Source organism: Lampropedia cohaerens (assembly GCF_001005215.1).
In the GTDB taxonomy this organism is placed as follows: Bacteria; Pseudomonadota; Gammaproteobacteria; order Burkholderiales; family Burkholderiaceae_C; genus Lampropedia; species Lampropedia cohaerens.
On record NZ_LBNQ01000023.1, the window covers coordinates 1 to 113,448 of the forward strand.

108 protein-coding genes, 2 tRNA genes, 1 other RNA gene and 2 pseudogenes (1 of these 113 only partly in view) are annotated in these 113,448 nt (G+C 63.0%); 50 read left to right on the forward strand and 63 right to left on the reverse strand.

What is annotated here, in order from left to right; all coding sequences use genetic code 11:
- Positions 1-9: 9 nt before the first annotated feature.
- Genes AAV94_RS06990 through AAV94_RS07000 form a run of 3 tightly spaced genes read left to right on the forward strand, consistent with a single transcriptional unit; the run spans position 10 to position 9,718 of the window.
- A complete protein-coding gene (locus tag AAV94_RS06990; RefSeq protein ID WP_231731288.1) occupies positions 10-7,104 on the forward strand; it encodes a putative Ig domain-containing protein in 7,095 nt (2,364 codons plus the stop codon).
- A gap of 5 nt (positions 7,105-7,109) precedes the next feature.
- On the forward strand, positions 7,110-8,366 hold the full coding sequence (locus AAV94_RS06995; protein WP_052754953.1) for a glycosyltransferase: 1,257 nt from the start codon (positions 7,110-7,112) through the stop codon (positions 8,364-8,366).
- Positions 8,354-9,718 (forward strand): HlyD family type I secretion periplasmic adaptor subunit, encoded by a 1,365-nt coding sequence (locus AAV94_RS07000; RefSeq protein ID WP_046741625.1) that lies wholly within the window; start codon positions 8,354-8,356, stop codon positions 9,716-9,718. The genes AAV94_RS06995 and AAV94_RS07000 overlap by 13 nt, the downstream gene beginning before the upstream one ends.
- 211 nt (positions 9,719-9,929) lie before the next feature.
- Here the strand turns inward: AAV94_RS07000 and AAV94_RS07005 are convergent, their stop codons facing one another.
- From AAV94_RS07005 to ompA, 12 genes and pseudogenes are all read right to left on the reverse strand, one after another.
- The gene (locus tag AAV94_RS07005) at positions 9,930-10,412 is read right to left on the reverse strand and encodes a hypothetical protein (RefSeq protein ID WP_231731300.1); all 483 of its coding nucleotides are present in this window, start codon (positions 10,410-10,412) and stop codon (positions 9,930-9,932) included.
- A 26-nt stretch (positions 10,413-10,438) separates the two neighbouring features.
- Entirely contained in the window at positions 10,439-10,948 is a 510-nt protein-coding gene (locus AAV94_RS07010) for a lysozyme (protein ID WP_046741627.1), read from the reverse strand.
- Positions 10,945-11,172: a DUF7940 domain-containing protein gene (locus AAV94_RS07015; protein WP_046741628.1), complete on the reverse strand. Its 228-nt coding sequence runs from the start codon at positions 11,170-11,172 to the stop codon at positions 10,945-10,947. Before AAV94_RS07015 ends, AAV94_RS07010 begins: the two co-directional genes overlap by 4 nt.
- Positions 11,169-11,471: a DUF6127 family protein gene (locus tag AAV94_RS07020; RefSeq protein ID WP_046741629.1), complete on the reverse strand. Its 303-nt coding sequence runs from the start codon at positions 11,469-11,471 to the stop codon at positions 11,169-11,171. The genes AAV94_RS07015 and AAV94_RS07020 overlap by 4 nt, the downstream gene beginning before the upstream one ends.
- A gap of 65 nt (positions 11,472-11,536) precedes the next feature.
- The gene (locus AAV94_RS07025; RefSeq protein WP_046741630.1) at positions 11,537-11,887 is read right to left on the reverse strand and encodes a DUF2793 domain-containing protein; all 351 of its coding nucleotides are present in this window, start codon (positions 11,885-11,887) and stop codon (positions 11,537-11,539) included.
- A 3-nt stretch (positions 11,888-11,890) separates the two neighbouring features.
- A pseudogene (locus AAV94_RS07030) lies at positions 11,891-12,313 on the reverse strand (hypothetical protein); the annotation flags it as partial.
- Between the two features lie 69 nt (positions 12,314-12,382).
- A complete protein-coding gene (locus AAV94_RS07035) occupies positions 12,383-13,399 on the reverse strand; it encodes a nucleotidyl transferase AbiEii/AbiGii toxin family protein (protein ID WP_046741631.1) in 1,017 nt (338 codons plus the stop codon).
- Positions 13,392-14,012, reverse strand: a complete 621-nt coding sequence (locus AAV94_RS07040) for a DUF6088 family protein (protein WP_046741632.1) — start codon at positions 14,010-14,012, stop codon at positions 13,392-13,394. The genes AAV94_RS07035 and AAV94_RS07040 overlap by 8 nt, the downstream gene beginning before the upstream one ends.
- A 351-nt stretch (positions 14,013-14,363) precedes the next feature.
- Positions 14,364-14,737, reverse strand: a transfer-messenger RNA (tmRNA) gene (gene ssrA, locus AAV94_RS14620).
- A 12-nt stretch (positions 14,738-14,749) separates the two neighbouring features.
- Complete coding sequence (locus AAV94_RS07045) at positions 14,750-15,409, reverse strand: HAD family hydrolase (RefSeq protein WP_046741633.1); 660 nt, start codon at positions 15,407-15,409, stop codon at positions 14,750-14,752.
- Positions 15,406-16,131 carry a bifunctional 2-polyprenyl-6-hydroxyphenol methylase/3-demethylubiquinol 3-O-methyltransferase UbiG gene (gene ubiG / locus AAV94_RS07050; protein ID WP_046741634.1) on the reverse strand — a complete coding sequence of 242 codons (726 nt, stop codon included), beginning with the start codon at positions 16,129-16,131 and terminating at the stop codon, positions 15,406-15,408. The genes AAV94_RS07045 and ubiG overlap by 4 nt, the downstream gene beginning before the upstream one ends.
- A gap of 96 nt (positions 16,132-16,227) precedes the next feature.
- Positions 16,228-16,926 (reverse strand): outer membrane protein OmpA, encoded by a 699-nt coding sequence (gene ompA, locus AAV94_RS07055; RefSeq protein ID WP_046741635.1) that lies wholly within the window; start codon positions 16,924-16,926, stop codon positions 16,228-16,230.
- A gap of 251 nt (positions 16,927-17,177) precedes the next feature.
- Here ompA and gyrA point away from each other — a divergent pair, with 251 nt between their 5' ends.
- The 9 genes from gyrA (at position 17,178) to AAV94_RS07100 (ending at position 29,365) form a co-directional block, all read left to right on the forward strand.
- Positions 17,178-19,889, forward strand: a complete 2,712-nt coding sequence (gene gyrA / locus AAV94_RS07060; protein ID WP_046741767.1) for a DNA gyrase subunit A — start codon at positions 17,178-17,180, stop codon at positions 19,887-19,889.
- A gap of 186 nt (positions 19,890-20,075) precedes the next feature.
- Complete coding sequence (gene serC, locus AAV94_RS07065) at positions 20,076-21,182, forward strand: 3-phosphoserine/phosphohydroxythreonine transaminase (RefSeq protein WP_046741768.1); 1,107 nt, start codon at positions 20,076-20,078, stop codon at positions 21,180-21,182.
- A 79-nt stretch (positions 21,183-21,261) separates the two neighbouring features.
- Positions 21,262-22,371 (forward strand): prephenate dehydratase, encoded by a 1,110-nt coding sequence (pheA, locus tag AAV94_RS07070; protein ID WP_046741636.1) that lies wholly within the window; start codon positions 21,262-21,264, stop codon positions 22,369-22,371.
- Between the two features lie 37 nt (positions 22,372-22,408).
- A complete protein-coding gene (locus AAV94_RS07075; RefSeq protein WP_156454376.1) occupies positions 22,409-23,266 on the forward strand; it encodes a prephenate dehydrogenase in 858 nt (285 codons plus the stop codon).
- Positions 23,267-23,356: 90 nt separating this feature from the next.
- Positions 23,357-25,372 carry a bifunctional 3-phosphoshikimate 1-carboxyvinyltransferase/cytidylate kinase gene (locus AAV94_RS07080; RefSeq protein ID WP_046741637.1) on the forward strand — a complete coding sequence of 672 codons (2,016 nt, stop codon included), beginning with the start codon at positions 23,357-23,359 and terminating at the stop codon, positions 25,370-25,372.
- 202 nt (positions 25,373-25,574) lie between these two features.
- The gene (gene rpsA / locus AAV94_RS07085) at positions 25,575-27,305 is read left to right on the forward strand and encodes a 30S ribosomal protein S1 (protein WP_269430767.1); all 1,731 of its coding nucleotides are present in this window, start codon (positions 25,575-25,577) and stop codon (positions 27,303-27,305) included.
- Between the two features lie 187 nt (positions 27,306-27,492).
- Entirely contained in the window at positions 27,493-27,783 is a 291-nt protein-coding gene (locus AAV94_RS07090) for an integration host factor subunit beta (protein WP_046741638.1), read from the forward strand.
- 148 nt (positions 27,784-27,931) lie between these two features.
- A complete protein-coding gene (locus AAV94_RS07095) occupies positions 27,932-28,204 on the forward strand; it encodes a LapA family protein (RefSeq protein ID WP_046741639.1) in 273 nt (90 codons plus the stop codon).
- Positions 28,205-28,207: 3 nt separating this feature from the next.
- On the forward strand, positions 28,208-29,365 hold the full coding sequence (locus AAV94_RS07100) for a lipopolysaccharide assembly protein LapB (RefSeq protein ID WP_046741640.1): 1,158 nt from the start codon (positions 28,208-28,210) through the stop codon (positions 29,363-29,365).
- A gap of 27 nt (positions 29,366-29,392) precedes the next feature.
- On the opposite strand, the gene AAV94_RS07105 is transcribed toward AAV94_RS07100, so the two are convergent.
- Positions 29,393-29,950: a LuxR C-terminal-related transcriptional regulator gene (locus AAV94_RS07105; RefSeq protein ID WP_046741641.1), complete on the reverse strand. Its 558-nt coding sequence runs from the start codon at positions 29,948-29,950 to the stop codon at positions 29,393-29,395.
- A gap of 100 nt (positions 29,951-30,050) precedes the next feature.
- Between AAV94_RS07105 and AAV94_RS07110 the strand changes: the two genes are divergently transcribed.
- On the forward strand, positions 30,051-30,758 hold the full coding sequence (locus tag AAV94_RS07110) for a CoA transferase subunit A (protein ID WP_046741642.1): 708 nt from the start codon (positions 30,051-30,053) through the stop codon (positions 30,756-30,758).
- Between the two features lie 4 nt (positions 30,759-30,762).
- Entirely contained in the window at positions 30,763-31,404 is a 642-nt protein-coding gene (locus tag AAV94_RS07115) for a CoA transferase subunit B (protein ID WP_046741643.1), read from the forward strand.
- Positions 31,405-31,494: 90 nt separating this feature from the next.
- Here the strand turns inward: AAV94_RS07115 and AAV94_RS07120 are convergent.
- Positions 31,495-32,271 (reverse strand): annotated as a pseudogene (locus AAV94_RS07120) (LysR family transcriptional regulator); the annotation flags it as partial.
- A gap of 20 nt (positions 32,272-32,291) precedes the next feature.
- Between AAV94_RS07120 and AAV94_RS07125 the strand changes: the two are divergent.
- Entirely contained in the window at positions 32,292-32,819 is a 528-nt protein-coding gene (locus AAV94_RS07125; RefSeq protein ID WP_046741644.1) for a LysE family transporter, read from the forward strand.
- Between the two features lie 9 nt (positions 32,820-32,828).
- On the opposite strand, the gene AAV94_RS07130 is transcribed toward AAV94_RS07125, so the two are convergent.
- The 3 genes from AAV94_RS07130 to AAV94_RS07140 all read right to left on the reverse strand — a co-directional run bounded on the left by AAV94_RS07130 (position 32,829) and on the right by AAV94_RS07140 (position 36,213).
- Positions 32,829-33,848, reverse strand: coding sequence for a PTS transporter subunit IIC (locus AAV94_RS07130; RefSeq protein WP_046741645.1), 1,020 nt, complete (start codon positions 33,846-33,848; stop codon positions 32,829-32,831).
- Between the two features lie 139 nt (positions 33,849-33,987).
- Positions 33,988-34,938 (reverse strand): MBL fold metallo-hydrolase, encoded by a 951-nt coding sequence (locus AAV94_RS07135; RefSeq protein WP_046741646.1) that lies wholly within the window; start codon positions 34,936-34,938, stop codon positions 33,988-33,990.
- 6 nt (positions 34,939-34,944) lie between these two features.
- Positions 34,945-36,213: a PLP-dependent transferase gene (locus AAV94_RS07140; protein WP_084824803.1), complete on the reverse strand. Its 1,269-nt coding sequence runs from the start codon at positions 36,211-36,213 to the stop codon at positions 34,945-34,947.
- Positions 36,214-36,315: 102 nt separating this feature from the next.
- Between AAV94_RS07140 and AAV94_RS07145 the strand changes: the two genes are divergently transcribed.
- Positions 36,316-36,861 carry an NADPH-dependent FMN reductase gene (locus tag AAV94_RS07145; protein ID WP_046741647.1) on the forward strand — a complete coding sequence of 182 codons (546 nt, stop codon included), beginning with the start codon at positions 36,316-36,318 and terminating at the stop codon, positions 36,859-36,861.
- Positions 36,862-36,939: 78 nt separating this feature from the next.
- On the opposite strand, the gene lysA is transcribed toward AAV94_RS07145, so the two are convergent.
- Positions 36,940-38,223 carry a diaminopimelate decarboxylase gene (lysA, locus tag AAV94_RS07150; protein WP_046741648.1) on the reverse strand — a complete coding sequence of 428 codons (1,284 nt, stop codon included), beginning with the start codon at positions 38,221-38,223 and terminating at the stop codon, positions 36,940-36,942.
- A 109-nt stretch (positions 38,224-38,332) separates the two neighbouring features.
- On the reverse strand, positions 38,333-38,476 hold the full coding sequence (lptM, locus tag AAV94_RS14845; RefSeq protein WP_156454368.1) for an LPS translocon maturation chaperone LptM: 144 nt from the start codon (positions 38,474-38,476) through the stop codon (positions 38,333-38,335).
- 43 nt (positions 38,477-38,519) lie between these two features.
- Between lptM and cyaY the strand changes: the two genes are divergently transcribed.
- Positions 38,520-38,855 carry an iron donor protein CyaY gene (cyaY, locus tag AAV94_RS07155; RefSeq protein WP_046741773.1) on the forward strand — a complete coding sequence of 112 codons (336 nt, stop codon included), beginning with the start codon at positions 38,520-38,522 and terminating at the stop codon, positions 38,853-38,855.
- A 61-nt stretch (positions 38,856-38,916) separates the two neighbouring features.
- On the opposite strand, the gene AAV94_RS07160 is transcribed toward cyaY, so the two are convergent.
- The 7 genes from AAV94_RS07160 to AAV94_RS07190 form a co-directional block, all read right to left on the reverse strand.
- On the reverse strand, positions 38,917-40,440 hold the full coding sequence (locus AAV94_RS07160; protein ID WP_046741649.1) for a tripartite tricarboxylate transporter permease: 1,524 nt from the start codon (positions 40,438-40,440) through the stop codon (positions 38,917-38,919).
- Complete coding sequence (locus AAV94_RS07165) at positions 40,437-40,874, reverse strand: tripartite tricarboxylate transporter TctB family protein (protein ID WP_046741774.1); 438 nt, start codon at positions 40,872-40,874, stop codon at positions 40,437-40,439. Before AAV94_RS07165 ends, AAV94_RS07160 begins: the two co-directional genes overlap by 4 nt.
- A 91-nt stretch (positions 40,875-40,965) precedes the next feature.
- Positions 40,966-42,000, reverse strand: coding sequence for a Bug family tripartite tricarboxylate transporter substrate binding protein (locus AAV94_RS07170; RefSeq protein ID WP_084824804.1), 1,035 nt, complete (start codon positions 41,998-42,000; stop codon positions 40,966-40,968).
- 142 nt (positions 42,001-42,142) lie between these two features.
- On the reverse strand, positions 42,143-43,645 hold the full coding sequence (locus AAV94_RS07175; protein ID WP_052754955.1) for a sensor histidine kinase: 1,503 nt from the start codon (positions 43,643-43,645) through the stop codon (positions 42,143-42,145).
- Positions 43,642-44,328 (reverse strand): response regulator, encoded by a 687-nt coding sequence (locus AAV94_RS07180; protein WP_046741650.1) that lies wholly within the window; start codon positions 44,326-44,328, stop codon positions 43,642-43,644. The genes AAV94_RS07175 and AAV94_RS07180 overlap by 4 nt, the downstream gene beginning before the upstream one ends.
- A gap of 137 nt (positions 44,329-44,465) precedes the next feature.
- Positions 44,466-45,941, reverse strand: a complete 1,476-nt coding sequence (locus AAV94_RS07185) for a glutamate synthase subunit beta (protein ID WP_046741651.1) — start codon at positions 45,939-45,941, stop codon at positions 44,466-44,468.
- Positions 45,942-46,027: 86 nt separating this feature from the next.
- Positions 46,028-50,800, reverse strand: a complete 4,773-nt coding sequence (locus tag AAV94_RS07190; RefSeq protein ID WP_046741652.1) for a glutamate synthase-related protein — start codon at positions 50,798-50,800, stop codon at positions 46,028-46,030.
- Positions 50,801-51,185: 385 nt separating this feature from the next.
- Between AAV94_RS07190 and AAV94_RS07195 the strand changes: the two genes are divergently transcribed.
- Complete coding sequence (locus AAV94_RS07195; protein ID WP_046741653.1) at positions 51,186-52,616, forward strand: 8-oxoguanine deaminase; 1,431 nt, start codon at positions 51,186-51,188, stop codon at positions 52,614-52,616.
- Positions 52,617-52,679: 63 nt separating this feature from the next.
- Here AAV94_RS07195 and AAV94_RS07200 read toward each other — a convergent pair whose 3' ends face one another.
- From AAV94_RS07200 to AAV94_RS07220, 5 genes are read right to left on the reverse strand one after another with little or no spacing between them, the layout of a single operon-like run.
- A complete protein-coding gene (locus AAV94_RS07200) occupies positions 52,680-53,063 on the reverse strand; it encodes a hypothetical protein (RefSeq protein WP_046741654.1) in 384 nt (127 codons plus the stop codon).
- A gap of 27 nt (positions 53,064-53,090) precedes the next feature.
- The gene (locus AAV94_RS07205; protein WP_046741655.1) at positions 53,091-54,824 is read right to left on the reverse strand and encodes an AlwI family type II restriction endonuclease; all 1,734 of its coding nucleotides are present in this window, start codon (positions 54,822-54,824) and stop codon (positions 53,091-53,093) included.
- A gap of 47 nt (positions 54,825-54,871) precedes the next feature.
- The gene (locus AAV94_RS07210) at positions 54,872-55,057 is read right to left on the reverse strand and encodes a hypothetical protein (RefSeq protein ID WP_046741656.1); all 186 of its coding nucleotides are present in this window, start codon (positions 55,055-55,057) and stop codon (positions 54,872-54,874) included.
- A 9-nt stretch (positions 55,058-55,066) separates the two neighbouring features.
- A complete protein-coding gene (locus tag AAV94_RS07215; RefSeq protein WP_046741657.1) occupies positions 55,067-56,971 on the reverse strand; it encodes a Dam family site-specific DNA-(adenine-N6)-methyltransferase in 1,905 nt (634 codons plus the stop codon).
- 4 nt (positions 56,972-56,975) lie between these two features.
- Positions 56,976-57,263, reverse strand: a complete 288-nt coding sequence (locus AAV94_RS07220; protein ID WP_046741658.1) for a hypothetical protein — start codon at positions 57,261-57,263, stop codon at positions 56,976-56,978.
- Positions 57,264-57,422: 159 nt separating this feature from the next.
- On the opposite strand from AAV94_RS07220, the gene AAV94_RS07225 reads away from it, so the two are divergent.
- Positions 57,423-58,430: an IS1595 family transposase gene (locus AAV94_RS07225; protein ID WP_046741659.1), complete on the forward strand. Its 1,008-nt coding sequence runs from the start codon at positions 57,423-57,425 to the stop codon at positions 58,428-58,430.
- Here AAV94_RS07225 and AAV94_RS07230 read toward each other — a convergent pair.
- Positions 58,424-58,861, reverse strand: coding sequence for a hypothetical protein (locus AAV94_RS07230; RefSeq protein ID WP_011911810.1), 438 nt, complete (start codon positions 58,859-58,861; stop codon positions 58,424-58,426). The genes AAV94_RS07225 and AAV94_RS07230 overlap by 7 nt on opposite strands.
- 220 nt (positions 58,862-59,081) lie before the next feature.
- Between AAV94_RS07230 and AAV94_RS07235 the strand changes: the two genes are divergently transcribed.
- A complete protein-coding gene (locus tag AAV94_RS07235) occupies positions 59,082-60,653 on the forward strand; it encodes a CYTH and CHAD domain-containing protein (protein WP_046741660.1) in 1,572 nt (523 codons plus the stop codon).
- Between the two features lie 140 nt (positions 60,654-60,793).
- Here the strand turns inward: AAV94_RS07235 and lipA are convergent, their stop codons facing one another.
- The 3 genes from lipA to AAV94_RS07250 form a co-directional block, all read right to left on the reverse strand.
- The gene (lipA, locus tag AAV94_RS07240; protein ID WP_046741661.1) at positions 60,794-61,777 is read right to left on the reverse strand and encodes a lipoyl synthase; all 984 of its coding nucleotides are present in this window, start codon (positions 61,775-61,777) and stop codon (positions 60,794-60,796) included.
- A gap of 55 nt (positions 61,778-61,832) precedes the next feature.
- Complete coding sequence (lipB, locus tag AAV94_RS07245) at positions 61,833-62,507, reverse strand: lipoyl(octanoyl) transferase LipB (RefSeq protein WP_269430768.1); 675 nt, start codon at positions 62,505-62,507, stop codon at positions 61,833-61,835.
- An 83-nt stretch (positions 62,508-62,590) separates the two neighbouring features.
- On the reverse strand, positions 62,591-62,878 hold the full coding sequence (locus tag AAV94_RS07250) for a YbeD family protein (protein ID WP_046741662.1): 288 nt from the start codon (positions 62,876-62,878) through the stop codon (positions 62,591-62,593).
- A 301-nt stretch (positions 62,879-63,179) separates the two neighbouring features.
- Between AAV94_RS07250 and AAV94_RS14850 the strand changes: the two genes are divergently transcribed.
- The 25 genes from AAV94_RS14850 (at position 63,180) to AAV94_RS07375 (ending at position 87,690) form a co-directional block, all read left to right on the forward strand.
- Entirely contained in the window at positions 63,180-63,518 is a 339-nt protein-coding gene (locus AAV94_RS14850; RefSeq protein WP_156454369.1) for a hypothetical protein, read from the forward strand.
- Positions 63,519-63,540: 22 nt separating this feature from the next.
- Positions 63,541-64,422, forward strand: a complete 882-nt coding sequence (atpB, locus tag AAV94_RS07260; protein WP_046741664.1) for a F0F1 ATP synthase subunit A — start codon at positions 63,541-63,543, stop codon at positions 64,420-64,422.
- 107 nt (positions 64,423-64,529) lie between these two features.
- A complete protein-coding gene (gene atpE / locus AAV94_RS07265; RefSeq protein WP_046741778.1) occupies positions 64,530-64,784 on the forward strand; it encodes a F0F1 ATP synthase subunit C in 255 nt (84 codons plus the stop codon).
- A 33-nt stretch (positions 64,785-64,817) separates the two neighbouring features.
- A complete protein-coding gene (locus AAV94_RS07270; RefSeq protein ID WP_046741665.1) occupies positions 64,818-65,288 on the forward strand; it encodes a F0F1 ATP synthase subunit B in 471 nt (156 codons plus the stop codon).
- Between the two features lie 12 nt (positions 65,289-65,300).
- Positions 65,301-65,834: a F0F1 ATP synthase subunit delta gene (locus AAV94_RS07275; protein WP_046741666.1), complete on the forward strand. Its 534-nt coding sequence runs from the start codon at positions 65,301-65,303 to the stop codon at positions 65,832-65,834.
- A 45-nt stretch (positions 65,835-65,879) separates the two neighbouring features.
- A complete protein-coding gene (gene atpA / locus AAV94_RS07280; RefSeq protein WP_046741667.1) occupies positions 65,880-67,433 on the forward strand; it encodes a F0F1 ATP synthase subunit alpha in 1,554 nt (517 codons plus the stop codon).
- Between the two features lie 37 nt (positions 67,434-67,470).
- Entirely contained in the window at positions 67,471-68,349 is an 879-nt protein-coding gene (gene atpG / locus AAV94_RS07285) for a F0F1 ATP synthase subunit gamma (protein WP_046741668.1), read from the forward strand.
- A 22-nt stretch (positions 68,350-68,371) separates the two neighbouring features.
- Positions 68,372-69,778: a F0F1 ATP synthase subunit beta gene (gene atpD, locus AAV94_RS07290; protein WP_046741669.1), complete on the forward strand. Its 1,407-nt coding sequence runs from the start codon at positions 68,372-68,374 to the stop codon at positions 69,776-69,778.
- 92 nt (positions 69,779-69,870) lie between these two features.
- Complete coding sequence (locus AAV94_RS07295; RefSeq protein WP_046741670.1) at positions 69,871-70,287, forward strand: F0F1 ATP synthase subunit epsilon; 417 nt, start codon at positions 69,871-69,873, stop codon at positions 70,285-70,287.
- A 157-nt stretch (positions 70,288-70,444) separates the two neighbouring features.
- Positions 70,445-71,218, forward strand: coding sequence for an SMC-Scp complex subunit ScpB (gene scpB, locus AAV94_RS07300; RefSeq protein WP_046741671.1), 774 nt, complete (start codon positions 70,445-70,447; stop codon positions 71,216-71,218).
- Between the two features lie 198 nt (positions 71,219-71,416).
- Positions 71,417-72,763 (forward strand): pseudouridine synthase, encoded by a 1,347-nt coding sequence (locus AAV94_RS07305; protein ID WP_052754956.1) that lies wholly within the window; start codon positions 71,417-71,419, stop codon positions 72,761-72,763.
- A 71-nt stretch (positions 72,764-72,834) separates the two neighbouring features.
- Positions 72,835-73,260, forward strand: coding sequence for a nucleoside-diphosphate kinase (ndk, locus tag AAV94_RS07310; protein WP_046741673.1), 426 nt, complete (start codon positions 72,835-72,837; stop codon positions 73,258-73,260).
- A gap of 457 nt (positions 73,261-73,717) precedes the next feature.
- Complete coding sequence (rlmN, locus tag AAV94_RS07315) at positions 73,718-74,884, forward strand: 23S rRNA (adenine(2503)-C(2))-methyltransferase RlmN (protein ID WP_046741674.1); 1,167 nt, start codon at positions 73,718-73,720, stop codon at positions 74,882-74,884.
- The gene (pilW, locus tag AAV94_RS07320; protein ID WP_052754957.1) at positions 74,881-75,729 is read left to right on the forward strand and encodes a type IV pilus biogenesis/stability protein PilW; all 849 of its coding nucleotides are present in this window, start codon (positions 74,881-74,883) and stop codon (positions 75,727-75,729) included. Before rlmN ends, pilW begins: the two co-directional genes overlap by 4 nt.
- Positions 75,722-76,783: a helix-turn-helix domain-containing protein gene (locus AAV94_RS07325; RefSeq protein ID WP_046741675.1), complete on the forward strand. Its 1,062-nt coding sequence runs from the start codon at positions 75,722-75,724 to the stop codon at positions 76,781-76,783. The genes pilW and AAV94_RS07325 overlap by 8 nt, the downstream gene beginning before the upstream one ends.
- Complete coding sequence (ispG, locus tag AAV94_RS07330; protein WP_231731290.1) at positions 76,780-78,060, forward strand: flavodoxin-dependent (E)-4-hydroxy-3-methylbut-2-enyl-diphosphate synthase; 1,281 nt, start codon at positions 76,780-76,782, stop codon at positions 78,058-78,060. The genes AAV94_RS07325 and ispG overlap by 4 nt, the downstream gene beginning before the upstream one ends.
- Positions 78,061-78,212: 152 nt before the next feature.
- Positions 78,213-79,487 (forward strand): histidine--tRNA ligase, encoded by a 1,275-nt coding sequence (hisS, locus tag AAV94_RS07335; RefSeq protein ID WP_231731302.1) that lies wholly within the window; start codon positions 78,213-78,215, stop codon positions 79,485-79,487.
- A 164-nt stretch (positions 79,488-79,651) separates the two neighbouring features.
- The gene (locus tag AAV94_RS07340) at positions 79,652-80,317 is read left to right on the forward strand and encodes a YfgM family protein (protein ID WP_046741677.1); all 666 of its coding nucleotides are present in this window, start codon (positions 79,652-79,654) and stop codon (positions 80,315-80,317) included.
- An 81-nt stretch (positions 80,318-80,398) separates the two neighbouring features.
- Complete coding sequence (gene bamB / locus AAV94_RS07345) at positions 80,399-81,562, forward strand: outer membrane protein assembly factor BamB (RefSeq protein ID WP_046741678.1); 1,164 nt, start codon at positions 80,399-80,401, stop codon at positions 81,560-81,562.
- Between the two features lie 109 nt (positions 81,563-81,671).
- A complete protein-coding gene (der, locus tag AAV94_RS07350) occupies positions 81,672-83,015 on the forward strand; it encodes a ribosome biogenesis GTPase Der (RefSeq protein WP_046741679.1) in 1,344 nt (447 codons plus the stop codon).
- 113 nt (positions 83,016-83,128) lie between these two features.
- The gene (gene hfq / locus AAV94_RS07355; protein ID WP_046741680.1) at positions 83,129-83,386 is read left to right on the forward strand and encodes an RNA chaperone Hfq; all 258 of its coding nucleotides are present in this window, start codon (positions 83,129-83,131) and stop codon (positions 83,384-83,386) included.
- A 145-nt stretch (positions 83,387-83,531) separates the two neighbouring features.
- A complete protein-coding gene (gene hflX, locus AAV94_RS07360) occupies positions 83,532-84,752 on the forward strand; it encodes a GTPase HflX (protein WP_456236136.1) in 1,221 nt (406 codons plus the stop codon).
- A 154-nt stretch (positions 84,753-84,906) separates the two neighbouring features.
- On the forward strand, positions 84,907-86,310 hold the full coding sequence (gene hflK / locus AAV94_RS07365; protein WP_046741681.1) for an FtsH protease activity modulator HflK: 1,404 nt from the start codon (positions 84,907-84,909) through the stop codon (positions 86,308-86,310).
- A gap of 33 nt (positions 86,311-86,343) precedes the next feature.
- The gene (gene hflC, locus AAV94_RS07370) at positions 86,344-87,450 is read left to right on the forward strand and encodes a protease modulator HflC (RefSeq protein WP_046741682.1); all 1,107 of its coding nucleotides are present in this window, start codon (positions 86,344-86,346) and stop codon (positions 87,448-87,450) included.
- Between the two features lie 54 nt (positions 87,451-87,504).
- On the forward strand, positions 87,505-87,690 hold the full coding sequence (locus tag AAV94_RS07375) for a DUF2065 family protein (RefSeq protein ID WP_046741683.1): 186 nt from the start codon (positions 87,505-87,507) through the stop codon (positions 87,688-87,690).
- Positions 87,691-87,914: 224 nt separating this feature from the next.
- On the opposite strand, the gene AAV94_RS07380 is transcribed toward AAV94_RS07375, so the two are convergent.
- The 12 genes from AAV94_RS07380 to hda all read right to left on the reverse strand — a co-directional run bounded on the left by AAV94_RS07380 (position 87,915) and on the right by hda (position 97,893).
- A complete protein-coding gene (locus AAV94_RS07380) occupies positions 87,915-88,205 on the reverse strand; it encodes a septum formation initiator family protein (protein WP_046741684.1) in 291 nt (96 codons plus the stop codon).
- A gap of 66 nt (positions 88,206-88,271) precedes the next feature.
- Entirely contained in the window at positions 88,272-89,558 is a 1,287-nt protein-coding gene (gene eno / locus AAV94_RS07385) for a phosphopyruvate hydratase (RefSeq protein WP_046741685.1), read from the reverse strand.
- A 50-nt stretch (positions 89,559-89,608) separates the two neighbouring features.
- Positions 89,609-89,899: a DUF1330 domain-containing protein gene (locus AAV94_RS07390; protein WP_046741686.1), complete on the reverse strand. Its 291-nt coding sequence runs from the start codon at positions 89,897-89,899 to the stop codon at positions 89,609-89,611.
- A 41-nt stretch (positions 89,900-89,940) separates the two neighbouring features.
- Entirely contained in the window at positions 89,941-90,798 is an 858-nt protein-coding gene (gene kdsA / locus AAV94_RS07395) for a 3-deoxy-8-phosphooctulonate synthase (RefSeq protein WP_046741687.1), read from the reverse strand.
- Complete coding sequence (locus tag AAV94_RS07400; protein WP_046741688.1) at positions 90,795-92,480, reverse strand: CTP synthase; 1,686 nt, start codon at positions 92,478-92,480, stop codon at positions 90,795-90,797. The genes kdsA and AAV94_RS07400 overlap by 4 nt, the downstream gene beginning before the upstream one ends.
- A gap of 104 nt (positions 92,481-92,584) precedes the next feature.
- Positions 92,585-93,124 carry a hypothetical protein gene (locus tag AAV94_RS07405; RefSeq protein WP_046741689.1) on the reverse strand — a complete coding sequence of 180 codons (540 nt, stop codon included), beginning with the start codon at positions 93,122-93,124 and terminating at the stop codon, positions 92,585-92,587.
- Positions 93,121-93,429 (reverse strand): antibiotic biosynthesis monooxygenase family protein, encoded by a 309-nt coding sequence (locus AAV94_RS07410; protein ID WP_046741690.1) that lies wholly within the window; start codon positions 93,427-93,429, stop codon positions 93,121-93,123. The genes AAV94_RS07405 and AAV94_RS07410 overlap by 4 nt, the downstream gene beginning before the upstream one ends.
- Positions 93,430-93,518: 89 nt before the next feature.
- The gene (locus AAV94_RS07415; RefSeq protein WP_046741691.1) at positions 93,519-94,718 is read right to left on the reverse strand and encodes a pyridoxal phosphate-dependent aminotransferase; all 1,200 of its coding nucleotides are present in this window, start codon (positions 94,716-94,718) and stop codon (positions 93,519-93,521) included.
- A gap of 45 nt (positions 94,719-94,763) precedes the next feature.
- On the reverse strand, positions 94,764-95,237 hold the full coding sequence (nusB, locus tag AAV94_RS07420; protein WP_046741692.1) for a transcription antitermination factor NusB: 474 nt from the start codon (positions 95,235-95,237) through the stop codon (positions 94,764-94,766).
- A complete protein-coding gene (gene ribH / locus AAV94_RS07425) occupies positions 95,234-95,716 on the reverse strand; it encodes a 6,7-dimethyl-8-ribityllumazine synthase (protein WP_046741693.1) in 483 nt (160 codons plus the stop codon). The genes nusB and ribH overlap by 4 nt, the downstream gene beginning before the upstream one ends.
- Before the next feature lie 4 nt (positions 95,717-95,720).
- Positions 95,721-96,842: a bifunctional 3,4-dihydroxy-2-butanone-4-phosphate synthase/GTP cyclohydrolase II gene (ribBA, locus tag AAV94_RS07430; protein WP_046741694.1), complete on the reverse strand. Its 1,122-nt coding sequence runs from the start codon at positions 96,840-96,842 to the stop codon at positions 95,721-95,723.
- 265 nt (positions 96,843-97,107) lie between these two features.
- The gene (hda, locus tag AAV94_RS07435; RefSeq protein WP_046741695.1) at positions 97,108-97,893 is read right to left on the reverse strand and encodes a DnaA regulatory inactivator Hda; all 786 of its coding nucleotides are present in this window, start codon (positions 97,891-97,893) and stop codon (positions 97,108-97,110) included.
- A 211-nt stretch (positions 97,894-98,104) separates the two neighbouring features.
- Between hda and purM the strand changes: the two genes are divergently transcribed.
- From purM to trmL, 3 genes are all read left to right on the forward strand, one after another.
- Positions 98,105-99,154: a phosphoribosylformylglycinamidine cyclo-ligase gene (gene purM, locus AAV94_RS07440; RefSeq protein WP_046741696.1), complete on the forward strand. Its 1,050-nt coding sequence runs from the start codon at positions 98,105-98,107 to the stop codon at positions 99,152-99,154.
- Positions 99,155-99,338: 184 nt separating this feature from the next.
- A complete protein-coding gene (locus AAV94_RS07445; RefSeq protein WP_046741782.1) occupies positions 99,339-100,397 on the forward strand; it encodes an AI-2E family transporter in 1,059 nt (352 codons plus the stop codon).
- Between the two features lie 90 nt (positions 100,398-100,487).
- A complete protein-coding gene (trmL, locus tag AAV94_RS07450; protein WP_046741783.1) occupies positions 100,488-100,958 on the forward strand; it encodes a tRNA (uridine(34)/cytosine(34)/5-carboxymethylaminomethyluridine(34)-2'-O)-methyltransferase TrmL in 471 nt (156 codons plus the stop codon).
- 24 nt (positions 100,959-100,982) lie between these two features.
- Here trmL and nth read toward each other — a convergent pair whose 3' ends face one another.
- The 3 genes from nth to AAV94_RS07465 form a co-directional block, all read right to left on the reverse strand.
- Positions 100,983-101,633 (reverse strand): endonuclease III, encoded by a 651-nt coding sequence (gene nth, locus AAV94_RS07455; RefSeq protein ID WP_046741697.1) that lies wholly within the window; start codon positions 101,631-101,633, stop codon positions 100,983-100,985.
- Between the two features lie 16 nt (positions 101,634-101,649).
- Complete coding sequence (locus AAV94_RS07460; protein WP_046741698.1) at positions 101,650-102,858, reverse strand: CaiB/BaiF CoA transferase family protein; 1,209 nt, start codon at positions 102,856-102,858, stop codon at positions 101,650-101,652.
- 136 nt (positions 102,859-102,994) lie between these two features.
- Positions 102,995-103,438 carry a universal stress protein gene (locus AAV94_RS07465; RefSeq protein ID WP_046741699.1) on the reverse strand — a complete coding sequence of 148 codons (444 nt, stop codon included), beginning with the start codon at positions 103,436-103,438 and terminating at the stop codon, positions 102,995-102,997.
- A gap of 251 nt (positions 103,439-103,689) precedes the next feature.
- On the opposite strand from AAV94_RS07465, the gene AAV94_RS07470 reads away from it, so the two are divergent.
- A tRNA-Pro gene (locus AAV94_RS07470) sits at positions 103,690-103,766 on the forward strand.
- An 85-nt stretch (positions 103,767-103,851) separates the two neighbouring features.
- On the opposite strand, the gene AAV94_RS07475 is transcribed toward AAV94_RS07470, so the two are convergent.
- Genes AAV94_RS07475 through AAV94_RS07500 form a run of 6 tightly spaced genes read right to left on the reverse strand, consistent with a single transcriptional unit; the run spans position 103,852 to position 107,310 of the window.
- The gene (locus AAV94_RS07475; RefSeq protein WP_231731294.1) at positions 103,852-104,271 is read right to left on the reverse strand and encodes a DsrE family protein; all 420 of its coding nucleotides are present in this window, start codon (positions 104,269-104,271) and stop codon (positions 103,852-103,854) included.
- 4 nt (positions 104,272-104,275) lie between these two features.
- Positions 104,276-104,644 (reverse strand): hypothetical protein, encoded by a 369-nt coding sequence (locus AAV94_RS07480; protein WP_156454371.1) that lies wholly within the window; start codon positions 104,642-104,644, stop codon positions 104,276-104,278.
- A gap of 35 nt (positions 104,645-104,679) precedes the next feature.
- Complete coding sequence (locus tag AAV94_RS07485) at positions 104,680-105,030, reverse strand: carboxymuconolactone decarboxylase family protein (protein ID WP_046741701.1); 351 nt, start codon at positions 105,028-105,030, stop codon at positions 104,680-104,682.
- A 55-nt stretch (positions 105,031-105,085) separates the two neighbouring features.
- Positions 105,086-105,463 carry a DUF5368 domain-containing protein gene (locus AAV94_RS07490; protein WP_046741702.1) on the reverse strand — a complete coding sequence of 126 codons (378 nt, stop codon included), beginning with the start codon at positions 105,461-105,463 and terminating at the stop codon, positions 105,086-105,088.
- 28 nt (positions 105,464-105,491) lie between these two features.
- On the reverse strand, positions 105,492-106,865 hold the full coding sequence (locus AAV94_RS07495) for an NAD(P)/FAD-dependent oxidoreductase (protein ID WP_231731296.1): 1,374 nt from the start codon (positions 106,863-106,865) through the stop codon (positions 105,492-105,494).
- A 16-nt stretch (positions 106,866-106,881) separates the two neighbouring features.
- Positions 106,882-107,310, reverse strand: coding sequence for a DUF4395 family protein (locus AAV94_RS07500; RefSeq protein ID WP_046741703.1), 429 nt, complete (start codon positions 107,308-107,310; stop codon positions 106,882-106,884).
- Positions 107,311-107,484: 174 nt separating this feature from the next.
- Here AAV94_RS07500 and AAV94_RS07505 point away from each other — a divergent pair, with 174 nt between their 5' ends.
- On the forward strand, positions 107,485-107,799 hold the full coding sequence (locus AAV94_RS07505) for an ArsR/SmtB family transcription factor (RefSeq protein ID WP_046741704.1): 315 nt from the start codon (positions 107,485-107,487) through the stop codon (positions 107,797-107,799).
- A gap of 18 nt (positions 107,800-107,817) precedes the next feature.
- Here AAV94_RS07505 and hemG read toward each other — a convergent pair whose 3' ends face one another.
- From hemG to tolB, 7 genes are all read right to left on the reverse strand, one after another.
- On the reverse strand, positions 107,818-108,390 hold the full coding sequence (hemG, locus tag AAV94_RS07510; protein ID WP_046741705.1) for a menaquinone-dependent protoporphyrinogen IX dehydrogenase: 573 nt from the start codon (positions 108,388-108,390) through the stop codon (positions 107,818-107,820).
- A gap of 671 nt (positions 108,391-109,061) precedes the next feature.
- The gene (locus tag AAV94_RS07515; protein WP_046741706.1) at positions 109,062-110,099 is read right to left on the reverse strand and encodes an IS630 family transposase; all 1,038 of its coding nucleotides are present in this window, start codon (positions 110,097-110,099) and stop codon (positions 109,062-109,064) included.
- 155 nt (positions 110,100-110,254) lie between these two features.
- Positions 110,255-110,330: transfer RNA gene (locus AAV94_RS07520), tRNA-Lys, on the reverse strand.
- Between the two features lie 64 nt (positions 110,331-110,394).
- The gene (locus AAV94_RS07525; protein WP_046741707.1) at positions 110,395-111,180 is read right to left on the reverse strand and encodes a tRNA threonylcarbamoyladenosine dehydratase; all 786 of its coding nucleotides are present in this window, start codon (positions 111,178-111,180) and stop codon (positions 110,395-110,397) included.
- A 93-nt stretch (positions 111,181-111,273) separates the two neighbouring features.
- The gene (gene ybgF / locus AAV94_RS07530) at positions 111,274-112,023 is read right to left on the reverse strand and encodes a tol-pal system protein YbgF (protein ID WP_046741708.1); all 750 of its coding nucleotides are present in this window, start codon (positions 112,021-112,023) and stop codon (positions 111,274-111,276) included.
- A gap of 10 nt (positions 112,024-112,033) precedes the next feature.
- Positions 112,034-112,564 carry a peptidoglycan-associated lipoprotein Pal gene (pal, locus tag AAV94_RS07535; RefSeq protein ID WP_046741709.1) on the reverse strand — a complete coding sequence of 177 codons (531 nt, stop codon included), beginning with the start codon at positions 112,562-112,564 and terminating at the stop codon, positions 112,034-112,036.
- Positions 112,565-112,716: 152 nt separating this feature from the next.
- On the reverse strand, positions 112,717-113,448 hold the 3' portion of the coding sequence (gene tolB / locus AAV94_RS07540; protein ID WP_046741710.1) for a Tol-Pal system beta propeller repeat protein TolB. 582 nt of this gene lie beyond the right edge of the window; the window shows 732 of its 1,314 coding nt (coding positions 583-1,314); its start codon lies beyond the right edge, outside the window; its stop codon occupies positions 112,717-112,719.

A 113,448-nucleotide genomic window follows, 5' to 3' on the forward strand; every position in this document is an offset into this window, starting at 1 on the left:
GCCACCGACGTGTGGTTTACCTCGGACGTGACCAACAGCCTGCCCACCGAATGGGTGGAGGTGCCCGAAGACATCGCCGCCCTTCCCGACGCCCAAGGCTACGGCAAGGTGCGCGATCTGCACCAGGCCATGGCGATGGATGCCACGGGCGAGCTCAAGGCGCTGGTTGTCGCCTTCACCCAGGCGGATACGCCGGAAGATCGCATGGCGCTGGTGCGTCAGATCATCTACCGCTGGACCGGTGTGCAGGACATCGATCCGACCAGCCGCACCAATGCGGGCTGGGGCAATGCCATAGGAGACGCCCGCAAGCTCGAAGCCCTGGAAGAGTTCCTGGGCGAGGAATGGCGGCAATACACCTGGGGGGCCAACCCTGGCCGGGACGCCGCGCGTGCCCTCAACGAAGCCTACGACCAGCTCGAAGCGCTGGTCTATGGCCAGCTCATGTCGCAAAGCCACCTGCGTGGCCTGTTCCAGAGCATTGCCTACCACTGGGATGCCGAGACCGAATCCGTGGTGGGCGACCTCACCGCGGTGGCACAGACGCTGGCCACGCGCATCGACAGCGACCGCGAGGCGGGCTTGGCGGATCTGGGTGACTTCCTCTACTCGCTCAAGGGCATGGGACTACTCAACCGGCTGGATGTGGCGAGCTTCAAGGCTGCGCTGCTGCCCCTGGGCGCGGACGTGGCGCAGACCATGGACGCGGCGCTCCAGGGCTGGGTGGCGGGCGGCCCGACGGAAGCGGATGACGTGCTGCGCGGCACCGAATTCAACGATCTGCTCGATGCCCGGGGCGGCAATGACCGCCTGCTGGGCCGCGGCGGCAACGACACCCTGATCGGTGGCGCCGGCAACGACGTGCTCGATGGGGGTGCAGGCAACGATGACTTGCGTGGTGGTGCCGGAGCGGACACCTACCGCTTCGGTCGGGGCGATGGGCACGACACGATCATCGAGGATTCCTGGCAGCAAAATGAGACCGACCGCATCGAGCTCAAGGCAGGCGTGCTGCCCTCCGATGTGCGGCTGGAGCGGGTGCGCACGGTCAACGGCTGGCAGGTCAGCGATGACCTGAAGATCACCATCCGCGACACCGGCGAGACGCTCATCGTCAAGAACCATTTCAACGAGAGCAACCGCTTCGCGGTGGAGGAAATCGCCTTCGCCGACGGCACGCTGTGGGATGCGGAGGCGATCAAGTCTCGCGTGCTCCTGGGCGGGGACGAGAACGACGAGTTGCGCGGCTTCAATGGTCGCGATGACGTGATCGTTGGTGGCGCGGGCAATGACGAACTCTTTGGCGGCGACGGCAACGACATCTTGATCGGCGGCGCGGGCAATGATTGGCTCGAAGGCGGCGCGGGTTCCGACACCTACCGCGTCACGCTGGGCGACGGGCAGGATGTAATCAACGAAGGCTACACCGCTGGCACGGACACGGTGGAGCTGGAGGCAGGCATCACCCCCGCCGATGTCACCGTGCGCTGGACGTTGCAAGGCGACATGGCCGTCACCCTGCCGGATGGCAGCCAACTCACCGTGCGCGGGCAGGCCGACACGTGGTCTACCGAGCGAGGGATCGAGCAACTGCGCTTTGCCGACGGCACGGTGTGGGATCGTAGCGAGCTGGCGGCACGGGCGCTGGCCGCCACATCGGGTGATGACGCGATCGTTGGCGGTTACCAGGACGACACGCTGGATGGCGGCGCCGGAAACGACCGGTTCCAGAACCTGGGCGGCTATGACACCTATCGCTTCGGCACGGGCGACGGGCAGGACGTGATTGAAGCAACTTATGGGCGCGTGCTGTTCAAGCCCGGCATTGGCCAGAACGACATCACATTCAGCCGCGACGGCAACGACCTGATCGCCACCGTCACCGCTTCGGGCGACGCGGTGCGCATCAAGGACTGGCTCAACAGTTGGCAACGCATCGACCGCTTCGACTTCGCCAACGGCGCAAGTCTGAACGTGAACGATGTGCTGGCCAAGCTCAATGTCAGCGAAGGCGCGGAAATCCTCTACGGCTCGCCGGACGAGGATACGTTGGCGGGCACCGAGAAGGACAGCGTGATCTATGGTCGCGAGGGCAACGACGTGCTCACTGGCGGCGCGGGGCGCGACCAGCTCTTCGGCGAAGCCGGTGATGACACACTGGATGGCGGCGCCGACCGCGACTCGCTCTACGGCGGCGCGGGTAACAACACCTACATCGTGGCTCCGGGCACAGGGCTGGACAACGCCATGGGCGCGAGCCTGGCGGTGGCCAACGACACCGTGGTCTTCGCGCCGGGCATCCGGCCCGAGGACGTGTCGGTGCAGTTGGGGGATGCGAGTTGGGGCGGCCAGGCGGGTGATGTCGGCTACACCAACCTGGTCATTGGCATCGGCGGCAACGATGCGTTGGTGCTGAACCATCAGAACTGGGACGACCTGGGGCGCGGCGCCATTCAGCGTTTCCGCTTCGGCGATGGCACCGAATGGACGCTCTCCGACGTGATCGCCCGCGCCGATGGCGGCAAGATGGGCTGGCAGCAGCGCTATTGGGGCGACCCGACCACGATCCTCGGCAGCCAGGCCGATGACGACATTAACGACTACACCGGCCAGTCGGTCACCGTCCAGGCACGCGGCAACGACGACAACGTCTACCTGGCTGCCGGCAATGACATCGTCTCGGCTGGCAGCGGCAACGACAACGTGTACTCGGGTGCCGGCGACGATCTGGTCGCTGGTGAGGCGGGCGATGACCGCATCGACACCGGCGCGGGCGACGATGTGGTCGTCTTCAACCACGGCGACGGCCATGACCGGCTGACCACCGGCGAAGGCACGGACACGCTGTCCTTCGGCGCCTCGGTGACGCCCGCCATGCTCTCCGCCGCCTTGGACCGCGACGGGCGCGTGGTGCTGCTGATCGAAGGTGGTGCAGGCGGCTCGATCACGCTGGACGACACGCGCATCGACAATCTGCCGGGCGATCTGGAACGCATCCAGTTCATCGATGCCGACGGCAAGACGCGCGTGTTCGACCTTGCGGGCTGGCTGAAGGCCAACGCGGGCACCTTGTTGTCGGCAACGACCACAATGCCGCTGGCCTTTGATGGCACGGGCTTCGAGTTGACCGGCACGGTAGCCCCGGCAGGCGGACTGGAGGCGGTGGCCTATGCCCAGTCTGGCGATCTGTTCGCTTCTGCCAACCTTGCGAACAACATCCCGAGCGACGGCGATGACGTGCTCTATGGCACCGCCAATGGCGACACCCTGGACGCGGGCGCGGGCAACGACATCGCGCTGGGCTTGGCGGGCGACGATGCCATCCTCGGCGGTGATGGCAACGACCTGATCCACGGCGGCGAGGGTGACGATGTGCTTGATGGCGGCGCGGGGAATGACACCCTTTACGGTGGTCAGGGTGCAGATACCCTGATCGGCGGCACCGGGGAGGATGCGCTGTATGGCGAGTGGGGCGGCGACACCTACGTGTATCAGGCAGGCGATGGCGTGACAATCATCGACGACGATCACCGCATGTCGGGCTGTGCCTATGAGCCTCAATTTGCCGAAGTAAGTGCAGCGTATGCCTGGGGTGATGGCGATGGCAGCTATTGTGGTGTTGACGATGCGCCCAACATCCTCAGCTTCGGGCCGGGCATCCGTCCCGAAGACCTGCGTTATTCGGAAGAAAACGGTGATTTGGTGATCGAATTTGCCAATCGTCCGGGCGACAAGGTCGTCTTGCGTGGCTACATGCCCGGACGCGCTACGCAAACCCGTTCGGTGGATGTCATTCGCTTTGCCGACGGGACTGAAATCGTGGCGGATACCATCGAGCCGACCGGCAAGACCGAAACGGCGGGCGACGAAGGCGGCGGGCTTTATGGCACGCCGTTTGCCGACACTCTGGTCGGCGGCGATGGCGATGATGTGATCTACGGCGAAGGCGGTTCGGATGTTCTGGTAGGCGGTGCCGGCTCGGATACCTACAACGTTTATAAGGAATGGGGATCGTCCCCCGTTCAGACAACCATCGTCGAAACTTGGCGGGCGCAAGACAGTAACCGCCTCGAATTGACCGGCGAGGTTGACGCCGATGCTCTGTATCTGGCTTTCGATGGCCGCGATCTGGTGCTGCATCTGAATGAAGAAGGCGACTTGATCCGCTTTGCCGGGTTCGACCCGCGCGCGCCGGGCATGCGGGCGCCCGTTGCGGAAATCAGCCTGCCCTGGTGGGGCATCAACCTGTCGTTCGACGACCTGCTGGCACGCGGGGTTCGTTACGGCGATCACACACAAGATATCTACGACGTCAACATTGGCGACGGCGAGGTCTTTATCGAGGATGTCGCCGCCCCGGATGCCGGCAACGTGTTGCGGTTTGGGCCCGGCATCGATCCGGAAACGTTACGCAATCGCCTGGGCTTCGAGACGGACGGCAATGGCGGCCATGTGCTGCTCATCCCCTACGGCGACGACGGTGACGTAGTGCGGCTGACCGGCTTCGATCCCGATGATGTGTTGGGGACGCGTGCTGTTGATCGCTTCGAATTTGCAGATGGCACGGTATGGGATTACGCAACGTTGGTCGCCAATGGTTTCTCGGTTTTTGGCGACGAGGCATCGAACGACATCGGAGGTAGCCAGCTCGCTGATCGACTCTACGGCCAGGACGGTGACGACATAATCGACGGCAAGAGTGGCGTCAACGAGTTTCACGGTGGGGGAGGCAACGACATTCTGATCGGAGGCGATCAGGTGGATGGTTATTTCTTCCAGCACGGCGATGGTGTGGACACCATCATTGACGGCCCGAGCGACAATTTCATCGTCTTTGGCCCTGGCGTCAGCAAAACGGATATCTCGGTTGCCTGGGATGGCGATACGCTGGTGCTGCGCTACGGACCGGGCGATGAAATCAGAATCCCGGATTTCTTTGCCAAGACGTCGAACGGCACGCCTCCCGTGACGGCCATCAGGTTCGACGACGGGGAAATGACTTCGATCCCATCATTAATCTCGGCTTCATCTACCGTTCAGTTGGAGGCAGGTGAACTGCCGGCGGCCACTGAAGACGCCGTATATCGCCACTCGATTGTGCTGTCGAATTTCGAACAGGCTGGAGCATTCGGGGCTGCGCGAATGCTGAACCTTCGCCAAGCCGATGGTAGTCCGTTACCCGGCTGGCTGACCTTTGATGCTGAGCACGGTTTGCTCAGAGGCACCCCTGTCAACGAGGATGTTGGGCAACTCGACCTGATCGTCGAAGCTTGGGGCGATTATGGACTGTTGGCAACGCAGAGACTGCGCCTATCCGTCAACAACACCAACGACGCGCCGGAAGTGGCTATAGCGCTCACCAACCAGCAAGCCACCGAGGATGCGCCCTTTGCCTTCACCGTGCCGCAGGATGCCTTCCGCGACGTGGATGCGGGCGATGCGCTCACGCTCTCGGCCACCCAGGCCGACGGCTCGGCGCTGCCGTCGTGGCTCCAGTTCGATGCGGCGACGCGCACCTTCAGCGGCACCCCGGTCAACGGCGATGTGGGCAGCGTCTCCGTACGCCTGACTGCAACGGACTTGGCCGGAGCACAAGCCAGCCAGACCTTCGCCATCGAGGTGGCCAATGTCAACGACGCGCCCGAGGTGGGCGTGTTGCTTGGCAACCAGAGCGGCCGCGTCGGTCAGCCCACCCGCTGGCAACTGCCCGAGGGCGCTTTTGTCGATGTCGATGCGGGCGATGTGCTGACCTACTCGGCCACGCTTGCCGACGGCAGTGCCCTGCCCGGGTGGCTCACCTTCGATGCCGCCACCGGCAGCTTCAGCGGCACCCCAGCCACGGCGGGCAACTACGTCCTGCGGGTCACCGCCACCGACCTGGCAGGTGCACAGGCCAGCCAGAGCTTCACCCTGGCGGTCGAATCCGGCGGCGGCAACCAGGCACCGGTCACGGCGCCGGATACGGCAACCGTCATCGAAGATCGCAAGCTGCTGGCCTGGGGCAATGTGCTCGCCAACGACCGCGATCCGGAAGGCAAGCGCCTGCGCGTGGCCGACCCCGGTATCCGGCGCGGCGAATACGGCGTGCTGACCCTGCTGTCCAATGGCACCTACGCCTACGTGCTCGACGATTGCTCGTCCAAGGTGCAGGGCTTGGGTGCGGGCGAGACGGTCACGGAGACCTTCAATTACCTGGCCAGTGACGGCACGCAGCGTAGCAACGGCGCATTGACGGTGACCGTACAGGGCACCAACGACATGCCCGATCTGGTTCGCTGCCTGAGTGATGTGCAACTCGCCAAGGGCAAGGCGTTCTCGTGGCAGATTCCGGCCGACAGCTTCAAGGATGCTGACCGCAACGACACGCTGAGCTACACGGCCACCCTGTCCAACGGCAAGCCGCTGCCCAGTTGGCTCAAGTTCGATGCCGCCACGCAGACCTTCAGCGGCACGGCGCCGGCCTCGGCCCGCGGCAGCATCGATGTGCGTGTCACCGCCAGCGACGGCCATGGCGAATGCTCGACTGCATCGGATGTCTTCAAGATCAGCTTCGGCAACAAGACGGTGGTGCCGACTGTGACCAAGGGCAACGAGGGCGTGGGCAACGGCGCGGATGCACCGCCTCCCGGACACGGTGCCAACATCAACGATGGCGCGGGCAACTCGCCGGGACAGCCGGGCCGCAAACACGGTGGCGACCGCGACGATGATCCGCTGAGCCGTTTCCTCGACGGCTTCAAGCGCGACGACAAGTCCGCCCACTCGCCCCATTCGGCCTTGCCTGCGCTAGATCGCCGCTGGTTCGAGCAATGGGGTGAGCAACAGCCAGCGTCCGGGCAGACCGGTCATGGGCAGGCCAACCACGATGTGGAGCGCCACTGGGCCGAGTTGATCCACGCCCTGAACCGGCTCGATGCTGAACGGCAAGGGGCGGCGCAGTGGCTGGGCAAGGGCCAGGGCGCCGACCTCGCGGGGCTGGCGGGGCTGCTCTCTGGCAACGCGGCGATGCTGCGCACCCATGGCGACGCCGTGGGGCTGGCCGCCGGTGCCCAGCTCAAGGGCTTTGCCGGCCTGAAGGAAGGCGTCACGGCCTTGCGCTGCTGACCCCCATGCCGCGCGTTCTGATCGCGTGGGAGCTGGGCGAGGCCTTCGGTCACCTCGCCCGGTGCCTGCGGCTGGCGCAAGGGCTCATGGCCCGTGGGCACGGGGTGACCCTGGCGCTCAAGGACGTGCGGCTGCCGGCCGCACAGCGCCCGACACCGGGCATCACCGTGCTACCCGCGCCTCTGACCCCACAGGCGGGCGCGGGCAGCAGCCCACCGGTGAACTACGCCGACGTGCTGCGTGTCAGCGGTTTCGCCGATGCGCGGGATGTGGCTGCGCGACTCAACGCCTGGCGGGGGATGTTTGCCCTGGCGCGGCCCGACATGCTGGTCGCCGACCATGCGCCGACGGCCTTGCTGGCGGCACGGCTCGCCAATATTCCCCATCTGGCCATCGGCAACGGCTTTGCGATTCCACCCGCTGTTTCTCCCTGGCCGTCGATCCGGCCCTGGGAGGCGGTGTCCGATCAGGCGCTCATGGCGGCCGAGGAAAGGCTCGACCGGGTGCTGGAGGCCGCGCAGAAAGCACTAGGCCATGCAAGCACAGTGCGTCTGCGCGACTTGTTCGGTGCCCACGACATCCTGGACACCTTTGCCGAACTCGATCACTGCGGCGCGCGGCCGGATGGGCGCTATGTCGGGCCCATCGTCTCGGTGCCCCAAGCCTTGCGTGTTGGCTGGCAAAGCAAGGAAAGCTCACGCGTGCTGGCCTACCTGCGTCCCGCCGTGCCGGGCTTCCAGGCCATCCTGCAGGCGCTCGCCCGGTTGGATACCGAGGTGCTGTGCATCGCGCCCGGCATGAACCCCGAAGCGGCGAAACGGTGCGCGACGCGGCGTTTGCGCATTGCGCTGGTGCCGATAGATCTGCCCCCTTTGCTTCCACATGCCGATCTCGTGGTCGGCTACGGCAACGGTGGCTTCTCGACCCAGGCACTGCTCGCGGGCGTGCCCTTGGCGATGCGGCCTCGGCATGTCGAGCAGGTACTTTTTGCGCATCGGGTGGAGGAACTGGGTGCGGGCAAGTTGCTCAGTGGCCGCATCGATGTGGACAGCGTCACCACATCATTGCAGGAACTGCTCGGCAACCCGACGTATCGGCAGGCCGCCCGCGCGTTCCGGGATCGTCATGCCGATTACTCGCCCAGCCAAGCCATCGAACAAAGCCTGTTCGTCATCGAGCGCGCGTTGCTCGATGGGTGGAACACTGACCGCACCCGCAAGACCCCAGAATCACAAGAGAGTCCCCCGGCATGCTTGCATTGAAATCCCTCCTCCAGCAGGCCCACGGCGACCCGCTGGATTTCCATCCTCCGCTCGTCCGTTTGCAACACCGCGCGCCCAATCCGCAGGGGCGGCGGGTGTTGTGGGCCATCCTGGCGCTGGTCGCCTTCCTCATCGTCTGGGCGTTGCTCGGGCGGCTGGACATCGTGGCAGTGGCCGACGGCAAACTCGTGCCCGCCAGCTATCTCAAGATCGTGCAGCCCTCGGAAGCGGGCATCGTCAAGGACATCCTGGTGCGCGAGGGCGAGACGGTACGCGCCGGACAGGTGCTCATGCGCATGGATGCGTTGATCACCGAGGCGGATCTCGAAGCCATCGCCGCAGAATACGCCCGCAAGCAACTTCAACTGGCCCGTATCGATGCCGAGCTCGCCGGCAAGCCCTTTGAACCGGATGTTCAGGCGCCGGCGGCGCTGTTGCGCGAGACCGCCGCCCAGTACCAGGCCAACCGCGATGCCCTAGCCGCCGCCTTGGCCGAGGAACGCAGCCGCCTGGCCAAGGCGCAGCAGGAACTGGCCGCCGCCCGCCAGCAGAAAGAGCGGCTGGATGCGGTGCTGCCCCACTACCGCGAGCAGGACAAGGCCTACGAGAAACTGGTCAAACACGGCTTTGCCGGAACCTTGATGGGCTCGGACAAGCGGCGCGAGCGCATCGAGAAGGAGCAGGAGCTGGAGACACAAAAGCACCTGATCGCCTCCGCCCAGGCCAGCATCGACCAGTCGCTCAAAAAACTCAGGCAGATCGAGGCGGACTATCTGCGGCAGCTGCACGCCGAGCGCAATGAGGCGCGGGCACAAATCGACAAGCTGGCCAAGGAACTGGAGAAGCAGCAGCACCGGCGCGCGCTGCTGGAACTCAAAGCCCCGCAGGACGGGGTGATCAAGGACCTGGCCACCCACACCGCCGGCACCGTGGTGCAGCCGGGTACCGTGCTGGCCAGCCTCGTGCCTCGCGAAGAAAAGCTCAAGGCCGAGGTCTGGGTCTCCAACGAGGACATCGGCTTCGTGCGGCCGGGACTGACGGTCAAGCTCAAGTTCGCCACCTATCCCTTCCAGAAGTACGGCATGGGACAGGGCACCGTCGAGCACGTGAGTGCCGATGCCCAGAGCGAGGAAGAAGCCCGAGACCAGGGGCTGGCGGGCGGCCAGCGGCCGCTGCGCTACAAAGCCCTGGTGGCGCTCGACGCAAACGCGCTGGAGATGGATGGGGTGCAGTATCCCTTGTCGGTGGGCATGCAGACCACGGCGGAAATCCTGCTGGGCGACCGTACGGTGGCGGAGTACCTGCTCTCACCCGTGAAAAAAGCTTGGCACGAGGCCGGTCGAGAGCGATGAGCAATGCCCGACGGCCGTCGTCACTGACGCAGGCACTGCCCAGCCAGGTACACCGATTGCAGCACGGCGACCCGCTTGTCGCCGTGCCGAGTGGGCGCGTCATCGGTCTGGCACTGGGTGGCGAGATGGGTCTGGTTCATCAAGGTGCGAACGTAGCATGAGCGCCGGTTGCGGCGAAAGTCGTGTCTTGCTCCCACAAGTGGCGTTGGCGTCAGTTCTCAGGCGCGGTATTCGCCAAGCGCACCATTTCTCCGATCCACGCCTGCAACGCCCTCAGTTGCTCGGCATTTTCGTGGCAGGTCCGGTAGTTGGCGGCAACGGTTCCGGCGACGGCAGAGAGCGCAATGCCTGCGGGGGCCGCATCAGCATCTCGGGCGGGCTCGGGCAACTCACCGGCGGCGGCAGCGTCGTGCAGGAGCACAAAGCCACGGTTGATGGTGCAAGCAGCGTCAGCCTGAACGGGCACATAGACGGGAACCTCCTTGATGATGGTGTCGCCTTTCTCGCGAACGACACGAACTCGGTCGACGTATTCGGTGACGACCTTGACGGTGGCCTGCGCTTGTCGCTCGCGGACGGCGGCGGCTTGCAGGGTCTGCTTCTGGACGGCAGCGTCCCACTGGGCCTGAACGTGGCCCGCACCCTTGATCCAGCCGAAGCCGATCAGTGCAGTGGCGAGCAGGACGAGGGCCAGCTAGCGGTACGGCCACGGGATCAAGCTCATGGGGCTTCTCCGATGCACTGGCGGTACTCGGCCTCGCGCCGTGTGGCCAACCCGCCGCACAGGCGCGCATTGGCAGGCAGCGCGCAGTCCTTGCCCTGGAAGAAGCGCCAGCGCAGCAGCTCGGCGCAGGCTCCCGCGTAGTCCTCGGCGTTGAGTTTCCTCACCAGCGTGGACTGGCAGAACGCGCGGCTGCCGACGTTGTAGGAGAAGCTCACCAGCGCGTCGTACTCGTGCTGGGCCAGCGGCACGGCCACGCATTGCTTGAGCGCCCCCTCGAATTGCTGCACGTCGGTAAGTGCCCGAGCCAGCGCCTTTGGCGGCGTGGTGGTGTCGCCCAGCTTCACCCCAGTGGTGGTGCCGAAACCAATGGTCGGTACATCGCCCTTGACGGGGATCACTGCACGGTCGGTGTAGCCCTCGTGCAGCACGATGCCAACTAGGGCGGCGGCGGACAGCGTCAGTCCGGCCACCATCCTGCGCATCGCTGGTGATGGTGGCCGGGTCATCGGTGCATCTCCGGCTGCGCCACGATGCGAGCAACGGTTGCGCCGATGCTGGCGGCAAAGGCCAGCAGCACGAATGCGCCACGCGGCAGCACGTCGCCAAACAGCGGCACCACCACTTCCGCCGCCGTGAAGGCAGCGGCCAGAAGCGAGAAGCGAATGCTCCAGGCACGGCGGAGCACGCATCGCCAGTTGTCGAGCAGGCAGAGCTTGGGCTTGGCGGTCATGACGCACCTCCCATCAGCTTGAGCTTGATGGCGGCACCGACCAGCAGCGCGGCGAGGATGCCGGTGGTGATGACCTTGACGGCGGTCTGCCACGCGGTGCGACGCGCATCGCGCCACGCTTGCAGCAGATCGCGCAGTTCACGGATGTCCTTCGCGGCGTGGCCGTTCTCCAGGCCCAGGTGGGCGAGAACTCGCTCGGCCCGGCGTTCGGCGGCGCGGTCGAGCAGTTCGTCGAAGTCCTCGCGTCGAATGAGCAGCATGTTTTCCACGAGGGCGGCAGGTTGGTGTTCGTCGGTCATTGCAGTCTCCAAAAACGACGAACCCGCCTTGTGGGCGGGTTCAGATGGTTGCGGGTGGGTGAAGATCAGATGGCGAGGCCTGCGCTCCATCCAGTGGACTTGTAGGCCGAGAGGTTGGCCTCGTCCTCAATGAAGCAAAGCCAGCCGATCTTGGGCGTGTGGTACTCCCAGACATCTGCGATGCGTGCGGCGATCAGGTTGGTCTTGCCTGCCCACACGCCGGTGGCAGCGGCAGGAATCAGGTAGCGGTCGCCATTGGCCGGGTTGGCCGGTGGCGTGGTCAGGTCACGGTCTTTCACGGACAGGCCGACCACAGCGCCGAGGCGCTTGAGGTTGGCGTCCATGCCGCTGTCCCAGCCGCTCTCGCCGAGCGTCCAGCCGTAATTGAGTCCAAGGTTCGGATCGGTTGATGACATGGTTTATCTCCAGAGATTCGAGGCTTGACGAATGCGCCGGACAGCGTCCGGATCGCCGGTGCGATGGCTTTGCCGCGGGTGCTGTCGCCAGTGCCGCCCAACGATGGGCAGGTACAACACGCCGCCGCGCTTGGCCACGAGCAGGGTCAGCAGCCAGTCGGCGAAGTTGTTGAGGTCGGTGGTTTCCTTGAGCACGGCTTCGACGGCAGATCGACGCATCACGATCAGGCCGTGCGCGTGGCTGGCGCTGTTGGCGTGTTGCCAACGGCTGTAGGCCAGACGCCGCACGGCAATGTCTTGGCCGTTTTCGTTGGTCAGCGCTTCGTCGGTATAGGCCATCACGGCTTGCGGGCAGGCATCCAGCGCATCGGCCAGTTGTGTGAAGACATTCGCTTCGTACAGATCGTCGGGATCGACGAAGGACATAGGTCCTCAATTTCTTGTTTGCGCTCGGGCGCGGCGCCTTGCAGCAGAGCCTTAACAGCGACGCTTGCTTCAACCATTGCCGATCCCATTGATCGCTGCTTCCAGCGCGCGCAGGCGATCGACGATGGCATCGAAGGTGGGAGGCTCGCCGATGAACATGCCGGCACCGATCATGCGCTGGAAGTCATCGCGCAGCGCGGCCAGTGCGGCATCTTCCGGAATGAGTCTGAGCTGCCCGGCCAAGCATGCGTCGTAGTTGGCGTAGCTCGCGTTGTAGAAGGCCTTCTTGTGCTTGACGACATCGGCGAGCAGAGCGCGATCGGCCAAAGCGGCTTGCCCATGGGCAAGATCGGCCAGCATGGCCAGGTCGTACCAGTGGCGTGACAGGCGTTCGGCACCTGTGCGGAACGCGTCGCGCTGACACTCGACGTGCATCAGCGTCGCTTTTTCCCAGAAGGTACGTGCCGGAGACAGCACACTGACCGTCGATCGAGGGAAATCGAGTTCAGCGACATGTTCCGCGATATCGGGCCGTACCTCATGCTCCTCGTTCGGTTCGGTGATGTTGCGGCCACCGAACTCGATCAGGACGCTGTTGCCCACATAGTCTCCCGTTACCTCCAGCACGCTCGGGTAGTGCATCCGCATCTGCTCGCCGTCATCGCTGATTTCAAGCTGGAACGCTTGGGCATCGAACTCCTCCGCCAGCATTCTCTGGAAGTGCGGCGCCACGACACCGTGGGCATGGTCGCGCACGAAAGACTTGAGATCCTCGCTGAATTTCTTCAGCCGATTGCGTGAGACGCCTTCGGCAAACGGGTCGAAGGCGCCGTCCAAGCCACGGTAGTCGAGCGTGATGTCCACGTCCTCGGAGAAGCGGGCAATGGCGCCGAACACCTTGGAGAGTGAGGTGCCGCCCTTGAAGGCCATCGGCAGTCGGTCGGGCATGGTGAAGAGGGTCTGCAGCACCCAGCAGACCCAGACATCCTTTTCCAGTACGACGGGCGTGCGCGCAAGCTGCGGGGCCAGTGCCCGATAGATTTGGGACTGCTCTTGAGCTTTCAGGTGCAGGAAGGACTCAGGCATGAACGGCCGTCCGCTCGTTGCGGAAGATGGCGTCGCTCATCCACGCGGGCATTGAGCTGGTGGCTGACTTCAGCACCTCGAATTCGCTCGATCCCAGCTTGCGCCGAATCTTCTCGATGAGAGCCGGCGTCACTTCCTTCTTGCCGAGATACCACATCGCCGCAAGCGCGAGCCCGGCGGGTCGTCCTGCCAGGGCCAACTTGCGTTGGCAGACGTGCTGCAGACGGATCTCCATCTTGCCCACGCGGATGCGCTTCGACGGGCCGGATGTCACGAATACAGACTGGGTCGGGACCTGCGTGGTCAGTTCGAGCCGACGCGCCGCTTCAGCACCATGAACCTGGACGACGGCACCTGTGGTCCTTGCAACGGTCTCGGCCACCTTAAGAGGCTCGGGCATCACCTTGCCAACGAAACGGCTGACCTCGGGACGCACAAAGACGCCGCGCGTCACACGCTCGATCGACCCTGCCTTGACGAGGCGGGAGAGGGTCTGATCGACCGACGCACGCGTGCCGCACCCCAGGAATGCTGTCGGGGTGAAAGGCTCCCCGATCGGCATCGCCTCGATGCGCTGGCGAATCAGCTCGGCAGTCTTGGTCGTCGTGTTCATGTACGAAAATATATGCGAGTTTCTGACAAACTGCAAGTGCGATGACTCGCAAGGAAAGTTGCTCGTGTTCCCTTTGCTATCCGATGCTGCAATCCAACCGCTGGATTCGTCCGCGCGCAACTCTTTGATCTGTATGGGTGTGACTGGCGGCCTTTGCGGACTTCGGGCCAGTTTCAGGGAGCGAGGTCGGAGCGAGGAATGGCCAGGAGAGAGTGGAATGTGGCCGCGAGCGGCCAGTTCTGGCGGGCGGCGAAGTCCGCAGGCTTCCGCAGGAACCCCCAACAACACGCGGGAACTGGCGCAAACAGACAAGAAAAAACCCCAACCGAGAACGGTTGGTTTTTTAAATGTTGGTGGAGCTGGCGGGAATTGAACCCGCGTCCGCAAGCCTTTTCTGGGCAGTTCTACATGCTTAGTGGTCTGTTTTGATCTCGCCTTGCAGGCCGCGCAGCCACACGCTGCTTGCAAGGCCAGCATCCTTGGATCTCATCGGCAGCCAAGATGCCCGGCTGTCGACCAGCTGATGTGAATGAACTTGCAGCTACGGCCTTGCGGCCTTCACCCAGCCCATCAGCGAGCTGTTGCAAGTCTCACCGGGATTTAAGCGGCGAGTGCGAAACGATCGTCGTTTGCAGTTAGTTTTTCGAATCAAGATTTACGAGCGTGACTCAAGCTCGGCATGCACCACTCCAGATCTGTACCCGCGTCGAAACCAGGACAGCCCCAGAGAAGCCATTCTATTCGATTCCCAGCAAGGTCAAGAGTTCCAGCGGAGAATCGATATAGTGATCGGCTGGCCACGTAGCTGTGTCGTCGTCTGCAGCAATATATCCATAGCGGGCAGCAACCGTGGTCATGCCGGCGGATTTGCCTGCCAGCATGTCACGCCGATCATCACCGACATAGATGCAGCCTGAAGGGGGCACTTTCAAGAGTGCGGCTGCATGCAGCAGAGGCAGCGGGTGGGGTTTGGCGTGGGCGGTCGTGTCCCCGCCGACCAGTGCTTGGCACTGCGCAAGCGCCGGATCGCCCGCTACGATAGGTCTGGCAAGGCGCTCGATCTTGTTGGTCACGATGCCCCAAGGTATCTGGCCGACGCGCAGAGCGTCGAGCACCTGGGCAACGCCGTCAAAGGGCTGTGTCGCTTCGCCGATGCAAGCTTCGTAGGTATCGAAGAACTCGTCGCGCAATGACGCGAAAGAGGGTGAATCCGGGTCCGCGTCCAGCCCAATGGGCAGAAGCCCTCGTGCGCCGCTGCCGACCAATGGTCGATACTGCGCAATGGGCAATGGGGGCTGCGCGCGCTGCTGGCGCATGCGGTTAACGGCCAGTGCCAGATCCGCGGCACTATCGACGAGCGTGCCATCCAGGTCGAACAATACGGCCTGAGGTGTCATGGTTTGCGCGCCGCGAGCATGTAGTTCACGTCCAGGTTGTCACTGAGCCAGTAGCGTCCAGTGATGGGATTGTGTTCCAGCCCCTTGCTGGCCTGAAGATCCAGCTCGGCACGGCGCAGCCAGCAGGCCAACTCGGCGGGAGTGATGAACTTGGCATGGTCATGCGTACCGCGCGGCAAGATGCCGAGGACGTATTCCGCGCCGACGATGGCAAAAAGCCAGGACTTGGCATTGCGGTTGATGGTGGAGAAAAACAGCCAGCCACCGGGCTTGGCCATTTGTGCGCAGGCGCGAACGATGGACTCGGGGTCGGGAACGTGCTCGAGCATTTCCATGCAGGTGACGACATCGAAGGAGCCAGGTTCACGCTCGGCCAGGTTTTCCGCGCTGATGCACTCGTACCGCAGGTTGTCCAACTTGCCGTCGAGCGCATGCAGAGTGGCCACACCCAGGGACTTTTCCGCGAGATCGATACCTAGCACCTGCTGTGCGCCGCGGCGTGCCATGGACTCTGCCAGGATGCCGCCTCCGCAGCCGACATCCACGATGCGCTTGCCGGCAAGGCTCGCGCAGCATTGGCTGATCCATTCCAGGCGCAACGGATTGATGGCATGCAGCGGGCGGAATGCACCATGCGGATCCCACCACTTGTCGGCCAGATTCGAGAATTTCTGAAGCTCTTGGGCATCCGCGTTGGAGGCGGTGATGGATGAAGTCGTCATGCCGGCATTATGCCAATGCTGCAGTTGGCGAAGGCGGGCATGAAAAAGCCCCTCCGGGGAGGGGCTTTGCCTTCACCAACGAGGGTGAGGGAGGAATTACTGGACGCGCTGCTCGCGAGCCGTACCAACCACTTCGATTTCCACGCGACGGTTCTGCGCGCGGCCTTCGCGGGTAGCGTTGCTGGCGATCGGCTCGAGCTCACCCTTGCCTTCGGTGTAGATGCGGTTGGCATCGATGCCCTTGCTGACCAGGTATTCCTTGACCGCAGCCGCACGGCGCTCGGACAGGCCTTGGTTGTACGCCTCAGGACCGGTGGAGTCGGTGTGACCCACGGCAATGATGACTTCCAGGTCGAAGTTGTCGGAGTGCACGCGCTCAGCGAGTTCATCCAGCTGGGCACGGCCTTCGGGCTTCAGGGTGGCCTTGTCGAAATCAAAGAAAGTGTCAGCCGAGAAGGAGGTCTTCACCCACTCAGGCTCGGGGGCGGGAGGAGGCGGCACGGGTGCAGCAGGAGCAGGTGCGGGGGCCTGGACGACCAGTGCGCCATCGCAGCCGGTTGCTGCAGTAGCGGGAGTCCAGAACGCATTGCGCCAGCACAGTTCGTTTGTGCCATTGACCCAGACCAGCTCTCCGCTGCCGTTCTGCCAGTTGTTGATTGCATTGCCGCCATCGGCTGCTTGTACTTGAACGTTGGCGCCGGTGCCATTGGCCAGGGGTGCTTGCTGAGCATGTGCGGCGGCTGTTGCGAGTGCAGCAGAGGCAAACAAAACCGCCACTTTGTTGAGTTTCTTCATGGTTCTCCTCTTGGGGAAAGGGCCGCAGCCTCGCTGCGAGAGAAATGGACGTGTTGGTAAAGCCACCAAAACGTTGAGGCCAATTGTGCCATAGGGCATGCGGATATCGCCACTGCCAGATGTCAGCCGAAACCAACATTGTTGGAAACGGGACTTGGGTGTTGCAAGAAGGAGACAGGCGGGTGCCGGATACAATGGCTTCTTTTGCTCGCACAGGCCTGCCGGCACCGCACGGCAAGGGCCCGCACACCATGACAGAATTTGCCAAGGAAACTCTGCCCGTCAGCCTCGAGGAAGAGATGCGCCGCAGCTATCTGGATTACGCGATGAGCGTAATCGTTGGGCGGGCGCTGCCGGATGCGCGGGACGGTCTCAAGCCCGTGCATCGGCGCGTGCTCTACGGCATGCATGAGCAGAACAACGACTGGAACCGCCCGTTCAGAAAGAGTGCGCGTATCGTCGGCGACGTCATGGGTAAATACCACCCGCACGGCGACAGCGCGATCTACGACACCATCGTGCGCATGGCGCAGCCATTCTCTCTGCGCCACATGCTGGTGGACGGGCAGGGCAACTTCGGCTCGGTCGATGGCGACAACGCGGCGGCCATGCGCTACACCGAGGTGCGGTTGACGAAGATCGCGCACGAGCTGCTGGCCGACATCGACAAGGAGACGGTGGACTTCGGGCCGAACTACGACGGCTCCGAGCAGGAGCCGTTGGTGTTGCCGGCGCGGTTTCCCAATCTGCTGGTCAACGGCTCGGCCGGTATTGCGGTGGGCATGGCCACCAACATCCCGCCGCACAACCTGAGTGAAACCGTCAATGCCTGCCTGCATCTGTTGCACAAGCCCGATGCGGACATCGATGAACTCATGGAGTTCATCCCGGCGCCTGATTTTCCTACCGGCGGCATCATCTACGGAATGAATGGTGTCAAGGAAGGCTACCGCACCGGGCGCGGGCGGGTGGTGATGCGTGCCAAGGTGCATTTCGAGGATATCGACCGTGGCCAGCGCCAGGCCATCATCGTTGACGAGTTGCCCTATCAGGTCAACAAGAAGACGCTGCAGGAGCGCATGGCCGAGCTGGTCCACGAGAAAAAGCTCGAAGGCATCAGCCATATCCAGGATGAGTCGGACAAGTCCGGCATGCGCCTGGTGATCGAGCTCAAGCGCGGCGAAGTCGCCGAAGTCGTGCTCAACAATCTCTACAAGCAGACGCAGCTGCAGGACACTTTTGGCATCAACATGGTGGCGTTGATCGACGGTCAGCCCCGCCTGTGCAACCTCAAGGACCTGCTGCAGGTATTTCTCGAACACCGCCGCGAGGTGGTTACACGGCGCACCGTGTTCGAATTGCGCAAGGCCCGCGAGCGTGGCCATGTGCTTGAAGGCCTGGCCGTGGCACTGGCGAACATCGACGAGTTCATCCGAATCATCCGCGAGTCACCCACGCCGCCGGTGGCCAAGGCCGAGCTGATGGCCAGAAGCTGGGACAGTCAGATCGTCAAGCAGATGCTCACCCGCGCGCGTGAGGACGGTAGCGTGGTCAATGCCGATGACTACCGGCCCGAGACGCTGGGCAAGCAGTACGGGTTGGGACGCGATGGCCTCTACCGCCTCTCGGACGTGCAGGCCTCGGAAATCCTGGCGATGCGCCTGTCGCGGCTGACCGGACTGGAGCAGGACAAGATCGTTGCCGAATACAAGGACGTCATGGCACAGATCGAGGATCTGCTGGACATTCTGGCCAAGCCCGAGCGCGTCTCCACCATCATTGCGGACGAGCTGACGGCGATCAAGACCGAGTATGGCGATACCAAGCTGGGCGCGCGCCGCAGCCAGATCGAGTACAGCGCGCAGGACCTCTCGACCGAGGACCTGATCACGCCGGTGGACATGGTTGTCACGCTCAGCCACAGCGGCTACATCAAAAGCCAGCCTCTGTCCGAATACCGGGCACAACGCCGCGGCGGGCGTGGCAAGCAGGCCACGGCCACCAAGGAAGACGACTGGATCGACCAGCTCTTCATCGCCAACACGCACGACTACATCCTGTGCTTCTCCGATCGTGGCCGCCTGTACTGGCTCAAGGTCTGGGAAGTGCCCTCGGGTTCGCGCGGCTCGCGTGGGCGTCCCATCATCAATATGTTCCCGCTGGCCGAGGGTGAGAAGATCACCGTGGTGTTGCCGCTGACGGGCGAGGCGCGCAAATTCCCGGACGATCAGTACGTCTTCATGGCCACGGCCAAGGGTACGGTCAAGAAAACCGCGCTGACCGAATTCAGCAACCCGCGCAAGGCCGGCATCATCGCTGTCGGGCTGGACGAAGGTGATTACCTGATCGGCGCGGCGCTGACCGATGGCAAGCATGACGTGATGCTGTTCTCGGATAACGGCAAGGCCGTACGCTTTGACGAGAATGACGTGCGCCCGATGGGCCGCAACGCGCGTGGCGTGCGCGGCATGAACCTGGAGGAAGGACAGAGCGTGATCGCCATGCTGGTGGCGGAGGCCGAAGGCGATCCCTCCACGCAGAGCGTGCTGACGGCCACCGAGAACGGCTATGGCAAGCGCACGGCCATCACCGAGTACACCCGCCATGGCCGCGGCACCAAGGGCATGATCGCCATCCAGCAGTCCGAGCGCAACGGCAAGGTCGTGGCTGCCACACTGGTTGGACCCGATGACGAGATCATGTTGATTACCGATACCGGCGTGCTGGTGCGCACCCGGGTGGCGGAGATCCGTGAGCTGGGTCGCGCGACGCAGGGCGTGACCCTGATTGCGTTGGATGAAGGCGCCAAGCTGATCGGACTGCAGCGCATTGTCGAGAACGACGCCAATGGCATCGACAGCGGGGCTCAGATGGGTTTGGAGGCCGATGCTGGTGGAGCGAACAATGGGGAGGCTGCTCAATCGGGAGCGGCGGATGAAGACAGTAGCCCGACCACTGACTGAGCGGCTCAGACGAACCTGTTCTAGGCCAGTTGCGCTGCGCGGCCTCCGCTTGCGGCGATGCTGTCGGTTCGAATGTGGCGGCACGCATTTGTGTGATGGCGTTGCCGTAGCCGAGGCCGGGCAGTTGCAGCAGGATATTGCGCCGGCTGGCAGCTATTTTTTTAGGAATGTGACACGATGAGCGCGATCAAGCGTCCCTTTAACTTCTCCGCAGGCCCTGCTGCGCTGCCGGAAGAAGTTTTGCAGACTGCCGCAGCGGAAATGCTGGATTGGCATGGCAGCGGCATGAGCGTGATGGAGATGAGCCACCGCGGTGCGGAGTTCCTCTCGATTTACGAGAAGGCCGAGCGCGATCTGCGCACGCTGCTGGCCGTGCCTGCGCACTTCAAGATTTTGTTCATGCAGGGAGGCGGCATTGGCGAGAATGCCATCGTGCCGCTGAACATCTCACGTGGCGGCGTGGTGGACTTCGTGCTTACTGGCGGCTGGACGCAGAAGTCGTTCAAGGAAGCCGGCAAGTACGCAGCAGCCAGGGTTGCTGCCAGTGCCGAGGCCAGCGGATTCACCGAGATTCCCGACCCGGCCAGCTGGCAGATCAGCCCGGATGCGGCCTATCTGCATATCTGCAGCAACGAGACCATTCATGGCATCGAGTACCAGCAACTGCCTGATCTCAAGGCGCTGGGCGCGGACATTCCGCTGGTGATCGACTGCTCGTCGCACATTGCCTCGCGCCCGATCGACTGGAGCCGGGTGGCGCTGGCGTTTGCCGGCGCGCAGAAGAATCTCGGGCCAGCAGGGCTGACCATCGTCATCGTGCGCGAGGACCTGATCGGCCACGCCTTGCCGATCTGCCCCAGCGCGTTCAACTACGAGCTGGTGGCGAAGAACCAGTCAATGTACAACACGCCGCCGACCTGGGGCATTTACGTCGCTGGCTTGGTGTTCGACTGGGTGCTGCGCCAGCGCGACGGCGATCTGCAAGGACTGGCCGCGGTGGAGGCGCGCAACATCCGCAAGGCTGAAAAGCTCTATGCGTTTCTGGATGCCAGCAGCTTCTACAACAACAAGGTTGCACCGGCAGCACGCTCGCGCATGAACGTACCTTTCTTCCTGGCCGATGAGAGCCGCAACGCGGATTTCCTGGCAGGCGCCAAGGCGCGTGGGCTGTTGCAGCTCAAGGGGCACAAGTCGGTCGGGGGCATGCGTGCCAGCCTCTACAACGCCATGCCCGAAGCGGGCGTGGATGCGCTGATCGACTACCTGCGAGAATTTGAAAAGACCGCGGCTTGAGCGCCCACTGCTTTGGCCCCGTCGCACCATGTGCCGACGCCTACCCACGACACGATTTGCCTGACGCACTCGCCCAGCCATGAACAAGCCCCTCGCCGAGCCGGCCGCCACGCCTGAACTGCTGGCGCTGCGCCAGCGCATTGATGCGCTGGACCGCCAGTTGCTGGAGACGCTGAATCAGCGCGCTCGCGTTGCCCAGGAGGTGGGCGAGCTCAAGAAGAAGGAAGGCAGCACCTATTTCCGACCCGATCGTGTGGCGCAGGTGATCGAGAAGATCCAGCGCGCCAACACCGGCCCGCTCAAGAATGCGCATGTCTCCGCGATCTGGCGCGAGATCATGTCGGCCTGCCTGGCGCTGGAGTCACCGCAGCGGGTCGCGGTGTTGGGACCGGCCGGCACGTTCTGCGAGCAGGCAGCCGTCGAATACTTTGGCGGTGCCGCCGACATCGTGTACTGCAACAGCTTCGACGAGGTCTTCCATGCCACCGTCTCCGGCAATGCCCAGTTCGGGGTGGTGGGCCTGGAAAACTCCAACGAAGGGGTGGTGACCCGCTCGCTCGACCTGCTGCTGCAGTCGCCTGTGCACATGGTGGGCGAGGTGATTCTGCAGGTGCGCCACAACCTGCTGCGGCTGCGCGCCGATGCCGAGGAGATCGAGGCGGTGCTCGCCCATCCGCAGGCGCTTGCGCAGTGCCATGCCTGGCTGGCCAAGCACCTGCCGCATGCTGAGCGTCGGCCTGTCTCCAGCAACGCCGAAGGGGCGCGTCTGGCCGCCACCAATCCGGCCTGGGCCGCGCTGGCCAGCGAGCGCGCCGCCACGCAGTTCGGGCTGCACATCGTTGCCCCGGCAATTCAGGACGATGCCTACAACCGCACGCGCTTTGGCGTGATCACGCTGCCCTCGGTCATGGCCACGCCCGAGCCCACGGGCCGCGACGCCACCAGCCTCGTGATTGCCGTGCCCAACCGCCCTGGTGCCGTGCACGAGCTGCTGACGCCGCTCAAGCAGCATGGTGTGTCCATGACGCGCTTCGAATCGCGCCCGGCGCGCACCGGCCAGTGGGAATATTACTTCTACATTGACCTGGACGGTCACCCGGCCCAGCCCCATGTGGCGGCGGCGCTGCAGGAGCTTCGCGCGTTGAGCGCCTATTTCAAGCTGCTGGGTGCGTACCCGGTGCGTCACTGAAACCTCCGGCACGGCAAAGGACTACGTGATGGCAATGATGTACAACCAGATGGGCTTGATCGGTTGCGGGCTGATGGGCGGCTCGCTCGCACTTGCGCTCAAGCGCGCTGGGCTGGTCAAGCAGGTGGTGGGTTACAGCAAGTCACCATCGACGACGGCCAAGGCGCGCCAGCTCGGCGTCATTGATGTCGAGGCCAAGTCCGCCATGCAGGCCTGCGCAGGTGCCGAACTGATCGTGCTGGCCGTACCCGTGGCGGCGACGGGCGAGACCTTCAAAACCATCCGCCAGTTTGTGCAGCCCGATGTGTTGACGATGGATCTGGGCTCGACCAAGCAGGATGTGGTTCAGGCGGCGGAAAAGCAGCTGGGCTGGAACGCGCAGTACTTCGTGCCCGCCCATCCTATCGCCGGCAAGGAAGTGGCCGGCGTCGAGCATGCCGATGCCACCCTTTATCACGGCGCCAAGGTGGTGCTGACTCCGACGCCCGCCACTGCCATCGACAAGGTCGAGCAGGCGCAGGCGCTGTGGAAGGCGCTGGGCAGCCATGTGTTCATTCTCTCTGCGCTTGAGCATGACTCGGTGCTGGCGGCAGTCAGCCACTTGCCGCACCTGCTGGCATTTGCCTATGTCAACAGCCTGCTGGGGCGTGATGAAAGCGAGCGGCTGCTGCGCCTGGCCGGACCAGGTTTTCGGGACTTCAGCCGTATTGCTGCGGGCGACGCCACGCTGTGGCGCGATGTTCTGCTCGCCAACCGCGTGGAGATTGCGGGCCGACTGCGTGAGCTTGTGCTGTCGCTGCAGCAATTCCAGCGCGCCATGCACGCTGGCGACGCGGACGCGCTGGAAGCGCTGATTCGCAAGGCCAGTGTCGCGCGCAGCCAATGGCATGATTAGAAAGACCTGCGATCGCCGCGCGGGGCTCGATGCATCACCCGTGTGAACCCTGCCTGCCCCAAGCGCATTTTTCATCTGCCTGAGCCAGCCATGTATTCCATTCCCTTTCTCGACATTCCGCCGCTGGCAAGTGCCCACGGCGTGGTGCGTCTGCCCGGCTCCAAGAGCATTTCCAACCGCGCACTGCTGCTGGCTGCGTTGTGCGAGGGACGTACGACAGTGCTGCGCGGCCTGTTGGCATCGGACGACACGCAGGCTATGCGCACAGCCCTGGAGCAACTGGGTTGTCGCATCCAACAGAACGGTGACGAACTGCACGTAACCGGGCTAGACAGGCATGCCATGCCTGCTGGCCTGCAGCTGCATCTGGGCAATGCCGGCACGGCCATGCGGCCGCTGACGGCCGCGTTGGCCTTGCTGGCGCGCGACGGGCAGCAGTTCACACTGACGGGCGTGGCGCGCATGCAGGAGCGTCCCATCGGGGATCTGGTCGACGCTCTGCGTCCGTTGGGCGCGCGCATTACGTATGAGAAGAATCCGGGCTTTCCGCCGCTGCAGCTGGCGGGGCTGGATACCGCCCGGCTCGACGAAGCGCAGACCATCCGCATCCGCGGCGATGTCTCCAGCCAGTTTCTCTCGGCCATGTTGATGGCCCTGCCGTTGGTGGCTGAGCGACGTGAGCGCGTCATCGAGGTCGACGGTCCGCTGATCTCGCTGCCCTATGTGGCCATCACCCTCCATCTGCTGCAGCGCTTTGGTGTCGCTGTACGCAATGAGAACTGGCGGCGTTTCGTCGTTCCAGCCGGTAGCCGTTATCGCTCACCGGGCGTGCTGCAGGTGGAGCCTGATGCCTCGTCGGCCAGTTACTTCATCGCGCTCGGCGGTATCGCCAGCGATCCTGCGCAGGGGCAGGCCATTACGATCGAGGGGTTGGGAGCGGACTCCATTCAGGGCGACATCCAGTTCATCGAAGCGGCCCGGCAAATGGGGGTGGACGTGCAGGCGGAGTCGAACCGGCTGGTGGTGCGCCGCGGTGCCTGGCCGCTCAAGGCCATCGACATCGACGCCAACCACATTCCCGACGCGGCCATGACGCTGGCCATCATGGCCCTGTACGCTGACGGGCCCACGCGCATCCGCAACATCGGCAGCTGGCGCGTCAAGGAAACCGACCGCATCGACGCCATGCAGACGGAGCTGGCCAAGCTCGGCGCTGCAGTGCAGGCAGGTCCTGACTGGCTGGCCATCACGCCGCCTGCCGCGCAGGCCTGGCGGGCCGCCTCCATCGCCACGTATGACGACCACCGCATGGCGATGTGCTTTGCGCTGGCAGCCTTCAACCCTGCCGGTGTGCGTGTACGCATCGAGGATCCGCGCTGTGTAGGAAAGACCTTTCCGGACTACTTCGAGACGCTGTTTGGGGTTGTGCAGGCACGTGCCGGGCGGGTGCCGGTGATCTGCATCGATGGCCCCAGCGCATCCGGCAAAGGCACGTTGGCGCAGGCGGTAGCGCAGCAGCTGGGCTATGGTGTGCTCGATTCCGGCGCGCTGTATCGCGTGGCTGCACTGGCAGCGCGGCGCAGGCAACTGGACATCGACCCTGCCAATGCGCGGCAACTGGCCGAACTGGCACGCAATCTGCCCTTGTGTTTCGACGGCGAGCGCATTCTGTTGGATGGGCGCGACGTTTCTGCGGAAATTCGTACCGAGCAGGTTGGCCGGGACGCGTCGCTGATCTCCGCAATCGGCGAGGTGCGCGAGGCCTTGCTGGACTGGCAACGCCAGGCTGCCCGCCTGCCAGGGCTGGTTGCCGATGGTCGAGACATGGGCACGGTGGTGTTTCCACACGCGCCGCTGAAGGTGTTTTTGACCGCGAGCGCCGAAAAGCGCGCTGAGCGTCGCTATAAGCAATTGATTTCCAAAGGGAATTCAGCTACACTTTCGACCCTTCGCGAAGAACTTGAAGCTAGGGACCTGCGGGATACCACCCGCGCAGCTGCTCCGCTTAAGGCCGCGCACGATGCCGAGGTGTTGGATAACTCCGAAATGGACGTGCAGGCTGCCACCGAGCAGGTACTGCGCTGGTGGGCTGAGCGGCAGTCCTGACGGATTGGGCTGGAAGCTGCGCCTTGGTGCAACGCCTGCTCATTCATTGATTTCAAGCGGCTTGTGAAGATCCGAGCGCCTGGCTGCTGGCAGCCAGGCATTTGTTCATCAACCCAACTGGCCATGGCCTGCATGACACGCCCTTTGCACGGGCCGCAGCCCTGGCCGCGACGCCTGCCATTCGAGGTAAAAACGTCCAGCAATGGTGCTGGCGGAAGCCGATGGCAGGTCAAGGAACTCCATGTCTGAATCTTTTGCCGCCCTATTCGAGGAATCTCTGCAACGCACCGAAATGCGTCCAGGGGAAGTCATCACCGCTGAAGTTGTGCGCATCGAGCACAACACTGTGGTGGTCAATGCCGGTCTCAAGTCCGAGTCCTACATCCCGCTGGAAGAGTTCAAGAACGATCAGGGCGAAGTCGAAGTCAACGTCGGTGACTTCGTCTCGGTGGCCATTGGCTCCATCGAGAACGGCTACGGCGACACCATTCTCTCGCGCGACACTGCCAAGCGTCTGGCTTCCTGGCTGGCGTTGGAAAAGGCGCTGGAGTCGGGCGAATTCGTTACCGGCACGACCACTGGCCGTGTCAAGGGCGGCCTGACGGTGCTGGTCAACGGCATCCGCGCCTTCCTGCCCGGCTCGCTGGTCGATACCCGGCCGGTCAAGGACCTGACACCCTACGAGAACAAGACCCTCGAATTCAAGGTCATCAAGCTCGATCGCAAGCGCAACAACGTCGTGCTCTCGCACCGTGCGGTGGTCGAGGCCTCGATGGGCGAAGAGCGCGAGAAGCTGCTGGCGACGCTGCGCGAGGGCGCCATCGTCCAGGGCGTGGTCAAGAACATCACCGAGTACGGCGCGTTCGTCGATCTGGGTGGCATCGATGGCTTGCTGCACATCACCGACATGGCATGGCGCCGCGTGCGTCATCCCTCCGAAGTGGTGCAGGCCGGCCAGGAAATTACCGCCAAGGTCCTCAAGTTCGATCCGGAAAAGCAGCGTGTGTCGCTGGGCCTCAAGCAGCTGGGCGAGGATCCTTGGGTTGGCGTCGCACGTCGCTACCCTGCCAACACCCGTTTGTTCGGCAAGGTCACCAACATTGCCGACTACGGTGCCTTCGTCGAGCTCGAACCCGGCATCGAAGGGCTGGTGCACGTCTCGGAAATGGACTGGACCAACAAGAACGTGGCGCCCTCCAAGGTCGTCTCGCTGGGCGAGGAAGTCGAAGTCATGGTGCTCGACATCGACGAGGACAAGCGCCGCATCAGCCTGGGCATGAAGCAGACCAAGGTCAACCCCTGGCACGATTTTGCGCAGAACACCAACCGTGGCGACCGCGTCAAGGGTCCGATCAAGTCGATCACCGACTTCGGCGTGTTCGTTGGCCTGGCATCGGGCATCGACGGGCTGGTGCATCTGTCCGACCTGTCGTGGAACGAGCCGGGCGAGACCGCAGTGCGCAACTACAAGAAGGGCCAGGAAGTCGAGGCCGTCGTGCTGGCCGTGGATGTCGAGCGCGAACGCATCTCGCTGGGCATCAAGCAGCTTGATGCCGATCCGTTCACCACGTTTGCTTCGGTCAACGACCGTGGTCAGACCGTGACCGGCAAGGTCAAGAGCGTCGATGCCAAGGGTGCTGAAATCGAGCTGGGCGAGGACATCATCGGCTATCTGCGTGCTTCGGACATCTCCGCCGACCGCGTCGAAGATGCCCGCAACGTTCTGAAGGAAGGTGACGAGGTCACGGCAGTGATCACCAACATCGACCGCAAGAACCGCAGCATCCAGCTGTCGATCAAGGCCAAGGACGCCGCCGAGCAACAGGAAGCGCTGGAGAGCCTGTCGCAGCAGTCGATGGGCAACGCTGGCACGACCAGCCTGGGCGCGCTGCTCAAGGCCAAGCTCGATACGGCTTCTTCCGAAGAGAAGTAATGCATTGCGGGAATGGCGGCTGCCGGTGCACGGTACCGTCGCTTCCCCGCTGCTGGCTTAGAGCGTAAGCAGGTTCTTGCACCGGCGCCTTCGTGGCGCCGATCTTTATGCGGGCCTTGCCTGACGAGCTGGTTACAACTGCGGCACTGACCGATGCCTGTGTCGCTTTCACTCCGATAGATGCTTTATGACCCGATCCGATCTCGTTGAAGAGCTTGCGGCGCATTTCAGCCAGCTGAGCCAGTCTGATGCCGAGTATGCCGTGCGCGTCCTGCTCGAAGCCATGGCTGATGCGCTGGAACAGGGGCATCGCATCGAGATTCGCGGCTTTGGCAGCTTTACCGTCAACCGCCGGGCGCCGCGCATCGGGCGCAACCCGCGTAATGGGGAAACGGTGGCGGTGCCGGAAAAGCGCGTACTGCATTTCAAGCCGGGCAAGGCCTTGCGCGAGGCGGTGGACAAGGCTGCGCCCAAGTAAGCAGCAACGCAATCGCACTTGCGCAGCACCCGCGCTCTGGCCGTTAGCCGGCCGATGCCGCTGGATTGCCGGGTTATGATGGCCCACCGCATCCCAGTGTTTTGTGTCGGCGCTCTGCCGCTGCTGTTGCGACGCCTTCCTGCCCACAATGAAATACCTGATCTGGCTGCTGCGGGCAGCCTTTTTCTTTGTTCTGTTTGCCTTTTCGCTCAACAATCAGCACCACGTCACTGTGCACTGGTTCTTCGGCATGCAGTGGCAGGGGCCACTGGTGCTGGCCATGCTGGTGGCGTTCGCGCTAGGGCTGGCGCTGGGCCTGGCGACCGTGATCCCGCGCTGGCGCAGGCTACGTCAGCGTGAGCAGGCCTTTGGCGCGCAATTTCAATCTTCTACTACGTCTCAGTCTGAGCAAGGCGAGTAACACATGGATTTCGACTGGAGTTGGCTGTTGCTGGGCCTGCCACTGGCCTTTGTACTGGGTTGGCTGGCATCGCGCATGGATTGGCGGCAGATGCGCATCATGCAGCGCAGTTCGCCTCGCCCCTATTTTCAGGGGCTGACCTATTTGCTCAACGAACAGCAGGACAAGGCCATCGATGTGTTCGTCGAGGCCGTGCAGTCCGACCCGGACACCGTGGAGCTGCACTTTGCGCTTGGCAGCCTGTTTCGCCGCCGTGGCGAATATGACCGCGCCGTGCGTGTACACGAGCACCTATTGGCGCGGGCCGACCTGAGCGCTGCGGACCGCGCGCGCGCGCAGTGGGACCTCGCGCAGGATTTCCTCAAAGCAGGCCTGCTCGACCGTGCCGAGGCGGCGCTGCAGGCGCTAGACGGCACACAGCTGCAGCAGCAGGCCCAGACGGCCTTGCTCTACATCTATGAGCGCACCCACGACTGGCCCCAGGCACAGGCACTGGCCGCACGCATGGTGGATGTGCCCGCCGGCCTCAAGGCCAACGGGCGGCAGGTGCATTACTGGTGCGAGCAGGCCGACGAAGCGATGCGCCGCAAGGACTTTGAGACCGCCTCGCGCCTGCTGATGCAGGCAACTGCGCAGGTGGAGGGCAGCGTGCGACCCTGGATCGAGCAGGTCAAACTGTTGCGCCAGCGGGGGCAGTCGCGCGAGGCGATTGAGCTGGCGCTGCAGGTCGGCGCAGGCACGCCCGATGCCGTGCCGTTGCTGGCAGGATTGCTTGATGATGCGTTCGCGAAGCTCGATCCCCATGCCATGCCGCTGCTGCAGCAGTGGCATGACCTGCTGCGCGCGCATTACGAGGCGCATGGCAGCCTGGACGTGCTCCTGGCGTTGGTGGCGATGGAGCAGCACATGGGACTGCCCCGCGCGGACCACTGGTACGTGACGCATCTGCGCAAGTATCCGTCGCTGGTCGCATCGGCCAAGCTGACCCAGCTGCTGCATCGCGGCGATGCCGCCATTGAGGCCAATCTGGCCAAGGCGGTGCGTCCATTGCTGCGCTACCGCTGTCAGCAATGCGGCTTCGAGACTGGTAGTTACTTCTGGCAGTGCCCCGGCTGCCAGAGTTGGGAGAGTTTTCCACCCCGGCGTGTCGAGGAGCTGTGACGGCGCTTGCCTCGCCCACAGCGTATGTCAGGCGCGCAGCATGCGCTGGATCAGCTCAGCCGTGGAGCTGGCTCCGAACTTGCGCATGAGCTTGGCACGGTACAGCTCCACAGTACGGTGGCTGATGCCCAGTTCCTTGCCGATCATCTTCGACGTCTTGCCTTCCAGCAGATGGGCAGCAACCTCGCGTTCGCGCCCGGTCAGCGAATGCTCAGCCACAGGGCGCTCGGCGCTGATGTCTTCGAAGCTCCAGATGCCAGCGGCGTGTGGTTGGGTGCGATCCAGTGCCCGGCCGCTGACATGGCACCAGAAGTACTGGCCGTTGGCGCGTTTCATGATGCGGCTGTCTGAATACAGGCCCTTGGCGTTGAGAATCGGGGCGATGCGCTGGCCCAGACGCTCGAATTCTTCGGCGCTGGGATAGAGCACCTGAAAGGATGCTCCAGTGAGGCTTTCTGGGGTGGTGAGAAAAATCTCGCAGACCTGCTGATTGCAGGCGATGATGCGGCGTTCGCGGGAAATGACCAGCCCCACGGGGGCCATCTCGAAAGCCTGCTGATAGGCCGTCAGGTCGGACAGGAACATAGGGGTTTTCTTTAGGCAAAACTACGTATGGTGTTACGTAGTATCGTGCGTGCTGGCAGCTGCGTGTGCTGTCACCATTTTTTCTGTCAGGAGAGCAGCCTTGAACAAACTCTACCCTTGCGCCGCAGATGCCCTTCAGGGTGTGGTTGCGGATGGCCAGACGCTGGCCGTCGGCGGCTTTGGCCTTTGCGGTATTCCCGAAGCCCTGATTGACGCGCTGCGTGACAGCGGCGTCAAGGACTTGACGGTCATCTCCAACAACGCTGGTGTGGACGGCTTCGGCCTTGGCAAGCTGTTGGAGACGCGGCAGATCCGCAAGATGATCTCCTCCTACGTGGGCGAGAACAAGGAGTTTGAGCGCCAGTATCTGGCCGGTGAGCTGGAGCTGGAGTTCACCCCGCAGGGAACCTTGGCGGAAAAGCTGCGCGCCGGCGGAGCGGGCATTCCTGCCTTCTACACCAAGACGGGGGTTGGCACGCTGGTGGCAGAAGGCAAGGAAACACGCGAGTTCGACGGACAAACCTATGTGCTCGAACATGCGCTGGTGCCTGATGTATCGCTGGTCAAGGCGCACATCGCCGACAAGGCCGGCAACCTGCGCTTTCGCTACACCGCGCGCAATTTCAATCCGCCGGTGGCCAAGGCGGGCCGGATCACCATCGTTGAAGTGGAAAGAGTCGTCGAGGTGGGGGAGCTGGCGCCGGACGATGTCCATCTTCCCGGCATTTACGTGCACCGTATCGTGCACAACCCCAATCCGGAAAAGCGCATCGAGAAACGCACCATCACCGAAAAGGCAGGAGGCTGACACCATGGCATGGAGCAAAGACCAAATGGCAGCGCGCGCTGCCAAGGAACTGCAGGACGGCTTTTACGTCAACCTCGGCATCGGCATCCCCACGCTGGTCGCCAATCATGTGCCGGACGATATCGAAGTGTGGTTGCAAAGTGAAAACGGCATGCTGGGCATTGGCCCCTTCCCGACAGAGGACCAGGTCGATGCCGACCTGATCAACGCCGGCAAGCAGACCGTGACGACGCTGCCGGGCTCCTCCATCTTCAGCAGCGACGAAAGCTTTGCGATGATCCGCGGCGGCAAGATCAATCTGTCCATCCTCGGCGCCATGCAGGTGACCGACAAGGGCGATCTGGCCAACTGGATGATCCCCGGCAAGATGGTCAAGGGAATGGGCGGCGCCATGGACCTGGTGGCCGGGGTCAAGCGCGTAATTGTGCTGATGGAGCACACCGCCAAGAAGAAGGACGGCACGGTCGATCTCAAGATCCTGCCCGAATGCACGCTGCCGCTGACCGGTGTGGGCGTGGTCGACCGCATCATTACCGACATGGGCGTCATGGACGTCACGCCCGAGGGCCTGAAGCTGGTGGAACTGGCCGATGGCGTGACGTTCGAGGCCATCCAGCAGGTTACGGGTGTGCCGCTGATCCAGTAACCGGGTTGCGGGCCGTGCGCGCACCTGGCACCGGTGCACGCAGCCAATATGTCTTGACCAGCCTTGGTGGCGCCCAGTGGTTCTCTGTCGCTAGGCCTTGGCGCGCAGCCACGCCAGCAACTGCGCGGGCATGCTGCCAGGCTGCGGTGGCTTTGGTGCCGCCAGGCAGTAGTGCGAGCCGTCCTCGACGAAACCAAGCGGGGCGACGAGGGTGCCTTTGTCCAGATCGTCGCGCACTAGGTGCCAGGGGCCGATGGCCACGCCCAGACCCGCGACGGCGGCCTGCAGGCTGAAGTAAAAGTGTTCAAAGGTGTGCGTGGACGTGCCATGCACCGGGTGATTCGCCGCAGCGGCCCATTCCTGCCACGCGTTGGGGCGTGATTGCGTGTCCAGGCGCAGGGCGTGGGGCTTCAACCCGAGGCCCGCTTTTGTGTGGATGAACCATTCGTCTACCTTGTCCGGGCGGCAGACGGGACCGACCCGCTCGGCAAACAACGGCTCGGCATGACAGCCTTCTGGCCACGGAAAGTCGTCTCGGCGAATAGCGAGGTCAATGCCACTGGCAAAGGAGAAAGGGCCGCCACCGGCAACCAGATGCACGTCGGCGTCCTGCATGCGGGCCTGAAAATCGTTCCAGCGAGGAATTAGCCAGCGCATCAGCAGCGTGGGTTCGCACGAAAGGGTCCAGTGCCGCTGCCGGCCGGCATCGGCGCGCAGTTGCACCACAGCCTGCCGCATGCCTTCGAGGCCGCTGTGCACGGCAAGGGCCAGTCTCTGGCCTGCGTCGGTCAGATACACCCGCCGACTGCGGCGCTCGAACAGCGCGACGCCCAGCTCGTCCTCCAGCAGGCGAACCGCGCGGCTGATGGGTCATACGCAACAGCCTGATGCTGTCGCGCCGCGCAGGGGTGCTCACGGCACTGGGCATTGGCCTGGGCGTGCTCGTTCACGTCACCTATACGCTGGTGGGTGTGGGGTTGCTCATCCAGCAGTCGCTCTGGCTGTTCAGCGCCATCAAGCTGGTCGGCGCGGCCTATTTGGTGTTCCTTGGTGTGACGATGCTGCGCACCGGCTCCGCTGTCGAAGCGCCGGACGGGGCGGCGACTGCACTGTCCGACGTGGCGGCGTTGCGCACTGGATTCCTGATCAATGCCTTGAATCCCAAGACAACCGTGTTCATCGTCAGCCTGTTTGTGCAGGTGGTGCACCCCACCACGCCGCTGGGCGTGCAGATCGGCTACGGCGCCTTCATCGCCGTGGCCCACGTCGCCTGGTTCAGCCTGGTGGCGCTGGGCTTCTCGGCAGCAGCCGTGCGCGATCGCCTGCTGGCGATGCGGCACTGGATAGACCGCATCTTCGGCGGGGTGCTGGTTATTTTCGGGATGCTGCTGGCGTTGACGCGCAGCGCTCGCTAAAAAAGGTTGTCAGATCCGCGCGTTGATGACCAGATCGCCCGGTTTGATCCAGCCCAGGCGGCGCAGCACGGTGGCGAAGGCCAGGGTCAGAACAGCTGGCAGCAGGAAATGCAGCAGGCCGATCTTCATCCAGACATCGGCACCTTCCCCCATGGCAGCCAGGGTGCCTACCTGCCCGACAAAGCCGCTGGTGCCCATGCCCGATCCCGTGGGCACGTTCTGCATGCCAAAGCCCAGGGTGGCAATCGGCCCGAGAATGGCAGCAGCCAGCGTGGGCGGAATCCAGATGCGTGGGTTGCGCACGATGTTGGGCAGTTGCAGCATGCTGGTGCCAAGGCCCTGGCTGAGTAGGCCCGAGATGCCGTTTTCACGGTAGCTCATCGTCGCAAAGCCCACCATCTGGCAGGCGCAGCCGACGGTGGCGGCGCCGCCCGCCAGGCCGCCCAGGTTGAGCGAGATCGCCAGCGCCGCGCTGGAGGTGGGGCCAGTCAGAATCATGCCCATGACGACCGCTAGGAAAACGCTCATCAGCAGCGGTTGCAGCGTCATCGCCCACTGGATGGTGTTGCCGGTGACTTCCAGCACATTGCCGATGAACGGCGAGATCCAGTGCGCCACCAGAAACCCGCTGATCAAGGCGGTGGCGGGTGTGACGATGATGTCCAGCGGTGTCGTCTTCGAAACCAGTTTGCTCATTTCGCTGGCGACGGCCACCGCCACGAAGCAGCCCACGGGCCCGCCCATCTTGGCGCCCAGCGCGCCAATGGCGGCACTGGCAAAGATCACGATCGGCGGTGCCTGAAGTCCATAGGCGACGGCCACACCAATGGCCGCGCCCATGCTCTGCTGGGCCATGGTGCCGGCCTCGACCAGGGATTCCAGACCGGTCCAGCCGCCGACGGTCTTGAGGATCAGCCCGATCACCAGCGAGCCGAACAGCCCCAGTGTCATGAAGTTCAGCGCATCAATGCCGTAGCGTTTGAGCGAAAACTCGATATTGCGCGATTGCAGAAAGGCGTGCAGGGCCATGACGGTCTCCGAGGGCTGCTGACAAACAGGTGCGGATTTTATTCTCAAAATGAGTATAAAGTGTGGATGCTTGCACCTGCAGATCGCTGATCGTCAGCGTGTTGCGCAGTTGCCTTGAGCGGGTGTCCTGAACAGGCGTCTACTGATCCAGCACCCAACCGTCGGAATCCGTGGTGGCGGCGCCGGCGCGGACCAGGGCGTCGATGATGCCGTCAAGCCACGTGTGAAACGGGCCAGCGGCATCGGCAGCCTCCAGTACGTGCAGGCGCCGCAGATAGGGAATTTGCTGCGCCCAGTCATGCAGTGCACTGCGCTGAATGCGCCGCCATTCGATCAGCCGGAACTTGACCAGCACCTTGGCGGCAAAGTGGGCGTGGCGCTGCGGATGACGCGCAAAGTGCTCCAGCCGTCGGCGGGCGGCCGCCAGCGCGGCCGGCACATCGGTGAACGGGCTGCCGTGACCGGGAATGACCAGGCGCGGCTGCAACTGCTCAATCAGCGAAAGAGTCTGCGCCATGGGCGCGAAGCCGGCAACACCTTCGATCTCCGGGAAGATGACGCCGATGCCGTTGGGCCAGAGCGCATCGGCGGAGATCAGGATGCGCCGCGTCGGCTCGAACAGCATCAGCATGGCATTGTCGTGCCCGGGCGCGGCCAGCACTTGCCACGAGCCGCTGCCGAGCGTCAGCCTATCGCCTGCCTGCAGCGCCCCATCCGCTACGAAACGCGGACAGTGCTGGCCGGTGCGGCGGAAACTCAGGGCCTCTTCGTCCCAGGCGCGGGCGGCGGTGTAATTGTCTGCGGGCACCAGGGTTTCGAGGTCGGCCATGTGCGCCTGCAGCAGGGCGTTGCCGCCGCAATGGTCGCTGTGCAAATGCGTGTTGAGAATGCGGCGCAGCGTGTGCCCCTGTGCCTGCAATGCGCGCGTCAGCCATGCCTGCGTTGCGTTGGCGTCGCTGGCATAGCCCGTATCCACCAGCGTGGCGCCGTGCGGGCCCGTCAGCAGCACGCAGTTGGCCGACAGCCAGCCCCGCTCGAAGACGGTGATGTCCTCCGGGACGGTACAAGCGCGTGTTGCAGTGCGGCGCATGGGGGCTTAGGGCGTGTGCCGGGCCACCTGTGCGAAGGCCTGGGCGAGGTCGGCCTGCAGGTCCGCCACGTCCTCCAGGCCGATGCACAGCCGGATCACATGGCGGCTGGCCAGGCGGTGGCGCGCGGGACTGCCCTCCATGTCATAAGCCATGACCAGGCTGATTGGCCCGCCCCAGCTGTAGCCGATGCGAAACAGCTGCAGGGACTCGCAGAATGCATCCACCTGCTGCGCATTCCAGTCGGCAGCGACGAACGAGAAGATGCCTGCAGCGGCGCCTGCGTCGTCGTTGGCTGCGCCGCAGACTGCCTGCCAGTGGGCGTGTCCGGGGGCATTGGGCAGGGCAGGGTGCAGCACCTGGGTCACGGCCTCTTGTGTGGCGACAAACTGCGCCAAATTGCGCGCGGCTTGGTCCTGTGCGGCGTAGCGCAGCGCCATGTTGGGCAGGCTGCGCAGGATGGCTTCCACATCGTTCATGCCCACGCTCAGGCCGAGTTGCAGATGGCGCAGTTTGATGGCCTTGAGCAGTTCGGCATCGCAGGTCGTGATGCTGCCCATCAGTACATCGCCGCCGCCGCTGGGGTATTTGGTGAGCGCGTGGATGCAGACATCGAGCTTCAGTGGTGCGCCATCGGGCGTGTGCAGCGCAAACGGCCGGAAGGCCAGGCTGGCGCCCCAGGTGTTGTCCAGCGCGGTGCGTACGCCGCGCGCGTTGCACACCTGCAGCAGTCCGGCCAAGTCGGGAAACTCCATCGTCACCGAGCCTGCGGCTTCCAACCACACGAGTTTTGTCTGTGGCGTGATGCGCGCGGCCAGATCCTCGGCGTTGAGCGGGTCGTAGGTGTCGCAGGTGACGCCGAAGTCACGCAGCGCATGGCGCACGAAGTCACGGCTGGGCTGGTAAACGTTGTCGGGCAGCAGGACGTGATCGCCGCCTTTGAGCAAGGCCAGATTGACCAGCGTGATGGCCGCCAGGCCACTGGGCGCGAGCAGGCAGTAGCGCGCGCCATCCAGTGTTGCTAGCCGCTCCTCCAGTACATAGCTGGTTGGCGTGCCGGCCAAGCCGTAGGTATAGGTGGATTTGAAGGCCCAGTCGCGGTTGCGCACGGCCGCCATGTTCGGGAAGAAGATGGTCGAGGCCTTGTGCATGGGCACGGTGGTACCGGCAAAACCGGGTGGCGGTGTGTAGGGGTGGTGCAGCAGTCGGGTGTTCGCAGCCAGGCCATCGCCTGAGATCGGCGCGGCGGGTGGTGGGGGGAGATTCGGATCGATCATGGAACGTGGTGAAATAGAGGAGCTGGTGCAAACGGCGCAGCGCTGCGCGTCGGTTTCGGCCCAGAATAGGTATTCAACCCTACAGCGTAAAGGAAACGCATCATGGCCAAGAAGATTCTCGTCATCGTCGGCAGTCTCAGCAAGGATTCCATCAATCGCAAGCTCGCCAATGGGTTGGTGGCCCTGGCGCCGGCATCGATGGCGTTCGAGTTTGCCGAGCTGGGTGATCTACCCGTCTATAACCGCGATGACGATGCAAACCAGCCGCCTGCTGCCAAGCGGCTGAAAGCGCAGATCGAGGCCGCCGACGGCGTCATGTTCGTCACGCCCGAATACAACCGCTCCATCCCCGCCTCGCTCAAGAACGTTATAGACCACGCCTCGCGCCCCTCCGGGCAAAGTTCGTGGTTCGGGCGTGCCGGCGCCATCATTGGCACTTCGCCGGGTGGCGTAGGCACGGCGCTGGCGCAGCAGCACCTGCGCACGATCCTCTCGGCGCAGGGAGTCAAGGTGATGCCGCAGCCTGATGCCTACATCCAGTTCAAAGACGGCCTGATTACGGGCGACGGCCAGATTGGCGAGGCCTCGCGCGCCTTCCTGCAGAAGTGGATGGATGCCTTTGTGCAGTGGGTGGACAAGGTGGCATGAGCGGCGCGCTGCGTTGTGCCGGCAAAGCCACGGGTCGTTACGGTCTCGGGCACCTTCCGCGGCAGATCAGCGCCGCGGTCACGCCTTCATCGTTTCAGCGGCCAGTAAATCCTCCAGGGTTTCCCGCCGGCGGATGATGTGGCACGTGCTGCCGTGCACCAGCACCTCGGCCGCCCGTGGGCGAGTGTTGTAGTTGCTGGCCATGCTCATGGAATAGGCCCCCGCCGAGAAGACCGCCAGCAAATCGCCTTGGGCAACCTGCAGGGCGCGGTCGCGGCCCAGCCAGTCGCCGCTTTCGCACACCGGCCCGACGACATCGTAGAGGGGAGCGTCAGGTGGCAATGGCGCAGAGGCTTTGCATACTGGTGCGATGGTGTGGTATGCCTCATACATGGCGGGGCGGGGTAGGTCGTTCATGGCTGCATCGACGATGCAGAAATGCTTGTCCTCGCCAGGCTTTAGATAAAGGACCTCGGTCACGCACGCGCCCGCATTGCCCACGAGTGAGCGGCCAGGCTCAATCAGGAACTGGCGCTGCCCGAAACCGCGCGCGTCGGCACGGGCAAAGAGCTTTTGCCACAGCGCCCCGGCCTGCGGGGGCTGCTCGTCGCGGTACTGAATGCCCAGCCCGCCGCCACAATCGATGTGGCCGATGGCAATGCCTTCGGCTTCGACCGCCTCGACCAGGTCCAGCAGGCGATCCAGCGCATCAAGATACGGGGCTTCGGTGGTGATCTGGGAGCCGATGTGGCAGTCGATGCCCTTGATGGCAATGGCTGGCAGTGTCGCCGCGTGCTTGAACACGCCAAGCGCACGATCATGCGCGATACCGAACTTGTTGTTCTTCAGGCCGGTGGAAATGTAGGGGTGCGTTTGCGGATCGACATCCGGATTCACGCGTAGGCTGACGGGCGCCACCAAGCCAAGCTCTGCAGCCACGCTGTTGAGCACCTCCAGCTCGGCTTCGCTCTCGACGTTGAAGCAGGCAATGCCCTGTTCCAGCGCAAAGCGCATCTCCGCGCGGGTCTTGCCCACGCCCGAGAACACAACCTTGGCCGCATCGCCACCGGCGGCCAGCACGCGCGCCAGCTCACCGCCGGAGACGATATCGAAGCCGCAACCGCGCTCGGCGAAAAAGCGCAGGATGCTCAGGTTGGAGTTGGCCTTCATCGCATAGTGCACGGCCACGTTGCGGCCGGCAAAGCCTGCCAGATAGGCATCCAGCGCGGCCTGCAAGGCCGCCTGCGAGTACACGAATAGCGGTGTGCCATGGGCCTCTGCCAGTGCTCGCAGCGGCACGTCTTCCGCGTGCAGTTCGCCCGCGTGGTAGTGGAAAAAGGGAGCGCCGGGCAGGTTGGTCATGGAGCGGGCAGGGATGAAAGGGGGCGAAAAAGGCTGGCTGGTGCCTGCCTTGCGGGACCGCAGAGGGCAGCTTACTATCGGTGCCAGCCGAGGGTGAGCGAAAGGCCGTTCAGGGCGCAGGCGGCACGTCAACCGTGGTGGTAACGGGCGGGTGCTGGGCGGTGGGGCCATCCGGCAGGTACAGCGGGCCGCTCTGGCCGCAGGCCGTCAGCCCGGCCAGGGCGCAGCCTGCCGCCAGCAGGGAAAAGGCCATGCGTCTTACAATTCGAGCGACTTCAAGCATGGCGCAGATTGTAATGACAGACCTCGAGTACGACGACCTTGCCGACACCGTATTGCTGCAGGTGGAGCAGGCGGTGGACCGCCTCATCGAAACCACCGATGTGGACCTGGATGCACAGCGCGTTGGCGGCATGGTGACCATCACTTTTCCCAACGGCTCGCAGATCGTCGTCAACCAGCAACCGCCGCTGCACGAGATTTGGCTGGCGGCGCGCGCCGGCGGCTTTCACTTCAAGTATGTGGATGGGCAGTGGCAGGACACCAAGGGTGCGGGGGAGTTTTTTGAACTGCTCAGCCGCTTTGCCAGCGAGCAGGCTGGCCAGACGCTGGATTTCACGCCGCAGGCGTGAGCCACGCCTGGCGCTGTGTCGGCATCCGGCACGGCAGGGTGCCTGCAGCAGCAGCGGCGCGTCAGTGTGCGGGGGCGCGTTCGCGCGCGCCACGGAACTGACGCAGCAGCCATGGCACGCAGATCACCAGCACTGACAGCACCCAGAAGGCAATGCTGACGCCGCTGGAAAACAGGATTCCGACATCGCCATCGCTGATGGCCAGCGCGCGACGCAGGCTTTGCTCCATCAGATTGCCCAGCACCACGCCCAGGATCAGTGGTGCCATGGGCATGTTGGCCTTGCGCAGAAAGTAGCCGATCAGCCCGATGCCGGCGACCATCAGCAGGTCAAACCGCGAGGCATTGATGGAGTACACGCCGATGACGCTGACGCAGATCACGCCGGGCACCAGAATCCATGGCGGCACCGAGAGGATGGAGGCAAACACCCGCACCATCGGAATATTCATGATGAGCAGGATCACGTTGGCCACCAGCAGTGAGGCGATCAGCCCCCACACCAGGTGCGGCTGCTGCTCGAACAGCACCGGGCCGGGAGTGATGTTGTAGAGCGTGAGCGCGCCCATCATCACCGCCGTGGTGCCCGAGCCGGGCACGCCCAGCGTCAGCATAGGGATGAAAGAGCCGGTGGCCGCGGCGTTGTTGGCGGACTCCGGTGCAGCCAGGCCGCGCATGTCACCTCGACCGAACTTGGCATTCGGGTCCTTTTGCTCGGTGATGCGCTTTTCGTTGGCATAGGCAATGGCCGAGGCGACGCTGGCGCCCGCCCCGGGCAGCACGCCCAGGCCAAAGCCGGTCAGGCTCGAGCGGATGACGCTGGGCAACGTGAACTTCCATTCCCTGAAGTTGAACAGCTTGCGGCCGCTTTTGGGCACGCGCGCGGAGATGCTGCCTATGGCCTGCTCGAGCATCTGCAGCATCTCGCTGATGGCAAACAGCGCGATCACCACCACCACGAAGTCGATGCCGTCCGAGAGATGGGGCGACCCGAAGGTATAGCGATACACCCCCGAATTGGAGTCCACTCCCACGGTCGATATGCCCAGCCCGATCATCGCGGCCAGCACGCCCTTGGCCGGCTGGTTGCCCAGCAGGCCCGTCAGGCAGCAGAATGCGAACACCATCAGCACGAAGTACTCGGCAGGGCCGAAGGCCAGCGCCCATCTGGCCAGGATGGGGGCAAAGATGACGATGCCGAAAAACGCCACCAGCGATCCCACGAAGGACGCCCAGGCCGACAGGGACAGCGCCACGCTGGCCAGCCCCTGCCGCGCCAGCGGGTAGCCATCCATGGTAGTCATGACCGCAGCCGCCTCGCCCGGGACGTTGATGAGGATGGAGGTGATGCGCCCGCCATACTCGGCGCCGACGTAGACGGCAGCCAGCAGGATCAGCGCCGTCTCCGGCGGCAGATTCATGGCAAAGGCCACCGGAATCAGCATGGCGACGCCGTTGATCGGCCCCAGGCCCGGCAGCACGCCGACGATGGTGCCGAAAAAGGAGCCGATCACTGCCACCAGCAGGTTGGTCGGGGTCAGGGCAATGCCAAATCCCTGCACCAGTGCGCCCAAGACTTCAGTCATAGCCACCCTCCCAGCACACCGACGGGCAGGACCACGTCCAGTACACGATCAAACAGATAGAAAAAGGCGCTGGCGCCAACCACGCCGGCGATGGCCGGCCACAGCCAGCCGCCGCCAAACAGGCGCCCGACCAGCATGGTCATCACCGCCGTGGCGACGATGAAGCCTGCCGATTCGAAAAACACGGCGTAGCCGACGATGACAAGAAACATCGCCGCGATGCGCAGGTTGGCGCCCGAGGGGTTGGTCTGTACCTGGCCGCCGCCCTTGACCACGAGCACCACTCCGCAGATGGCCATCACCGCGGCAATCAGCAGCGGAAAGGCGCGCGGCCCGAGTGGCTCGTAGGAAAAGGGCGCCTCCAAGCCCCAGCCATAGCCCAGCATGACGGCGGCCAGCGCAAGCGCGCCGATGCCGAGAATCCGGTCGTTCATGAACACTCCTTGTGACGGTGCACCGGATCGCAGCCCGCAATGCCGTTGCCAAGCGGGGCTGCAGCTCCGGTGCGGTTGGGACGCGACGCGACTACTTGATCAGTCCGAACGAGCTGGCCAGTTCGCGATAGTCTCTGACCTGCTGTTTGACGTAGGCATCCAGTGCCTCGCCTGTCAGGTTGAAGGGGAACAGCCCCTGCTGCTCAAGCAGCACCGGAAACTGCGCGTGCGCGGCGGTGGTCTCGAATGCCTGCTGCCACCACTGGTAGTCCTCGTCGGAGACTTCCGGCCCAAGGTAAAAGCCCCGGATGATGGGCCAGTCGATGTCGAAGCCTTGTTCCTTGGCCGTCGGAATGTCGGCAAGCCGGCCCGGCAGGCGTTCGCTGTGGAACACGGCAAGAATGCGGATGGGCGCGCCGCCTTCGAGCATCGTGGTGGCCTCGGCCGCGTCGCCCATGTAGGCCTGGATATGGTTGCCGCGCAGCGCGGTAATGCCTTCGCCGCCACCTTCAAACGCCACGAAGCGCATACGCTTGAAGTCCACACCGGCAGCGCGCGCGGTCAATGCCGCTTTCATCCAGTCCTGACTGCCCACCGTGCCGCCAGCGCCGAAGACAACCTGGCTGGGATCGGTCTTGAGCGCGTCCATCAGGTCATTGAGGCTCTGGTACGGGGAATCGTCGCGGACCACGGCAACGCCATAGTCCGCGCCGATGGCGGCAAGCCAGCGCACGTCGTCTTCCGTGTAGCGCCCGAACTTGCCCTGCGCAAGGTTCAGCAGTGATCCGCCCGAGAATGCGACGATCGAACCCCCCTCGCCAGGGCGCTGGGCGACGATGTTGTTGTAGGCCACAGCGCCAACGCCTCCAGGCATGTAGACAATGCGCATAGGGCGCTTGAGGGCGCCGCTGGCCTGCAGCGCCGCCTGAGTTAGGCGGCAGGTCAGATCGAAGCCGCCGCCGGGCTGTGCCGGTGCAATGCATTCCGGGCGACGCGGCTCTGCCTGGGCAGGCGAATGCAGGCCCGCCCACGCCAACGCGGTGGTCGCCAGCAGGCTGGTGGCGATGGCGCGCAGCGGTCGGGCCTGGCGCCGTGGCGTGCGTGCGGGTGACGGTGTGCTTGTCATGCTGTGTCTCCTTTTTCGTGTAGTGGTGGGCTCAGGTGCGGGCCTGCATGTCTTGTCCACCTGTGTGGGACCTTAGCCTGCACAAGCTTTCAGATTGCTTTCAGTCTGCCGGTTCAGGCGAAAAATGCGGGCAAACCCCGAGTCAGGCGCTGCGGGTGAGACTGGATGCGTCCGGCGTGGGCAGGGGCCGCGCCGGCGCGGGTTCAAACTCGAGATCCACGCGCAGCCCGCTGTCTGGTGTGGCGGCCGCGTCTGCGCCGCAGGCCGCGCTGCCCAGGTTGTGCAGCCGCATGGTTCCATGGTGGGCTTTGACGATTGCATCAACGATGGCCAGGCCCAGGCCGGCGCCACTGGTGTTGCGACCGGCGCGCCCGCGCCGAAACCGCGTGCCGGCCTGCCGCATGTCGTCCTCGCTCATGCCTGGCCCGCTGTCCTGCACGCTCACGCGCAGGCGTGCGCCTTCCCGGCTGATGGAGGCCAGCACGCTGCCATGGGCGGGGGTGTACTTGATGGCGTTGTCCAGCACGTTGAGCAAGGCCTCCTGCAGCAGCAGCCGCATGCCGCGCATGGGCATGGCCTGGCCTGTCGGCCGGTCAATGCCGTAGTCTAGCCGCTTGTCCCGCGCAGCTGGCAGCATCATGCGCACGCTTTCCTCCAGCAACGCTCCGAGGTCGAAATCCTGCAGCTCGGAGAACGCATGTGCGCCGATGCTTGCCCCGTGTACCTTGGCCAGGGCCAGCATCTGGTTGGTCACCCGCTCGGCGCGCTCGAGGCCGCCAAGCATCGCCTGCAAGGCACTGCGCATCTCCATGGCATCGCGCTCGCGCAGCGCGTACTCGACATTGGTGCGCAAGGTCGCCAGGGGCGTGCGCAACTGATGGGAAGCATCATCCAGGAACTGGCGCTGCAACTGCGCGTGGCTGGCAAATCGTGCCATGTGGCGATTGATGCTCGCGACCAGCGGCGTCACTTCGGTGGGCAGGCCGGCGCTGACGATGGGGCTCAGATCATCGTCGTTGCGGTGCTGCATGTTGCGCAGCAGACGGCTCAGAGGCATGAAGGAAAACTCGATGCCGGCAACCACAACTGTGATCACGATCAGCATCACCAGCACGTCCTGCAGCGCGACCTGCCACAGCAGCTCGCGGGTGTAGCGCTCACGCGCCTGCAGGCTTTCGGCGACCTGCACGATGATGCGCTGGTTCTCGCCGTGGGCCAGCAGTGGCGGATCCATGGCACGAACCAACATAGCCACGCGCACCGGCTCGTTGCCCATGTACAGGGCGTCGAAGAAGTGCACCTGGTTCTGCGGCGGCATGGTCGCAGGCATGGGCATGGCGGCATGTCCAATCTGCGCAAGGCCGTCTTCGGTGCTGATGCTGTAGTACACGTTGCCGGATGCAGTCAGCTCGAAGATGTCCAGCAGTTGGTAGGGCTGTGTCAGTGCTAGGCCACCGGTGGTTGTGGAAATGTTCAGGTCAATCGCCTGGACGACACCGGCCAATGCCCGGTCATAGGCTTGCTGGGCCTGCAGAGAAAGCAGGTGGTTGGAGCTCCAGATTCCCACGGCGCTGGCGCCGACAAGCACCGGCAGCAGCCACAGCAGCAGGCGCCGCTTGAGACTGACGCCAGCTGTTGACTTCATGGAGGCACCCCTTGCGCATCGGCTTCAAGGCAGTAGCCCAGGCCACGCATGGTGATGATGTGTGCCTGACTGTTTTGCAGTTTCTTGCGCAGCCGATGCACGATGACCTCAATGGCGTCCAGGCTGATGTCGGCATCCTCGGCAGCGATGCGGTCGAGGATGGCCAATTTGCTGACAGGCTCCCCACTTTTGAGGATCAGCACGCGCAGCACCGCATGTTCGCGCGGCGTCAGGGCCAGGGGCTGACTGCCAATGTGAAAGCGCTGACTGCTGAGGTTGTAGTGCAAATCGCCGCAGGCCATACGCTGGAACTCGCGACCACGGCTGCGACGTAGCAGGGCATGCAGCCGCGCTTCCAGCTCTTCGAGTTGGAAGGGCTTGGGCAGAAAGTCATCGGCGCCCTGGTTGAGCATGTCGACCCGGTTGGCCAGGGAGTCGCGGGCCGTCAGTACCAGCACGGGGGTGCGGTCGTCGCGCGCGCGGATGCGGCTCAGCAAAGCCTGGCCGCTGAGGTCCGGCAAGCCCAGGTCGAGGATGACGGCGTCAAATTCCTCACTGGCCAGGCGCCGATCCGCGAGCAGGCCGCTGTCCGCCCAGTCGACCACGAAGCCTGCGTGCCGCGCCAGCGCCTTCAGCAGCGACTGTGCCAAGGCTGTCTCGTCTTCCACCAGAAGTATGCGCATACACCAAGTCTGTGTTCTTCCATTCTGGAAGGGGTTTATACGTCATCTGCTACATCCGGGATGCGTGAAGACGGCCAGATTGATGCATATGCAGGCGTTAACCGAGGAGCCGGCTCGGTAAGTGGGACGGAAATGGCTCAGCGCGGCAGCTCCGAATGCCCCATCAGAAACTCGTCCACCGCACGCGCCGCCTGGCGGCCTTCGCGGATGGCCCAGACGACTAGTGACTGGCCGCGCCGGATGTCGCCAGCGGCAAACAGCTTGGGGACGTTGGTGGCGTAGCCGCCGACGAGATCGGTGCTGGCGCGCACGTTGCCGCGCGGGTCGGTGTCCACGCCAAAGGCTTGCAGCACGCTTTGTACCGGGCTGACGAAGCCCATGGCCAGCAGCACCAGATCGGCCTTGAAGATTTGTTCGCTGCCAGCGATCTCGGTGGGCTTGCCGTCCTTCCAGTCCAGACGCACGGTCTTCACGCCGGTGACCTTGCCGTTTTCGCCGATGAACTCCTTGGTGGAGATGGCAAATTCGCGCTGGCAGCCTTCCTCGTGGCTGGAGCTGGTGCGCAGTTTATTCGGCCAGTAGGGCCAGACCAGGGGCTTGTTCTCCCGCTCCGGCGGCATGGGCAGTAGTTCGAACTGTGTCACGCTGGCGGCGCCATGGCGGTTGCTGGTGCCCACGCAGTCGCTGCCGGTGTCGCCGCCGCCGATGACGATGACGTGCTTGCCATCGGCACGGATCTGCTGCGCCAACTTGTCACCGGCGTTGGCCTTGTTCTGTTGGGGCAGAAACTCCATGGCAAAGTGCACGCCGTCGAGCTCCCGTCCGGGCACCGGCAGGTCGCGGCTTTGCTCGGCGCCGCCGCTGAGCAGCACCGCATCGAACTCCTTGAGCAGGGTCTGCGGATCGATGGTGTCCCTGGACCAGTTGGTGACCTTGCTGCCCTTGCCCAGCCCATCCTTGCCGGCGACCAGCACGCCAGTGCGCACCTTCACGCCTTCGGCTTCGAGCTGTTGCATGCGGCGGTCGATATGGCTTTTCTCCAGCTTGAAGTCGGGAATTCCATAGCGCAGCAGGCCACCGACACGGTCATTCTTCTCGAACAGCGTCACATCATGGCCAGCGCGTGCGAGCTGCTGGGCTGCGGCCAGGCCAGCCGGGCCGGCGCCAACGATGGCGACGGTCTTGCCGGTGCGATGCTTGGGCAGTTGCGGCTGCACCCAGCCTTCTTCGAAGGCGCGATCGACGATGGCGTGCTCGATGCTCTTGATGCCGACCGGGTCGTTGTTGATGTTGAGCACGCACGCAGCCTCGCACGGGGCAGGGCAGATGCGGCCGGTGAACTCGGGGAAGTTGTTGGTGCTGTGCAGGACCTCAATGGCGGCGCGCCAGTCGTGGCGGTAGACCAGGTCGTTGAAGTCCGGGATGATGTTGTTGACCGGGCAGCCGTTGTTGCAAAAGGGTGTGCCGCAATCCATGCAGCGCGCGCCCTGGATGCGGGCCTGCTCCTCGTCAAGGCCAATGACGAATTCCTTGTAGTGCTTGAGCCGCTGCGGAACGGGCAGGTAGCCTTCCTCGATGCGCTGGTACTCCAGAAAGCCGGTGGTTTTTCCCATTTTGAGAATCCTTGTTTCATCGTGTCGGCCAGTCGACTGACGCAGCTGTTGCCACGCCAGCCAGGCCGTTTATTGTTTTGCGCGGGTTATTTGGCAGCGGCTTCCTCGCCCTTGCTGCTCTTGCGGCGGCTGGGTTTGGCGTCAGTGCTGGCGGCAGCGGCAACTTGCGCTCCCTGCTCGCGCAGCACGCGGCGCTCGTAGATTTCCGCCAGCGCGCGCTTGTACTCGCTCGGGAAGACCTTGACGAACTTGCTGCGGGCCTGCTGCCAGTTGTCCAGCAGCTCGCGGGCGCGGCGGCTGCCGGTCCAGCGGTTGTGGGCTTCCAGCAGTGCGTGCAGTTGCTGGTCGTCGGTCTGGTCGCGGTGCCAGATGGCGCGGTCGATCTGCGTCAGATGCTGCTCGTGTGGCAGCACGGGCTCCAGCGCGACGGAGGTCGTGTTGCAACGCGTGGCGAAATCGCCGTCCTCGTCGTAGATGTAGGCGATGCCGCCGCTCATGCCGGCAGCGAAATTGCGGCCGGTCTTGCCCAGGACGACGACAGTGCCGCCTGTCATGTATTCGCAGCCATGGTCACCCACACCTTCGACGACGGCGGTGGCGCCGGACAGGCGTACGGCAAAGCGCTCACCAGCCACGCCGCTGAAGAAGGCCTCGCCACTGGTGGCGCCGAACAGCACGGTGTTGCCAACGATGGTGTTGCGCGTGGCGTCGCCGCGGAACTCGAGGTTGGGGCGCACCACCACGCGCCCGCCCGAGAGGCCCTTGCCGGTGTAGTCGTTGGCCTCGCCGATCAGGTGCAGGGTGATGCCGCGGCAGAGAAAGGCGCCAAAGGACTGTCCGCCAGTGCCTTCGAGCTGGATGTGGATGGTGTCGTCGGGCAGGCCGTCAGGATGGGCGCGCGTGACCACGCCCGAGAGCATGGCGCCGACGGAGCGGTTGACGTTGCGCACGACTTCGATGAAGCGAATGCGCTCGCCCTTTTCGATCGCCGGGCGGGCGCGTTCGATCAGCTTGTTGTCCAGCGCCTTGTCGAGGCCGTGGTCCTGCGACTCGACGTGGTAGCGCGGCACATCGGCAGGCACCTGGGGCTGGGCGAACAGCCGCGAGAAGTCCAGCCCCTGGGCCTTCCAGTGCTCCACGCCCTTGCGGGTATCGAGCAGATCGCTGCGGCCGATCAGTTCGTTGAAGGTGCGGATGCCCAGCTGTGCCATGATCTGGCGCACTTCCTCGGCCACGAAGAAGAAGTAGTTGACCACATGCTCGGGCTTGCCCGAGAACTTCTTGCGCAGCACGGGATCCTGCGTTGCGACACCGACCGGGCAGGTGTTGAGGTGACACTTGCGCATCATGATGCAGCCCTCGACCACCAGCGGTGCGGTGGCAAAGCCGAATTCATCGGCGCCCAGCAGTGCGCCGATGACGACGTCGCGGCCAGTCTTCATCTGACCGTCGGCCTGCACGCGGATGCGCCCGCGCAGGCGGTTGAGCACCAGCGTCTGCTGCGTCTCGGCCAGGCCAATCTCCCATGGGCCACCAGCGTGCTTGATGGACGACCAGGGCGATGCGCCGGTGCCGCCATCATGGCCAGCGATTACCAGATGGTCGCTCTTGCACTTGGTCACGCCTGCCGCCACGGTGCCGACGCCGACCTCCGCAACCAGCTTGGTGCTGATGTCCGCGTGCGGTGCAACGTTCTTGAGATCGTGGATGAGCTGGGCCAGATCCTCGATGGAGTAGATGTCGTGGTGCGGCGGCGGAGAGATCAGCCCCACGCCGGGTACCGAGTGGCGCAACTTGCCGATGTATTCGGAGACCTTGCCGCCAGGCAGCTGGCCGCCTTCGCCGGGCTTGGCACCCTGCGCCATCTTGATCTGGATCTGATCGGCGCTGCTGAGGTATTCGGCCGTAACGCCAAAGCGCCCGGAGGCCACCTGCTTGATACGCGAGCGCAGCGAGTCGCCCTCCTGCAGGGGCAGGTCGACCTCGACGTTTTCCGCGCCGATGACGCTCTTGAGCGTCTCGCCCGCCTTGATGGGGATGCCCTTGAGCTCGTTGCGGTAGCGCCGCTCGTCCTCACCGCCTTCGCCAGTATTGCTCTTGCCACCGATGCGGTTCATCGCAATGGCCAGCGTGGCATGCGCCTCGGTGGAGATCGAACCCAGCGACATCGCGCCAGTGGCAAAGCGCTTGACGATCTCGCTGGCGGGCTCGACTTCCTCGACGGGTATGGCCTTGGCCGGGTCGAAGCGGAACTCGAACAGGCCGCGCAGCGTCATCAGGCGGCGGCTCTGATCGTTGATGATCTGCGCGTACTCTTTGTAGGTGTTGAAGCTGCCCGAACGCGTGCTGTGCTGCAGCTTGGCAATGGCATCGGGCGACCACATGTGTTCCTCGCCCCGTGCGCGCCAGGCGTACTCGCCACCGGCATCGAGCATGTTGGCCAGCACCGGCGCATCGCTGAAGGCGGCCTGGTGCATGCGGATGGCTTCCTCGGCGATCTGGAAGATGCCGATGCCCTCCACGCGCGAGGGGGTGCCGGTGAAGTACTTGTCCACCGTCGCAGAATTGATGCCGACCGCCTCGAACAGCTGCGCGCCGCAGTAGCTCATGTAGGTGGACACGCCCATCTTGGACATGATCTTGGACAGGCCCTTGCCGATGGCCTTGATGTAGTTGGCAATGGCCTTCTCGGCGCTGAGCGCGCCAGGCAGGTCCTGATGCAGGGTCTGCAGCGTCTCCAGCGCGAGGTAGGGGTGCACGGCCTCGGCGCCGTAGCCAGCCAGCACGGCAAAGTGGTGCACCTCGCGGGCGGTGCCGGTCTCGACCACCAGGCCGGTGGAGGTGCGCAGGCCGGTGCGGATGAGATGCTGGTGGATGGCCGACAGCGCCAGCAGTGCCGGGATGGCGATGCGATCGGGTGCGACGTCGCGGTCGCTGACGATGAGGATGTTGGCGCCATCCTTGACCGCATCGACCGCGCGCGCACACAGCGAGGCCAGCTTGGCCTCCACGCCTTCCTTGCCCCACTCGAGCGGATAGGTGATGTCGATCACCGCGCTCTTGAACTTGTTGTGGGTCAGCTGGCCGATGTCGCGCAGCTTGGCCATGCCGGCAAAATCCAGAATCGGCTGCGTGACCTCCAGCCGCATCGGCGGATTGACCTGGTTGATGTCCAGCAGATTGGGCTTGGGCCCAATGAAGGAGACCAGCGACATCACGATGGCTTCGCGGATCGGGTCGATCGGCGGGTTGGTGACCTGCGCGAACAGCTGGCGGAAGTAGTTGTACAGCGGCTTGGGGCGCGCCGAGAGCACGGCCAGCGGGCTGTCGTTGCCCATTGAGCCGATGGCTTCCTCGCCGTTGCTGGCCATGGGCGCGAGCAGGAACTTGATGTCCTCCTGCGTGAAGCCAAACAGCTGCTGGCGCTTGAGCAGTGGAATGGGGTGTTCGCCCGCAGGCGAGGCACCAGCGGGCGCTGCATCGACGCTGTCGAGCTTGACGCGCAGGTTCTCGTTCCACTGCTTGTAGGGCTTGGTGTTGACGATGTTGGCCTTGAGCTCCGCATCGTCGATCATGCGGCCCTGTTCAAGGTCGATCAGCAGCATCTTGCCCGGCTGCAGGCGCCACTTGCGCACGATCTTGGTCTCGGCAATGGGCAGCACGCCGGCTTCGGAGCCGAGAATGACCAGATCGTCCTCCGTCACCCAGTAACGCGCCGGGCGCAGGCCGTTGCGGTCCAGCGTGGCGCCGATCTGGCGCCCGTCGGTGAAGACCACTGAGGCGGGACCGTCCCACGGCTCCAGCATCGCGGCGTGGTATTCGTAGAACGCGCGGCGGCGCTCGTCCATGCTCTCGTGCTGCTCCCATGGTTCGGGGATCATCATCATCATCGCCTGGCTGATGGAGTAGCCAGCCATGGTCAGTAGTTCCAGACAGTTGTCGAAGGTGGCCGTGTCGGACTGGTGCGGGAAGCTGATGGGGTAGAGCTTCTTGAGATCTTCGCCCAGCACCGGCGAGGACATCACGCCCTCGCGCGCGCGCATCCAGTTGTAGTTGCCCTTGACGGTGTTGATCTCGCCGTTGTGCGCCACATAGCGGTACGGGTGGGCCAGTGGCCACTCTGGGAAAGTGTTGGTCGAGAAACGCTGGTGCACCAGCGCAATGGCGGAGATGCAGCGCGGATCGGCCAGATCGTGGAAGTACTCGCCCACCTGATGCGCCAGCAGCAGGCCCTTGTAGACCACCGTGCGCGTGCTCATGCTGGGCACGTAATACTCTTTGCTGTATTTGAGCTGCAGGTTCTGGATGGCGGCGCTGGCAGTCTTGCGAATCACATACAGCTTGCGCTCCAGCGCATCCTGCACGATCACATCGTTGCCGCGGCCGATGAAAACCTGCCGTATGACCGGCTCCTTCTCACGCACGGCGGGCGACATCGGCATCGCGCGGTTGACCGGCACGTCGCGCCAGCCCAGCAGCACCTGGCCTTCGGCCTTGATGGCACGCTCCATCTCCTGCTCGCAGGCGCGGCGCGAAGCTTGCTCCTTGGGCAGGAAGATCATGCCCACCCCGTATTCCCCGGCCGGCGGCAGCGTCACGCCCTGGGCGGCCATTTCCTCGCGGTAGAGCTGGTCGGGAATCTGGATCAGGATGCCGGCACCGTCGCCCATCAGCGGGTCGGCGCCGACCGCACCGCGGTGATCGATATTGATCAGGATCTGCAGCGCCTGCTGTACGATGTCATGGCGTTTGACGCCCTTGATGTGCGCCACAAAGCCCACGCCGCAGGCGTCGTGTTCATGCACGGGGGAATACAGCCCCTGCGCGTGCAGGTCCTGCTGTTCAGACGCCTGGGTCATGGCGTACTCCTTGTATTTTTGAGTCAATCGTGAGGCCTGAGGACGGCGTGAGGCCGTCCAGATCGCAGGTGCCGAGAATACGCCGCAACAACGCCACAAGCAAGAAAATAAATAAGGGTCGGATGCTATTTTTTGTCGACAAGAGTTATGTTGAGAATAAATGGGGACATATTTTTTGGGGCGTCGGCACGGTGTGGCACCATGCTTGCTTGGGCTATATGGGGTCCACTTGCTTGGGCGGCAGCGGAAATCCTGCAATCGCTTGCCGAGCCGTTGGTGCGGATCGCAGCTTGCCATGCGGCCGCGTGGGCTGGGGCAGGCAACGCATTGCGCACTGCGTCGCGCGCCCTGTCACACGTGCCTCCACATTCACTCACTCACAGCCATGTCCACCTTACTTATTCAGCATGCGCACACCATTGCCACCCAGGACGATGCGGGTCATGAATGGCAGGATGCGGCCATTTTTATTGAGGCGGGACTGATTCGCTATGTCGGGCCCCAGGCCGAGCTGCCGCCGAACATGCAAAGCGCCGACGAAGTCATTGATGCACGCCATCACCTGGTCGTCCCAGGGCTGGTCAACACCCATCACCACATGTACCAGAGCCTCACGCGTGCCGTGCCCAGCGTGCAGGATGCCGAGCTGTTTACCTGGTTGCAGGGGCTTTACCCCATCTGGGCCGGATTGACGCCGGAGATGGTGCATGTCAGCACCCAGGTGGCGATGGCCGAGTTGTTGCTCAGCGGCTGCACAACCAGCAGCGATCACCTTTATCTTTACCCCAACGGAGTGCGTCTGGATGACGCCATTGCCGGCGCGCGGGAGATTGGTATGCGCTTTACCGCCACACGCGGCAGCATGAGTGTGGGCCGCAGCCAAGGCGGCCTGCCACCCGATCGCCTGGTGGAGCAGGAGAGCGCCATCCTGGCGGATTCCCAACGGCTGATCGAGACCTATCACGATGCCTCCCATGGCGCAATGCTGCAGATCGCGCTGGCGCCGTGTTCGCCCTTCAGCGTCAGCCAGACGTTGATGCGTGAGTCCGCAGCGCTGGCGCGCAGCTACCGTGGCCTGGGCGTGCGGCTGCACACGCATCTGGCTGAAAACGACCACGATGTGGCCTATTCGCTGGCGCGTTTTGGCTGCACGCCGGCCGAGTATGCACAGGAGCTGGGCTGGACGGGAGAGGATGTCTGGCACGCGCACTGTGTCAGGCTGGACGAAGCGGGCATCGCACTGTTTGCCCGCAGCCGCACCGGCGTGGCGCACTGCCCGTGCAGCAACATGCGCCTGGCTAGCGGTATTGCGCCGGTGCGGCGCATGGTCGATGCCGGTGTGCCGGTGGGCCTGGGTGTCGACGGCAGTGCCAGCAACGATGGCGCCAATCTGCTGGGCGAGGCGCGGCAGGCCCTGTTGCTGGCCCGGGTGGGGCGGGCGATGCAGCCCCCGCAGCAGGAAGGAGGGAAGACCCGCTATGGCTGCGATGCAGGTCCTGCCGAAATGACGGCGCGCGATGCCCTGCATCTGGCGACCCGTGGCGGCGCCCAGGTACTGGGGCGGGAAGATATCGGCAGCCTGCAAGCCGGGCAATGTGCCGATCTGGCGCTGTTTGATTTGCGTGACATTGCCTTTGCCGGAGCCGCCGTGCACGACCCTGTGGCCAGTCTTTTGCTGTGCGTGGCGCCGCGCGCGAATTACACCATCGTGCATGGCCGGGTGGTTGTGCGCAATGGCACGCTGACTACAGTCGACATGGGGCCGCTGATTGAGCGGCATAACCAAATGGCGAGGCAGTTGGTCGGTATGGCGTAAACCGCGGAATTATGTAGCAAACGCACAAAGTCAGAAGCCCGCAAAATCGCGGGCTTTGTGCATTTAATGAGGGGCTGAATCCATCGCAGTCAGTACGTCCTCTGCGAAATAGGCTGGCCCCCGTCTTGGCATGCCAACTACTTGGCGCAGCAGGATGCCAGTGGCTGGCGTACTTGCCTGGCGACAAGCGGTGTCCGCCGCATCGACCAAGGCATCAATCGCTTCCGTCAGTGCGCTCGGAGCCGCATAAGACACCGACAGCATCCCGTGCTTCTCCTTGATGTCCAGCCAATGAAAGCCTTCTCGTAGTTCGCCTTGAATCAGCACATCGACATTGGTGCACAAGGAAGAAATGGCCGACAGCCAGCTATCCGGTACGCTGTTATCGACTACTCGCCCGGCTTTGAACTGCCAAGAATAATGCCGATGAATGTCTTCACGCTCCATGCGATCTCCTTTTGAAGCCGACGATGCTTACTGCAAAAGCTGGCCTACTGTTCGTTGTACAACGTCGGCAATTTCTCGCTTCCAGGCGGGAGCTTCATGTGTTGGTCGCAGGCTGCCGCATTGTTCAAGTAGCTCTCGAATGAGCGCAACATCCACTTGCCCCGAAGCAAACAGCGCTTCAAACACGTCTTTGAACTGCGCCAAGGTAATCGGGATGATATCCAGCCGCATTTTCTCATCGGTATTGGTGTACCAGATACCAATACGGAAGGTTTCAGCGGTGTTGGAGTCGATTCTATTGGCGATGAACAAGCCGTAGACTGGTTTACCGGATTGCTCTTGGTAGAACGCCACGAGATCCGCCACATGGCGTCTTACCGGCTCTCCTTCTGCCGCTTCCTGGCGCGAGTTGGCCGTCAACGTGACTTCCACCACCAGCACAAAATCATCGAACTCGAAGATCAGATCCGGGCCATTGCCTGGAGCAGTACCTACCGGCAAGAAATCCTGATCGATCTTGAAGCGGCGAGCTTCATAGGGTTTGTTGGCCAAGCTGTTGATAGCCAGGAAGGCTCGCCACAGTACCCACTCGAAATATGCTGGAGCCTCGGCCTGTGGTACTTCAATCTCTTCGCCATTAGAAAGGGTCTTCCTGTTGCGGCGTGTGATGATCAGTTCCATGTAAGCAGCGATCTCTTCCCACACTGCTGCTTGCTGGGCTGCGTAGGCTTCTTCGTTCGCCTCAGCCAGAAGCGCCTCGATCTGGTGCCGGATAATCTCAATATCAGCCGGAGTATCGGTCGGTTTGCCACCAACATCGAAAGGAATGCCACGGCGTCTAAGTTGCTGCAACAGATCAGCCAGTACGGCCAGTGCCGAATCCTGGTTGTCTGTTGGCAAGGCAGCACCGTTACACAGCGTGATGAAGTAAGCCCGATCAGACTCTGGCACACCGGTTTCGGCAGTTAGCCGTTCTATGAACAGATGCTTCTCCGGCACTAGCGAGAGGCCACGCCCCTTGCTTTGCACAAGCCCCGTTGCCTTTAGATAACGAAAATTTGCGTCTGCATAGTCATTAAATGTCTGTACCTTGTAAGGCTCCCCATCCGGCTTGAGAATGCTCCGTGCGGTGGCTTCAAGCTCCTCACGATCAAACTTTTTCTTGTTGAGTGTCGAAGAGGCCCTTCTTTCCCGCAGCGCTAATACTTTCTCCGCAATTACAGTCAGATCATCATCAGGGCTTGTGACTTGCACCACCGTAGCCATCTCGATGAAGTTCAGTCGGCTTTCGCCTGTTTTGCGTTCAAGCTCAAGCATTACAGAGAGGACATGCCGCAACGGCGAGAAGGCCGTGCATTCAAACTCATCCTCCAAGACTGACGGAAGATAATGCGCTGCGAGTGCTCGCAAAAAGCACTCCTGCATGGCAGGAACACTTTCGGCTCTAATGAGACGCCAGCCATTCGGTGTGATCGTATCAACCGGACCTACATCATTCTGTGGTATGCCACTCGCTGCTGGTATCTGGGGAAATAAGAATCCTAGCTTAGTGAGTGCTGAGCGCCATTTCCGCCCGACACTATTGGTATTGTCGCTACCAAGGGCAACAATACCGTGCTCACCCAGCAAATTGCGAAATGCAATATCCTGCGCGGAACCCCGCAAATTACCTTGGAGCGAAGAGGTAGACAATGCAACAAGCCCTTCCCGTAACCGGAAAGGGCTGCGAACTGTGGTATTACCCAGATGCCACGGCTTCATACGATCACTTCTCTCAACAGAACGTGGTCATAATAATGCCTTTGAGCTTATCGCGTGAGGGTTTCAAGCCGTTTCAGTCGTTGCTCAAGCTGGGATGCCTGCTGCAATAACTCAATAGCCAGCTCGGCCAACAGCGGATTGTCGGCCTTGGCCAAGGCGTTTAGATCTTGCACCAGAAAACTGGCTGCATGGCTGGATTTCAGCAAATTCTCTTGATCTTGACTGTTTAGCATGGGGCAACCTCAGTAACCTACGAACAAGTATTCCTGTACCGCATTATTGTTGTCGCCAACCTTGTGTCCCTGATTGCCGAAAGAATAGCGGTAGTCCACTGGCACCACCTCAACATGGCGCTTGTGCTTCGCCATGATGGCCACCATCTCGTCCAGAGTTGGCTGGCTATTTGACGAGTAGGACACGACAAGCACGCTATCCCTGAAGCGCTTGAACAGCAGATCAAACGCCTCGGCAGCTCCCTTGCGAGAAGAGAACGGCGTCGGGTAGGACTTGAATTTCTTGGTGACAGTGTGCTCCTGAATCTCGACACCTTGCCAATCACGCGCCAAGCCTTCGACAAAGTGATAGCGACGCACGTATTCGTTGTCTGATAGCGGGGAATAGTAAGGCGGGTCAATATAAACCAGCCCGGATTCCTGTCGCTGCAAGGTCATAGCGTCGCCGTTTCTGGCCTTGTTCTGCTTGCCATTATCGAAGACCGCAGCATTAACCATGTTCACAGCTTCCAAGAATTGATCTCGGAACGACATCAGCAGATCTTTACGTCCGTCATCATAGCGGTGGCCAACATAGGTGAAGATGCCACGCGGGCGTTTCTTCAGGCAGGCACGCACCAGCGAGGACATGGCAATGGCTCGTTTGTACGGGTTTTTAATCGCCTTGATATTGGCACGCAGAATGTCGATCAGACGATTGTCTTCGTCAGAGAAGTACAGCCCCTGGAATTTGGTCTCGACGAAGCGGTCCACCGGCTTTCTAGGCTCAAGCAGTGCCAAGGCTTCGTCCACACCTAGCGTGATGTCGTTGTTTTCGATCATCGCCTTGGCGAAGGTATACGACATGGCCATATAGTCGTTACTGATAACCGCCTTGCCGTGCGATTTCAGCATGTACCCCACGATACCGGAGCCGGAAAACAGGTCTACTGCTGTCTCGAACTCGAACTGAGACGCCACGGCCCAAATCTCCGACAGTAGCTTGTTCTTCGAGCCCATATAACGGGTTGGCGGGTATAGCAATGCTTGTTCAGATAACGGGGCGGGAACCAAGCGAATATCAAAGCGTGGCTTCGGCGGCACTGTCACGATGACATCTTCGCCGGTTCGCCCTTTGCCATTGCAGGAGATATAGCGCTTGGTCTGTATCACTTCGATGGAGAAAGCGCTGTATAGTTCATGCACCAAAGGGTGGTTCGAGTTTGTCAGGATGACATGGCAGCCCAACTCATGCAGACGCTTAACCTCGGCAGCGAGTTCTGCATGATCTTCCTCGTAAAACTGCTCCTTGGTGTAGCGTTTGAAATCGGCGTACTCCGAAACGGGTAGGTAGGGAGGGTCGAGGAAAATGAAGTCGCCAGGTTGCGCCTGCTCCCGCAGCACGTCCTTGTAATCCCCGCAAATGATGGTCGTGTCCTGCAACAGGCGGGAGGCGGCTCTCAGTGCATCCTCATCAAGCACCTTCGGATTCTTGTACCGTCCGAACGGAACATTGAACTGCCCCTTCTTGTTGACCCGGTACAGCCCATTGAAGCAGGTGCGGTTCAGAAAAACGGTACGGGCAGCGGCCTCAACACTTGAGAGTTTCGTCCAGTCTTGGGCACGGACGGCATAAAACACCTCTTCGGTATTCTGATACTGGCGCAGCTGTGCCAACACGCCGTCAACGTCACTGGCCACGGATCGGTACAGATTGACCAATTCCGGGTTGCTGTCGGCGATCACTCCACCGGCTGGTCGCACGGCAAAGAACAGTGCGCCGCCACCAAAAAACGGTTCGATGTAGCGACCATACTTCTTGGGCATCTTTGGAATGATTTCCCCCAGAAGCTGGGTCTTGCCCCCGGCCCATTTCAGAAGGGGACGGCATTCCTGCAAGTCCCCCTGAACGAATAGTTCTTCTTGAGCTAACACGGCATTACTCCATCGGCAAATCTGTTTGCTTGCTGCCGCCAAATCGTCCTTTGGCTGCGCCTCCACGCGGCTTCTTCGGTTCAATCTCGATGCTATCGAGAATGGAACGGAAGTCCACCTTTTTATCCGCCATCGCGCCAAGCAATGCCGCAATCACCGCCAAATGTGACGGAACCTCGCCGAGCTTGGCGTAGTTGGTCACAGAGTTGCGGTGCATTTTTACCAGGTCGGCAAATTCACGGATGGTGAGTCCGGCCTTGCCGATCTGGCGTTGAAATTCATCGTAGGTCATGGCGCGAGAGGATACACGTTTTAATGAGTATAGCACACTTATTTATGCTAACAAAAAACAAATTAATGTTTTTTATTAATAAATTAATTTGCAAGGTCACTTGACGCGAGGGGTGATTTTTACCACAATAGACACATATATTTATGTGCAATAACGATCATGTCACAACACTTCCTGCTCTCCGCCCGAGCTCGCACCCTGTCGCTGCGCAAGATTTTTTCGCTCAGCGACGATCAGGCTTTCGAGATGTTCAAGCAGAGCCGTTGGGGCCATCACGACGCGATCTGCCCGTGCTGCGGCAGCATGGCCAAGCACTACTTCATCAAGACCCGCCGCCAGTGGCGCTGCCGCGACTGCAACCACACGTTCTCGGTCACATCCGGCACGATCTTCGCCAGCCACAAGCTGCCGTTGAAGGTGTACCTGGCTGCTATTGCTATCTACTGCAATGCCGTGAAAGGCTTGTCGGCCCTGCAACTGGCGCGTGATCTGGACGTGCAGTACAAGACTGCCTTCGTGCTGGCGCACAAGATTCGGGAGTCGTTGATGGCTCAGCGCGATGAAACCGAACTGGACGGTGAGGTGGAATTGGATGGGGCGTATGTGAACGGGCATGTGCGCCCGAAGAACAAAAAGGCCGACCGTGTGGACCGTCGCTTGGCCGAGAACCAGAAGGCCGATAAGCGCTGCGTATTCGTGATGCGCTCACGCGCTGAGGCAGGCCAAGGCGGCAAGCGCACCCTGACTTTTGTGATGAAGAGCGAACATCAGGCTGGCGTGCTCAAGCTGGCAGGCCGCTTCATTCGCAAGGGAACGACCGTGTTTGCTGACGAAGCGCCAGCCTACGACCCGCTGCACGCTTACTTCCCAACCAAGCGCGTCAACCATCAGGTCGAATACCGTTCGGACGACGGCGTGACCACCAACATGGCCGAAAGCTACTTCTCGCGCTTCCGCCGCATGCAGTACGGCCAAGTGCACAAGTTCGGCATCATGTACCTGAACCACTACGCCAATGAAGCCGCCTACCGGGAAGACAATCGCCGCATGAGTAACGGTGAGATGTTCTTCGACATCCTGATAAAGTGCGCCGAGACGCGCACCTCGCGGGATTTTGGCGGCTACTGGCAAGGCAACAAGCGCCTGATGGAACATCTGGTTCACTGAGCCAAATCAGCCAGTTTCCACAGGTTGCCGGATTCGTTGCGGCCAACCTTCACCAGCAAGCCAGAACTGGCGGCGCGACGCAGCACCGCGTCCAGGCCATGATGAACAGCCTTGAGTGCATCCTCTTCAAAGCCCTTGCAGGCATGAATGCGCTGGGCAATCTCGCCGGTGCTACCTTGCCCACCCATCTCGCGCAGCGCCTCCAGCATCAGCCGGTGGCACTCACCATTGGCAAACAGCCGGCTGCTCTGCCGTACTTGCTTGGGTCGGATGGTGCGCAAGTCATACTCTGGGTCGAATAGCTTGATGGTGGCGTCGAGATGCTGCATATCGCCCTGTAGCCGAGCGATCTCGTGCTGATAGTGCGAGATCAGGCCGGAGACTTCCGACCGTTTGGCGACCAAGCCAGAAACTACATGTGATTCAGCCATGAAAATACCCCTGTCCGAGATGGAAACAGGGGTATTTTGGTTTGATCGTGGCAGATTAGTCTTGTGCGTTTGCTACATAATTCCGGTAAACCGCGGCCATTGCGGTGTCAAAGCATGGGCGTTGAATCGCACGACGTATCCCGATCACGATGGAAAATGGCGCGCCAAGGCGTGGCTCTGGCAAGATGGCGAACTAATTCCCCACTGCCGCCTGCGAGCCATGTCCGACAAAGAAATCGAATTCAAATTCTGCCTCTCACCCCAGCAGGCATCGACCGTGGAAGCCGCGGTGCGGCGTGGCAGCGTCGAGCGCCAGCGACTGCAGGCGCGCTACTTTGATACTGCCGACAATGTCCTGGCCCGCCATCGCATGGCGTTGCGCCTGCGCAAGGAAGGGGCCAACTGGGTGCAAACCGTCAAGGCCGCGGGGCAGGACAGTCTGCAGCGGCTGGAGCACAACGTCGATCTGGGGCCCGCGCGCGCAGGGGACCGGCTGCAGCCCGATCCTGCTCTGCACGCCGGCACCGTGGTGGGGGAGTTGCTGCAGCAGGCGCTGGCAGCCAGCGATGCGCCGCTGGCGCCTACCTACGAAACTGATGTATGGCGCCTGACCCGGATGCTGCGCGTGCCGGGCGGTTGGGTGGAGCTGGCTTTCGACAAAGGCCGCTTGCGGGCCGAGCGTGTGGACACCGGCAAGCGAGTGACGGCGCCCATCGTGGAACTGGAACTGGAACTGGTGCGCGGCGCGCTGCCGAGCTTCGTGCAGTTGGCCCAGCGCTGGGTGCAGCGCCATGGACTTTGGCTGAGTACCGTCAGCAAGGCAGAGCAGGGCGAGCGTCTGCGTGCCGGGGTGACGCACGTTCCCGCCGTCAAGGCTGGGCCCACGCGCATGCGCTCGGCCACACCGAGCGGGCGCGAAATACTGCAATGCGCCGTGGCATCGTGCCTGGAGCAGATTCTTCCGAATGCGAGTGAAATAGCGGCGGGCAGCGAGGATGCCGAGCAGATTCATCAGCTGCGCATCGGCCTGCGCCGCTTGCGCACCGCACTCAGAGAACTGGGGCCACTGGCGCCGGGGCTCGTCGATCCCGAATGGCTGCCGCCGCTGGTGCAGGCATTTCGCGCACTCGGAGAACTGCGCGATGTTGAGGATGTGCTTGCCAGCGCCCAGGCGCAGTTGCTTGCCGCCGGCGGCCCGGAGTTGACGCTGGCGCAGCAGGCGCACACGCAAAACGCTGCAGCCATCGTGCGCGCGTCTGCGCTGCAAAGCGTGCTTGTGGCGTTGATGGGGCTGGTTGCTGGCGCGGGGGAATCCAACGTAGCGCAGCAGCAAGGAGACGGGGCGGATGTGGCCCCTGACGACGGGGCATGGGGTTCGGGGGTCGATGGCCTGCCGCATGTCGAGGCATTGGCACAGCTGAAGGCACGCATTGGCAAGCTGCATGCCGCGCTGGTGCGCGCGGGCAAGCGCTATCGTGTGCTCAGCGCCGAGCAGCGCCATGCAGTGCGCAAGCGTCTCAAACGTCAGCGCTACTTGATCGAATTCACGGCAGAGATGTTTGGTCGCAAACCAGTCGCGCGCTATCTGCAATTGCTGCGTCCAGCACAGGACGCGTTGGGGGAATACAACGACGAAGTCGTGGCCCTGGCGACATGGCGCACGCTGGTTGAAGCCGATCCTCGTGCGTGGTTCGGCGTGGGCTGGTTCACCGCCCGCGAGCCGGCACATGTCCAGGCGTGCCGCAGTGCGCTGCGCCAGCTGCGTACTGCGCCGCGGTTCTGGGAAGACTAAGCTAGCTGTTCAGCAGGCATGTCGCTGCAGCGCAGGCCTGTCGCGCATGCCACGTGGAAGTTGGCACTGCACCACAAGCTGCAGCATCGCGCAGCAAGGCTGCGCAACCATGTGCCGGTGTGCGTCCGCGAGATCGCCGCTTAGTTCACCGGCAGGCCCGCTGCCTGAGCCTGCTCGTCGGCGTGGTAGCTGGAGCGAACCAAAGCGCCGACGGCCGCATGCGTGAAGCCCATTTTGTACGCTTCATCCTCGAACATGCGGAAGGTGTCAGGATGTACGTAGCGCTGTACCGGCAGGTGGCTGTTGGTCGGTGACAGGTACTGCCCTATTGTCAACATGTCGATGTCGTGGGCACGCATGTCGCGCATGACTTGCAGGATTTCCTCGTCCGTCTCGCCCAGGCCGACCATCAGGCCGCTCTTGGTGGGCACGTTGGGGTGCAATGCCTTGAACTTCTTGAGCAGGTTCAGGCTGAACTGGTAGTCCGAGCCGGGCCGAGCCTGCTTGTAGAGCCGTGGCACGGTTTCCAGGTTGTGGTTCATGACGTCCGGCGGCGCGGCCTTGAGGATTTCCAGCGCGCGGTCATCACGGCCGCGAAAGTCGGGCACGAGGATTTCGATCTGCGTGTGCGGCGAATGCTCGCGGATGCGCTGGATGCATTCGACAAAATGGCCGCTGCCGCCGTCGCGCAGGTCGTCGCGGTCCACGCTGGTGATGACGACATAGCGCAGCCTCAGCGCGGCAATGGTCTTGGCCAGGTTGAGCGGTTCATCCTTGTCGAGGGGGTCGGGGCGGCCATGGCCGACATCACAGAATGGGCAGCGGCGTGTGCACTTGTCGCCCATGATCATGAAGGTGGCCGTGCCCTTGCCAAAACATTCGCCGATGTTAGGGCAGCTGGCTTCCTCGCAAACGGTATGCAGCCGGTGCTCGCGCAGGATCTGCTTGATCTCGTAGAAGCGGGTGGTGGGCGAGCCGGCCTTGACGCGGATCCAGTCAGGCTTCTTCAGTGCGGGTCCCGTTTGCAGCACTTTGACGGGAATGCGCGAGAGCTTGTCCGCCGCCTTCTGTTTGACGGTGGGGTCGTAGGCGCGGGCGGGCTGGGGGCTTGCTGGCAGACTCATCGTGTGCAGTGGCTGTGCCTAATAAAAGGTGGGAGGAAGTTGGCTGGGGCGCGCATCAGGTGGCCAAAAGGTGCGTCAACTGCTGCTGCAGAACGGCCTGCACGTCTTCCAGCGCGGCATGCACGCCGATTGTATGCAGGTCGGTGACCGTGAGCGCACTGTAGCCGCACGGGTGGATGCCATGAAAGGGCGCCAGATCCATGTGCACGTTAAGCGCCAGTCCATGGTAGGTGCAGCCGCGGGTCACCTTGACCCCCAGTGCCGCAATCTTGGCCAGTCCGGTGAAATCCGGTTGGGCCGGTGCCTGGGGGGCTTGCTGGCGGGGTGGCCTTTCTGGCGCGCCAGGCAGCGCAACATAGACCCCAGGCGCACCGGCAACCCTGAAGCCGGATACGCCGAAATGCAACAGCGTGCGTATGGCGCTTTCTTCGAGCCGGCAGACGTACTCCCTGACAAAAATGCCGTGACGCTTGAGATTGATCAGTGGATAGGCGACGATCTGGCCGGGGCCATGGTAGGTCACCTGCCCGCCGCGCGTACTGCGAACCACGGGGATGGCACCGGCATTAAGCACATGCTGCAGTTTGCCTGTGATCCCTTGTGTGTAGACCGGTGGATGCTGGCACAGCCATAGCTCATCCGGTGTTTCGTGGCCGCGCGCCTCGCTGAACCGGCGCATGGCTTCGGCAGTGCAGACATAGTCCACCACGCCCAGGTGGCGAACCAGCAAGGGAAGGGCTTGCGCTGCAGGGGCAGGGAGCGCATCGCCCGGCGATGGCCGTTCGTGCAGGGAGGACATCGGCGCAACCGCTGTCAGATCACCCATTTCGAGAGCGGGTGGGCCGTCAACTCCCGGTAGATGGCATCCAGCTGGGTGCGGCTGGTGGCGCGGATGGTGATCGTGACGCTGAGGTACTTGCCCTCGCGGCTTTCGCGCAATTCAATGGTTTCGTGCCGGAAACCAGGATCGTGCCGCGCCGCAATGTCACGCACGGCCTCAACCAGTTCGGCCGAATGCAGTCCCATGACTTTGATCGGAAAGTCCTGGGGATACACAATGGCAGACTGCTGCTCTTCGGGGGAGTGGGTGTGATGTGTCATGGCGCCTGTATATGAAGCCAGAAAGGCAGCTTGCAAGACTACCACTGCCGACGTCGCCTCGCGCGCTGATGGTCTTGCGGGGTCTTTGTCCTACAGCGCATCAGGGGGCCGCATACAATCGCGCGTCTTTGACTTCTGGCGACCGCAGATGCCTGCAGAGGACCCGAGCGATCATATGCGTAAGCCCAACGCCGACGCATTCGCAGACACCAGCGATCCCGCGTGGGAGGATGCCTTTCCTGCGCCGTTGAATGCTGCGCAAGCCGCAAGATGGCGTGCGGGGCACAGGCGGATATCTCCCTTGGCGATCGTGGCCTGTCAAGCGATTTTGGCCTTGCTCGGAGGGGGAATACTTTGGGGAGTTGGCCAGGATTCTGCGGCTATAATCTCGTGGTTTTACGGAGCGGCGGCCATTGCGTTGCCTGCTGCAGGCTTTGCTGCGCTGGTCGTGCGCCAACCTTCGTTGGGTGTGCTTGTCCTTGGGGAGTTGGGCAAGCTGTTGGTGAGCGTGGTTTTGCTGGCGCTGGCTCCGTGGATGCTTGGTGAAGTGGCTTGGTCGATGCTGTTGTTGGCCATCGTACTGACCGTCAATGTGTACTGGGTGGCGCCGATCTGGTTGGCGCGACGCAGAAATGTCTAGAACGATCAAATAGAGTTGACTTATGGCAGCACCCTCTGAAGGCGGTCCTACCGCAAGCGAATACATTGTTCACCACCTTGGCCATTGGACTAACGTCAAGCAGGGTTTCATTGTTGACTTCAGGGTCATTAATTACGATTCCCTGCTGATTGCGCTGTTGTTGGGCTTGTTGACTGTGTTTGTGCTGTATCTGGCGGCCAAGCGCGCGACTGCGGGTGTGCCGGGGCGCTTTCAGGCTGCCGTCGAGATTCTGGTGGAGATGGTGGATGGCCAGGCCAAGGCCAATATCCATAATGCCGAGAGCCGCAAGTTCATTGCGCCGATGGCGCTGACGGTGTTTGTCTGGATTTTCCTGATGAATGCCATGGATTTGATTCCCGTTGATCTTTTGCCGCATCTGTGGGGTGTTGCCCACGAGGCGGTTGGGCGTGACTACCATGATGCCTATCTGCGTGTCGTGCCAACGGCCGATCTCTCGGTGACGTTCGGGTTGTCGTTGGCGGTTCTGGTGCTGTGCCTGTTTTACGCGATCAAGATCAAGGGGGTCGGCGGATTCGCGCACGAGCTGGTTACGGCGCCGTTTGGTACTTCCAAGAATCCGTTCTTTGCTGTGATTCTTGGGGTTGTCAACTTGGTCATGCAGATCATTGAGTACGTCTCCAAGACGGTCTCGCATGGCATGCGGTTGTTTGGCAATATGTATGCTGGCGAGCTGGTGTTCATGCTGATTGCCCTGATGGGTGGTTTTGCGGCGATGTCCTTTGGCGGTGTTCTACTGGGTCTTGGGCATGTGATTGCCGGGACCATTTGGGCTATCTTCCATATTCTGGTGATCACCCTGCAGGCGTTCATCTTCATGATGCTGGCGCTCATCTATCTGGGTCAGGCGCACAACGCGCACTGACGTCAATTTGACGGCACACCTGGGTGTGTTGTCCTTTGGGGTTTCGTTTTTCTTTCCTTTCCCTTTCATCTCAACCTCCACTAACTGAAGGATTTATCATGGAAATCATCGGCAACATCAACGGTCTGGTTGCGCTCGCTTGTGGTCTGATCGTCGGCCTGGGTGCTATTGGTGCGTCAATCGGTATCGCCTTGATGGGCGGCAAGTTTCTGGAGTCTTCGGCACGTCAGCCTGAGCTGATCAATGACCTGCAAACCAAGATGTTTATTCTGGCAGGTCTGATTGATGCGGCATTCCTGATCGGTGTCGCAATTGCCCTGCTGTTCGCATTTGCAAACCCGTTCGTGCCCGCTATCGCCTAAGTTCATTCAACGCCACGAAAGAGAGGTGTTGCAATGAATATCAATTCGACACTGTTCTTTCAAGCCATTGTCTTTCTGATTCTGGTGTGGTTCACGATGAAGTTCGTGTGGCCGCCCATCGTCAAGGCGCTGGATGAAAGAGCGCAAAAGATCGCTGACGGACTTGCTGCCGCAGACAAGGCCAAGACCGAGCTGGCCGAAGCCAACAAGCGGGTAGAGCAGCAGCTGGCCGAATCGCGCAACGAGACTGCGTCCCTGTTGGCTGATGCCGAGCGTCGTGCGCAGGCTATCGTCAGTGAGGCGAAGGCACGCGCCAATGCCGAGGCTGAGAAGATTCTCGCGCAGGCCAAGGCCGATGCCGAGCAGCAGTTGCATGCGGCGCGTGAGGCGCTGCGCGACCAGGTGGCTGTGCTTGCGGTCAAGGGTGCGGAGCAAATCCTGCGCAAGGAGGTCAATGCCGAAGTGCATGCCGACTTGCTAGGATGTCTCAAGACTGAGCTGTAACAAGGGGTCCATATGGCAGAACTGGCCACGATTGCGCGCCCATACGCCGAAGCCCTGTTCAAGGCGACGGGTGTGGCAGGCGCCGAGCAGGTCCAGCAGTGGCTGGATGCCTTTGCCGAAGTTGCGGCGAGCGAGGACGTTCAACGCGTTGCGCAAAGCCCGAAGGTGAGTCGCGAGCAGCTTCTGAGTCTGTTCGAGTCGGTGGTGCAGGGGGATTTGCCGCAGTTGGCGAAGAATTTTCTGGCGACCGTCATCGACAACGATCGTCTACCGGCATTGCCCATGATTGCTGCGCAGTATCGCGGACTAGTGAACGCGCAGCAGGGCGCGGCAGATGCTGTGGTCTACAGTGCCTTCCCGCTCAGTGATGCCGAGCTTGATGGGCTGCGGCCAGTGCTCGAGAAGCGTTTTGGCCGCAAGCTCAACCTCACAGTGCAGCCCGATGCGTCGCTGATAGGTGGGATACGGGTCGTCGTGGGCGATGAGGAGTTCGATACTTCCATCAAAGCCCGTCTGGAACAAATGAAAGCGGCGCTGACGGCCTGACGGCCCGCAAGCAGACGCAATCGATCAAGCAACGAGGAACGAGTCATGCAACTCAATCCAGCAGAAATTTCCGAGCTGATTAAAAGCCGCATCGAAGGCCTGGAATCCAGCGCTGACGTGCGCAATCAAGGTACCGTGGTATCCGTGACGGATGGTATCGTTCGCGTGCACGGCCTGTCCGAGGTGATGCAGGGCGAAATGCTGGAGTTCCCGGCAGACAGCACCGGTGCGCCGACCTATGGACTGGCACTGAACCTGGAGCGCGACTCCGTGGGTGCCGTGATTCTGGGTGAGTACGAGCACATTTCCGAAGGTGATGTGGTCAAGACCACGGGGCGCATTCTGGAAGTGCCGGTCGGCCCGGAACTGATTGGCCGCGTGGTCAATGCATTGGGACAGCCTATCGATGGCAAGGGGCCGATCAATGCCAAGATGACCGACGTCATTGAAAAGGTCGCGCCCGGTGTGATCGCGCGCCAGTCGGTCGATCAACCGCTGCAGACCGGTCTCAAGGCGATTGACGCAATGGTGCCAATCGGCCGGGGGCAGCGTGAGCTGATCATCGGCGACCGTCAGACCGGCAAGACCGCCGTGGCCATTGACGCCATCATCAATCAGCGCGGTCAGGGCGTTACCTGCATTTACGTGGCTATCGGACAAAAGGCCTCGTCGGTCAAGAACGTGGTCCGCGCCCTGGAGCAGGCTGGTGCCATGGATTACACCATCGTTGTTGCTGCCACGGCGTCCGAATCGGCTGCGATGCAGTACGTCTCGGCCTATTCTGGCTGCACGATGGGCGAGTACTTCCGCGATCGTGGTCAGGATGCCCTGATCGTGTATGACGATCTGTCCAAGCAGGCCGTCGCATATCGCCAGGTCTCGCTGCTGCTGCGCCGTCCGCCGGGGCGGGAGGCCTATCCTGGTGACGTGTTCTATCTGCACAGCCGTCTGCTGGAACGTGCTGCACGTGTCAATGCGCATTACGTGGAAGAATTCACCAAGGGCGAGGTCAAGGGCAAGACGGGGTCGCTCACTGCGCTGCCCATCATCGAAACCCAGGCTGGTGACGTCTCCGCATTCGTGCCGACCAACGTGATCTCGATCACCGACGGCCAGATCTTTCTCGAGACCAACCTGTTTAACGCCGGTATCCGTCCCGCCATCAATGCCGGTATCTCGGTGTCGCGCGTCGGCGGTGCAGCTCAGACCAAGCTGATCAAGAGCCTGTCCGGCGGTATTCGTACCGACCTGGCCCAGTACCGCGAACTGGCCGCGTTTGCGCAGTTCGCGTCTGACCTCGACGAGGCGACCCGCAAGCAGCTCGATCGTGGTGCCCGCGTGACGGAATTGCTCAAGCAGCCGCAATATTCGCCGCTGAGCATTGCGTTGATGGCCGCCTCCCTGTTTGCTGTCAACAAGGGTTATCTGGACGACATCGACGTCAAGCGCGTGCTGGACTTCGAGAAGGGACTGCACCAGTATCTGCAGACTTCGCACGGCGCGTTGATCGACAAGCTGCTGGAGAAGAAGGCGCTGGACAAGGACAGCGAGGCCGAACTGACTTCTGCCATTGAATCCTTCAAGCGATCGTTTGCCTGAAGGGCAGAGTCCGGTCGTTCATTGAAAGGAGTTTTCTATGGCAGCAGGCAAGGAAATACGCGGCAAGATCAAATCGGTGGAGAACACCAAGAAGATCACCAAGGCCATGGAAATGGTGGCCGCGTCCAAGATGCGCAAGGCGCAAGAGCGCATGCAGGCCGCTCGCCCCTACAGTGAAAAGATTCGCACCATTGCCGCGCACCTGGCAGCAGCCAACCCAGAGTATCGTCATCCTTTCATGGTGAAGCATGACGACGCGAAGGCCGCGGGTGTGATCGTGGTGACCACCGACAAGGGGCTGTGTGGCGGCATGAACACCAATGTGCTGCGTGCGGTGACCAACAAGCTCTCCGAGCTGCAGCAGAATGGGAAGGCCGTTCGTGCAGTTGCCATTGGTGGCAAGGGACTGGGTTTTCTCAACCGCATCGGCGCACCGGTGGTGGCAGAAGTTACCGGACTGGGCGATACGCCCCGTCTGGATGCGCTGATCGGCCCGGTCAAGGTGTTGCTGGATGCCTATGCCGCTGGAGAGCTCAGCGCCGTGTATCTGAGCTATACGAAATTCATCAACACCATGCGGCAGGAGTCCGTGGTCGAGCAACTGCTGCCGCTGCCGGCTGAGCGCCTGGAGGCGTCCGATGGCACAAAGCGAAGCGGCGATTGGGACTATATCTACGAGCCAGATGCACAGACCGTGATTGATGAGTTGTTGGTGCGTTACGTTGAGTCGCTGATCTACCAATCCGTGGCAGACAACATGGCGTCCGAGCAGTCGGCGCGCATGGTGGCCATGAAGGCCGCCACCGACAATGCCGGTAACGTCATCAACGAACTCAAGCTCGTCTACAACAAGACACGTCAAGCTGCGATCACGACAGAGCTGTCGGAAATCGTGGCTGGTGCGGCGGCCGTCTAAAACATTTTGATTGGGAATAGAAATGGCTCAAGCTCAAGGAAAAATTGTTCAGTGTATCGGCGCTGTGGTGGACGTGGAGTTTGCCCAGGGGTCGGTGCCCAATGTGTATGACGCACTCAAGCTGGAAGGCACGTCCCTGACGCTTGAGGTGCAGCAGCAGCTCGGTGACGGCGTGGTGCGCACCATCGCACTGGGCTCGTCCGATGGTCTGCGCCGTGGGTTGACGGTGGTCAATACCGGCAACCCCATCACTGTTCCGGTTGGTCGCGCCACACTGGGCCGCATCATGGACGTGCTGGGTAACCCCATTGACGAGCGCGGTCCCGTCGATCAGGCGCAGACGGCCTCGATTCACCGCAAGGCGCCGGCCTACGATGAGCTGTCGCCCTCGCAGGAGCTGCTTGAAACCGGCATCAAGGTGATTGATCTGGTCTGTCCGTTCGCCAAGGGCGGCAAGGTCGGCCTGTTCGGCGGTGCCGGTGTGGGCAAGACGGTGAACATGATGGAACTCATCAACAACATCGCCAAGGCCCACTCGGGATTGTCGGTGTTTGCAGGGGTGGGCGAGCGTACCCGTGAGGGCAACGACTTCTACCATGAGATGTCGGACGCCAAGGTGGTCAACCAGGAAAATCTGGCCGACTCCAAGGTGGCCATGGTGTATGGCCAGATGAACGAGCCGCCGGGTAACCGTCTGCGCGTGGCACTTACCGGCCTGACAATGGCTGAGGCCTTCCGTGACGAAGGCCGTGACGTGCTGTTCTTCGTCGACAACATCTACCGCTACACGCTGGCCGGTACCGAAGTGTCGGCGTTGCTGGGCCGCATGCCATCGGCAGTGGGTTACCAGCCCACACTGGCCGAGGAAATGGGCAAGCTGCAAGAGCGCATCACCTCGACCAAGACCGGTTCCATCACCTCGATCCAGGCCGTTTACGTGCCTGCCGATGACTTGACCGATCCTTCTCCTGCCACGACCTTCGCCCACTTGGATTCCACCGTGGTGCTGTCACGCGACATCGCTGCGTTGGGGATTTACCCGGCTGTCGATCCGCTGGACTCCACCAGCCGCCAGCTCGACCCGCAGGTGGTTGGCGAGGAGCATTATCAGGTCGCCCGCGCCGTGCAGGGTACGCTGCAGCGCTACAAGGAGCTGCGCGACATCATCGCCATTCTGGGGATGGACGAACTGGCACCCGAGGACAAGCTGACGGTGGCGCGTGCGCGCAAGATCCAGCGTTTCCTGTCGCAGCCCTTCCACGTTGCCGAAGTGTTCACGGGCGCGCCTGGCAAGTACGTGCCGCTGTCGGAGACCATTCGCGGCTTCAAGATGATCACCAACGGCGAGGTGGATCACCTGCCCGAGCAGGCGTTCTACATGGTTGGCACGATCGACGAAGCCATCGAAAAGGCCAAGAAAGTCGCCTGATCGCTGGCGTGGTGAATCTGTCTGGTGGCACGTGCCCTGGTGCCGGCCACCGCCCGGTTCACTTTCACTGAAAGCAGTTGCAAGGAACGCCAATGAGCACCATACATGTCGACGTGGTCAGTGCCGAGGAATCCATTTTCTCGGGGGAGGCCAAGTTTGTCGCGCTGCCCGGTGAATCGGGTGAGCTGGGCATTCTGCCGCGCCACGTGCCGTTGATTACCCGCATTAAGCCGGGCTCGGTGCGCATCGAGTTGCCCGATGGCAAGGAAGAGTTCGTCTTCGTCGCCGGAGGCATTCTTGAGGTGCAACCTGATCGGGTCACCGTGCTGTCCGACACCGCGGTGCGCGGCGCGGATCTGGACGAGGAAAAAGCCAACCGTGCCAGGCAGGCGGCAGAAGATGCCCTGCGCAATGCTAAGAGCGAAATTGACATCGCAACGGCGCAGGCCGAGCTGGCCGTCTTGGCTGCACAGATCGCTGCGCTGCGCAAGTACCGGCAAAAGCGTTGAGCGCTTGGCCTTCGGGCCTGCATGAAAAGCAGCCGCGGCCCAGCGGCTGTTTGCTTTTTAGGGGTCTGCCGATGGCCTCTTTGCTCGCGGCATCGTTGTACCCCATCCCCGGAGTGCGCTGTTCTGCAATACGTATGCATGCGTCTACACTTGCGCAATGACCACCGCCGCAGAAGAATCCAGACCGGTCGATCCCCTCAATGTGCTTGAGGCGGCTTTGCTGTGTGCCAGCGCGCCGATGCCGGTGTCGGCCCTGCGCAGCCTTTTCGAGCCTGCCTTCGACGAAGGCCAAATCCTTGCCTGGTTGGAGCAGTTGCAGACCGATTGGGCGCATCGCGGCCTGGAACTGGTGGAGGTTGCGACGGGCTGGCGGTTCCAGACACGCCCGAGCGTGACCGGCTACCTCGCAAGGCTGGAAGCGCCACCGCAGCAGCGCTATTCGCGCGCAGCGCTGGAAATTCTTGCAGTCATTGCCTACCGTCAGCCGGTTACACGCGGGGACATTGAGGAGATACGTGGCGTTGCCGTCAACAGCCAGATCATCAAGGCGTTTGAGGAACGTGGCTGGGTGGAGGTCATCGGCCATCGCGAAACGGTGGGAAGGCCCGCGCTGTTTGCCACCACTGCGCAGTTTCTCGAAGACCTTGGCTTGCGCAGTCTGCGCGATCTGCCGGAAATTGCGGCGGTGAGCGAGGCCACCCTGCAGCAGTTGCAGGCGCTGCAACCGCCCTCTGACAAGGTGGATGTGCAGGCCGCCGCACCGGATGCGTTGCCGCAGGCTGGCGAGGAGTCCGCGCCGCCATCGCAGGATACTGAGCGTCAGGAGAGCGTGCAGGAGGATGACACGGCAGGCGGCGCAGTGATGCCTGCGCTCGGTTGCGCAGCGCAGGCAGCGCCCCCGTCGGCTCCTGACGCCGCGCCATCTGCCTGAACGGTAGCGCGCACCTGCTGGTGCGTTCGCATTGCGGATGCCCGCATCGGTGCAACTTGTATCCCGCAAGTCGCGCAGCGGAGGGAGCGGCTGTCCTATGATGCGGCCATTGGAGCGGGGCAGCCCCCTCCTTGCTTTCTTGTGCATATTCATGCCACGCGCGGTGCTGCCGCGCCGCATGCCAACCTAGTGATACGAATGGAACAACAACCTTCACGGCGCCCCGCCAAGGGCATAGGCCGCAAGCCTCGCGATCCGCAGGATGGCGCCCGCCCCGGTGCATCGGCAGCGCGGCGCGGCCCCGCGGCGCTGCGTAAGCAGGCCGCGCCGAAACCCAGGCCCGCTGCAGGGCCGGCGCGGTTACGCCGGCAGTCCGCGCAGGCAGTGCCCGCAGCCGAGGCGCCGGCCGATCAACAGGAACTGGCCCAGCAGCCCGTCGATCTGGACGATCTGGTGACCGGTCGCCTGGACGCTATCGAGGAGGCGGGCGAGGCGCAGGCGTACAAGCGCGTGTTGCAGCCCGATGCCGAGCAACCCAAGCTGCACAAGGTGCTGGCGCAGGCTGGCGTTGGCTCGCGTCTGGAGATGGAGGCGCTCATCCAGCAAGGGCGCGTGACCGTCAACGACCAGCCTGCCCATGTCGGGCAGCGCGTCCAGTATGGCGATCAGATCCGCGTCAATGGCAAGCCAGTGCGCGTCCAGATCGCGCCGCCGCGCCCGCGCGTGCTGGCCTACCACAAGCTGGCCGGCGAGATGGTCACGCGCGATGATCCGCTCAATCGTCCCACCGTCTTTCGCAAGCTGCCACCGCTGTACCAGGGCAAGTGGCAGGCCGTTGGCCGTCTGGACCTTAATACGGAGGGGCTGCTGCTGCTGACCAATTCCGGCGACCTGGCCAACCGGTTGATGCATCCCCGCTATGGGCTTGAGCGGGAGTACGCCGTACGGGTGCTTGGTGCACTGACCGAACAGGAGCGCGCGCAACTGCTCGAAGGGGTCCAACTGGACGACGGCGAGGCGGCCTTCAGCAGCGTCGAGCTGGTGGGTGGTGAGGGCGTGAACCAGTGGTACAAGGTCACCATTTCCGAGGGGCGCAACCGCGAAGTGCGGCGCATGATGGAGGCCGTGGGCCACGCCGTCAGCCGACTGATTCGCATCCGTTATGGCAGCGTCGTGCTGATGCGTGGCCTGCGCCGTGGCATGTGGCAGGAGCTGAGCGAGCGCGACGTTGATCGCCTGATGCAGGAGGCGGGCCTGCCGCAGCCTGGCGCTGCGCTTGGCGGTGCAGGCAGTGGACGCAGGCCAGCGGCTGGCCAGCGGCGTGTCTCGCGCGCCAATCCGGACCGTGGCGGGCGCGGCGGCGTGCGCGGCCGCGCCAGCGCCGGCATCGCTCCCGAAGCCGCACCGCGCCGCGCTGCGCCGGTTGCCGCGAAGCAGGCATCAGGCTATATCGGTCAGGAAGGGGTGCGGCGACGCGCGCCGGGTGGCGCGCGCAAAGGCAATGCCCCGCGCGCGGGTGGTCGCAACCCGCGTCGCGGTCAGTGACGATGGCTGCCGACCATGAGTTCGCGGTAGAATCGCTGGCTTTTCTCAACTAATACCACACGAATACCGACATGGCCATCGAACGTACCCTCTCCATCATCAAGCCTGACGCCGTCGCCAAGAACGTGATTGGTCAGATCTACGCCCGTTTCGAGAACGCGGGCCTCAAGATCGTGGCTGCACGCATGGTCCAGCTCTCGCGCCAGGAGGCTGAGCAGTTCTACGGCGTGCACAAGGATCGCCCCTTCTTCAAGGATCTGGTGGACTTCATGATCTCCGGCCCGGTGATGGTGCAAGTGCTGGAGGGCGAAGGTGCTATCGCCAAGAACCGTGAGCTGATGGGCGCCACCGACCCCAAGAAGGCGGATGCCGGCACCATCCGCGCCGACTTTGCCGACAGCATCGACGCCAACGCCGTGCACGGTTCTGACGCACCCGAGACGGCCCAGGTCGAGATCGCGTTCTTTTTCCCGGCGCTGAACATCTATTCGCGCTGATTGCGAGCCTTTTTGTGGGCGTGACGGGGCGATTGCGTGGCAATCCCCCATGCCCAAAGCCTGCTGACGTGTTTGTTCACGCGCCGGCGCACACCTGACATGGGATGCGTGCGGTGCGCGCCAAGTCGCCGCTGCCGAAGCGATTGATCGCGCGGTGGGGGGTGCAGCTTTTTCTGGAAGGTGCCTGCAGGGCGTTCCCCAGTGAGGCGTTCCGGAAATGCGCGCAGTTGTATGGCCCGCCTTGCCTGGGTGCATGATCGGTGCAGCGGTTGATTCCCGCGTGCGGCGTGCCCGAATGGCAGTACATCGGATGAAAAGATCATCAGCAGGTTCTAAAATGGCCTGATCGCACTTTTTCCTTGTGCGCAAACTGCCGTGCATGGCCTTGTGCCGAGCAATGGTCGCCAGGTTTGTCGGCATGGCGTTGACGCCAGGTTAGCAACCCTTTTTCAAGCGCATGACTTCCACTTCCTCCAACGAAAAGACCAATCTTCTAGGCCTGGACCATGACGGCCTGGTCGAGTGGTGCGCCGGGCTGGGAGAAAAGCGCTTTCGCGCCACACAGCTTTTTCGCTGGATTCATCAGCGTGGCGTGGCTGATTTCGACGCCATGTCCGATCTGGCTAAGTCCCTGCGTGCCAAGTTGCACGCTACGGCGCAGATCCAGCCGCTTGCGGTGCTCTCCGAGCAGGTTTCGCGCGACGGTACCATCAAATGGCTGTTTGATGTCGGGCAGGGTGATGCCGTCGAGTCGGTGTTCATACCCGAGCGAGACCGGGCGACGCTGTGCGTGTCCTCACAGGCGGGCTGCGCCATCGGCTGCCGCTTTTGTTCGACGGGCCATCAGGGCTTTAGCCGCAATCTCAAGACCTGGGAGATCATTGCCCAGCTGTGGTATGCCGAACATGAGCTGCGCCGACGCTTCCAGAGCGACGAACGCATCATCACCAATGTGGTGATGATGGGTATGGGCGAACCCTTGCAGAACTACACGCAGCTGGTGCCAGCACTGCGCACCATGCTGGATGACCATGGCTATGGGCTGTCACGCCGCAAGGTGACGGTGTCGACCTCGGGCATCGTGCCAATGATGGATCGGCTCTCGCAGGCGTGTCCGGTGGCACTGGCGGTGTCGCTGCATGCGCCGCAGGATGCCCTGCGTGATGATCTGGTGCCACTCAACCGCAAGTATCCGTTGCAGGAGCTGATGCAGGCGTGTCAGCGCTACCTGGCCTATGCGCCGCGCGACTTCATTACGTTCGAATATTGCATGTTGGCAGGCGTCAACGACCAGCCCGAGCATGCGCTCGCGCTGGTCGAGCTATTGCTTGGCGAGGGCAAGGGTCCGAACTGGTGCAAGCTCAATCTGATTCCGTTCAATCCGTTTCCGCAATCGGGCCTGCAATGTTCCTCCCCCGAGGCGGTGCAGGCCTTTGCGCAAATCTTGCTGGATGCGGGCCTTGTCACGACCGTGCGCAAGACGCGTGGGGATGACATCGATGCCGCGTGCGGCCAGCTCGCCGGGGAGGTCAAGGACCGTACCCGTGCAATTGTGCGCATGCAGCGCAAGCGCAGTCCGGCACTTGCCACCGCTGACGCATACGTTCAGGAGGTCAAGGGATGACGGTGTACTTCAGCACAGGCGGCCAGCGCGGCAAGCAGAGGCGCTCTGGCGCGCCCGGGCATTGGGTGGCAGTGATGTTCGCCGTGCTGGTGGCGGCATGTCAGACGTCGAATGTCACGACGCCGCTGCATGTGGCAACGCCGGGTGCAGCCGCAGGAGCGTCCGAGCCGGACGTCGAGAAAGCGGTGCAGGTGCGTATGGAACTGGCGGCTGAATACCTGCGAGTGGGACGCCATGACGTTGCAATGGAAGAAGTGGGGCGTGTGCTGGCACTGGATCCCGGGCTGATCGATGCCTACATGCTGCGCGGCCTGATCCACGCGGAGCAGCGCAATTTCGAAGCGGCCGACCGCGACTTTGCGCGCGTGTTGCGTTCGCGTGGGGATGATCCGGGCGTGTTGCACAACTATGGTTGGGTGCTTTGCCAGCAGGGCCGTTATGACGAGGGGCTGGGCTACCTGTCGCGGGTGCTGGCAATGCCTGGGTTTACCACCTCCGCCCGCTCGATGGTGGCCAAGGGGCTGTGTGAGCAGCGGGCCGGGCGGTTGCAGCAGGCCATGGCGACACTGGAGCAGGCCAGCTACATCGATCCCAATAATCCGATTATTTCCTTCAATCTGGCCAAGCTGTGGTACGACGATGGTCAGGTTGCCAGGGCGCAGAACCTGCTGCGGCCACTCAACGCCTCGGAGCTGGCCAACGCGGAGACGTTGTGGCTGGGCATCAAGGTCGAAAAGGCGTTGGGTCAGACTGCGCGGATGCGGGAGCTTGGTGCCATTCTGGCGCAGCGCTTCCCGCAGTCCCGGGAGCTGGCGCTGTATGAGCGAGGTGCTTTCTATGAGTGATACCAATTCTGCCGCAGCCGCCGGGGCGCCGTTGCCTGCGCAGTCAGCGGCAGAGCGAGACCCGTCGGCCACGCCTGGCGCATTGCTGCGGCGCTACCGCGAAGAGCGCGGCGTGGAGCTGCGGGAACTGGCTGCCGTGCTGAAAGTGACGCCCGAGAAGCTGAATGCGCTGGAGCACGACGCCTACGACAAGTTGCCGGACATGGTGTTCACGCGGGCGCTGGCGCAAAGCATCTGCCGGCTGCTGCAGGTGGACGCTGCACCGGTGCTGGCGCTGTTCCCGCAGGTGGGGTCGCCGCGTCTGACGCGCGACTCGGATGGCCTCAACCAGACCTTCAAGAGTACCGACCAGCCGGCGATGGCCGCCAGCGGCTATCGCGGCGGCATTCCGCGCATGGCGTGGCTGATCGGGCTGCTGCTGCTGTTGGCGGCGGCCCTGGTGTTGTTCTGGCCGCGGATGCTGCAGATGGTGGCAAGCTCCGCCTCCGAGGCTGCCGACAGTCCGGTGCTTGCGTCGCCAACGCAGGTGGACGGCGAGGCCGAAGATGCGCCACCTGGTTTGTCGCTGGTGCCGATTCCCGCGCCGTCTCCTGTGCCTCCGGCTACTACCACGGTCGATGCCAGTGCGGCCGTTGCGGACGTGTCGGCTCCAGGGCCTGTGGACGACACGTCGGCGAGGGCGCAGCGCGATAGTGCCGCGCCCGCGTCGCCGGATGACACAGTCGCTGCCACTTCGGCGCAGCTTGCCGCGGATGCAACCGAGCCGGCAGCCTCCGAGGCGGCGTCCGCCCCGGCGGAGCAGGCCGCGCAGGCGGCCGAGACGTTGCGCATCACCGCGCTGGAACCCGTCTGGGTGCTGGTGCGGGATGCCTCGAACACCATTCTTCATCAGAGCACCATGCCCAGAGGGCGCGAGCTGGTGATTACCGATGCGCCCCCGTTGCGCGTGGAGATTGGTCGCGCCGATGCGGTGCAGGTCATGGTCAAGGGAGAGCGCTTTGACATCCAGCCGTTCGCGCGCCGCAACGTAGCGCGCTTTGAGGTCTCGCCGTGACTGAACGCGTGGACACGGATCGTAAGCCGATCGCGCTGTCGCAGCCAGGCCCGCACCGCTCGCGTCAGGCGCGGGTGCAGTGGGGCGAACGTGTGGTGACCATCGGCGGTGGCGCGCCTGTGCGCATCCAGTCGATGACCAACACCGATACCGAAGATGCCATTGCCACGGCGATCCAGGTCAAGGAACTCGCGCAGGCGGGCTCGGAGCTGGTGCGCATCACGGTCAACACCAGCAAGGCCGCCGAAGCCGTGCCGCACATTCGCGAGCAGCTCGACCGCATGGGGGTTGACGTGCCGCTGGTGGGGGATTTCCATTTCAATGGCCACAAATTGCTCACCGAGGTGCCCGCGTGTGCCGAGGCACTGTCCAAATACCGCATCAACCCGGGTAACGTGGGCAAGGGGGCGCGCCATGACCTGCAGTTTGGCCAGATGATCGAGGCGGCGATGCGCTGGGGCAAGCCGGTGCGCATCGGGGTGAACTGGGGCAGCCTTGATCAGGAGCTGCTGGCCCGCCTGATGGATGAAAACCTGCAGCGCACCACGCCCTGGGATTCGCGTCAGGTGATGTATGAGGCGTTGATTGAGTCCGCCATTTCATCGGCGCAAAAGGCCGAAGCGCTGGGCATGCCGGGTGAACAGATCATCCTTTCCTGCAAGGTCAGTGCTGTACAGGATTTGGTGGCCGTCTACCGCGAGCTCGCGCGACGCAGTGACTATGCATTGCATCTGGGATTGACCGAGGCGGGCATGGGCGCCAAGGGGACGGTCGCATCAGCGGCAGCACTGGCCATTTTGCTGCAGGAGGGCATTGGCGATACCATCCGCGTCTCGCTCACGCCGCAGCCGGGCGAGGCGCGCACCCAGGAAGTCGTGGTCGCCGCCGAAATTCTGCAGGCGCTTGGCCTGCGGGTGTTTGTGCCCAGCGTGACTGCGTGTCCGGGCTGTGGGCGCACCACCAGCACCCTGTTCCAGGAACTGGCCAAGGAGATCGATGACTTCCTGCGTCAGCAGATGCCGTACTGGCGCAGTCGTTACCCGGGCGTCGAGAACATGAAAGTGGCGGTGATGGGCTGCATCGTCAACGGCCCGGGCGAGAGCAAACATGCCGATATCGGCATCAGCCTGCCTGGCAATGGCGAGTCGCCTTCCGCGCCGGTGTTCATCGACGGCGAGAAAGCGATGATGCTCAAGGGTGACGACATTGCCCAGCAGTTCCATCGCATCGTCAGCGACTATGTCGAGCGGCGCTACGGTAGCGCCAAGGTCGATTGAACCACGCTTTGCCGTGTTGAATCCGCTGGTGGCCGGTGTGTAGTGCCGCTGGCATTTTCCCTTTGAATCGAATGACCGTGTCCTCCATCAACGAAACCGAATCCCCTGTTGCCGCCAAACCTGTATTCAAGCCCGTGCATGCCGTCCGCGGCATGAACGACATCGTGCCGCCCGAGTCCGCCCGCTGGGAATGGCTGGAGGAGCAGGTGCGCAGCGTGATGCAGCGCTGGGCCTACCGCAACATCCGCACGCCGGTACTGGAGCATACCGGGCTGTTCGTGCGCGGGCTGGGCGAAGTGACGGACATCGTTGAAAAGGAGATGTACTCGTTCACCGATCGGGCCGACAAGACGGGGGATGCCGATCACCTCAGCCTGCGCCCGGAAAACACCGCCGGTGTGGTGCGAGCCGTAACCGAGCACAACCTGCTGTATGACGGCGGCAAGCGCCTGTACTACATGGCGCCGATGTTTCGCCGCGAGCGTCCCCAGCGCGGCCGCTACCGCCAGTTCCATCAGGTCGGGGCGGAAGCGTTGGGTTTTGCCGGCCCGGAGGTCGACGCCGAAATCATTTTGCTGGCGCATGCACTGCTGCAGCAGCTGGGTTTGCGCGATGTGCGGCTTGAGCTCAACAGCCTGGGCCAGCCGGCCGAGCGCCTGCAGCACCGCGCCGCACTGATCGCCTACTTCGAGGCCCACAAGGACGAGCTGGATGAGGACGCCAGGCGGCGCCTGCACAGCAATCCTTTGCGTATCCTGGATACCAAGAATCCGGCGATGCAGGCGCTGGCGCAGCAGGCGCCCAAGCTGCTCGACTATCTAGGGGAGCAGTCGCTCAAGCACTTTGAACAGGTGCAGGCCATTCTTGATGCCAATGGAGTGGCGTGGCAGATCAATCCGCGACTGGTGCGTGGGCTGGACTATTACAACCTGACGGTGTTCGAGTTCATTACCGATGCGTTGGGTGCGCAGGGTACGATCTGCGGTGGCGGTCGCTACGACTATCTGATCGAGCAGATCGGTGGCAAGCCGGCTCCCGCAGTGGGTTGGGCGTTCGGCGTCGAGCGCGTGCTGGAGCTGCTCAAGGAGCAGCAGATCGCGGTGCCGGCACAGGTCCCGCAGGCGTATGCAGTGGTGGCGGAACCCGCCAGCCTGCCGCAGGTCATGGCCGTACTGACCCAGCTGCGCCAGGCCGGTGTGGCCGTGCAGATGCACGCGCCGGCCGATTCCGCGCAAGGGTTGGGCAGCTTCAAGTCGCAGTTCAAGCGCGCCGACGCCAGTGGCGCGGCCTGGGCGCTGGTGTTCGGCCCCGATGAGCTGGCGCGTGGCGAGGTCACGCTCAAGCCGCTGCGCGGCGGCGAGCAGACGCAGCTGGCGCTTGCGGATATCCCGGCGCTGGCCGCGCGCATACAATCCAGCCTCGGCTGAACCATTGCCGGCCCCGCGCACACGGGACAAACGCGCGGCCGTTCCCCTTGGATGGGGGATGCCGCAGGCCACCGCGATGCGCGCGCACATTGGCGCACAGGATGGGGCGTGCGACCGTGCTGGCAATGGCGCAGCAGCCCTTAATTTGAATTTTTGAATGCTTCATGGCAACACATTACGACTTGCAGGAACAGGAGCAGCTGGCAACGCTCAAACATTTCTGGGACCGCTGGGGCTTGCTGATTTCGCTGGTGGCGCTCGCGGTGGTGCTGGTGCTCGCTGGCTTTTCCGGCTATCGCTACTGGCAGGCGCGTCAGGCCAGCCAGGCCGCGGTGCTGTACGAACAGGTGCGCACGGCAAGCGAGCAAGGGCAGCTCGACCAGGCGGCGCAGGCATTGGCTTCGCTGCAGGAGGCCTATCCGCGCACCGCACAGGCCAGCCAGGCGTCGTTGCTGGCCGGGGCGTTGTTTGCCCGTGAGCAGGACTGGGCGCGCGCAGCGCAGGCGTATGACTGGGTCAGCGAGAAGTCGCGCGATGCAGGCTTTCAGGCACTGGCCGTGTTGCGCAAGGCGTCGTTGCTGATGGAGCAAGGCCAGTTCGACGCGGCACTGACTGCACTCGATAGCTTTGCGTTTCCACAGGCCTTCCATGGCCTTCGCGAGGATCGCCGTGGTGACGTGCTGCAGAAGATGGGACGCGTTGACGAAGCGATCGCGGCGTACAACGCGGCCTATGCGGCACTGGATGCACTGGCGCCATACCGCAGCGTGGTGGAGGCCAAGCTCAATGCGCTGGGTGCGCGGGCTGGACAGTCCGCCGCCAGCGCATGACCGACACGCAGCGTCTCAAAGTAACGTGACAGCCAGTCTCTGTGTTGCGTGTGTAGCAGTTTTCTTCGAGCGGGAGAGCCCATGACGATGGATCGATTTTCCTTTTCTTTACGACCACGTGTGGCTCGCTGGCTGGCGCTGGCGGCACTTGGAACCCAGCTGGTGGCGTGTTCCGTGTTTTCCTCCGGCAATACGCCCGAGCCCAAGCCGCTAGCGCCCATTGAGGCGCAATTTCCTGTCAGCGAGGTGTGGCAGCGCGACATCGGTGGGCTGGGCGATATTCAGTTGACGCCGCTGGTACGGGATCAGTCGGTGACGCTGGCAACGGCCTCGGGTACGGTCGTCAGCCTGCATCCGGCCACCGGTGAGGAGCTTTGGCGCGCTAGCCTGGATGAGAGACTGGTGGCAGGCGTTGGCGGCGACGGCCGGACATTTGCCGTCATCTCCGCACAAAATGAAGTGCTGGCCTTGCGCGATGGGCAGGTGCAGTGGCGTTACGCCCTGCCAGGGCGCGCCTTCACTGCGCCATTGGTGGCCGGCGAGCGGGTATTCGTGGTCAGTGCGGACCGCTCGGTCTATGCGTTGGATGCGGAAAACGGGGCGCTGATCTGGGATCGTCCCGGCCCTGTGGACGAAGCGCTGGCCCTGCAGCATTCGCTGTTGCTGACGGCTGTGCGCAACACGCTGGTGGTCGGCATGTCCGGGCGGATGGTTGGCATCAATCCCGATAGCGGCGCGATCCGTTGGGAAGCGCCGATCGCCATTCCGCGCGGCGTCAATGACATCGAGCGCCTGGTGGACCTGGTTGGGCATTTCAGCCGCGCTGGCGACAGTGTCTGTGCGCAGGCCTTCCAGGCGGCCATCGGCTGTGTCGATGCCGACAGGGGCCTGACGGTGTGGACGCAGCGCCTGGGCGGATCGGCGGGTGTTCATGGTGATGCCGATGCGGTGTTCAGTGTTGACGCGACTGGCCGTCTGCAGGGCTGGGACCGGCGTGATGGCCGTCAGCTCTGGCTGTCTGACAGCCTGCAGTACCGCAAGCTCAGTGGGCCGCTGCTGGTGGGGCGCGTGGTCATGGTCGGTGATGCCGATGGTCTGGTGCACCTGTTCGACCGCACCGATGCGGCGCCGTTGAACCGCCTGCAGACCAATGGTTCGGGGATTCGCCTCGCGCCCGTCTTCGCGAGCAACACGGTGATCGTGATTACCAACAACGGGAAGGTCTACGGCTATCGGCCAGACTGATTTCCCAGGCGCATGCACCTGGTATTGCCAGGCGGCACGCGTTTCGATGCGCGGGGGCCTGCCAGCCGGGCCACCATCGCCACAACGTATCCAGAACTAGGTGTTTGCCATGCTTCCCGTCATTGCCCTGGTGGGCCGACCCAATGTGGGCAAATCCACACTGTTCAATCGCCTCACGCGTACGCGCGACGCCATCGTGGCCGACTTCGCCGGCCTGACCCGTGACCGCCATTACGGCACGGCGCGGCTGGGGCAGCGTCAGTTCATCGTAGTCGACACCGGCGGTCTGGAGGACAGTGCTGAGGGAGCGATCTTCGAGAAGATGGCCGGCCAGACGCAGCAAGCCATTGCCGAGGCCGATCTGGTCCTCTTTCTGGTGGACGTGCGTGCTGGCTTGGCCGGGCAGGATCAGGAAATCGCCCGCTATCTGCGCCGCGTGGGTAAACGTACCCTGTTGGTGGCCAACAAGGCCGAGGGCATGAAGGATGCCGCGCAGCTGGCCGAGTTCTACGAGCTGGGTCTGGGTGATGTGCATGCCGTCTCCGCTGCGCATGGGCAGGGCGTGCGGGATCTGCTGGAACTGGCCGCGGAACTGTTGCCGGCGCCGCAGGAGCCCCTGCAGCCGGATGCGCCGGACGGTGAGGAGCCCGATGCGCCCATTCGCATCGCGGTGGCGGGCCGGCCCAATGCGGGCAAGTCCACACTGATCAATGCCTGGCTGGGAGAGGACCGGCTGGTCACCTTCGACATGCCGGGCACGACGCGCGATGCCATTCGCGTGCCGTTTACCCGCGATGGCAAGCGCTACGAGCTGATCGACACTGCCGGGCTGCGCCGCAAGGGCAAGGTGTTCCAGGCGATCGAGAAGTTCTCGGTGGTCAAGACGCTACAGGCCATCGAAGGCGCGCAGGTGGTCGTGCTGGTGATTGACGCCACCGAGGGGGTGACCGATCAGGATGCGCACATTGCTGGCTACATCCTGGAGTCCGGACGCGCCGTGGTGGTAGCGATCAACAAATGGGATGCGCTCGACCGCTATCAGCGCGAGCAACTGGAGCGCTCGATCGAGCTGCGCCTGGCCTTCATGCGGTTTGCGGCGGTCAAGCACATTTCGGCGCTCAAGCGCCAGGGACTTGGCCCGCTGTGGAGGTCCATGGATGCCGCCTACGCGGCGGCGATGCGCAAAATGCCGACGTCCAAGCTCACGCGCCTGTTGCAAGAGGCGGTGCAATACCAGGCGCCGCGCAAGAGTGGCACGCGCCGTCCGAAGCCCCGCTATGCCCACCAAGGGGGACAGAATCCGCCCATCATCGTGATCCACGGCAACTCGCTCGACCAACTCAGCCAGTCCTATCTGCGTTTTCTCGAAACGTGGTTTCGCAAAGCCTTCAAGCTGGAGGGCACGCCGCTGCGCATCGAATTGCGCACGACCGAGAATCCGTACGCGGATTGAGTCACGTCGGGCCTGCTGACCACCGCGTTGAAGACAAGGTTTTCACTGCCGTGGTGCGGCTGTGTTAAGGTGCATCCCCTTATCCACAACAATAGCCAACACGGAGCCATATCGTGAGCAACAAAGGCCAACTTCTGCAGGATCCCTTTTTGAATGCCCTGCGTCGGGAACACATTCCGGTTTCCATCTACCTCGTCAACGGCATCAAATTGCAAGGGCAGATCGAGTCGTTCGACCAGTACGTCGTGCTGCTGCGCAACACGGTCACGCAAATGGTGTACAAACATGCCATCTCGACGATCGTGCCAGCGCGCCCGGTGAATTTCACCACCCAGCAGCCCGACGCCGCTGCCGACAAGGCAGGCGCCTGACGCGTTGGCTTTCCCCCAATCGTGATCCCCATCGGCAGGAGGCACTGTTGCAGTGTCCCTGCCGTTTTTGCCTTTTGATCGCGCCGCAGGCGCCGGCTCTTGCATGGCTGCGCCGACGCGGCCGGTTGTACTCGTTTTATCTTCGTTGCTATCCCACTTGAGCAAAGACACCCACGCCATCGTTCCCGCCGAAACTCCTACCGCGTTGCTGGTGGGTGTGGATTTCGGCGGCGCACACTTCGACCACGAACTTCAGGAACTAGGCCTGCTAGCGCAAACCGCCGGGCTTGCGCCGTGCGACCGCATCGTCGTCAAGCGCAAGTTCCCCGATGCAGCGCTGTTCATCGGCAAGGGCAAAGCCGAAGAAATCAAGGCCCTGGCCCTTGGGCATGGCGCCAGTGAGGTTATCTTCGATCAGGCGCTCAGCCCAGCGCAGCAGCGCAACCTGGAGCGTGTGCTGGAGCTGCCGGTGTACGATCGCACCTTTCTGATCCTGGAGATTTTCGCGCAGCGCGCGCGCAGCCATGAGGGCAAGCTCCAGGTCGAACTGGCGCGCCTGCAGTACCTCAGCACGCGCCTGGTGCGGCGCTGGTCCCACCTGGAACGCCAGCGCGGCGGCATCGGCGCGCGCGGCGGCCCCGGTGAGACGCAGATCGAGCTGGATCGCCGCATGATCGGCGACGCCATCAAGCGTGTGCGCGAGCGCCTGCGCAAGCTGGAAAAGCAGCGCCACACACAGCGGCGCCAGCGCCACCGCAACAACGTGTTCAGCATCTCGCTGGTGGGCTATACCAACGCTGGCAAGTCGTCACTGTTCAATGCGCTGGTCAAGGCGCGTGCCTATGCCGCCGACCAGCTGTTTGCGACGCTGGACACCACCACGCGCCAGCTGTTCCTACAGGAGGCGGGCGCCAGCGTATCCATCTCCGATACGGTTGGCTTCATCCGCGATCTGCCGCACGGACTGGTGGAGGCCTTCAAGGCGACGCTGCAGGAGGCCGTTGATGCCGATCTGCTGCTGCATGTCGTGGACGCCTCCAATCCGCATTTTCCGGAGCAGATCGGCGAGGTGATGCAGGTGCTGCAAGACATTGGCGCGGGTGATGTGCCGCAGCTGTTGGTATTCAACAAGATCGATGCGCTGGAGGCGCAGCAGCAGCCACGCCAGCCCGTTGACTTCATGGAGGTGGATGGTCGGCAGGTGCCGCGCGTGTTCATCAGTGCCCATACCGGGCAGGGCCTGGATGCGCTGCGCGCGCAGCTGGCGCAGCGGTGGCAGGCCAATCATGCGGACGTTGGCGAGGTTTCGCCAACTGCTGCTGCAACTTACGAGCACGCCGAGAAACCGCCGGCAAAGCCCCTGTAATACCCGACTAAACTTCGACTTAGGCACAATCTGCGGTTGGCTTGCTGTCGGCGGCCGCAGCCCGTAACCTTCTCAGGCGAACCAGGCGTGTGGTGTGTGGTTGCACTGGCTGGTTTCGCCTACCATCTTTTCCTGTTCGAACGAGACTGAGTGAATGACTGTGACCTCTCGCGGCCAAGGCTTGGCGCGCTTTCTCGAGCGTTTGCGCGCGCTGTTCAATCTGAATGATCCAGGCTGGGGGCGCAGCGCGGGCGGCCGCAGCAATGGCGAGCAGCCAGCCGAAGGCAACGCCGGTGCGGACAACCGACCGCCTTCGCCGCCTGCTGCGCCTTTGGGTGGCGATCATGGCCAGCGTCCCCCACCGCCGCCGCCGGGAGGAGGGCAGCAGCCACCGGATCTGGGTGAGCTGATTGCCGATCTCAACCGCAAGCTGGGCGGGCTCTTCGGCGGCGGTGGCAACAATGGCCGTGGGAACAGGCCGCGTCGCAACGGTGGATCCGGCGGGGGCCTCAAGCCACCTGCGATCTCGACCGGGCTGGTCGGCGTGGTGGCAGTGGTGCTGCTGGGATTGTGGCTGGCCTCGGGCTTCTTCGTGGTGCAGGAAGGCCATCGCGCGGCTGTGCTGCACTTTGGCAAGCATGTGCGTTCGGTCGATGCCGGTCTGCGCTATCGGCTGCCGGCCCCCATCGGCCGCCATGAAATGGTGGACATGCGCATCCAGTCGATCGAGATCGGGCGTGATGCGCTGGTGCCCGAGACGGGCCTGACCCAGTTCGCCATGCTGACTCAGGATGAAAACATCGTGGAAGTCCTGTTCACGGTGCAGTACCGCATCGTGAACGCGGAGAACTGGCTGTTCAACGCCGAGCGCCAGACGGACACGATTTCCGCCGTTGCGGCCTCGGCGGTACGGCAGATCGTCGGCAACATGAGCATGGATGACGCCATCGCCCGGCGGCGCGAGGAAATTGCACCGACGCTGCGCCGCCTGATGCAGACGATTCTGGACCGTTATGGCCTGGGCGTTGAAGTAGTGGCCATCAACATGCAAAGCAGCGGCGTGCGGCCGCCTGAATCGGTGCGCGATGCTTTCGAGGACGTGTTGCGCGCCGAGCAGGAGCGTGTGCGCTCGATCAACGAAGCCACCGCCTACGCCAACGACGTAGTTCCGAGGGCCGAAGGCGAGGCCAATCGTATTCTGGAGGAGGCCCATGGCTACCGCCTGCAGGTCATTGCCGAGGCAGAAGGGGACGCCGACCGCTTCAACGCCATATGGCAGGAATACGCGCGTGCGCCGGAGGTCACGCGTGAGCGTATGTACCTGGAGACCATGGAAGAGATCTATCGCAACAGCAACAAGGTGCTGGTCGACGACAGCAGTGGCAGCAACCTGCTTTATCTGCCGCTTGACAAGCTGATGGAGCAGCACCGCCAGCGGCCCGCATCGTCTGCAGCCGCTGCAGCACCAGTGGCTGCGCAGCAGCAGACCGCGCCACCTGCCAGTGCGCCGCTGCCGAGCACCACCGCGCCGCGCCGCCCCACCCGTGACGCGCGCTAATGCCGCGCTGGCTGTGAGAAGAGGAACAAGGACATGAACCGAGTCGGAATTTGGGTTGTTGCGCTGCTGATCGTATTGGCCGCGGGCAGTTCCCTGTTGTATACGGTCGACGAGCGCCGCTATGGCGTCGTCTACCAACTCAGCGAGATCCAACATGTGGAGGAGGAACCAGGCCTGCACTTCAAGCTGCTACCGGCGCCGTTCCAGACCGTGGACTATCTGGACAAGCGGCTGCTGACGCTGCACAGTCCGACGATTGAGCCGACATTGACTGCCGAGAAGCAGTGGGTGGTGATCGACTGGTATGTGCGCTGGCGCATCCATGATCCGGCCGCATACATTCGCGCCGTGGGACGCAATGAAGCGGCTGGCGCGGCGCAACTGGCACGCGTGGTGCGCTCGACGTTCCAGGAGGAAGTCAACCGCCGCACGGTGCGTCAACTGCTCAACGAGCCGGACCGCCTGGCGCTGATGCAGACCGTGCAGCGCGAGGTGGCCCGCAGTGTCGGCAGCCCGATTGATGAGCCGGTCGTCGTCGTGGCCGACGAGGCGTCGCTGACAACGCCACCTTCCGAACTGGGTACGCTCGATCCGGATACCGGCGAACGCGTCGTTTCCCAGACGGACGGCCAGACCGCTGCTGGTGCGGCCCATGATCCCGATCTGCCACCGATGCCTGCCGGTGCATCTGCGCCGGTGGATCCAGGCCTCTCCTGGGGCATTACCATTGTTGATGTGCGCATCACGCGTGTGGACTATTCCCGCGATATCACGGAGGCAGTGTTCAACCGCATGCGCGCCGAACGCGAGAGTGAAGCCAGACTGGTGCGCGCGCAAGGTCAGGCAGCCGGCGAGCAGATTCGCGCCAACGCCGATCGTCAGCGCATCGAAAAACGTGCCAACGCGTACCGCGAGGCGCAGCAGATCCGTGCCCAAGGCGATAGCGAGGCCACGCGCATCTTTGCCGAGGCGTATGGCAAGGACGGCGACTTCGCGCAGTTCTACCGTAGCTTGCTGGCCTACCGCAACAGCATTGGCCAGCCAGGCGACGTGCTGGTGCTCAACCCATCGGAGTCGGAGTTCTTCCGCGCGATGCGGTCGCAGCCGGCAACGGCAAGTCCTGCGCCGCAGCGGCAATGAGCGCGTGCACGGCGCTCAACGATGCTGAGTCGGTCTGCGTGCCAATGATCTGACATGTCCTCGCAGGTGCTTTGGCTGGCCATTGCGCTGGTACTGCTGTTGGAGGGCTTGCTGCCGTTTTTCGCGCCACGCTTGTGGCTGCGCATGATGGACGAGCTGGGCCGACAGGGTGAGCATGCCGTGCGGCTGGCAGGCTTGTGCAGCATCGCGGCTGGGTTGGTGATGCTGTGGCTGGCATGACTGCAGCAGCGCCAGCCGTTCCGGCCGAGACGTGCGTCTTTGGGGGACGAGTTGTGCAGCGTGACAGCCGCTGTAATGCGGATGGATGTGGCTGCACACAGTGCCAGGACAAGCGTTAGCCCGTTTAATCACAATCAGCCCACTGCGCTGGGCGGTCAGACGGACGCCAAGGCATTGGAAAACCCTGCAGCCGCGCAGGGTGCCGCAGAGCGTCCTCGCTGGCGTCAGGGCCGTGTGTACTGCACGAAGATTTCGTTGGGCTTGATCATGCCCAGCTCTTGGCGGGCGATCTCTTCCATTTTTTCACGGCCATCGCGCAGATCGGCAATGTCGTTGGCCAGGCGCTCGTTGTCCTGGCGTATCAGCTCGTTGGATGCACGCTGTACGGCAGTTTCCTGGCGCATGAGCTCAACGCTCGGATAGCTGCCGCGGCCTATCCAGATTTGCCATTGCAGCCACCCCAGCAGCGCCAGCAGGATGGCGGTGGTCAGGTATCGCGCAGGCAGGAAACGCATGAGGGCAGCGGCTGTGTGCCGGCAGCGCACGTAGTGGCAGCAGCCGGTAAGGGTTGGGAAGGACGATCAGCGCAGATTGTAGAACGCAGACGCGCCGGGGTATACCGCCACATCGCCCAGGTCTTCCTCGATGCGCAGCAGCTGGTTGTATTTGGCCATGCGGTCCGAACGCGACAGGGAGCCGGTCTTGATCTGCCCGGCGTTGGTGCCCACGGCAATGTCGGCAATGGTGCTGTCTTCGGTTTCGCCGGAGCGGTGGCTAATGACGGCCGTATAGCGTGCGCGCTTGGCCATTTCGATGGCCTCGAAGGTCTCGCTGAGCGTGCCGATCTGGTTGATCTTGATGAGGATGGAGTTGGCCACACCCTTTTCGATGCCTTCGCGCAGAATCTTGGTGTTGGTGACGAAAAGGTCATCCCCCACCAACTGCACCTTCTGGCCAAGTCTGTCCGTCAACAGCTTCCAGCCATCCCAGTCGTTTTCAGCCATGCCGTCTTCAATGGAGATGATGGGGTAGCTGTCACACCATTGCGCCAGTTTGTCCGTCCATTCGCTGGCCGAGAGCTGGATACCGCCTTCGCCGGCGAGCGTGTAGACGCCGTTGCTGAAGAATTCGCTGGAGGCGCAGTCCAGACCCAGTGCGACCTGCTCGCCCGGCTTGTAACCGGCGGCCTCGATAGCTTGCAGGATCAGCTGTATGGCGGCCTCGTGGTTGTCCACGCTGGGCGCGAATCCGCCTTCATCACCGACTGCGGTACTCATGCCGCGATCATGGATGATTTTCTTGAGCGCATGGAACACTTCCGCGCCCCAGCGCAGGGCTTCACGAAATGTGGGTGCGCCGCTTGGGATGATCATGAATTCCTGCAGATCCAAGCTGTTGTTGGCGTGTGCGCCGCCGTTGATGACGTTCATCATCGGCACGGGCAGTGTCACACCGCCCATGCCGCCGAAATAGCGGTACAGCGGCAAGCCAGACTCCTCGGCGGCAGCACGTGCCACTGCCATGGATACGGCCAGCAGCGCATTGGCGCCCAGGCGCGACTTATTGTCCGTGCCGTCCAGGTCGATCAGGGTACGGTCGAGAAATGCCTGTTCGGCCGCATCCAGACCCAGCACTGCTTCGGAAATCTCGGTGTTGATGTGGTTGACGGCGCGCAGCACGCCCTTGCCCAGGTAGCGACTCTGATCGCCGTCGCGCAGCTCGATGGCTTCGCGCGCCCCGGTCGATGCTCCCGACGGCACGGCGGCACGGCCCATGACGCCCGATTCCAGCAGAACGTCGCATTCGACGGTGGGGTTGCCGCGGCTGTCGAGCACTTCACGGCCTACGATGTCTACGATTGCACTCATGGCTTTCCTTGTGGAGTCTTGAATGGAGAAAATCTATCAGGGAGCGGTCCTCAGACGCCTTCAACCAGCACCATGCGCATGACGGCTGCGCCCTCGCGCGCCTCGCGGGCTCGGGTGTACTCGGGCGAATGGTAATAGGCGCGCGCCGATTCGACATCCGGGAACTTGAGCACCACGGTGCGGCCTGGATCCCAGTCGCCTTCCAGGATCTCGACCTGCCCGCCGCGGATGCAGACTTGCGCGCCATGCGCCTTGATTGCCTCGGTGCTGAGCTTCAGGTAGTGCTGATACTGCACGGGGTCGGTCACGGTCACGGAAGCAATGATGTACGCACTGGGCATGGGCAAGTTCCTGGAATGTTGAAGCGGAGCGCGGGCACAACTCACGGCTCGAACCGGTCTTCGAGAAAGCCGCTGCGCTTGGTGGCCTGATCGAGCGTGACCAGCGTCTCGAGCAACGCACGCATGTGCTTGAGCGGCACGGCATTCGGGCCGTCGGAGAGAGCATGCGCCGGGTCCGGATGGGTTTCCATGAACACCCCGGCGACCCCCACGGCGATGGCAGCGCGCGCGAGCACGGGCACCATTTCGCGCTGGCCGCCGCTGCTGGTGCCCTGGCCGCCTGGCAGCTGCACGGAATGGGTGGCATCGAAGACCACCGGCGCACCCGTCTCGCGCAGGATGGCCAGGCTGCGCATGTCCGAGACGAGGTTGTTGTAGCCAAAGCTGGCGCCTCGCTCGCAGGCCATGAAGCGATCTTCATCAAGCCCGGCCTCGCGCGCGGCCGCACGCGCCTTGTCGATGACGTTCTTCATGTCATGCGGCGCAAGGAACTGGCCCTTCTTGATGTTGACAGGCTTGCCGGACTGCGCCACCGCGCGGATGAAATCTGTCTGGCGGCATAGAAAGGCCGGGGTCTGCAGCACATCGACCACTGCGGCCACTTGCGGCACCTCGGCTTCCGTGTGCACGTCGGTGAGGATGGGCACCTGCAGCTCACGGCGGACCTTGGCAAGAATTTCCAGGCCCTTTTCCATGCCCGGGCCGCGAAAGCTGCTGCCCGAGGAACGGTTGGCCTTGTCGTAGCTGCTCTTGAAGATAAAGGGAATGTCCAGGCTGGCGGTCATCTCCTTGAGCTGCCCGGCCACGTCCATCTGCAATTGCTCGGATTCCACCACGCAGGGCCCGGCAATCAGAAAGAAAGGCTGTTGCAGCCCGATATCGAATCCACACAGTTTCATGCCTGCTCCTTCTGCAGCGCGGGGGAGGCGGCGTCAAGTCGTTGCTGGCGGCGCTGCATGGCCGCTTGGATGAAGGCGTTGAACAGCGGGTGCCCGGCCCAGGGGGTGGATTTGAACTCGGGGTGAAACTGCACGCCGATGAACCAGGGGTGCACCTCCTGCGGCAGCTCGATGATCTCCGTCAGCTGCTCGCGTTGCGTCAGCGCAGAGATTACCAGACCGGCCTTGCGCAGCGTCTCCAGGTACTTGGTGTTGGCCTCATAACGGTGGCGATGCCGTTCGGTGACCGTACTGCCGTAGATTCGGTGGGCCAGCGTGCCGGGCTGCACGTCCGAAGTTTGCGCTCCCAGGCGCATCGTGCCACCCAGGTCGGAGTTGGCATCCCGCTTCTGGATGCTGCCGTCAGCATCCTCCCACTCGTCGATCAGCGCAATCACCGGCTGTGGTGTGCTGGGATCGAACTCGGTGCTGTTGGCCTTTTCCAGCCCCGCCTTGTGGCGCGCATACTCGATCGTGGCTACCTGCATGCCCAGGCATATGCCCAGATAGGGAACGAGGTGTTCGCGGGCAAAGCGGGCAGCGCAGATCTTGCCCTCGACTCCGCGCGAGCCAAAACCGCCGGGCACCAGGATGCCATCGAAGGCGGCCAGCTGCGCCACGGTGGAGGGGGTCAGCGTTTCGGAATCGATGTAAGTGATTTCGACCTTGACATCGTTGACCAGCCCGGCATGACGCAGCGCCTCGTTGACCGACTTGTAGCTGTCGGAGAGGTCGACGTACTTGCCGACCATGGCGATGCGCACTTCACCTTTGGGATGTTCGGTCTTGTAGACCAGATCGTCCCAGCGGCGCAGGTTGGCTGGCGGCGTGTTCAGGCGCAGCTTGTCGCAGATCAGGCCGTCCAGTCCTTGCTCGTGCAGCATGCGGGGCACCTTGTAGATGGTGTCCACATCGGGCATGGAGATCACACCCCATTCCGGCACATTGGTGAACAGCGAAATCTTGGCGCGTTCATCGGCCGGAATGTCGCGATCGGCACGGCACAGCAGCGCATCGGGCTGAATGCCAATCTCGCGCAGCTTCTGCACTGTGTGCTGCGTGGGCTTGGTCTTGAGCTCGCCGGCGGCGGCAATGAACGGGACATAGGTTAGGTGCACGAACGCCGCATTGTTGGGCCCCAGTTTGAGTGCAAACTGGCGCGCGGCTTCCAGAAAGGGCAGCGACTCGATGTCGCCCACCGTGCCGCCTACCTCGCAGATTGCCACATCGACAGCGTCGGGCGTGCCAACTCCCGCGCCGCGCTTGATGAACTCCTGGATTTCGTTGGTCACGTGCGGGATTACCTGCACGGTCTTGCCCAGGTAGTCCCCACGGCGCTCCTTCTCGAGCACCGACTGGTAGATGCGGCCGGTAGTGAAGTTGTTGGCCTGGCGCATGCGCGTCTCGATGAAACGCTCGTAGTGGCCCAGGTCCAGATCGGTCTCGGCACCGTCGTCGGTGACGAACACCTCACCGTGCTGGAACGGGGACATGGTGCCAGGATCCACGTTGATGTAGGGATCAAGCTTGATCAGGGTGACCTTGAGGCCGCGCGATTCGAGGATGGCCGCAAGCGATGCGGCGGCGATGCCTTTCCCCAGGGAGGAAACCACGCCGCCGGTGACGAAGACAAATTTGGTCATGTCTCGGGAAGATGGGGGAAATGACGATTATAGGTGCAAGCGCACAGTTGGCCCGGCAGCCTGATGCGGCGCATCCGTGCGCCCAAGAACCCTCTCAAGCCCGGTCAACGATCGGTGGCTGGCGTTGCCGGCCGGTGGCCAGTGTCAGCGTGACGCACGAATGTGAAGGTTGCCGAGACAGCGCATGCCTGCAGCATCTGCATGGTCACCACAGCTTCTCCGCGCATCTGCGTGGGACTCAGTACGTGCAGCTCGTAGCGCACGCTCATCGGAAGGGCAAAGCCTTGCACCGTCACGCCGTCGGCGGTGGCCACGAAGTGGTTGGCCGAGGGCTGCTGCCACTGCACCTGTTCGTGCGCGATCAACTGGCGGGGATGGAACGGGGAGGCAAACCGAACATGTTCGCCGCGCTGGGTTGGCAGCAGCTGAATCAGCGCCTGGTCGATGCCGGGGACACAGCTGGCGCTGGACTGCGCAGTGCCAACGTCCCAGGTCCAGTAGCCATCCTGTGGCTGGATGCGCGCGGCACCCCATGTCGGCGCTGCCGCTGCATACCCGGCCAGCATCGCCAGAACCGTCAGATCACGCCGCCAGCTGCGGTGCGGCCAGATGGTGGGCGGCAACGTCACGGCGCGCGGCGTCATAGCACTGCGCGCAGTTGTTCCAGCTGCGGGGGGCCGGCGTAGATGTCGCGCGGGGCGTTGCCGGCGTTGGCGTGAGCCTTGCGGAAAGCTTCGGAGCGGGTCCAGTCCAGAAAGTGCTGCTCCGACTCCCATTCCGAATGGGAGATGAAGAGGGTGTGTTCGTCCGTCTGTGCACCTTGCAGCAGGTGAAAGCGCACGAATCCGGGGACCTGGGCGAGGTGGCTGTCGCGATTGCGCCAGATCTCGATGAAGGTGTCCTCATGTCCGCGTAATACGCGGAAGCGGTTCATGGCAAAGAAAGGCATGGCGGGATCCTGAAGCGGGGGTAATGACCCCAATGATAGCCAGCCTGCCATGTTGCAGTCTGTATCCGCCTGTGCGGAATTGGGCCCGCTCAGCCCAGCAGTGCCTGCATGCGCGTCAGGGCGTCTTCGAGATTGTCTCGGGACGTGGCAACGGAAAAGCGCACGAAGTTCTGCGCGCCCTGCGGGCCGAAGTCCTTGCCGGGAGCAATGGCAATGCGGGCGCGTTCAAGCAGCGCGAAGGCGAACTCCCAACTGCCTTGCACGCCCAGTCTGTGTGCGGCGTCGCGGCAATCGGCCCAGACGTAGAACGCACCGTCTGGCTGGACCGGCACTTGCAGGCCCATGGCTGCCAGCGGGGCAGTGAACAACGCCAGCCGCTCACCGAACAGGGCGCGGCGCCGCTCATATTCGGCCAGGCTTTCAGGGTGAAAGCATGCCAGCGCAGCATGCTGCGCAATGGTGCTGGGGCAGATGAACAGGTTCTGGCACAGCCGCTCGATGGGCGCGACCAGCGCTTCAGGCACGACCAGCCAGCCCAGTCGCCAGCCGGTCATGTTGAAGTACTTGCTGAAGCTGTTGATGCTGACGATGTCCTCCCCCAGTGCCAGCGCGGTCTGGCCGAATGCCCGGTCGTAGGAGAGGCCGAGATAGATCTCGTCCACCATGGTGACGCCGCCGCGTGCCCGCACGGCGGCGTGGATGGCCGCCATCGCCTCGGCCGTCATGGAAGTGCCTGTGGGGTTGGCCGGCGAGGCCAGCAGCACGCCGCGCGTATCGGCCTGCCAGTGCGCCTGCACCTGCGCGGCGGTGAGCTGAAAGCGGTCGGCCGCCTCGACAGGCACATGCACGGCGCGGGCGCCTGCGACCTGGACAAATTGCTGGTTACACGGGTAGCCGGGGTCGGGCAGCAGCACCGAATCACCTGGTTGCAGCAGCGCAAGACAGGCCAGATGCAGCGCCGCCGACGCCCCTGCGGTGATGATGATGCGCTCGGGCGCGACAGCAACGCCAAAGCGATCGGCATACCACTGGCTGATGCGTTCACGCAGCGCCGGCAATCCCAGCGCCTGCGTGTACTGCGTATGCCCCTGCGCGATCGCGGCGATGGCCGCCTCCTGCACCAGTGGCGGCGCGGTGAAATCCGGCTCGCCGATGTTGAGTTGGCGCATCGGGGGCGCATCCCCCTGCGAGGCTACCAGTTGCGCGGCGGCCTTGCTCACCTCCATCGCATAGAAAGGATGGGTGCGCTGCGCGCGCTCGGAAAGGCGAAAGGGCAGATCGGAAGGCATGGTGGGAGCGGGTGCGCCGGGGCGTCCCGCCTTGTTGGCTGTGGTTCAGTGTCCGCTGGATGCGGCAGCACCCACTTCTGCGGCACGGAATTCGGCGGCGAGCTTGTGCAGCACGGCATTGACGTACTTGTGGCCATCCGTGCCGCCAAAGGCCTTGGCCAGTTCGACGTATTCGTTGATGACGACCTTCCAGGGCACGTCCAGGGCGTGCCTGAACTCATAGACGCCCATCCACAGAAGGGCATGCTCGATCGGCGAGAGCTCGGATAGCGGCCGGTCCAGCGCCGGTGCGATGGCCGCATCCAGCGCCTCGGCCTCGTCGGCGCAGCCGTAAAGCAGCGCGTCATACAGGGCCGAGTCGGCCTTGTGGAAACCGCTGAGGTTGCGCGTAAACATGTCGATGTCGCGCGGCTCGTTCTTGCCAACCAAGCGCTGGTAGAGCGCCTGTAGGGCGAACTCGCGGGCGCGGCTGCGGGCGCTCTTCTTGCTGCTGGGCGTGGGTTGCTCGGCGTGGCTCATGCCTGGCTCTCCGGCGCGAGAAGCTCGTTGACCAGATTGGCCATCTCCACCGCCACCTGTGCGGCGTCGCGGCCCTTTTCGTGCTGACGCGCCTGTGCCTGCTGCAGGTCCTCGACCGTCAGGATGGCGTTGGCAATGGGCAGGCCGTAGTCGAGGCCCACGCGCGAGACACCGGCGCCCGACTCGTTGGCCACCAGCTCGAAATGGTAGGTCTCGCCGCGAATGATGCAGCCCAGCGCAATCATGGCATCGTGCTCCTTGCGCTCGGCCAGTGCCTGCAGCGCCATCGGCACTTCCAGCGCACCGGGTACGGTGACGTGGGTGATGGCTTCCTCGGCCACACCCAGGCGCAGCAATTCGTCGCGCGCTGCCTGCAGCAGCGCGTTGGTGATGTCTTCGTTAAAGCGCGCTTGCACGATGGCAATGCGCAGTCCGCTGCCGTTCAGCTGTGCGGCAGCGCCTTTGTTTGCACCTTGCATGGTGTCAGTCCTTGTTGATGAATCCGGTGATCTCGAGTTGGTAGCCGGCGGCCATGCTGGGCAGCCGGCGCGGCTGGCCCAGAAGACGCATGCGTGTAACGCCCAGGTCGCGCAGGATCTGCGCGCCGATGCCGTAAGTGCGCAGGTCCATGCGCCCACGTGCCGGCGCATGGGTCGGCGTGGCGCGGCCCTCGAACTGGTCGAGCAGCTGCGCGCCGCTTTCGCCGCAGTTGAGCAGCACCGCCACGCCCTTGCCCTCGTTGTCGATGTAGCGCAGGCTCTCGTGCAGGCTCCATGAGTGCGTCACGCGCTGCGCGTCGAGTATGTCGAGCACCGAAAGCGGTTCGTGCACGCGCACCGGCAGGTCATCGCCATCGGTCCAGCTGCCCTTGACCAGGGCCAAATGCAGCGCGGCGCTGAGCTGCTCGCGATAGGCGTGGGCGGTGAACTCGCCCCAGTGCGTGCGGATGGGGCGGCTGCTGATGCGCTCGATCAGCGATTCGTGGTTGCTGCGGTACTGGATGAGATCGGCAATGGTGCCGATCTTCAGGCCGTGCTCGGCGGCGAACACTTGCAGGTCGGGCAGGCGCGCCATGGTGCCGTCATCCTTCATGATCTCGCAGATCACGGCCGCGGGCGTCAGGCCTGCCATGCGGGTCAGGTCGCAGCCTGCCTCGGTATGGCCGGCGCGCACCAGCACGCCACCGTCGACGGCCTGTACGGGGAAGATGTGGCCCGGCTGCACCAGGTCGCTGGGCTTGGCATCAGGGGCCACGGCAGCGGCGATGGTGCGGGCTCGGTCGGCGGCGGAGATGCCGGTGGTGACGCCCTCAGCAGCCTCGATGGAGACGGTAAAGGCAGTGTCGAATTGCGCGCCGTTCTTGCGCGCCATGGGGGGCAGGTTCAGGCGCTCGCAGCGCTCACGGGTGAGGGTCAGGCAGATCAGGCCGCGGGCATGCTTGGCCATGAAGTTAATGGCCTCCGGAGTAACGTGTTCGGCGGCGAGAATCAGGTCGCCTTCATTTTCACGGTCTTCCTCGTCGATCAATATCACCATCTTGCCGGCACGCAGGTCTTCGATGATTTCCTGCGTAGAGGCAATGGGGGCGGATTCGTGGATAGTCATGACGATAGTAATAAGGGGCCGACAGAAGGATGCTGGCTGGCTATATGGGCTGCGCCTGTATGCGGACTGACGCTGTGCTGGAGCAACTGGGTTGTCGTGGATTCAGCCAGAAGCCGGGCAACACGGTGAAGGTGCTGTATAGCGACGGCCGCAACGCAGCGCTGTCAGCACTGCGTGATTGTAGCGGGCGGACCTGCCCGCTGCAGGCCTGGCGCAGGCGTCGCTGTCACGCGCCTGCAGCGCGGCCATTCGCGGCGCGTAGACGCTACGCCTGCGCGTCGTGATGATCGTGAGAGGACTCGCCTTGCAGGGCCTGGCGCAGCAGCGGCAGGGTCAAAGCGCGTTGCGCGCGCAGCGCATGGGTGTCAAGCCGTGCCAGCAGCGCCGTCAGGCTGCTGAGGTCACGGCTGTAGCGCGTCAGCAGGTAGTGACCGACTTCCGCGCTCAGATGCAGTCCGCGTTCTCGCGCCTGCATCTGCAGCACCTGCAGGCGCTGCGCATCGGACAACGCCTGCAGGGCAAAGCTCACGCCAGAGCCCAGGCGTGTGCGCAGGTCCTCGCGCAGCGCCAGATCGACCGGCGGCGCGTCACCGGCAGCGATGACCCAGCGCGGCCGACCATCGGGCGGGTGTGCCGCGTCGATGAAGTGCTTGAATGCCAGGCGTTGCTGCGCCGGTGTGAAGTGCTGTACGTCATCGAGCAGGATGGCCTGCCAGGTGCTCTGCCAGTTGTCGTCCGCGGTATCTGGCGTGCTGGTACTGGCGGCGTCATCGCAGTTCGGTTGCCTGCCGCGTAGCCAGCCGACCTGCAGGCCCTGCTGCTCGAAAGCCAGGGCGACGGCCTGCAGCAGGTGGGTCTTGCCGGTGCCTGGGCCGCCCCACAGATACACTGGCGCATTGGCCGCCTGGGCTGATGGCGGTTGGCTGGCCTGTGCGATCTGCCGCGCGACGCCCTGCTGCAGTGCCTGCAGGGCGGCTTCGTTGCCAGCGGGGAGAAAGCGCGCAAAGCTCGCTTCAGGCACGATGCCAATGTCGAGGACCAGTTGTTCCATGCGAGGCAGGGGAAGGTGCGGGCGCAGTGGGAGTGAAGAAGGCGCACCGCTGCGCTGCTGCGGGGCTAACCGTGGCCGGCGCAAAGGCACTGGCCTTAGAATCGCTGGATTCTAGTGCATCGAATCTGCACGTGCGCAGTCTGCCGTGTGCGGGATGCCGTGGCCTGGCAGGTCGTGTAATGCCACTTGCCTTTTCCCTGATTAGCCTTTCATGAGTTCCTCTTCTCAGCCTACGCAGGCGCCAATTACCTACAAGGATGCCGGTGTTGACATCGACGCTGGCGACGCGCTGGTCGATCGCATCAAACCCCTGGCCAAGAAAACCCTGCGCGAAGGCGTGCTTGCCGGCATCGGCGGCTTCGGGGCGCTGTTCGAGGTGCCCAAGCGCTACCGCGAGCCGGTGCTGGTGGCGGGCACGGATGGCGTGGGCACCAAGCTCAAGCTGGCCTTCGAATGGAACATGCACGACTCGGTGGGCATTGACCTGGTTGCCATGAGTGTGAACGACGTGCTGGTGCAGGGCGCCGAGCCGCTGTTCTTTCTGGACTATTTCGCCTGCGGCAAGCTGCATGTGGACACGGCCGCCGCGGTGGTCGCCGGCATTGCCAGAGGATGCGAGCTGTCAGGCTGCGCCCTGATCGGCGGCGAGACCGCCGAGATGCCCGGCATGTACCCGGATGGTGAATACGACCTGGCCGGCTTTGCGGTCGGGGCAGTGGAGAAGTCGCGCATCCTCACGGGGGCGACGATCGCCGAAGGGGATGTGGTGCTGGGGCTGGCCAGCCATGGCGTGCATTCCAATGGATTCTCGCTGGTGCGCAAGTGCATCGAGCGTGCGGGCAGCCAGCTGCCGGCCACGCTGGACGGCAAGCCGTTTCGCGAGGCGGTCATGGCGCCGACGCGCCTGTATGTCAAGAGCGTGCTGGCGGCGCTGGCTGCTCACCCTGTCAAGGGGCTGGCGCACATCACAGGTGGTGGGTTGCTTGAGAATATCCCCCGTGTGCTGCCCGGCCACCTGGCTGCGCACCTGCAGGCGGACAGCTGGCCGCAAAGCGAGCTGTTTGCCTGGCTGCAGGCCACCGCCGGCATTGATGCCCATGAGATGAATCGCACGTTCAACAACGGCATCGGCATGGTGGTGGTCGTGGCGCGGCAGGATGCCGAAGCCGTGGCGGAGACGCTGCGCGCGCACGGCGAGCAGGTATATGCCATTGGTCGCATTGGCCCGCGCGGAGAAGGGGCTGCGGTGACGCTGGCATGATGGCCTGCACGGTGCGCTTTGCCGTACCTGGCCGCATGCGCTCTCCTGAGGGTTTGCGCCCTGCCGGCGCGCCATGGCCAGGACGCTCGCACGGATCCGTTTAGTCTCTTTCTTCTTCTCAAGCATGCCCAGTTCTGTGGATGAAACCCGCGCTTCCCCGCAAGCGCTTTCCGGCGAGGCTGCCATGTCTAGGAGGCGCGCGGCCCAGCTCGACAGCCATGTCTCCTTGCCGATCCGCATGGCCAGTTACGGCCTGATGGCAGCGGGACTGCTGTTGGTGATGCTCGTGGGGGTGCTGCCGGGGCTGCTGGCGGCATGCCTGGGCTTCATGCTGACGCGTTGGATCAACACTTGGCTGGTGCGGTTGGCCCGGCGCCGCTGGCACCATCCGCCCACAGCAGTGCTGCTGTGGGCTGCGCGCGCCGCGTCGATCATCGTGATTCTGGCGCCGCTGCTGATTCTCTTTTCGACCTTCAATCATTACCGCAGCATGCTGCTGACGGCGCCGCACCAGTTCACGGAACTGACCGATTACGTTGCGCGCACGGTGCTGGAGTTCAAGGCGCACCTGCCCGAGGAAATAGCCGACATGCTGCCCGAGGAGGCCGAGGAGGTGCAGCGCACCGTCGCGGTGTATCTGTGGTCCAAGGCGGCGGCGCTGGCCAATGCGGGCAAGGAGTGGGCGGTCGGGTTCCTCTATGCGTACGTGGGGTTGCTGATTGGTTCGCTGGCGGCCGTGCGGGTCCACAACAAGTGGAATGCGCCGCTGACGGATGCGTTGAAGCTGCGCGTCGCGCGTTTTGGCGATGCGTTCCGCCAGATCGTCACGGCACAATTCTGGATAGCCTCGTTCAATACCGCGCTGACGGCTGTATTCCTGTTGCTGGTGCTGCCGATGTTCGATCTGCAACTGCCCTACACCCGCGCGTTGATCACGCTGACTTTTGTGGCGGGGTTGATTCCCATTGTTGGCAACTTGCTGTGCAACGTGGTCATCACGATTGTCGGGCTGTCGGTTTCACCGCTCACCGCGCTGGTGTGCCTGGGTTTTCTCATTCTCATCCACAAGGCCGAGTATTTCATCAACGCCAAGGTGGTTGGACGGCGCACGCACATTGCGGTCTGGGAACTGCTGGCCGTGATGTTCATGAGCGAGGCGATCTTCGGGCCGGCAGGTTTGGTGGCCGCGCCCCTCTTCTATGCGTACCTGAAGAAAGAGCTCGAAGCTGCACATCTGGTGTGAGGTCCACGCTGGCGCTGCCGTGCGCATTGTGCATTGCGGACACTCTGCCCGTTGCAGGCTGCGCGGCCTGCCGCAGGCCCTCTCGAAGCCATGTTTCATATCGTCCTCGTTCACCCGGAAATTCCCCCCAATACTGGCAACGTCATCCGCCTTGCGGCCAACACCGGCTGCACGCTGCATCTGATCGAGCCGCTGGGATTTTCGATGGAGGACCGGCACATGCGTCGCGCCGGGCTGGACTACCACGAGTACGCACCGGTGCTGCGTCACGCCAGTTGGCCTGCATTTCTGGATGCGTGCCGGCCTGATCCGTCACGCATGTTCGCCATGACGACCAAGGGCAGTGCGAGCCTGTTTGCCGTGCGTTTTCAGCCTGGCGATTGGCTGGTGTTCGGCTCGGAAACGCAGGGGTTGCCGCCCGCGCTGCGCGATGGCTTTGCGCCTGCGCAGCGGCTGCGCCTGCCGATGCGGCCGGGCCAGCGCAGTCTCAATCTCTCCAACGCGGTGGCAGTGACGGTGTTCGAGGCCTGGCGCCAGAATAACTTTACGGGCGGAGATTGAGCGCAAGGGCCTCTGGTGCACGCTTTAGCGAGCTGCTGTGGGCGCTGGTGTCTTGGGTTTGTAGTCGCACCAGGTGCTGACGCGGCATTCCCAGCAACGTGGCTTGCGGGCCTGGCAGACGTAGCGCCCCAGCAGAATCAGCCAGTGGTGCGCATGCAGCGCATATTCCGGGGGCACGCGCTTGAGCAGCTTGAGCTCGACCTCCAGCGGCGTCTTGCCAGGAGCCAGTCCGGTGCGGTTGGCAACGCGAAAGATGTGCGTGTCCACCGCCATGGTCGGCTCGCCAAATGCCACGTTGAGTACCACATTGGCGGTTTTGCGGCCCACGCCGGGCAGGGCTTCCAGTTCCTGGCGCGTACGCGGGATCTCGCCGCCATACCGTTCGATGAGCACCTGGCAGGTGACCAGCAGGTTCTTGGCCTTGGTGCGATACAGGCCAATGGTCTTGATGTGCTGCTCCAGCCCTTCCAGACCCAGCGCCAGCATGGCCTGCGGGGTGGGCGCGACCTGGAACAGGCGGCGGGTCGCCTTGTTGACGCCTGCGTCAGTGGCTTGCGCCGACAGCAGCACGGCGGCCAGCAACTGGAAATGACTGCCGTATTCCAGTTCGGTCTGCGGATGGGGATTGGCCGCCTGGAGCGCGGCAAAGAAGTGGGGGATGTCGCTTTTTTTCATGAGAAAGCCAGGTCTTTTAGCGCACGCTGCCGTTGCGGCGCAGCGCTGCGATGGTGTGCGCATCGAACCCCAGGCGCTGCAGGATGGCGTCGCTGTGCTCGCCCAGTTGCGGCGGATTCTGATAGGTGCGCAGGCGCTTGCCGTCCATGCGCAGCGGCAGGAGGGCGGCATGCACAGGCTGCCCAGCGCGGTCGCCGTCAGTTAGGGCCACTTCGTCCAGCCCCTGTGTGGCATGTAGATGCGGGTCGTCCAGCAGCTGTTCGGGCCGCACGATGCGGGCATAGGGCAGGGCATTGGCCTCGAAGATCGCGGCGATGGCATCGGCGGTATGGTCTTGCAGGCGTTCACGCAATGTGGCAAGCAGGCGAGGGCGCGCGCGCACGCGGTCATTGTTGCTGGCTAGATCCGGGTCTGCGGCCAGATCGTCCCAGCCAAAGGCCGTGCACAGCGTCCGCCAATGCGCGTCGCTGACGGCGGAAAGAAAGATCTGCTCGCCATGGGCGACAGTGAAGATGTCGTAGATACCCCATGGCGAAATGCGCTCGGGCATGGGCTTGGCAGGAGTGCCGGTGACTTCGTACTGGAGGATGTGCTGGCCGACGAGAAAGACATTGTTCTCGAACAATGCGGCATCGACTTCCTGTCCCTGGCCGGTGCGCTGGCGCTGCATCAATGCCGCCATCGCGCCGATGGCGCCGAACATGCCGCCCATGATGTCGTTGACGCTGGAGCCCGCGCGCAGCGGATCACCCGGCCGCCCGGTCATGTAGGCGAGGCCCCCCATCATCTGCACCACTTCATCCAGTGCGGTGCGGTGTGCATAGGGGCCGGGCAGAAAGCCAGTGAGGTTGACATAGACCAGACCCGTATTCAGGCGGGCGAGGTTGGCATAGTCCAGCCCGAACTTTCCCAGCACGCCTGGCTTGAAGTTGTGCAGCACCACATCGGCCGTGGCGCAGAGCTTGAGCGCCACCTCCAGTCCCGCAGCATCCTTCAGATTGAGACCGATGCTCTGCTTGTTGCGGTTGAACATTGGAAAGAATCCAGCACCCGCACCCAGCAGGGTGCGGGTGCTGTCGCCAGTGACAGGTTCGACCTTGATCACTTCGGCGCCGAGATCCGCCAGCACCATGCCGCAGGTCGGTCCCATCACCATGTGGGTGAATTCGACGACGCGTATGCCCTGTAGCGGACGGGCGGGGGTTTCGCTGACGGATTCGGTCATGGCTTTGTGCGCAACGGGGAAATCGTGACGGCCGCAAGGCTACCGCAAAAAGGCAAACGCCCATCCGGGGATGGGCGTTGATGGATGGTACGGGTGGGGCGATTCGCGACGCCGCGGTCGCACCTGACCCGCGTTTTCAGCGCAGCACCAGCACCGGGATCTTTGCGCCCGTCAGCACATGTTGCGTCTCGCTGCCCAGCAGCAGCTTGGCGATGCCCTTGCGGCCATGCGATGCCATCACGATCAGATCAGCGCCAATATCCTTGGCGGCATTGAGGATCTGGTCGGAAATGCTGTCTCCGCTGAGAACCTGCACGTCGGTTTCCACACCGGCGGCCTTGCCTTGCTCACGTACCTTTTCCATGGCCTTGCGGGCTTCTTCCTTCCACTGGCGCTCGCTTTCCTCGGCGAACTCGCGGTTGGCGGCAATGCCTCCCTCCATGTAGGTCACCGGATAGCTGGGCGTGACCGTGAGAATGGTCACGCGCGCGCCAGTGAGCTTGGCCAGCTCAAAACCATGGGCGATGGCCTTTTGTGACAGCTCTCCCCCGTCGGTGGGGATGAGAATTTGTTTGTACATGCAAAGCTCCTTGTGTCAGAGAGGAAAGGATGACATGGCGATCTGGCTGACGACCGGATGTCACTCCGGTGCGCGGCGGGAGCCACTTGAAATATCAGTGCATACTGGAAAGAGTATAGGAGGGTGTACGCGGTTGCGCCATATGTTGACCAAATCGTTAACCGGTTGCGATAAGGTTCGGGAACTGTTGCGCAAGCCAGGTTTGCGTCGATCGGGAATGGGTTGAATCCATAGTACAATCTCGCCTTTGTCGGAGCGTAGCGCAGCCTGGTAGCGCATCTGCTTTGGGAGCAGAGGGTCGCGAGTTCGAATCCCGCCGCTCCGACCATTATCCAAGACAACGGGCTACAGTTTTTTTGACTGTAGCCCGTTTTTCTTCGCCCCATGTGCGGGCAGCGCGCAGGCATCAGCAGTCAGCTCACTTGCAGGCTGCCCTTGGCGTGCATCAGCAGGTCGATGACGTCTGCGGCGGTGATGATGGCGTATTCCGGTGCCATGTCTGCGGGCTGCATGCCGTTGTGCTGCAGGCAGGATGCGCAGATCGCGATACGTCCGCCCATCTCCAGAAATTTCCCAAGCAGTGCAGATACGGGATCGAAGGGGGCGCCGATGTCCAGGCCTTTGGTAGCATCCGGTTTGCCCAGTTCCACGGCCTCGACCATCAGGATGATGGTGGCGCTGTGGCCTTTCTTGAGCGCGTTGACGGCCATGGTGAAAGCTACCGTGACCTTGTTGGGGTTGCTGCGGCCATCGAACAGAGTGGCAACGAAATCGGTGGTGGGCATGCTGTTTTCTCCAGATAAGGTGATGAGGATGTCTTGGGATGTGTTCACGTTCCTAGCGCTCCGCATCGTCTGAGTGGTAACGCAGCCAGAACGCTTCGCGACAGCGTGAATCGAAGGTGATGCGCATAGGGTGAATGGCAGTGGTGCGGTTGGAGTGGCGCACCTCCCAGCTGATGTGGCAGACCGGGCCGCAGGGCGATGCCGCAGCGCCGACGGGCAGTTGCGCGGACGCTGCAAGCTCTTCTTCCTCGCAGCAGCGCAGCACGGCGCCATCGGGAAACACGTAGTCCGTGATGGTCTCGCGCCGCGTTGACCAGGCGTCGCCGTCATGCGTCATGGCTACCGGGTGCGCGTCGATTGCGGCCTGCCGGCTGCGAATGGCGCGTACATAGTCGGCCAGAGAGCTACGGTGAGATTGCATGGAGGCGTGGGTGTCTTCGGTGCGGTGGGCTTGCCTCAGGGTGCGGTCGAAAGTTCTTCGTAGGCAGCAATGGCCTTGGCGGCGTACATGACGGAGGGGCCGCCGCCCATGTAGATGGCCACGCCCAGTGCTTCCTCGAATTCCGCGCGGGTCACGCCAAGCCGGATCAGTGCCTGTGTGTGAAAGCCGATGCAGCCGTCACAGCGCGCCGCCACGCCTATGCCCAGAGCAATCAATTCCTTGGTCTTGGTATCGAGGGCGCCGGGCGTGTTGGCCGATTTGCCCAGTGCGTTGAAGTTCTGCATCACGGCGGGGATGCCGCCGCCGAGCTTTTTCATGTTGCCCAGCGTGTCGGTAATCAGTGTCTGGTAGGTGTCTGCTTGCATGGTGTGCGGATGGTTGTGGTGTGGGAGGAAAAACGATTTCCGTGTAGCGGACTGCTCATGGCTCATGGACGGGTTCTTGCCGGTTGCCGCGCGCGGCGGCCAGCCAGCCAGCGATGCTGTAGAGCACGATGGTGGTGCCGATCAGCCCGAGGCCAAACACCAGGCCGATGAGAAACCAGTCTGCCGGGCCACCGGCATCGGTGAAGCCGGAGGACGAGACCTTAGCCATCAACACCAGCGCGAGCGCGCCGCCAAATATGCCGCCAGCCTGGCTGCGCACCAGCCGGGCGGCGACCAGGCGCCGCTCGCGCAGCAGCAAGAGCGCAAAGGCGAGCGTGCCCAGCATGGTCAGCAGTGCAAGCAGTACCAGCAATGGCGTGCCCAGCATTTCCCGGAACACGGCGAGCAGTACGAGAGGATCGAGTTCTTGCATGGGAAGTCTCTGTTTCAAGCCATGGGGGTCAGGCCTTGCCGCGCAGCATGCTGATGTAGGTTGGCTTCAGTGCCATGGTTTTCATGACCCAGCTCACCCACAGTTCTTCCAGTGGCGCAATCACGCCCGGGAAGGAGGGGGTGAGGTTGTTGTGGTAATCGAACTCGACCAGCATGGCCTGGCCCAGGCGCGTGATCAGCGGGCAGGAGGTGTAGCCGTCGTAACGGGCGTTGCTGGGCTTGCCGGTGATGTCGGCCAGCAGGTGGGCCGTGGCAACCGGCACCTGCCATTTCACGCTGGCAGCGGTCTTGCCCTTGGGCACGCCGGCGATGTCGCCCACGCCGAAGACATTGGCATAGCGCAGATGGCGCAACGTGGCGCGGTCCACTTCCATCCAGCCCTCGGCGGCCCAGTCCCCGGTTTGCCACGGCAGCGGGCTGTTGCGTACGATTTCGGGCGCTTTCATGGGCGGGATGACGTTGATGAAGTCATAACCCAGCTCGATGCTCCCCGCGGGCGTGTCGAACGTGGCGATGCGCCGATCCAGGTCGATGGCGCGCAGGCGCCGGCCGTGTTGCACCTGCACGCCGCGCTGAGCGAACAGCATGCGCACCTTCTCCGAGACGATGGGGACGCTGAAGAGTGTCTGGTTGTTGGCGTTGTAAATCACCTCGGAGCGGCTGCGGGTGCCGCGGCGGGTGAGGTAATCCTCGACAATGAAGGTGTATTTGAGGGGGGCGCCCGCGCACTTCATTTCCGTGTCGGGCCGCAGAAACACGCCAACTCCACCACGGTCGACAAAGCGCGACATGGCTTGCCAGGTGGCCATGGCGGCTGCCGGGCTGTGGTAGATGCTGCCCAACCCGTTGCTGCCAATGCGGCCGACATCCATGCCGGCGATGGCGTCATAGTCCAGCGCCATGCCGCTGGCAACGACCAGATAGTCGTAGGGAATGCCGCGACCGGATGCCGTGATGACCTGGCGAGCATCCGGGTCGATCTCCGCGGCATGCTCTTCGATAAAGGTAATACCGCGCGGAACATGGTCGGTAGTGCGCGAGATCGGGTAGTCCACAGGCTTGATGCCTGCTGCCACCAGGGTGAAGCCGGGCTGGTACCAGTGCTCCTTGCGGCCATCAATCAGGGTGATGCGCGCGCCCTCCAATGCGGCCCTCAGGCGCGCGGCGCTGGCCAGACCGGCGGCACCGGCACCCACGATGACGATGCGTGCAGTCGTACGGATTCTGGCAGGCGCGGCGCGGGCCGCTGTCGGCGCGTGGCCGGCTACCGTAATGCCGGCTGCCACCAGCGCAAGCACGTCACGTCGGCGCAGGTGGTGGTCAGGTGAGCGCATGCAGGAAGGGGTGGAGCGTGGCACCTTGATGTCTCCTTGTGTGGCCATTGAATGCGCAGGCCAATCAGATGGACTTGGGAGGAAACCAGCGGTACCACAGGCCATACACAGAGCAGGCGGCGCAGAATGAAAAGGCCCATTCAAGGGTGGTGAAAACCATCAGCACCATGACAGGGATGCGCCAGATGTCGCTGCCCAGGGCGTAGGCGACGATGCTGACCGTGCTGGCGATGAACAGGATTTTGTTAGCGAACATCTTGGCGCCAGCGTTTTCCTTCTTGCCGGCCCAGCCACGCGCCTCAAGGATGCGTACCCAGATGCGGTGCGCGGGGCATTTGTAGTGCCCGAGGAACCCGCGTATGAAACCTTGCGCGACGAGAATGGCCATCAACCAGGGCGATAGCAGCAGCGCTGCCGTGCAGATCAGGAAGCTGATGAACGCTTCCAGCCGTGTGACGTTGGACCACAGGGGCGGGAGATCGAAACGAAGCATGGCAGGACCTCTTGGAAATGACGATGTAAACATATTATTAGAATATTAGAAAAATATAACATAAAAATTGAAGAAGTTGCATGTTGGTGCCGCCTGTGCCTCGCGCGGGGATGACCTGCCCGAGCCAATGCGTGCTTGGCGATAATGTGCGTCTGAAATTCCGGCGTCCCTTCCATGACCAACTCTTCCGATTCGCGCTTTCATTTCATGCGTGAGCGCGCCGCCGAAGCGGCCGGCATGATGCGGCTGCTCAGCAACGAGCATCGCCTGCTCGCGCTATGCCTGTTGCTGGAGTATGGAGAGATGTCCGTCAGCGCGCTGCAGGAGCAGTTGCAGATTGGCCAGTCAGCCCTGTCCCAGCATCTCGGCAAGCTCCGTGCGGCCAACCTGGTGACCTACCGACGCGATGCGCAAATGCTTTACTACCGGATTTCCGATCCGAATATCATCTCGCTCATTGCAGCGCTGAAGAACATCTATTGCCCGTAGCGCTAGTTGGAAGTTTTCTCATGCGCGGTCTTTTGCGGGCAGCGTCAAGAATGCTTCGCCGAACGCGTGAACACGCTGCCAGTCCGTAAACACAATGGGCTGCGCGCTATGTGTTGGCCCTCCGGTCAACCACATGATCAGGCGGATCATCTGGCGGTCAAACGGGCCATAGCGTGCGTAGTCGAGGCATCCTGCAAACACGGCAGCGAGGTCCGGTTTCCAGGCAATGTCCCGCAGCAGCTTGCGCATGTAGGGGTTGCCATCGGGGGTGTCCTTGCCCGGTTTGCGCGCGACCAGGTTGACGCTGAACAGGGCCCCAGGCCGAGATTGCAACAGCGCTTGGTGGCGCGTAATGAAGGACTGCACGCTGTGGCGATGCCTGCCGTAGCGGATGCTGGCACCGATCAGCATGCGATCGAAGCGCTGCAGGTCCTGTGCTGCGAGGCGTTGCAGCGCGTCATCGATTGGCAGCAGCAGCGTTCGATGGCCGTGCCGTGCGAACTGCGCTTGCAGCCTTTCACACACGCTTTGCGTGAATCCATCGACGCTGGAGTGAAGGATGGCGATGCGTTCAGCGCGGTACGAGGCCATGGCAGTGACGGCGTTAAGGCAGTGACTGGCGCAAGGCAGCAGCGCGATGCATAGCTGCTGCCGAAAGCCAGTGGTTCAAGATGAAGCAATAGGTGGCCTGAAAACCGGGTCGGCAGGTATTGTGCAGCACTGGCGAATGCGAATGACCAGGGTCGGTGGCTCAGCCAATCAGTCGCCGGGAGGCCAGAGGGTTTTTGGGGCTGACCGGCGGTGTGTCTCACCATGAAAGTGGATGCTAAGAGCTTGTTTACGATCTTTCCATGCGTCGCGTTGACCCGTTACGGGATGCGATGCGAGGTGAATACCGCAAGTTGGCCTGGGTGCCCAGCGAGGACTTGAGCGGGCGGGTCACGCTGAAGGTCGGCCAGTTAGCAACGCGCCGGGCGTTTTGCCCACTGCGTTTTCGCCTGACTGCGCAACGCATGAGAAGAGCGTGAACAAGTCTAAAGAACCGGAGCATGCCAACCCCGCCCAAGGGGATGGTTGTGGAGCGGTCCACGCAGTCCTTCGCGTTGAATACTGAAGCGCGGCGCGATAAGTTGACGGGCTGAGCTGCGATAAGCCGCGTGGCTTCAGGTTTCAGCTACTGCAACAGAATTTCAGAGTAGGCCCGCTGGTTCTGCATTCCGATCCCAGCTGTAGATCACTATTGATCCGGCCCTCAAATAGTCTCAAGCCGCGTACTTGATTCGAGGGTCGCGGAAGTAGGCGCGGATACGCTCGTGCTGGCGCTCCAGTTGCGCCATGTGTTCGTTGGTCACGGCGCGCAACTTGTCCTTGGTGCGTGCCGGAACACGACTGCCGATGACGTGCTTGAGTTCGGCGTTCAAGCGTTCATCCGGGTTGAGCTCCGGGCTGTAGCTGGGCAGGTAGAACACCTCTATCTGATCGACGTGCTCGGCCAGCCATGCCTTCACCGGCTTGCAGTGGTGGACACCCAGGTTGTCCAGGATCAGGAACACCTTGCGGTCAGCGTCCTTGACCAGTGCCTCGAAGAACTCGATCAGCTTCTCGTGATTGAACGCACCATCGATGATCATCCAGCGCGCCTTGCCCTGGTTGGTCACCGTCGAGATCATCGACAGCTTCTGGCGGGTGCCGCCAATGACCCGGACAACCGGTGTCTGTCCCTTGGGCGCAAAGCTCCTGCCACGTACATCGGTGTTCACCAGTGCCGTCTCGTCACCCCAGTGGATCTCGGCGTTTTCGGCCTTCGCCCGCTTGGCGATGGCGGGATATTCGTCATCGAGCCAGGCCTTCACCGCCTGCGGGGATTGCTCGTAGGCGCGCCGGATCGGCTTCTGCGGCGTGAAGCCCCAGCGCGCGAGGTACTTCCCCACCGAACGCACGTGCAGATGGATCCCGCATTCGCGTTCGATCAGCTGCTGCACCGCAGGCCGACTCCACAGCGCAAAGTCCATCTTCAATTGCTCCGGACGGCGCTCGCAGATCAAGCGCTGGATGTGCGCTTCCTGCTGCGCATTCAAGACACGCTGCTCGCCTGTCTTGCGACCGCGTGTGCGCGGCAGCAGCGACTTCGCACCTTCAGCCTCGTAGCGATCAATGATCTTGCACACGGCTGAATAGCTCAGTCCAACGTCACGGCCGATTTGCCGCTTCTTGATGCCTCGTTTCCAGGCACGAATCACTTGCCGGCGGCGTTCGTGTTGTTCGGCCGGGCTGAGCCGGCGTGCGTCATCATGGTCCATGCCCTATTGGACAACATCAACGGCAATATGTCTCACTTTTTATGGGCCGGATCTATAACATGTGTTGCTGGCTACACAGTGGCTACACGAAACTACCAACAAGAAAAAAGCACCTAGGGCTGTCGCTCTAAGTGCTTGATTTCGATGGTATTCAGTGGTGGGTCGTACAGGGGTCGAACCTGTGACAAACGGATTAAAAGTCCGCTGCTCTACCAACTGAGCTAACGACCCGAAATTTCCAAATCCGGCAGCTTGCCAGAACTGCAGTAAGCCAAAAATTATAGCAATAGATTACTCATGCATCGGGCGCGCTGGCAATTTTTTTCAGCATCCAGCCTGCCGCGGTCATCCCGAAGGTGGCCGTAACAGCGACGCTGGAGCCATAGCCCGCGCAGTTGAGCGAGTTGTCTTGCTGGATCCCGCAGCCATCCGCCGCGCGCTGGATGGGTTCGCGGCTGAATACGCAGGGCACCCGCATGGCCTTGCCCGCCGGGGGAAAGTGGTGGTGTCGCCGCAGGCGGTAGCGCACCTGTGCCAGCAGCGGATCATGCGTCAGATGGCCGAGGTCATCAATTTCCACCTGATGCGCCAGCATGCGGCCACCGGCGGCGCCCACGGAAATGAACAGCAGGCTGTGCTCATGTGAGTGGACGACACAGGCGACCTTGGCGCGAACCTGATCGCAGCAGTCAATCACACCATCGACGGGGTAGGTGCCCAGCAGTTTGGCCACATTGTCCTCATCGAGAAAATCCTCCACCGCATGCACGCGGCAATCGGGATGATAGGCGTGGATGCGCCGAGACATGGCTTCCACCTTGGGTTGCCCGATGGTTTCATCCAGTGCGTGCAGTTGGCGGTTGATGTTGGACTCGGCCACGTTGTCCAGGTCTATCAGGGTCAGCGCACCGATACCGCTGCGTGCCAGTGCTTCGGCAGCCCAAGAGCCCACACCGCCGATGCCAACGACGACGACGTGCGACGCGCGGATGCGTGCGGCGCCTGCTCGACCGTAAAGACGGCTTACGCCACCGAAGCGGCGGTCAAGATCCATGTCAGTACGGGCTGGGGAAACGCTCATGTGTGATTGCCTTGTACAAATGACAGGGCAGGGCCATCGGTTGAGAAAAAAAGTGCGCTCATGCGAGCGCACGGCCACCATCTCTAAGCGATGTCAGCGCAACCGCGAGAGTCGCTCCTGCGCCTCGGTTGCGGCACTGGTATTGGGGTAGACCTTCAGCAGGTTTTGCAGCGTGCGACGTGCGGCAGCCACATTCTTGAGCTCGATCTGCGAGTTGGCGATGGCCAGTGCGGCATCCGCCGCGCGCGCATGGCTGGGCGCCTGCGCGAGCATGCTGTTGAAGGTGTCAATGGCGCGCTGGTATTCGCGCGTGGCATAAAGGGCATTGCCGAGCCAGAACTTGGCAGACGGCACATAGCCGCTGTTCGGATACTGGGCAATGAAGGCGTCGAAGGCATCGCGCGCGGCTGCAAAGTCGCCCGCGCGCAACAGCTCCAGTGCCGCCTCGAAGGCCTGCTGCTCGGCCGGCTGGGCCTCGAACCGGAGACCATCGATCTCGACGGGCTGCGGCTCGAACTGCCTGAGCCGCTCATGTGCCTGCCTCAGTTGCTGGGCCAGCTCTTCGTTCTGACCGCGCAGCGTTGCGACTTCGCTGCGCAGCGTGCTGATCTGGCCCTGCAGTTCCAGCAGGCTGGAGCGCATCTGCTGAATCTCCGACGCGGTGTTCTGATCAACCAGTTGCAGTTGATCGACCCGGCTGCGCAACTCAAGGATGGCGCGGCGTGCCTCGCCATCCTCAAACAACGCGTGGGCCGCACCCGGAAGCAGCATTGCAGCAGCGGTCAGGCCAACGGCAGCCAGGCGATGGTAAATGGAGTTGGATTGCAGCACGGGTGTGATCATTGCGGTCGTATCAACGGTTGTAGCGGATTTCCACGCGGCGGTTCTGGGCGCGTGCCTCCTCGGTGGAGCCACTCACGCGCGGGCGCTCCATGCCGTAGCTGACGGCTTCGATGCGCGAGGCGGGAACGCCCAGCAGGTCCAGTGTCTGGCGCACGGCTTCAGCGCGGCGCTGACCCAGGGCCAGGTTGTATTCGCGACCGCCCAGATCGTCGGTGTGGCCTTCCAGCACGACCGTGTAGTCGGTGTGATTGCGCAGGAAATCGGCATGGGACTGCAGCGTCGACTGGTACTCGGGCTTGACCACATAGCTGTCAAAGTCGAAGTAGACGATATGCGAGACATTGGCAGGCCCCTCGCCGGGAATCGACGATGCGGTCAGGTCGATGCCGCTGATGCCGGTCTGGCTGCCGTCCTGCGGCGAAGTGGGGATTACGCCGGTATCGGCGCCGGCCTGGTCATCTAGCTTGGTGGAGCTGCAGCCGGCCAGCACCAAGGCTGAGACGAGCAGCGTATACGACAGGGTTTTCTTCATTCTCAACATGGATTCACTCCTAAACGCTTGCGCGCAACACTCTGACAAAAAACATCATTACAACAATACCGACACGCTGGCAAGGGGCAACGCCATGCATTGTTGCCAAGGCGTCTGCGCCAGCCACTGTCGCTCAAAACAAGCAAAACCGTCACTTGTGCTCAGCGGACCAGCGGGCCCCATGCGGGTTCGCGCACTTCGCCTGGCTGTGCTGGCAGGCGCATCTTGACGGCACCGTCGGCGGTGGTCGTCATCAATGCGTTGCTCCCGCCTTGGCGGGTCGCATAGATCAACAGCTGGCTGTTGGGGGCGAAGCTGGGGCTTTCATCTGCCGTTGTATCGGTGATGGCCGATGCAGTGCCGCTAGCCAGATCCTGCACGCACAGCTTGTAACCGCCGTCGCGGGAGATGTAGGCGAGCAATGCACCATCGGCACTCACCGAAGGCGAGATGTTGTAGCTGCCATTGAATGTGATGCGCTGCGCGGCGCCACCCGTGGCGCCGGTGCGGTAGATCTGCGGCGAGCCGCCACGATCGCTGACAAAGTAGATGTACTGGCCGTCCGAGGAATAAACCGGCTCGGTATCGATGCCTGAGCTGCGCAGCAGGCGGGTGGGCTCGCCGCCGCTGGCAGCGATGGTGTAGATCTGTGAGCCGCCGTCGCGCGTCAGCGTTACCGCCAGGCGCGAGCCGTCGGGTGACCAGGCCGGGGCACTGTTGGAGCCACGGAAGTTCGCCAGCAGGCGGCGCTGGCCAGAGGCGACGTCGTGAATGTAGATGACGGGCTTGCGCGACTCGAACGAAACATAGGCCAATTGCTGGCCGTTGGGCGACCAAGCCGGCGAGATGATCGGCTCGGGGCTGGTCAGCGCTGCCTGGGCATTCTCGCCGTC

Bases quoted from the DNA above. Each gene is read 5' to 3' on its own strand.
- AAV94_RS06995 (WP_052754953.1), top strand. From the start codon at position 7,110: ATGCCGCGCGTTCTGATCGCGTGGGAGCTGGGCGAGGCCTTCGGTCAC.
- AAV94_RS07000 (WP_046741625.1), top strand. From the start codon at position 8,354: ATGCTTGCATTGAAATCCCTCCTCCAGCAGGCCCACGGCGACCCGCTG.
- AAV94_RS07010 (WP_046741627.1), bottom strand. From the start codon at position 10,948: ATGACCCGGCCACCATCACCAGCGATGCGCAGGATGGTGGCCGGACTG.
- AAV94_RS07015 (WP_046741628.1), bottom strand. From the start codon at position 11,172: ATGACCGCCAAGCCCAAGCTCTGCCTGCTCGACAACTGGCGATGCGTG.
- AAV94_RS07020 (WP_046741629.1), bottom strand. From the start codon at position 11,471: ATGACCGACGAACACCAACCTGCCGCCCTCGTGGAAAACATGCTGCTC.
- AAV94_RS07025 (WP_046741630.1), bottom strand. From the start codon at position 11,887: ATGTCATCAACCGATCCGAACCTTGGACTCAATTACGGCTGGACGCTC.
- AAV94_RS07035 (WP_046741631.1), bottom strand. From the start codon at position 13,399: ATGCCTGAGTCCTTCCTGCACCTGAAAGCTCAAGAGCAGTCCCAAATC.
- AAV94_RS07040 (WP_046741632.1), bottom strand. From the start codon at position 14,012: ATGAACACGACGACCAAGACTGCCGAGCTGATTCGCCAGCGCATCGAG.
- AAV94_RS07045 (WP_046741633.1), bottom strand. From the start codon at position 15,409: ATGACACCTCAGGCCGTATTGTTCGACCTGGATGGCACGCTCGTCGAT.
- ubiG (WP_046741634.1), bottom strand. From the start codon at position 16,131: ATGACGACTTCATCCATCACCGCCTCCAACGCGGATGCCCAAGAGCTT.
- ompA (WP_046741635.1), bottom strand. From the start codon at position 16,926: ATGAAGAAACTCAACAAAGTGGCGGTTTTGTTTGCCTCTGCTGCACTC.
- gyrA (WP_046741767.1), top strand. From the start codon at position 17,178: ATGACAGAATTTGCCAAGGAAACTCTGCCCGTCAGCCTCGAGGAAGAG.
- pheA (WP_046741636.1), top strand. From the start codon at position 21,262: ATGAACAAGCCCCTCGCCGAGCCGGCCGCCACGCCTGAACTGCTGGCG.
- AAV94_RS07075 (WP_156454376.1), top strand. From the start codon at position 22,409: ATGTACAACCAGATGGGCTTGATCGGTTGCGGGCTGATGGGCGGCTCG.
- AAV94_RS07080 (WP_046741637.1), top strand. From the start codon at position 23,357: ATGTATTCCATTCCCTTTCTCGACATTCCGCCGCTGGCAAGTGCCCAC.
- rpsA (WP_269430767.1), top strand. From the start codon at position 25,575: ATGGTGCTGGCGGAAGCCGATGGCAGGTCAAGGAACTCCATGTCTGAA.
- AAV94_RS07090 (WP_046741638.1), top strand. From the start codon at position 27,493: ATGACCCGATCCGATCTCGTTGAAGAGCTTGCGGCGCATTTCAGCCAG.
- AAV94_RS07095 (WP_046741639.1), top strand. From the start codon at position 27,932: ATGAAATACCTGATCTGGCTGCTGCGGGCAGCCTTTTTCTTTGTTCTG.
- AAV94_RS07100 (WP_046741640.1), top strand. From the start codon at position 28,208: ATGGATTTCGACTGGAGTTGGCTGTTGCTGGGCCTGCCACTGGCCTTT.
- AAV94_RS07105 (WP_046741641.1), bottom strand. From the start codon at position 29,950: ATGTTCCTGTCCGACCTGACGGCCTATCAGCAGGCTTTCGAGATGGCC.
- AAV94_RS07115 (WP_046741643.1), top strand. From the start codon at position 30,763: ATGGCATGGAGCAAAGACCAAATGGCAGCGCGCGCTGCCAAGGAACTG.
- AAV94_RS07125 (WP_046741644.1), top strand. From the start codon at position 32,292: ATGCTGTCGCGCCGCGCAGGGGTGCTCACGGCACTGGGCATTGGCCTG.
- AAV94_RS07130 (WP_046741645.1), bottom strand. From the start codon at position 33,848: ATGGCCCTGCACGCCTTTCTGCAATCGCGCAATATCGAGTTTTCGCTC.
- AAV94_RS07135 (WP_046741646.1), bottom strand. From the start codon at position 34,938: ATGCGCCGCACTGCAACACGCGCTTGTACCGTCCCGGAGGACATCACC.
- AAV94_RS07140 (WP_084824803.1), bottom strand. From the start codon at position 36,213: ATGATCGATCCGAATCTCCCCCCACCACCCGCCGCGCCGATCTCAGGC.
- AAV94_RS07145 (WP_046741647.1), top strand. From the start codon at position 36,316: ATGGCCAAGAAGATTCTCGTCATCGTCGGCAGTCTCAGCAAGGATTCC.
- lysA (WP_046741648.1), bottom strand. From the start codon at position 38,223: ATGACCAACCTGCCCGGCGCTCCCTTTTTCCACTACCACGCGGGCGAA.
- lptM (WP_156454368.1), bottom strand. From the start codon at position 38,476: ATGGCCTTTTCCCTGCTGGCGGCAGGCTGCGCCCTGGCCGGGCTGACG.
- cyaY (WP_046741773.1), top strand. From the start codon at position 38,520: ATGACAGACCTCGAGTACGACGACCTTGCCGACACCGTATTGCTGCAG.
- AAV94_RS07160 (WP_046741649.1), bottom strand. From the start codon at position 40,440: ATGACTGAAGTCTTGGGCGCACTGGTGCAGGGATTTGGCATTGCCCTG.
- AAV94_RS07165 (WP_046741774.1), bottom strand. From the start codon at position 40,874: ATGAACGACCGGATTCTCGGCATCGGCGCGCTTGCGCTGGCCGCCGTC.
- AAV94_RS07170 (WP_084824804.1), bottom strand. From the start codon at position 42,000: ATGACAAGCACACCGTCACCCGCACGCACGCCACGGCGCCAGGCCCGA.
- AAV94_RS07175 (WP_052754955.1), bottom strand. From the start codon at position 43,645: ATGAAGTCAACAGCTGGCGTCAGTCTCAAGCGGCGCCTGCTGCTGTGG.
- AAV94_RS07180 (WP_046741650.1), bottom strand. From the start codon at position 44,328: ATGCGCATACTTCTGGTGGAAGACGAGACAGCCTTGGCACAGTCGCTG.
- AAV94_RS07185 (WP_046741651.1), bottom strand. From the start codon at position 45,941: ATGGGAAAAACCACCGGCTTTCTGGAGTACCAGCGCATCGAGGAAGGC.
- AAV94_RS07190 (WP_046741652.1), bottom strand. From the start codon at position 50,800: ATGACCCAGGCGTCTGAACAGCAGGACCTGCACGCGCAGGGGCTGTAT.
- AAV94_RS07195 (WP_046741653.1), top strand. From the start codon at position 51,186: ATGTCCACCTTACTTATTCAGCATGCGCACACCATTGCCACCCAGGAC.
- AAV94_RS07200 (WP_046741654.1), bottom strand. From the start codon at position 53,063: ATGGAGCGTGAAGACATTCATCGGCATTATTCTTGGCAGTTCAAAGCC.
- AAV94_RS07205 (WP_046741655.1), bottom strand. From the start codon at position 54,824: ATGAAGCCGTGGCATCTGGGTAATACCACAGTTCGCAGCCCTTTCCGG.
- AAV94_RS07210 (WP_046741656.1), bottom strand. From the start codon at position 55,057: ATGCTAAACAGTCAAGATCAAGAGAATTTGCTGAAATCCAGCCATGCA.
- AAV94_RS07220 (WP_046741658.1), bottom strand. From the start codon at position 57,263: ATGACCTACGATGAATTTCAACGCCAGATCGGCAAGGCCGGACTCACC.
- AAV94_RS07225 (WP_046741659.1), top strand. From the start codon at position 57,423: ATGTCACAACACTTCCTGCTCTCCGCCCGAGCTCGCACCCTGTCGCTG.
- AAV94_RS07230 (WP_011911810.1), bottom strand. From the start codon at position 58,861: ATGGCTGAATCACATGTAGTTTCTGGCTTGGTCGCCAAACGGTCGGAA.
- AAV94_RS07235 (WP_046741660.1), top strand. From the start codon at position 59,082: ATGTCCGACAAAGAAATCGAATTCAAATTCTGCCTCTCACCCCAGCAG.
- lipA (WP_046741661.1), bottom strand. From the start codon at position 61,777: ATGAGTCTGCCAGCAAGCCCCCAGCCCGCCCGCGCCTACGACCCCACC.
- AAV94_RS07250 (WP_046741662.1), bottom strand. From the start codon at position 62,878: ATGACACATCACACCCACTCCCCCGAAGAGCAGCAGTCTGCCATTGTG.
- atpB (WP_046741664.1), top strand. From the start codon at position 63,541: ATGGCAGCACCCTCTGAAGGCGGTCCTACCGCAAGCGAATACATTGTT.
- AAV94_RS07270 (WP_046741665.1), top strand. From the start codon at position 64,818: ATGAATATCAATTCGACACTGTTCTTTCAAGCCATTGTCTTTCTGATT.
- AAV94_RS07275 (WP_046741666.1), top strand. From the start codon at position 65,301: ATGGCAGAACTGGCCACGATTGCGCGCCCATACGCCGAAGCCCTGTTC.
- atpA (WP_046741667.1), top strand. From the start codon at position 65,880: ATGCAACTCAATCCAGCAGAAATTTCCGAGCTGATTAAAAGCCGCATC.
- atpG (WP_046741668.1), top strand. From the start codon at position 67,471: ATGGCAGCAGGCAAGGAAATACGCGGCAAGATCAAATCGGTGGAGAAC.
- atpD (WP_046741669.1), top strand. From the start codon at position 68,372: ATGGCTCAAGCTCAAGGAAAAATTGTTCAGTGTATCGGCGCTGTGGTG.
- AAV94_RS07295 (WP_046741670.1), top strand. From the start codon at position 69,871: ATGAGCACCATACATGTCGACGTGGTCAGTGCCGAGGAATCCATTTTC.
- scpB (WP_046741671.1), top strand. From the start codon at position 70,445: ATGACCACCGCCGCAGAAGAATCCAGACCGGTCGATCCCCTCAATGTG.
- AAV94_RS07305 (WP_052754956.1), top strand. From the start codon at position 71,417: ATGGAACAACAACCTTCACGGCGCCCCGCCAAGGGCATAGGCCGCAAG.
- ndk (WP_046741673.1), top strand. From the start codon at position 72,835: ATGGCCATCGAACGTACCCTCTCCATCATCAAGCCTGACGCCGTCGCC.
- rlmN (WP_046741674.1), top strand. From the start codon at position 73,718: ATGACTTCCACTTCCTCCAACGAAAAGACCAATCTTCTAGGCCTGGAC.
- pilW (WP_052754957.1), top strand. From the start codon at position 74,881: ATGACGGTGTACTTCAGCACAGGCGGCCAGCGCGGCAAGCAGAGGCGC.
- AAV94_RS07325 (WP_046741675.1), top strand. From the start codon at position 75,722: ATGAGTGATACCAATTCTGCCGCAGCCGCCGGGGCGCCGTTGCCTGCG.
- hisS (WP_231731302.1), top strand. From the start codon at position 78,213: ATGAACGACATCGTGCCGCCCGAGTCCGCCCGCTGGGAATGGCTGGAG.
- AAV94_RS07340 (WP_046741677.1), top strand. From the start codon at position 79,652: ATGGCAACACATTACGACTTGCAGGAACAGGAGCAGCTGGCAACGCTC.
- bamB (WP_046741678.1), top strand. From the start codon at position 80,399: ATGACGATGGATCGATTTTCCTTTTCTTTACGACCACGTGTGGCTCGC.
- der (WP_046741679.1), top strand. From the start codon at position 81,672: ATGCTTCCCGTCATTGCCCTGGTGGGCCGACCCAATGTGGGCAAATCC.
- hflK (WP_046741681.1), top strand. From the start codon at position 84,907: ATGACTGTGACCTCTCGCGGCCAAGGCTTGGCGCGCTTTCTCGAGCGT.
- hflC (WP_046741682.1), top strand. From the start codon at position 86,344: ATGAACCGAGTCGGAATTTGGGTTGTTGCGCTGCTGATCGTATTGGCC.
- AAV94_RS07375 (WP_046741683.1), top strand. From the start codon at position 87,505: ATGTCCTCGCAGGTGCTTTGGCTGGCCATTGCGCTGGTACTGCTGTTG.
- AAV94_RS07380 (WP_046741684.1), bottom strand. From the start codon at position 88,205: ATGCGTTTCCTGCCTGCGCGATACCTGACCACCGCCATCCTGCTGGCG.
- eno (WP_046741685.1), bottom strand. From the start codon at position 89,558: ATGAGTGCAATCGTAGACATCGTAGGCCGTGAAGTGCTCGACAGCCGC.
- AAV94_RS07390 (WP_046741686.1), bottom strand. From the start codon at position 89,899: ATGCCCAGTGCGTACATCATTGCTTCCGTGACCGTGACCGACCCCGTG.
- kdsA (WP_046741687.1), bottom strand. From the start codon at position 90,798: ATGAAACTGTGTGGATTCGATATCGGGCTGCAACAGCCTTTCTTTCTG.
- AAV94_RS07400 (WP_046741688.1), bottom strand. From the start codon at position 92,480: ATGACCAAATTTGTCTTCGTCACCGGCGGCGTGGTTTCCTCCCTGGGG.
- AAV94_RS07405 (WP_046741689.1), bottom strand. From the start codon at position 93,124: ATGACGCCGCGCGCCGTGACGTTGCCGCCCACCATCTGGCCGCACCGC.
- AAV94_RS07410 (WP_046741690.1), bottom strand. From the start codon at position 93,429: ATGCCTTTCTTTGCCATGAACCGCTTCCGCGTATTACGCGGACATGAG.
- AAV94_RS07415 (WP_046741691.1), bottom strand. From the start codon at position 94,718: ATGCCTTCCGATCTGCCCTTTCGCCTTTCCGAGCGCGCGCAGCGCACC.
- nusB (WP_046741692.1), bottom strand. From the start codon at position 95,237: ATGAGCCACGCCGAGCAACCCACGCCCAGCAGCAAGAAGAGCGCCCGC.
- ribH (WP_046741693.1), bottom strand. From the start codon at position 95,716: ATGCAAGGTGCAAACAAAGGCGCTGCCGCACAGCTGAACGGCAGCGGA.
- ribBA (WP_046741694.1), bottom strand. From the start codon at position 96,842: ATGACTATCCACGAATCCGCCCCCATTGCCTCTACGCAGGAAATCATC.
- hda (WP_046741695.1), bottom strand. From the start codon at position 97,893: ATGGAACAACTGGTCCTCGACATTGGCATCGTGCCTGAAGCGAGCTTT.
- purM (WP_046741696.1), top strand. From the start codon at position 98,105: ATGAGTTCCTCTTCTCAGCCTACGCAGGCGCCAATTACCTACAAGGAT.
- AAV94_RS07445 (WP_046741782.1), top strand. From the start codon at position 99,339: ATGTCTAGGAGGCGCGCGGCCCAGCTCGACAGCCATGTCTCCTTGCCG.
- trmL (WP_046741783.1), top strand. From the start codon at position 100,488: ATGTTTCATATCGTCCTCGTTCACCCGGAAATTCCCCCCAATACTGGC.
- nth (WP_046741697.1), bottom strand. From the start codon at position 101,633: ATGAAAAAAAGCGACATCCCCCACTTCTTTGCCGCGCTCCAGGCGGCC.
- AAV94_RS07460 (WP_046741698.1), bottom strand. From the start codon at position 102,858: ATGACCGAATCCGTCAGCGAAACCCCCGCCCGTCCGCTACAGGGCATA.
- AAV94_RS07465 (WP_046741699.1), bottom strand. From the start codon at position 103,438: ATGTACAAACAAATTCTCATCCCCACCGACGGGGGAGAGCTGTCACAA.
- AAV94_RS07480 (WP_156454371.1), bottom strand. From the start codon at position 104,644: ATGCAATCTCACCGTAGCTCTCTGGCCGACTATGTACGCGCCATTCGC.
- AAV94_RS07485 (WP_046741701.1), bottom strand. From the start codon at position 105,030: ATGCAAGCAGACACCTACCAGACACTGATTACCGACACGCTGGGCAAC.
- AAV94_RS07490 (WP_046741702.1), bottom strand. From the start codon at position 105,463: ATGCAAGAACTCGATCCTCTCGTACTGCTCGCCGTGTTCCGGGAAATG.
- AAV94_RS07495 (WP_231731296.1), bottom strand. From the start codon at position 106,865: ATGGCCACACAAGGAGACATCAAGGTGCCACGCTCCACCCCTTCCTGC.
- AAV94_RS07500 (WP_046741703.1), bottom strand. From the start codon at position 107,310: ATGCTTCGTTTCGATCTCCCGCCCCTGTGGTCCAACGTCACACGGCTG.
- AAV94_RS07505 (WP_046741704.1), top strand. From the start codon at position 107,485: ATGACCAACTCTTCCGATTCGCGCTTTCATTTCATGCGTGAGCGCGCC.
- hemG (WP_046741705.1), bottom strand. From the start codon at position 108,390: ATGGCCTCGTACCGCGCTGAACGCATCGCCATCCTTCACTCCAGCGTC.
- AAV94_RS07515 (WP_046741706.1), bottom strand. From the start codon at position 110,099: ATGGACCATGATGACGCACGCCGGCTCAGCCCGGCCGAACAACACGAA.
- AAV94_RS07525 (WP_046741707.1), bottom strand. From the start codon at position 111,180: ATGAGCGTTTCCCCAGCCCGTACTGACATGGATCTTGACCGCCGCTTC.
- ybgF (WP_046741708.1), bottom strand. From the start codon at position 112,023: ATGATCACACCCGTGCTGCAATCCAACTCCATTTACCATCGCCTGGCT.
- pal (WP_046741709.1), bottom strand. From the start codon at position 112,564: ATGTTGAGAATGAAGAAAACCCTGTCGTATACGCTGCTCGTCTCAGCC.